This window comes from Cohnella xylanilytica, from assembly GCF_014212175.1.
Lineage (GTDB): Bacteria > Bacillota > Bacilli > Paenibacillales > Paenibacillaceae > Cohnella > Cohnella xylanilytica.
Map to the genome: position 1 here is coordinate 112,471 of NZ_JACJVR010000005.1, position 85,131 is coordinate 197,601.

Consider the following 85,131-nt stretch of genomic DNA (forward strand, 5'->3'; position numbering starts at 1 on the left):
CATCGGGGAAGCGCTGCGGGAGCTGAACCGCCGCATCGCCGAGCATAAGAGCAAGCAGGCTCAGGAGGCGGTGGTCGGCTCATGACGCTGTACACGAGCATGCCGCTGGAGCTCGTGCTGGACGGCATCGGCAACGAGCCCGCGCCGATGGTGGAGGTGAGCCGGGGCGGGCTGACGATGCTGCTCGCCCCGGTCGCGCCCGGCGTCGGCCGCGTCGTCCGGCTGGTGTCGGCTCCGCTGGATTTTTACCTCCTTCCCGAATATTCGCCGGGCAGCCTCGTCTATTATGGGACTCCCGGCCTGGAGGAGAAGCCCGTTCCGAGCGTTAACCAGCCATCCTCTATCATGTAAACCCGGACCGACTGTGGTATAATGTTGATCCGGGAGGCGGTCGATTTGGCCAAGCGCAAACGCAAGAAGTCCTCGCTCGGAGCGAGTTTGAAATACGAGATTTACGGCATCCTCCTGATCACCTTCTCGGTCATCGCGATGTACGGAGAGGCGGCGGGAGGACGTTCTCTGTCCAAGCTGTTCGGCTACGTGCTGGGCAAATTTTATTTCCTGCTGGCGCTGGCCGGCATCTGGCTCGGCTTGTACGTCATGATCAAGCGGGCCTGGCCCCGCGGGTGGACGTCGAGGCGAAGCGGCTTCGTGCTCCTCTGCTGCGGAATGGCGCTGTGGAGCGGCATGAGCTTCGTCGACAGCCGTCTGGCTCCGCTCGGGGCGGTGACTCCGTCCAGCATCTTCAGCCAGACGCTTCATCAGTTGTACGAGCAGATCTGGGGAGGTCCGGTCGAAGCCGGCGTCCGCATGTGGGAGAAGGACATCGGCGGAGGGCTCGTCGGCGCGGTGCAATATTCGATCCTGTACTGGCTGTTCGGCAGCTACGGCTCGAAGTTCGTCCTGCTCGTCGAATTCGCCATCGCCGTCATGCTGATCACGAACCGCTCTTACGTCGATATGATCCGGGGCTTCCGGGCTCTCGTCAAGCGGATCGCGCCGATGCTCTTCGCCCGCTTGACGTCCGGGCGCAAGGCGATCTCCGCCAAGGCCGTTCCCGTGAAGCCGTCCAAGAAGAAGGCGCAGGCGCCGGTTCTCGCCGCGGCGGGAATGGACGAGCTGGACGAAGAGCCGCCTCTGGCCGCGGATCCGAAGAAGAAGCCGATCTTCTTCCAGCTGTTCCACGGCAACGAGGGGCGGGAAGCGGCTTCGCCGGCGCCGGACTGGGAGGAGGACGACGACCAGCTGGGCGGACCGATCCTGTATCCGGCCGCCGAAGGACCGAAGGTTCATCTCGGTTCGCGCGCGGAGAAGAAGGAGCGCGACAACGGCGTCATCGGCCGGCTGTTCGGCAAGGGAGAGCCGCCCGTCCGCGAGAGCGAGCCGGAGGCGCCGCCGCCCGCGGCCGACGAACCGGCCGCGGATTCCGGCGGGCTCGGCTGGACGGACGGCGATCCGCTGGACGGTTACGGCGGCGAGAACGACGTTGACCCGGCCGGAGACGAATATCCCGGAGAGGAAGAATGGCCTCCGGAGGCGGAGGAAGAAGGGCTGGAGGGAGAAGGCGGACCGGACGGGGATGCCGAAGCCGGATCCGGCGCGGAGCCCGGCGGCGAAGGCGCCGCGGCTCGTCCCAAGCCGATACATAGACCGAAGCGGCCTTACCGGACGCCGCCGTTCCATCTGCTCGCCAAGCCGCAAGGCGCCGGCAAGGGCGGCTCGATGGCGGACAACCGCGATACGGCCCGCAAGCTCGAAGCGACGCTCGAGAGCTTCGGCGTCCGCGCGAAGGTTCTCGACGTGGCCCGCGGTCCCGCGGTGACGCGGTACGAGCTGCAGCCGGACGTCGGCGTGAAGGTCAGCCGGATCGTCAGCCTGACCGACGATATCGCGCTCGCCCTCGCGGCGAAGGATATTCGGATGGAAGCGCCGATTCCGGGCAAGTCCGCGATCGGCATCGAGGTGCCGAATTCCGAGGTGAGCGTCGTCACGCTGCGCGAGGTGCTCGAGACGCAGGCGTTCCAGGAAGCGCAGTCGAAGCTGTCGATCGCCTTCGGACGGGACATCTCCGGCCAGCCGATCGTAGGCAATCTGGCGCGCATGCCCCACCTTCTCGTCGCGGGCGCGACGGGGTCGGGCAAGTCGGTGTGCATCAACGGCATCATCACGAGCATTCTGTACAAGGCGAAGCCGGACGAAGTGAAGTTCCTCATGATCGACCCGAAGATGGTCGAATTGAACGTCTACAACGGAATCCCGCACTTGCTGGCTCCCGTCGTGACGGATCCCCGCCGGGCGGCGCTCGCCCTGAAGAAGATCGTCGTGGAGATGGAGAAGCGCTACGAGAAGTTCTCCAAGTCGGGCACGCGCAACATCGAGGGCTACAACGCGCTTATGATGAGCGGGGACAATCCGGACGGCGTCCTGCCTTACTACGTCGTTATCGTGGACGAGCTGGCCGACCTGATGATGGTCGCCGCGGGCGACGTCGAGGACGCGATCATGCGCCTCGCGCAGATGGCGCGCGCCGCCGGCATCCACCTCATCATCGCCACGCAGCGACCGTCGGTCGACGTCATCACCGGCGTCATCAAGGCGAACATCCCGAGCCGGATCGCGTTCGGCGTCTCCTCCCAGGTCGACTCCCGGACGATTCTGGACATGGTCGGGGCCGAGAAGCTGCTCGGGCGCGGAGACATGCTGTTCCTGCCGATGGGCGCGTCGAAGCCGATTCGCGTGCAGGGCGCGTTCCTGTCGGACAACGAGGTGGAGGCCGTCGTCTCCCACGTCCGGGGACAGGCGGAAGCCGAGTACAACGAAGAGCTCGTGCCCGAGGTGGGCGAGGAATCGGACGACGCCTCGGACGAGATGCTGGACGAGCTGTACGATCAAGCCGTCACGATCGTGCTCGAGGCGAAGCAGGCGTCCGTGTCGCTGCTGCAGCGGCGGATGCGCATCGGCTATACGAGGGCGGCCCGGCTGATCGATTCGATGGAGGCGCGGGGCATCGTCGGCCCGTACGAAGGCAGCAAGCCGCGGGAAGTTCTCGTTACGCTGGAGCAATACCAAGCCGGTCATCGGATCTCCTCTTGACCGCAGCCCAAGACCGCCGGCAACGGCGGTCTTGTTGCGTCCGGGCGCGCCGACGCGATCGCGCCGCGGTCGAAGGCCGCGGTCGAAGTTCGGCCGACGACGCCCGGAAGCGGGCGGATTCGCGAATAAGTCTGGAAGACCTTTCTCATACTAATGGACATGAATGCGGCTTTTATCCAAGCCCATTAATCGATTGGGAAAGGCGTGACTCGCACGTGAGATATCGGCTTGTGATCCTCTCGGTCTGTCTGGTATTGGGGTTGCTCGGTCTGTATTCGCTGGAGCGGACCAAAGATTCGCGATCGACGTTCAGCGAAGCCATCCTCCAGCAAGGCTCCGCGGGCAAGGACGTCTACGAGCTGCAGGGACGCCTGAAGGCGCTCGGATACTTCAGCGGTCCGGTCGACGGCCAATTCGGCCCGTCGACGCTGAACGCGGTCAAGTGGTTCCAATGGAAGTTCGGCATGAAGGCGGACGGCATCGTCGGCGGCAAGACGAAGCTCATGCTCTGGAAAGCGACGCAGGACTGGAGGCCGACGGCCGAGGATCTGCCGCAGACGGGCGAGGCGGCCGGAGGCGGGGAGACGTCCGGCGGAGGGAACAACCTGCCGGCCTCCAATCATATGGGCATCTCGCAGCAGGACATGAAGCTGATGGCCAACGCCGTCTACGGAGAGTCCCGGGGCGAACCGTACGAAGGCCAAGTCGCGGTGGCGGCGGTCATTCTGAACCGGGTCAAGAGCTCGGAGTTCCCGAACACCGTCTCCGGCGTCATCTTCCAGCCGGGCGCGTTCACGGCCGTCGCCGACGGCCAAATCTGGCTGACCCCGAACGAGAAGGCGTCCAAGGCGGTCAAGGACGCGCTGAGCGGCTGGGATCCGACGGACGGCTGCCTGTATTACTTCAACCCGGAGACCGCGACCTCCAAGTGGATCTGGAGCCGGCCTCAGTACAAGACGATCGGCAAGCACATTTTCTGCTATTGACGCCCTCGCCATAAAAAAAATCGCCGCCGCGGAGACTCGCGCATTTGCTTCGCGGTTGGCCATCGGTTAGAATGGGGCTGAATTGGAAATAGACTCTAAGGGGAATGATACCTTGACTAGCGAACAATTCGAGCGCGGCTCCATCGGCAGAATGCGGATCAACGTGCTGCCGACCAAGCGATTCAAGACTTTCGCACTCTCGCTGTTCGTAGGAATCCCTTTGACCGAATCCAGGGTGACGCCGGTTGCGCTCACCCCTTTCGTGCTGAGAAGGGGCACTTCTTCCTACCCGGAGACGATCTCCTTCCGCGAGCGTCTCGACGACCTGTACGGGGCGGGCTTCGGCTTCGATCTGTACAAAAGAGGGGATTACCAGATCGTCCAGCTTCGCCTGGACGTCATTAACGACCGCTTCGTATCGTCGCAGCAGCCGCTGCTGCGGGAAGCCGTCGCCTTCCTCGGAGAGGCTCTTACCTCGCCGGCGCTGGAGAACGGACGCTTCCGGACCCGCTACGTGGAAGCGGAGAAGACGACGGTGGCGAAGCGGATCGAAGCGATCGTCAACGACAAGATCCGGTACGCCGCCGAGCGCTGCGTCGAAGAGATGTGCAAGGACGAACCGTACCGCCTGCTGGCGATCGGGCGCAAGGAAGATCTCGCGTCTGTGGACGCGGATTCGCTGTACCGGGATTATCAAGATTGGCTGTCTAACGCGGTTATCGACCTGTACGTATCGGGGGATACGTCCCTTCAAGAGGTGCTGCCTCTCGCCGAATCGGCCTTCAAGCTGCCGGCCGGCTCGCCGCAGAGCTATTCGCCTCCCGAACTGAAGGCGCCTCGCCAAGAGCCGCAGACGATCGTCGAGCGGCTGGACGTCGCCCAAGGGAAGCTTAATCTCGGGCTGCGGACCGGCATCAGCTACGGAGATTCCCGTTATCCGTCTCTTCTCGTCTATAACGGGGTGCTCGGCGCTTTTCCCCATTCCAAGCTGTTCGTCAACGTCCGGGAGAAGGCCAGCCTCGCCTATTACGCTTCTTCGCGGCTGGACGGCCACAAGGGCCTGCTGACGATCCAGTCCGGCATCGAGATCGACAATTACGAGAAGGCCCTCGGCATCATTCGCGAGCAGCTCGAGGCGATGAAGCAAGGGCAATTCGCCGCGGAGGACATCGAGCGGACGAAGGCGATGCTGTCGAACCAGCTGAGGGAGATCCAGGACTCGGCGTACGAGAGAATCTCGTTCGACTTCAACAACGTACTGTCCGGAGCCGAGCGGACGGGCGAGAGCTTGCTCGCGGACGTTCAGGCGGTGACCCCGGACGCGATCGCGGAAGCGGCCCGCGGGATCGGCCTCGACACGGTCTATTTCCTGCGGGATCGGAAGGGGGAGGGCTGATATGGCGGTCAAACAATATCCGAAGCTTCAGGAGACGCTCCTGCACGAGAAGCTGGACAACGGGCTCGAGGTGTTCATCCTGCCGAAGCCGGGATTCACGAAGACGTACGCCACGTTCACGACCCGCTACGGCTCCATCGACAACCATTTCCGCGCGGCAGGCAAAGAGGAAGTAAGGGTGCCCGACGGCATCGCGCACTTCCTGGAGCACAAGATGTTCGAAGAGCCCGAGGGCGACATCTTCTCCACGTTCGCTTCCCAAGGAGCGTCGGCCAACGCCTTCACGAGCTTCGACCGGACCGTCTACCTGTTCTCGGCCACCGAATCGGTGGAGGCGAACGTGAACACGCTTCTGAACTTCGTGCAGAATCCTTACTTCACGGACGAGAACGTGGAGAAGGAGAAGGGGATCATTATTCAGGAGATCAACATGTACTGCGACAATCCCGATTGGCGCGTCTACTACGGCTTGATCGAGGCGCTGTACAGCAAGCATCCCGTTCATATCGACATCGCGGGCACGGCCGAATCGGTCCGGTCGATCACGAAGGATATGCTGTACGAATGCTACCGCACGTTCTATCATCCGTCGAACATGTCGCTGTTCATCGTCGGCGGCGTGGACGCGGAAGCGATGCTCGAGCGGGTCAAGGCGAACCAGGCGGCGAAGACCTTCGAGCCCGCCGGCCCGATCGAACGGTTCTTCGAGCCGGAGCCGGCGGAGGTTCGTCAGCGGAAGATCGAGATCGACCTTCCGGTCTCGCTGCCGAAGTGCCTGTTCGGCTATAAGGAAGAGCCGGCCGCTGCCTCGGGCGAAGCCGCCATCCGCCGCGAGCTCGCGACCAAGCTCATGCTGGACGCTCTGCTCGGCGCGAGCTCCCCTCTGTACCAGGAGCTGTACGACGACAACCTGATCTCCGACAGCTTCGGCCACGAGTACAACACGGGTCCCGGCTACGCGTTCTCCGTCATCGGCGGCGATACGAAGGACCCGGACGAACTGCTGCGCCGGGTGTCGGACGCGTTCCGCGCCGCCGCGGAGAGCGGCATCGCCGAGAGCGTGTTCGAGAGAACCCGCCGCAAGAAGATCGGCGCTTACCTGCGGATGCTGAACAGTCCGGAAGCCATCGCGGGAGAGTTCACCCGTTACCGGCTTAAGGGAGGCGATCTGTTCGCCGTCGTCGACCTGTACGAGAGCCTTACTCTCGAGGAGATCAACGCCCGCCTGCGCGAACATGCCGATCCCTCCCGTCTCGCCGTCTCCGTCGTCCGGGGGAGCGGCGCGTGACCGATCCGTCGGCGGCCCGCCTCGCGAGGCGGGTCGCCCTCGTGACCGGGGCCTCCAGAGGGATCGGGGCCGCGGTCGCGCGGCGGCTGGCCGAGGAAGGCGCGGCCGTCGTCGCCGTCTACGGATCTTCGCGGCGCGAGGCGGAGGAGGTCGCCCGGCAGTGCCTGGCGGCGGGGGCGGAGGAAGCCTGCGCCATCCGCGCGGACGTTCGCTCCGGCGAGCGGCTGGCCGAGCTGAAGGCGGAGCTGGAGCGCCGGGAGCTGATGCCGTCGATCGTCGTTCACAGCGCCGGGACGGCCCATTACGGGCTTCTCGACGAGACGGGGGAGGACGAGTGGGACGATCTGTTCCGCGTCCATCTCAAGTCCGCGTATTGGCTCGCCCGGCTGTTCGCGCCCGCGATGAGCTGGAACCGCGGCGGGAGGATTATCCACGTCTCCAGCGTCTGGGGAATGGTCGGGGCGGCCGGCGAAGTCGCCTATTCGGCCGCCAAGGGAGGCTTGAACAGCTTCACGAAGGGGCTCGCCCGGGAGCTGGCATCCTCCGGCGTCACCGTCAACGCGGTGGCGCCCGGCGCCGTCGACACCGACATGCTCCGTTCGTTGTCGGAAGAGGAGAAGGAAGCGCTGCTGCGGGAGATTCCCCTCGGACGGTTCGCCAAGCCGGAGGAGGTGGCGGAGCTCGTCGCTTATTTGGCCTCCGACAGGGCGGGCTACATCACCGGGCAGGTCATCGGCCTGACCGGCGGCTGGCGCGTCTAGAGCGTCGGGCGGATAGCGGGGCGAAGACCGGGACATATTATCGTTTGTAGCATGAATTCTAACCGGCAGGAGGCTGCGAACGATGTCGACGGTACTGAGCAACTTCGATACTTGGAAAAAGTTTCTGGGCGATCGGGTAGAAGCGGCCAAGAAGATGGGCATCAGCGAAGAAGCGATCTCCAAGCTCGCCTACGAGATCGGGGAGTTCCTGGACAACAAGGTCGACCCGCAGAACGACGAAGAGCGCATCCTGAAGGAGCTGTGGGACGTCGGCGACGAGTCCGAGCGCAAGACGATGGCCCGCCTGATGGTCAAGCTGGCGGACCGCGTCTGAGAAGCCCTTCCGGCTCTAAGGGCTTAACCGGGTACGGACGGCGCCTGGCAGGACCCGGCAACGTTGACGGGCGCTTCCATACGCTTGAACGGCTCCGCCATCCATAGGCGGGGCCGTTTGGGCATGAAGAAGAATTTAGGACTTAAGACCTGATTCTTGTCGATCTTTTTTGCAGGAGTTTGGGGAGTTTTGTAGAATACAAGAAAGGGACCGTTTCAGGCTTATTTTTTTATCATACAGGTTCCGGTTATCGGGGTGCGTTCAATGGAGAAGAAGCAATGGTACATGGAATATAAGATTCATAAGAACCGCCCCGGCCTCCTCGGGGATTTGGCTTCCCTGCTCGGGATGCTGGAAGTGAACATCATTACGATCAACGGCGTCGAAGACCGTACGCGCGGGCTGCTGCTGCAGACGGACGACGACGAGAAGATCGAGCTGCTCGGCAAGATGCTGTCCAAGGTCGAGAACATCTCGCTGATTACGCTCCGGCCTCCGCGGCTTACCGATATATTGGCGATCCGGCACGGCACTTACATCGAGCGGGATTCGTCCGACGGCAAGACTTTCCGGTTCACCCGCAGCGATCTAGGTTTGCTGGTCGACTTTTTGGGGGAATTGTTTAAGAAGGAAGGCAATCAGACGATCGGGCTGAGGGGAATGCCCCGCGTCGGCAAGACGGAGTCGATTATCGCCGGAAGCGTGTGCGCGAACAAGCGGTGGGCGTTCGTCTCTTCGACCCTTCTGCGCCAGACGGTTCGGAGCCAGCTGTCGGAAGAGGAGATGAACCCGAACAACGTGTTCATCATCGACGGGATCGTCAGCACGATCCGCTCGAACGAGAAGCATTACAGCCTCCTCCACGAGATCATGGCCATGCCGTCCACGAAGGTGATCGAGCATCCGGACATCTTCGTGCGCGAATCCGAATTCGATTACGACGTGTTCGACTGCATTATCGAACTGCGCAACACGCCGGAGGAAGAGATTACATACGAGAACTTCACGACCGCGGGTCTGGACGACGGATTCTAGGACGGGGATGAACGAACGATGAACAAGAACGGAGGTGAGGCCGATGTCGGATTTGGGATTGCTGCTGCGCAAGGCGAGAGAGCAGCGCGGTTACACGCTCGATGACATCCAGGAAGCGACCAAAATCCGCAAAAGATATTTGGAAGCGATCGAACAAGGCGATTATAAAGTGCTGCCCGGGTCGTTCTACGTCCGGGCCTTCGTCAAGACGTACGCGGAGACCGTCGGTCTCGACGCGGAGGAGGTTCTGCGGCTGTACCACAAGGAGCTGCCCAAGCCGGCCGCGCCGGAGACGGCGGCTCCGGAGAACGTGATCAAGCCGAAGAGCCGATCCGTCCAGCACAACGACCGCTGGGGCAAGCTGGCCGTCACGTTGCTCATGTGGCTGTTCCCGCTGCTGATCCTCGTCGTCGTCTACATTTACGTCGTGCAGAACTTGCCCTCCAAGGCGGGGAAGGCGGATCCCGAGACGCCGATTACGACCGACACCGCGTCTCCGTCCCTCAGTCCGTCCCCTTCGTCGACGCCGACGATTACGGCCCCGCCGGCTTCTTCCCCCGCGAATTCGCCTTCGCCGGAGCCGGTTACGCTGACCGAGACCCGCAAGTCGGGCAGCACGACGTATTACGACGTCGGTCCCGCGGGCGCCCATACGCTGAAGGTCGTCTCGACCGGCAGCTGGGTCGGCGTGCAGGAGAACAGTCGGAAGGGGAAGTATCTGTATCAGGGTACGCCTGACAACACGTTAACGTTCCCATTGAACGGTCCGATCTACGTCAACCTCGGCAACGCCAAGAACGCCGTCGTATCCATCGACGACGTGGTCGTCGACGACGGCGACGTATCCGGCTCCCGCAAGTTCGTCTTTACTCCGGTCGAGGGAACGGCCGGCGCGAACGAGGCGAACGGCGAGACCGTTACGCAGCCGTAGAATAGCCGCCTCTCGCCGCGGGGACAATGAGGAAGCACGCTCATTCCCTTAGCTGGAGGTTATGCTTAGATGGCGACAAGCTGGATCGTGACCGCGATCGGCGTCATCGTCAGCCTGTTGGGCTGGTACTTGACCCCGAGCGCCTGGGGTTACGGCATTCTCGGCTTCGGTCTCGCCTGGGTCGTGCTCGGCATTCTGGACATGTTCCGGGACCCGGCGAGAGCGCGATGAGGCCGTTTCTTCGTTCGCGAAGGCCCTTGCCAAGAGGGCCTTTCGCTTTTTTTCGCGGGCGAATCCGTTTATAATAGGATGGAATAGCTTTATTAGGAAAGGAAGAGTACATAATATGGCATCCGAATATTCCTTCGATATCGTCTCCAAGGTGGATATGCAGGAAGTCAACAACGCGGTCACCCAAGCGCTGAAGGAGATCGAGACGCGCTTCGACTTCAAGGGCAGCAAGAGCAGCATCAAGCTGGAAGGCGAATCTCTCGTCGTCGCTTCGGACGACGAATACCGGCTGAAGAGCGTGCTGGACATTCTCCAGTCCAAGCTGATCAAGCGCGGCGTGCCGATTCGCAATCTCGACTACGGCAAGATCGAGCCGGCCGCCGGGCAGACCGTTCGGCAGACGATCAAGATGAAGCAGGGCGTCGACCAGGAGAACGCGAAGAAGATCAACATCCTGATCCGCGACTCCAAGCTGAAGGTCAAGAGCCAGATCCAGGGCGACCAGCTGCGCGTCACCGGCAAGAGCAAGGACGATCTCCAGGCGGTTATGGGGCTGCTGCGCGGAGCCGATCTGACGGTCGACCTGCAATTCGTCAATTACCGTTAATTTCCGGCGCGAGCCGCCGATGACGCCGCTTCCTCGAGGCTTCGGAGCCGGAAGGAAGCTTTTTGCGGTATTTTGACACGTTACGGGGCTTCGTTTATACTGATTGCAGTTAAATTTGGAAAGTTCGGACGAACATATGGGGGAAGGCAGCGATGATCGAGAAAGTCAGCGTCGTGACACTGGGCTGCGAGAAAAATCTGGTCGATTCCGAGATCATGTCGGGGCTCATCCACCAGCGCGGGTATTCGCTCGTGGACAAACCCGAGGATGCGACGGTCGTTATCGTCAATACGTGCGGATTCATCGACGCGGCGAAGGAAGAATCGGTGAATACGATTCTAAATCTCGCCGAATTGAAAGAGACGGCCCGATTGAAGGCGCTTATCGTCTCCGGCTGCCTGACGCAGCGGTACAAGGAAGAATTGATGAAGGAGATGCCCGAGATCGACGGCATCGTCGGAACGGGCGACTTCTACAAGATCAACGATATTATCGACGAGGCGCTCGGCGGCCGCAAGCCCGTCTACGTGGGCAATCCGGTCTTCACGTACGAGGAGAACCATCCCCGTCTTCTGTCGACGCCGCGCCATACGGCGTACCTGAAGATCGCGGAAGGCTGCGACAACGCCTGCACGTTCTGCAGCATTCCGATCATGCGCGGGAAGTTCCGCAGCCGCTCGATCGAATCGATCGTCGCCGAAGCCGCCCAGCTCGCCGCGCAGGGAGTCAAGGAGATCAGCCTGATCGCCCAGGACTCGACGAACTACGGAACGGATCTGTACGACGGCTTCAAGCTGCCCGAGCTGCTGAACCGCGTCAGCGAAGTGCCCGGCGTCGAGTGGGTGCGGCTGCATTACGCGTATCCGGGCTTCTTCACCGACGAGCTGATCGACGCGATCGCGAGCAACCCGAAGATCTGCAACTATATCGACATGCCTCTTCAGCATAGCGAAGACCGCATTCTGAAGCGGATGCGCCGTCCCGGCCGGCAGCGCGACGTGCGCGAGCTCGTCGCCAAGATCCGCGCCCGCATTCCGGACGTCGCGCTCCGGACTTCGATGATCGTCGGCTTCCCGGGCGAGACGGAGGAGGACTTCGCCAATCTGTGCGACTTCGTCCGCGAGATGAAGTTCGACCGCCTCGGCGTCTTCACGTACTCCAGGGAAGAGGACACTCCGGCGGACCGTCTTCCGGAAGAGGACCATCTCCCCGACGAGGTGAAGCAATACCGCGCGCATACGCTGATGGAGATTCAACGCGAGGTCGCGCAGCAGAATTCGGCCAAGTACGTCGGGCGTACGATCGACGTTCTGGTGGAGAAGTACGACGGCCGCAGCGACGTGTTCATCGGCCGGAGCCAATACGACGCGCCCGAAGTGGACGGCGAGGTGTTCATCACCGGCTGCCGCCCGGAGATCGGCGAGATTCGCAAGGTCCGCATCACCCATGCCTACGAGTACGATTTGTCGGGGGAGGGAATCGCTTGAATCTGGCGAACCGGATTACGCTCGCGCGCATTTTTCTCGTCCCGATCGTGGCGTTCTTCCTGCTGATTAAGCTGAACGTCTCGCCGCTGAACATCGGCAGCTACTCGATCTCCTACAACCAGATCTTCGCGCTGCTGCTGTTCATTCTCGCGGCCAGCACGGACGGGCTGGACGGCTATATCGCCCGCAAGCGCAAGATCGTGACCAATCTCGGCAAGCTGCTCGATCCGCTCGCGGATAAGCTGCTGGTCGGCGCGGTGCTCATCTCGCTCGTCGAGATGGGCAAGCTCGACGCCTGGGTCGCCATCGTCATCATCAGCCGCGAATGGGCGGTGACGGGCCTGCGCCAGGTGGCGCTGCTCGAAGGCGTCGTTCTCGCGGCGAGCAAATGGGGCAAGTGGAAGACGACGATCCAGATCGCGATGATCGTCGTGCTGCTGCTCAACAACCTGCCGTTCGAATTCATCCACGTTCCGGTCGATACGATCGTCGTATGGGCGGCCGCGATCATCACCGTCTACTCGGGGATCGACTACTTCGTGAAGAACAAGACTCTGATTATCGAATCTTCGAATTCGGGACCGGGTTCCGGTTCCAAAGAGGTGAAGCGCGACGCATGAGAGCGGAGATTATCGCGGTCGGGACGGAGCTGCTTCTCGGCCAGATCGTCAACACGAACGCCCAGTATCTGTCGCAAGGCCTGGCAGAGCTGGGCATTGACGTTTATTACCAGACGGTCGTGGGAGACAACGCGGATCGGATCCGGGCGGCGATCGAGACGGCGCGGGGACGGGCGGACCTGCTCGTGTTCACGGGCGGGCTCGGGCCTACGCTCGACGACTTGACGCGGGACGTGCTGGCCGCCTATCTCGGGCGCGCCATCGTCACGCACGAGCCGACGATGCGCAAGATCGAGGAGCTGTTCATGGGACGCGGCACGGCCTTCGTGGAGAGCAATCGCAGGCAGGCGCACCTCGTGGAAGGGGCGACCCCTCTGCGCAACGACACGGGCCTTGCCGTCGGCAACGCCTTGTCCGTCGATGGGACTCATTATCTATTGCTGCCGGGACCGCCGCGCGAGATGAAGCCGATGTTCGAGAACGACGGCAGAACGTGGCTGCGGGGCGCGCTCGGGGAGGCGAACGCGCTTCATTCGGTCATGCTCAAGTTCAGCGGGATCGGCGAATCGATGCTGGAGGATCTGCTTATCGACCTCATCCGCGAGCAGAACGACCCGACGATCGCCCCTTACGCGAAGGAAGGGGAGGTCGCGATCCGCGTCTCGACGAAGGCGGGGAACGCAGAGGAAGCGGCGAGGAAGCTGGAGCCGACGCTGCAGGAGATCCGTTCGCGCACGAAGGGATACTTGTACGCGGAAGAGGACATCCCGCTCGAGGCGGCGGTCGTCCGCCTGCTGGAGCAGAAGCGGATGACGCTGACGGTCGCGGAGAGCTGCACGGGCGGCATGATCGCCGCGGCGCTGACGACGGTGCCGGGAAGCGCGGACGCGTTCCTGGGCGGCGTCGTCAGCTACAGCAACGCGGTGAAGCACAGGCAGCTCGGCGTGCCGATGGAGTTGCTGGAAGGCGAGGGCGCGCCCGGCGCCGTCAGCCCGGAGACGGCCGCCGCGATGGCCGAAGGCGCCCGCGCGATCGCGGACGCCGACTTCTCGCTGTCGGCGACCGGCGTGGCGGGCCCGGCCGGCTCCGAAGGCAAGCCGGTCGGCCTTGTGTACGTCGGCCTCGCCGAGCGAGGGAAGCCGACGCGCGTAGAGAAGCTGCAGCTGTCGGGCGACCGGCAAGGCATCCGCATTCGCGCGACGAAGCGGGCGCTGCATCTGCTGTGGCAGTCGCTGAGCGGGCAGGAGTAGAGGAACGCGGGCAGGAGCAAGAGAGCAGGGCCGTGGGCATAAGAGGGCGGCCAGAACGCCTTTCGGTTTTTCGCGTAGCTGTGGGTCTAATTGGTCTATTCGAGCGGCAGTTCTTGGGGAACTGCCGCTTTTTGCGGTTGATTGTGCGGGTCCGCGTCGCGGATGCGGGGTGCGTCTCGTAGCGCCGAAGTGCCGGGTGAACGCTAAAGGTGTGCAGAGTGTCGGAGTACCGGGAACGGGCTCCATTTAGGCTCCGTAACCCTCGGTGCGACTGAAACCGCCGTTTTGGTGGTTAGAGGGCAGGAGTGCCGGTTAGAGCCCGTGCAACCGCCATTTTGGAGGTTAGAGAGCCGGAGAGCCGGGTAGAGCCCGCTGCAGCCGCCATTTTGGAGGTTAGAGAGCCAGGAATGCCGGGTAGAGCCCGCTGCAACCGCCGTTTTGGTGGTTAGCAGAGCCGGAGCGCCGGGAATTACCCTCTTCGTTCGCTAGACCGGCCCTCATCCATAACCCCATAGAGAAGAGACGTCGCTTATCGCCAATCGTTGCGCATAATTGGGGCGACTTTGTGACAAAATTCGCTAAAAGGCTTGTCAACTTTACGGCCATATGGTAAAGTTTTTATGAAAGTTGCGGAAGAACCGTAGCGAAGATTACTTTGCTGCGGTTTTTTTATACAAGTCAATCGAACGAATGTTCGCAAAAAGCTTGGCAAACGCACCAAAAGAAGGTATGATTAAACTATAATAAAGATAAGGATGTGGGTGTGTTGTCCGATCGTCGCGCCGCATTAGAGATGGCTTTGCGCCAGATTGAGAAGCAATTCGGCAAAGGTTCTATCATGAAGTTGGGAGAGACCGCTCAACTGCAAGTAGAGACGTATTCGAGCGGAGCCCTCGCCTTGGACATCGCCCTCGGGATCGGCGGATTCCCGCGGGGACGGATTATCGAAGTCTACGGACCGGAATCCTCCGGTAAGACGACGGTCGCCCTGCACGCGATCGCGGAAGTGCAGAAGGCCGGCGGCCAAGCGGCGTTCATCGACGCCGAGCACGCCCTCGACCCGATCTACGCCCGCAACCTGGGTGTCAACATCGACGAGCTGCTGCTCAGCCAGCCGGACACCGGCGAACAGGCACTGGAGATCGCCGAAGCGCTCGTGCGCAGCGGCGCCGTCGACATCATCGTCGTCGACTCGGTCGCGGCGCTCGTGCCGAAGGCCGAGATCGAAGGCGACATGGGCGACTCCTTCGTCGGCCTGCAGGCGCGCCTGATGTCCCAGGCGATGCGGAAGCTGTCCGGCGCGATCAGCAAGTCGAAGTCGATTGCGATCTTCATCAACCAGCTGCGCGAGAAGGTCGGCGTCATGTTCGGCAACCCCGAGACGACGCCGGGCGGACGCGCGCTGAAGTTCTACGCCAGCGTACGGCTGGACGTTCGCCGCATCGAGTCGATCAAGCAAGGCAACGACGTGGTCGGCAACCGCACCCGCATCAAGGTCGTGAAGAACAAGGTGGCGCCTCCGTTCAAGCAAGCGGAGCTGGACATCATGTACGGCGAAGGGATCTCGAAGGAAGGCAGCATCATCGATATCGGAACGGAATTGGATATCGTGCAGAAGAGCGGCGCCTGGTTCTCCTTCAACGGCGAACGTCTCGGTCAAGGGCGCGAGAACGCGAAGCAGTTCCTGAAGGACAACCCTGCGCTGTCCGGCCAGATCGAGCAGCAGATCCGGGAAGCGACGCTCAGCGCGGACGCCATTAGCAAGTCCGCGGCCGCCGCTCAACCGGACGACGACGAAGACGACAGCGAATTCGCCGACGAGCTGGAATAACCGTTCCGCGTCTCTTGAGAGGCGTCGATTCGGGAGAGGAACCGAACCTGACACGTTACGGCAATAGGGTATCCGCATCCGTGCGGATACCCTTTCCATTTGAAGGAGGCGAAGGCCGATGCGACGGCGGGATGAAGAGCAGAAGAAGGAATGGGACGGAGCGGCGACCGAATCCGGCGACGGCCGAAGCGACCTCGATTCCGCGGCCTCCGAAGCCGGCCTGCAAGCGGTTGGCGCAGTCGTGGCGGCCTCCGAAGCCGGCTTGCAAGCGGATGGCGCGGTCGTGACGGCCGTCGAGGCCGATCCGAAGCGACGGGCGATGTACCGGATTACGGTCGCCGTCGCCGGAGGCGCAGAGCCCGAGCTGCTGAGCGTACACGAGGACACGCTGATCGAATGGAGGCTGCTCAAGGGGCGAACGCTGACGACGGAGGAATGGGCGGCCCTGCGCAAGACCGAGGAGGTCGAACAGGCGTACCGGGCTTCCTTGAATATGCTCGACCGCAAGGCGAGAACGAAGAAGGAGCTGGAGACGGCCTTGAAGCGCAAAGGGCATTCCCCTGAAGCAATCGCGGCTTGTTTGGACAGACTAACTTCCCACCGCCTTGTGGACGATACGGCCTACGCGAAGCGATACGCGGAGCAGAAGGTCGCGAACCAGCGCAAAGGCAGCCGTCTCGTCCGCCAGGAGCTGCTGCAGCGCGGCGTGAAGAAGAACGATGTCGAACAGGCGATCTCTTCTCTGGACGCCAAGGCGGAGAGGCGATCGGCTCTCGAGCTCGCCCGCAAGCGGTGGCCCTCGACGAAGGGCGACACCCGCCGCGAACGCGAATACAGGCTGATGGCGGTGCTGCAGCGGAGAGGCTACCCCGCGGGAGTGGCGCTCGAAGCGGTGAAGAAGGCCGCCGACGAGGCGGGGGATTCGCGGGGAAGCGAAGGATCGGATTGGGACGGGATCGATGAAGCGATGGATACCGGCATGTACGGAGCTTACGAGGAGTAGCCGGGTTGCTTTGCTTGACAATCCATTTTCATAACAGATACAATGATCCTGTATTCCATCTTTTCATTCCGAACCCTTTTTCCTTCCAAAAAACGATTCGGAATCCGATTTTTCGACTTTTTTACGACAGAAATGAGACGGTTTAGAGACCGGCAAACAATTTCATAAGTGTCCCAAGCGATGCCTTGGCGATGCAACGAGGAGGTGAAGACCATGGCCACCTGGATTTGGGTCTTGATCGTAATCGTTGTTGGCGCGCTTTTCTTTGGGATCGGTTATGTGGTACGCAAGTCCATTGCGGAAGCGAAGATATCCAGCGCCGAACAGGCTGCCCGTCAAATTGTGGAGAACGCCAAGAAGGAAGCGGACGCCACTCGCAAGGAGACGGTTCTGGAAGCCAAAGACGAGGTGCACAAGCTCCGTAACGAAGCCGAGCGCGACATCCGCGACCGGCGCAACGAGATTCAGCGTCAAGAGCGTCGTCTGGTGCAGAAGGAAGAATCGCTGGACCGGAAGATGGAAGCGCTGGAACGCAAAGAGGAGCAAGTCGCCAACAAGGAGAAACGAATCGAAGAGATCCAAGATCAGATCGAGACGCTTCATAAGCAACAAATCAGCGAGCTGGAGAGAATCTCGAACCTCACGATGGAAGACGCGAAGCAGCTCATCCTGACGACCGTCGAACAGGAAGTGCGGCACGAGACCGCCCAGCTGATCAAGGACATCGAGCAACAAGCGAAGGAAGAAGCGGACAAACGCGCCCGCGACATCATCTCGCTCGCGATCCAGCGCTGCGCCGCGGATCACGTGGCGGAGACGACGGTATCCGTCGTGTCGCTGCCGAACGAAGAGATGAAGGGCCGCATCATCGGCCGCGAAGGCCGCAATATCCGGGCGCTCGAGACGTTGACGGGGATCGACCTCATCATCGACGACACGCCGGAAGCGGTCATCCTGTCCGGGTTCGATCCGATTCGCCGCGAGATCGCTCGCACCTCCCTCGAGAAGCTGGTCGCCGACGGACGCATCCATCCGGCCCGCATCGAAGAGATGGTCGAGAAGTCCCGCAAGGAAGTGGACGAGAGAATCCGGGAATACGGCGAGCAAGCCACCTTCGAGGTTGGCGTGCACGGCCTGCATCCGGATCTGATCAAGATTCTCGGACGTTTGAAGTTCCGGACGAGCTACGGCCAGAACGTGCTCAAGCACTCGATGGAAGTGGCTTATCTGACCGGACTGATGGCGGCGGAGCTCGGAGAAGACGTATCGCTCGCCAAACGCGCCGGCTTGCTGCATGATATCGGCAAGGCGCTCGACCACGAAGTGGAAGGTTCGCATGTCGAGATCGGCGTAGAATTGGCGAAGAAATACAAAGAGCATCCGGTCGTCATCAACAGCATCGCCTCCCACCACGGCGACGTCGAAGCGACTTCGGTCATCGCGATGCTCGTCGGAGCGGCGGACGCGCTCAGCGCGGCGCGCCCCGGAGCGAGGAGGGAGACGCTCGAGACCTACATCAAGCGGCTCGAGAAGCTGGAAGAGATCTCGGAATCGTTCGAGGGCGTCGACAAGTCGTACGCGATCCAGGCCGGACGCGAAGTTCGCGTCATGGTCCAGCCGGAGAAGATCGACGACGCGGAAGCGTTCCGCCTCGCCCGCGACATCACGAAGAAAATCGAGGACGAGCTGGATTATCCGGGGCATATCAAGGTCACGGTCATCCGCGAGACTCGTGCGGTGGAGTACGCCAAATAAGTTTCGGGAAGCTTAAGAAGTGGCTGCGGCAGCATAGCGCGGCCACTTCTTCCCTTTCCCGGAGGAAGCATCGAAGCAAGACGCGGCGAGCCGTCCGGCCGCCGCGACAAAGGAGCCAACTGGATGAAAGTCGTATTCATAGGAGATATCGTGGGCAACGTCGGACGCGATACGGTCAAGCGCCTGCTGCCTTGGATCAAGGATAAATACCAGCCGCACGTCATCATCGCCAACGGCGAGAACGCCGCCGGAGGACGCGGCATCAACGCCGCGATCGCCCGCGAGCTGTTCGAGTGGGGCGTTCACGGCATCACGATGGGCAATCATACATGGGATAACCGGGACATCTTCGAGTTCATCGACGACGAGCCTCGGCTGATCCGTCCCGCCAACCTGCCGCCGGGAACGCCGGGCGCCGGCAGCGCGGTCATCAAGGTCGGCAACAAGGAGCTGGCCATCGTCAACCTGATCGGGCGGACGTTCCTGCCGCCGTCGGACTGCCCGTTCCGGGCCGCGGACGAGATCGTGGACGAGCTGCGCCGGAAGCACCGCTGCATCCTGGTCGACTTCCACGCCGAAGCGACGAGCGAGAAGATCGCGATGGGCTGGCATCTCGACGGCCGGGCATCGCTCGTCGTCGGCACGCATACGCACGTGCAGACGAACGACGACCGCATCCTCCCGGAAGGGACCGCTTACGTGACGGACGCCGGCATGACCGGACCGAGGGACGGGGTGCTCGGCATGGAGCGGGAGACCGTCATCCGCAAGTTCATGACCGGCCTGCCGGCTCGGTTCCAGGTGGCGGACACGAAGTGGATTCTGAGCGGCGTCTTCGTCGACATCGACGAAGCGACGGGCAAGGCCGTCAAAGTGCAGACGATCCGGGTCGACGAAGACTCGTGGATCGCGAGCTGAACGGGCCGCGACCCCCATTCCGATCAGCCGCTTCGCGGGGCGACTTCCCAAGCCTCGCGTAGCGGCTTTTTCCGTATCCGAAGCGACAAGGTCCGCGCTGTTCGCCTTGCGGGCGGCGATGTATAATAGAGGGGACTTGCGAAGCAAACGGTGAGAGGTGGCTTGTCCTTGAGAAGAAGCCGGAGTCGCTTGCTGATCCAATACCTGATCTCCTACGTCCTTGTCCTTGCCTTCCCAATCCTGGTCATTCTGGTCTACTATTATCCCCATTCGACGGAGGTCGTGAAGCAGAAGGAGACCGACTGGAACGCCCACGTCACCGAGCAGTTCATGACGTCGATGGACACCTTCACCCGTTACGTCTATCATCTGCCGTACGAGATCGTGCAGAACCGCGAGATCAAGCTGTACGACACCGACGACGGCGACTATGAGAGGGTCCGGATCGCGGGCGAGATGCGCAAGTATAACGCCACGGACGGCTTCATCGACAACACGCTGCTGTACGTCGAGAAAATGGGCTTTTTGTTCGCCAAAACGGGAAGCGCTTACAAGGTGGAGGATTTCGCCAAGCCGGGCATCGGCTTCTATTACGAGAGCTGGCCGCACGAGGAGATGTTCCGGACGCTGCGCGGGCTCGAAGCGCCTCTCGTTCGCCCGGTGGAGAACGTCGTCATCCCGGGGAGCAACCGGGTGCGCATGCTGACGTTCGCGCTGCCGCTGCCGATCGGGGGATACGATTCGCCGGGAGCGGTGCTGATCCTCGTGCGAGAAGAGACGATCGCGCGCATGCTCGATTCCGTGTCCGAGAAGTACACGGGGGACTTCTTTATTTTCGACGAGAACGGGAAGCCTCTGTTGGCTACCAAGCAGACGGAATACGGGGGAACCGGCGAGTTCCGCGCGATCGTGTCCGGCATGAAGGAGGGCAAGGTCGCGCCGGGCATCCACGCGTTAAACGGACGGTCCTATATCGCGTCTTATTCGGTGTCGGAGGCGAACGGCTGGCAGTACGTCAGCGTGCTTCCCGTGACGGAGACGCTGCAGGGCATCCAGACGGTTCAGCGCAATACGATCGTGCTGATCGGGCTCATGCTGCTGCTCGAGATGCTCGTCATCTACGTCTCGATCCGGCGCAATTACCACCCGATCAAACGGCTCGTCGACCTCGCCGTTCATCTGTTCGAACCGCCCGAACGCCAAGCGTTAAGCGAGATCGAGACGATCCGCTATGCGCTGGGAGAGCTGGTGTCCGTCAACAGCACGCTGGACGCGAAGGTGAAGCGAACGCTCCCGATTCTGCGAGACCATCTGCTGTTCGAGCTCGTCAGCGGAAAGGCGCCGGCCTGGGCCGACTATCTCGCCGAAGCGAAGGCGTACGGGATCTCGTTCCCCTATTCCGGCACGGCGGTGGCGGTCCTCTGCATCGAAGCGGGGGATTCGGGCGGGGCGGAAGGAGGCGAGGACGCGGGAGAACGCGCGGTCAAGGACGCCGCGAACATTCTGCGGATCGTCGAGAGAAGGCCGGCCGACGGGCTGCGGGGCTGCTTCTTCCGAAGCATCTACCATCAAGAGATGATCTTCGTTGGCTCCTACCGGCCCGATTATCCGCTGAGGGAGTACCTGGAGTCCGTCCGCCGCGAATTGGAGGCGAGCATCGGAGCCCGGGCGCTGATCGGAGCCGGCATCGCCGGCAAGCCCGAATCGTCGGAAGCCGTCCATCTCGCTTACCTGCAAGCGCTTCGGGCTTCCGAGCATCTGCGCCTCCGAAGAGAATACGAGGTGCTGTTCTTCGACGAGGTGGAGGCGCCGAAGGCGGGTACGGTCTCGTATTGCGCGGAGCTGCTCCAATCGCTGGAGCTTATGATCTTGAAGAACGACGCCGATTCCGTGGCGGCCGTCGTGGAGCGGATCCTCGCCCATATCGGCAGCGAAGGCATTCCGCCGCATCTCGTGCGCGGAATCTATCTGAACACGGTCAGCGCCATTCTGAACGGCCTGCAGCGGTTCAGCCACGACGACGCCAGCCTGCTCCGGCTGACGGACGCGGCGTTCCGGCACCGGTATACGATCGAGCAGATGGCCGATATCGTTCGGGACAGCTGCGCCAAGCTGTGCGAGGTCATCCGGAGCGCGTCGCCGCCGTCGCGAAGCGCCTCGCGGGACGACATCGTCCGCTTCATCGAGGAACGGGGGATGGACCCCGACTTCTCCCTGCAGCGCATCGCGGACCGCTTCGGCATGTCGCCGTCCAACTTCAGCCATTACTTCAAGAAGACGTTCGGGCAGAACTTCAAGGAATATATCGATCTGCAGCGCATCCAGAAGTCGGCCCGGCTGCTGCGGGACACGAACCAGACGCTGGACGAAGTGTCGCGGCAGGCGGGGTTCGCCAACACGTCGAGCTTCATCCGCTCGTTCAAGAAGATCGTCGGCACGACGCCCGGACAGTACCGGGATACGCACAAGGCCGTGTGAAGAGTCGACGAGTGGGGCAGGGGAGCTGCCGCGGTTCCGCGGCGGCTTTTCGCGTCTTATGCGGCCGCAAGAGGCATTATTTGAACGTATGCAATTGTTGAAACGCCGGCTCGGCAAGGCTTCGGAAGCGTTTTCCGTCCCTTCTCGTAGAAGCGCTTTCAATTAATGCGAACCGCTTGAAAACTGTCCGTTTACGGCCCGGCGTCCCGGCCTTTAGAGTGGGAACAGCGAACGGACATCGTTCGCGGCGGTCGTCCGTCCGAGGCGTTATCGGACGGGGCCGACACGATTTTCCAATAACGAAGAGGGGGTAACGGAATGAAGCAAGGCATTCGAAGGAGAGCGGGAACCGCGATCTCGGTCCTGGTCGGCGCCGCAATGGTTCTGAGCGCGTGCAGCTCGGGCGGAGGCGATGGCAACGCGGAAGGAAGCGCGCCCGCGGGTTCGGCAGGCACGGCCAAGAAAGTGAAGCTGACGGCCATCATGACAAAGCATCCGCTGACGAAGCCGCTGGCGGAGATGGAGTGGCTGCAGAAGGTGGAGGACGCGGCCGGCGTCGATATCCAATGGCAGGAGATTACGGCCGACTGGGATCAGAAGAAGGGCACGATGCTCGCGAGCGGAGACGTGCCGGACTTGTTCGTCGGGCCGAACGTCATCACCGACGCCGACATGGCGCAGTTCCAGGGACTGTTCCAGGACTTGTCCGGCATGCTGGACCAGGCGCCCTACGTGCAGGCGATGTTCGAGGAGAAGCCGGATACGAAGCGGATCGCGACGCAGCCGGACGGGAAGATCTACGGCTTGCCGAAGTACCAGCGGTTCTGGCCGAGCTCCGCGTCCCGCCTCTATATCAACCAGAAGTGGCTCGACAATCTGGGCCTCCAGGTCCCGACCACCTGGGACGAACTGTACGACGTTCTGGTCGCGTTCAAGGAGAAGGACGCCAACGGCAACGGCGACCCGAACGACGAGATCCCGATGGATTGGCCGGGCGGCATCGGCGGCTACTTCAACGCGGCCTACCTGCTCGGCGGCACCGGAATGACGCTGACCGACGGAAGCGGGCAGGGCTACTTCGTCGAGGACGGGCAAGTGAAGAACTTCCTGACCGACGAACGCTATAAGCAGCTCGTAACCTTCCTGAACAAGCTGTACAAAGCCGGACTCATCAATCCGGAAGTGTTCACGCACGATTATACGAAGTATCAGGCGGTCGCGCGCGGCGAGGGCGAGACGGCGAAGGTCGGCTTCACGCTCGGCTGGGTCGCCTCCGACCGCTTCGGGGAGACGCTCGCCCCTCAATACGCGTCGATCTCGCCGCCGAAGGCGACGCCGGACAGCCCCGTGTCGTGGAGCTACGATTACAACTCGCTGAACTACGGCGCCAACCACATCGTGATGTCGGCGAAGTCGAAGAACAAGGAAGCCGCCATGCGCTTCATCAACGAGATGTATTCGCCGACGGTCGGCATGCAGGTGCTGTTCGGTTCGCTCGGGCCGAACATCAAGGACAACGGGGACGGCAGCTACGCCGTGCTTCCGCCGGCCGATCCCGCGATGGATCCGGGCACGTGGAAGTGGACGTCGACGATGGCGGACAACGGCGCCTTCTACATCCCGGACACGCTGAAGCTGACGCTCGGCAAGGATATGCAGGAAGTGCTCGAGCAGTCCAAGCCGATCGAGTCGATTCCGATCGACGTGGACAACGACGTGCTGCCGGGCGTCTTCCTGAAGTATACGACGGCGGACAACAGCACGCTCGGGCTGAACAACACGAACCTGATGAATCTCGCGAACACGAGCTTCGCCAAGTGGGTGACGAAGGGCGGAGTCGAAGCGGAGTGGGATTCCTACGTGAAGGAGAGCGAGAAGGCGGGGCTTAAGCAGAATCTCGAGATTATGCAGAAGTATTACGACGAGTACAAGAAGAAGCAATAGAGACCTGAAGGGGAGAGGGAGCTGCCCGGAGTCGGAGAAGGAAGAGCCGGCTCCCTTCTTCCCGCCGCATCGAAAGGAGAGGAGTCCATGCGAACCCAGGGAAGACTGCGGCTTCTAAGGCGCGACTATCAATTGTGGATCATGATCATGCCCGCCGTCGCCGTCGTCCTGATCTTCAACTATATTCCGATGTACGGCATCCAGCTCGCGTTCCGCGACTACGACTTCTCGAAGGGGCTTACCGGCGGAGAGTGGCGCGGCCTTCACTATTTCCAGCAGTTCATCGACAGCTACCTGTTCGCCGACCTGATGACCAACACGTTCCTGATCAGCCTCGTCACGATCGTCGTCGGCTTCCCGGCTCCCATCGTGCTGGCGCTGATCCTGAACCAGATCCGGCGCAAGCGGCTGAAGAACCTGATGCAGACGACCGTGTACTTGCCGCATTTTATCTCCGTCATCGTCCTCGTCGGCATGCTCAACGTCCTGCTCTCGCCGGAGACGGGCGCCGTCGGCTACCTGATGAAGTCGATCGGCCTCGGCCATATCAACCTCATCGCGTCGACCGGCACCTTCATTCCGGTCTACGTGCTGTCGGACGTCTGGCAGCATTGCGGCTGGAACAGCATCATCTACCTCGCCGCGTTGTCCGCCGTCGACCCGCAGCTGTACGACTCGGCGAAGATGGACGGAGCGTCGCGCTGGCAGACGATTCGCCACGTCGACTTGCCGGCGCTCGTGCCGACGATTATCGTCTTGTTCATTCTCAGCATGGGGGGCATTCTCAGCACCGGCTTCGAGAAGATCTTCCTGATGCAGAACTCGCTGAACCTGCCCGTCTCCGAAGTGATCTCGACGTACGTATACCGGATCGGCATCATCTCGAACCAGTTCAGCTACGCCTCGGCGATCGGGCTGTTCAACACCGTCATCAACTTCGTCTTCCTGCTCGCGATGAACGCGATCTCGAAGCGGGTGTCCGATACGAGCTTATATTAATCTCAATCATTCTTTCTTAATCTCACTTTCTTTCTTAATCTCACTTTCTTTCTCAATCTCTCTCGCTCTCTCTCGATCTCTGTCCGTTCGAGGGAAGAAAGGGGTGTCCAACGTGACGCTAAAACGCGCGGACGGAAGGGAACTGGCCTTCCGCATCGTTCTCGGGGCGGCATGCGCGCTCATTTTCCTCCTTATCGTCTATCCGCTCTACTTCATCGTCATCGCCTCGTTCAGCGATTCGACGCTCGTCTCGACCGGCAAGGTGCTGCTCTTCCCGAGAGGCGTCAGCCTGTTCGGCTACAAGGAGATCTTCGGCGACGGCCGCATCTGGACCGGGTACCGGAACACCGTGTTCTATACGCTGTTCGGCACGCTGGTGAACATGCTGTTCACGATGCCGGCCGCCTACGTCCTCTCGCGGAAGGAGTTCAAGGCGCGGCGCCCGATCATGCTGCTCTTCGTCGTAACGATGTTCTTCAACGGCGGGCTCATTCCGACTTATCTGCTCATGAAGGATCTGCACCTCACCAATACGTTCTGGGTGTTCATTCTGCCGTTCTGCGTCAACGTCTTCTACCTGATCATCGCCCGCACGTTCTTCGAGAATTCTCTGCCGCCGGAGCTGTACGAAGCGGCGGTCATGGACGGCTGCACGCACTTCGCCTTCTTCGCGAAGGTGGCGCTGCCGCTGTCGAAGGCGCTGATCTCGGTGATCGGGCTGTATTACCTGGTCGGCCATTGGAACGACTTCTTCACGGCGCTCATCTATATCCGGGACAACAAGCTGCAGCCGCTTCAGATGGTGCTCAGGGACATTCTGCTCTCGAACCAGGTGTTCCAGAACGGGGCCGGCACCGGGGGAGCCGCGGGCGGCTACGCGCAGCGCTACGCCGACCAGATCAAGTACGGGGTCATCATCGTATCGTCGTTGCCGATTCTCGTTCTGTACCCATTCCTTCAGCGATATTTCGAGAAAGGCGTCATGATCGGGGCGGTAAAGGGATAAAATCCCCATCGACCCTTCCTTATAACGGACAATCTTCTTTCCTTTAACAAAATAATTCAGAATTTTTCGCGATTTGGCGCCATCCTCCTCCGGCGGCAGCAGGAATTATTGAACGGTCCACCGAATAAGTATCCCTTAGTGGGCCCATCCTTTGATCCCTGAGGAGGAACTGGTCATGGAAGTTTTAAAGGTATCAGCAAAGTCCAATCCAAACTCTGTTGCAGGCGCTTTGGCCGGCGTGCTTCGCGAACGCGGTGCGGCGGAGCTGCAGGCCATCGGCGCAGGGGCGCTCAACCAGGCGATCAAGGCAGTCGCAATCGCACGCGGGTTCGTCGCTCCCAGCGGGGTGGATCTCATTTGCATCCCGGCTTTTACGGATATCGTAATCGACGGAGAAGACAGAACGGCTATCAAGCTGATCGTGGAGCCCAGATAACCGGCTATTGCCATACCTAACCTGTTCTCGTGGAATCAGTCCGCGATCCGAGCCTCTCGCGATCCGGACTGAGCCGGTGATGACAGGTTTTTTGTTGCACGCACGACGGCGTCAGGAGGCGAATCATGTTCCGGATAGCGGATCTTCATTGCGACGTGTTGATGAAAATGCTGCAGGACGAGAAAACGGCGTTCTCGGGAGGCGGAGCGGGCGAGCTGGACGTGACGAGGGAGCGGCTGTCGGCGGGCGGCGTGGATCTGCAAGTGTTCGCGATTTATATCTCGGGCGAGATGCCGATGGAGCCGGAGTCCGCCCTTCGCGAAGCCGAACGGTTCTGGACCGGCGTGCTGTCGGCGCCCGGAATGAGGCTGATCCGCCGCGGGGCGGATCTGGAAGAAGCCGCCGCGCGAGGAGAGACGGCGGCGATCCTCTCCCTCGAAGGAGTCGACAGCCTCAGGGGGCAATGGTGGGCGCTCCGGCTGCTGCACACGCTCGGGCTGCGGCTCCTGGGCATCACCTGGAACCATTCGAACTGGGCTTGCGACGGAGCGATGGAGCCGAGAGGCGGCGGGCTGACGAAGGCGGGGCGGCAACTGGTCGCGGAGTGCGAGAAGATGGGCATTCTGCTCGACGTCTCCCATCTGTCCGAGAGAGGCTTCTGGGATCTGGCCGAGCTCGCCCGGCGCCCGTTCTTCGCTTCGCACTCGAACGCGAGGGCGCTGAGGAACCATCCGCGCAACTTGACGGACGAGCAGATCCGCGCTCTCGTCGCGGTGGACGGCCTCGTCGGTATCACGTTCGTGCCATGGTTCCTGACGGAGAGGGAACCGGCTGCGATCGACGACGTGCTCCGGCACGTCGAGCACGTCTGCGAGCTCGGCGGAGAGCGCCATCTCGCGTTCGGCTCGGACTTCGACGGGATCGACCGGCACGTGGACGGGCTCTCCCATCCCGGCGAATATCCCCGGCTGGCCGAAGCTCTGCTGGCCCGGTACCCCGAGTCGTTGGCAAGCGGTTTCCTCGGGGGCAACGCCCGGCGTTTCCTCGGCGCCTACTTGCCTTGATGACCCTGTGGCAAGCTCGATCGATCTCGAGATCGAAACGGTTTCATTCCGAACGGCTATCGGTCTCCGTGGGCGGAAAAGCTTGCATTTTGCATGGCGCGATCATAAAATTTAGGTGGCCGACAAGATAGATTTCCAGTTTACGCTTCATTCTTTACGCTTCTTTTCGCGCTTCTATCGTTATCCCATATACCCATTCAATCGCGTCAATCGCGGATGCAGTTAAGAGGAGATGTTCACTGTGATCAGTCAATTGTCATGGAAGATTGGCGGGCAGCAGGGGGAAGGCGTGGAGAGTACGGACCGGATCTTCTCCACGGCTCTCAACCGGCTCGGCTATTATCTGTACGGGTATCGGCATTTCTCCTCTCGGATCAAGGGCGGGCATACGAACAACAAGATTCGGATCAGCACGAAGCCGATTCGCGCGATCTCGGACGATCTGGACATTCTGGTCGCGTTCGACCAGGAGAGCATCGATCTGAACGCGAAGGAGCTTCGCCCGGGCGGCGTCATCGTCGCGGACGCCAAGTTCTCGCCGACCGTTCCGGACGGAGTCGGCGCGCGCCTGTTCGCCGTGCCGATCACGGCGATCGCGGAAGAGCTGGGAACCTCCCTCATGAAGAACATGGTCGCCTCCGGCGCCTCCTGGGCGCTGCTGGGGCTGCCGCTCGAGGTGTTCAACAAGGCGGTCGAGGAGGAGTTCGGGCGCAAGGGACCGGCCGTCGTCGAGAAGAACGTCGAGGCCGTGAAGCGCGGCGCGGACTTCGTGCTCGAGCAGGCGGGAGGGCCGCTGGAGGAATTCCGCCTCGAGGAGGCGGACGGCAAGCAGAAGCTGTTCATGATCGGCAACGAAGCGCTGGGCCTCGGCTCCATCGCCGCCGGCTGCCGCCTCATGAGCGCGTACCCGATCACGCCGGCTTCCGAGATCATGGAATACCTGATCAAGAAGCTTCCGAAGTTCGGCGGCACCGTCGTGCAGACGGAGGACGAGATCGCCGCGGTGACGATGGCGATCGGCGCCAACTACGCCGGCGTGCGGACGATGACCGCTTCCGCCGGTCCGGGCTTGTCCCTGATGATGGAGGCGATCGGCCTGTCCGGCATGACCGAGACGCCGCTCGTCATCATCGACACGCAGCGCGGCGGCCCTTCGACCGGCCTGCCGACCAAGCAGGAGCAGTCGGACATTAACGCGCTCATCTACGGCACGCACGGCGAGATTCCGAAGGTCGTCCTCGCGCCGAGCACGATCGAAGAATGCTTCTACGACATGATCGAAGCGTTCAACGTGGCGGAGACGTACCAGGTTCCCGTCATCGTGGCGACCGATCTCCAGCTCTCCCTCGGCAAGCAGTCGTGCGAACCGCTCGACTTCGAGAAGATCGTCATCGAACGGGGCAAGCTGATGACGGGAGAGCTGCCGCCGCTGGAGGAGCACAAGCTGTTCAAGCGCTACGAATTCACCGAGGACGGCATCTCCCCGCGCGTGCTGCCGGGCGCCAAGAACGGCATTCACCACGTCACGGGCGTCGAGCACGATCAGGAGGGACGTCCGTCCGAGAGCGCGGTCAACCGCAAGCTCATGATGGAGAAGCGGCTGCGCAAGCTGGATTCGCTGCGCATCTCGAACGCGGTCAAGGCGGACGCGCCGAACGAGAATCCGGATCTCGTGATCGTGGCGATGGGCTCCACGGGCGGCACGATCGACGAGGCTCGCAAGCGCTTGGCCGCGGAGGGCGTGACGACCAACCACGTCACGGTCCGCCAGCTGCATCCGTTCCCGACCGAGCTGCTCGAGCCGCATCTGAAGAGCGCCAAGAAGGTCGTCGTTCTGGAGAACAACGCGACCGGCCAGCTCGCGAACCTGATCAAGCAGAACGCCGGGTATCACGACAAGATCGAGAACCTGCTCAAATACGACGGAACGCCGTTCCTGCCTTCCGAAATCCACCAAGCCTGCAAGGAGCTGAGATAACCCATGGCAACGTTCAAGGAGTTCCGCAACAACGTCAAGCCGAACTGGTGCCCGGGCTGCGGCGACTTCTCCGTCCAAGCCGCCATCCAGCGCGCCGCGGCGAACATCGGTCTCGAGCCGGAACAGTTGGCCGTTATCTCGGGCATCGGCTGCTCCGGCCGGATCTCCGGCTACATTAACGCGTACGGCCTGCACGGCATCCACGGCCGCGCGCTGCCGATCGCGCAGGGCGTCAAGCTCGCCAACCGCGAGCTGACGGTCATCGCCTCCGGCGGCGACGGGGACGGCTTCGCGATCGGGATGGGCCACACGGTCCACGCGATTCGCCGCAACCTGGACATCACCTACATCGTGATGGACAACCAGATTTACGGATTGACCAAGGGCCAGACGTCGCCCCGCAGCGCCGAAGGCTTCAAGACGAAGTCGACGCCGGAGGGCTCGATCGAGAGCACGCTGTCCCCGCTCGAGATCGCCCTGTCCGCGGGCGCGACGTTCGTCGCGCAATCGTTCTCGAGCGATCTGAAGCAGCTGACCGGCCTGATCGAAGCGGGCCTGCAGCACAAGGGCTTCTCGCTGATCAACGTGTTCAGCCCGTGCGTCACCTTCAACAAGGTGAACACGTACGACTGGTTCAAGGAGAACATCGTCAACCTGGATCAATTCCCGGACTACGATCCTTCGAACCGGGTGGCGGCCATGAACAAGATCATGGAGACGAACGGCATGCTGACCGGCCTGATCTATCAGGACAAGGGACGCAAGTCGTACGAGGACCTGGCCGTCGGCTTCAAGCCGGAAGCTCTGGCGAAGCAGGATCTGCGGCTGAGCCGGGAAGAATTCGACAAATTGTTGGCGGAATTCAAATAAAGGCGTTTTTCCTGGGAGGCACGCGGGCGAACCGTGTGCCTCTTTTGCCGCGTTGCGTTATAATAAACGGGAGATTAAGGCAATTCGCCGAGAATTGCAGACTATAGAGATTCGCCGGGACAGGCGAGGAAGAGAGGCGGTACCCCCATGAGCGAGATTCGCGAAGTACCCGTCGGCGTCTCCGCGCGCCACATCCATCTGACGCAAGAGCATATCGAGATCCTGTTCGGAGCCGGCGCCGGGCTGACGGTTCTTAAGCCGCTGTCGCAGCCGGGACAGTTCGCCGCGAACGAGACGGTCGCGGTTCACGGGCCGAAGGGCTCGTTCGCCAAGGTTCGCATTCTCGGGCCGGCGCGGAAGGCGACCCAGCTCGAAGTATCGAGAACCGACGCGTTCTCGTTAGGGCTGAACCCTCCGGTGCGGGAATCCGGCAAGATCGACGGCACGCCGGGCATCCGCATCGTCGGACCGGCCGGCGAAGTGACGGTCGAGCAGGGAGTGATCGTCGCCGCCCGCCACATCCACTTCCATACGTCGGATGCCGAGCGCTGGGGCATCCGGGACAAGCAGTTGCTCAAGGTCCGGGTCGGCGGCGAACGCGGCGTCGTGTTCGAGAACGTCATCGCCAGAGTGTCCGACCAGTTCGCGCTGGACATGCACATCGATACCGACGAAGGGAACGCGGCCGGCGTCGCGACCGGCGATAAGGGCGAAATTGTCGGCTGATTCCGATCATGGTATAATGTGAAGGATGGGCGCACGTCCGTTCGCGCCGATACGCCTATATTCATGTCGATTCAAGCCCATTCTAGCCATGCCGCGCCCATTCGCGGCTGGATGAACGGCTATTATCACGCGTCATAGGGAGGGGAAATGGAGTGGCAGGCGAGAGCAAAGATTACGGGAAGTACTTCGACTTCTCCGGCGCCAAGCTCATTTCCGAGGACGAACACGGCAGAACGATCCGCCTGGGCGGTCGCGATATTCTCATCCGGTCCGAGCCGAATTACCGGCAGGAGAAGCAGCGAGGCAAGGAAGAGATCCGCATCCATTACGAGAACGCGGTCCCGGACGAGCTGCGGACTCTCGGGCTGGGTCGCAAATATTTGATCTACACGTACGGCTGCCAGATGAACGAGCACGACACGGAAGTGATGAGGGGCTTGTTCGAAGAGATGGGCTTCGAGGCGACCGAGGAGAGGACCGAGGCTGACGTCATTCTGCTGAACACGTGCGCCGTCCGCGAGAACGCGGAGGACAAGGTGTTCGGCGAGCTGGGCCACCTGAAGGCCCTCAAGCTGGAGAAGCCGGACCTCATTCTGGGCGTCTGCGGCTGCATGTCGCAGGAAGCCGCCGTCGTGAACCGGATCATGCAGAAGCACGCGTTCGTCGACCTGATCTTCGGGACGCATAACATTCACCGTCTTCCGCACCTGCTGCAGGACGCCTACTTCGGCAAGGAGATGGTCGTCGAGGTATGGTCCAAGGAAGGCGACATCATCGAGAACCTGCCGAAGAAGCGGGAAGGCCTGCGCGCATGGGTGAACATCATGTACGGCTGCGACAAGTTCTGCACGTACTGCATCGTTCCTTATACGCGCGGCAAGGAGCGGAGCCGGCTTCCGGAGGACGTCATCGCCGAAGTTCGCGAGCTCGCGCGCCATGGTTACAAGGAGATCACGCTGCTCGGCCAGAACGTGAACGCCTACGGCAAGGACTTCACGGACCGCGAATACCGGTTCGGGCACCTGATGGACGAGATCCGCGGCATCGGCATCCCGCGCGTCCGCTTCACGACGAGCCATCCGCGGGACTTCGACGATCACCTCATCGAGGTGCTCGCGAAGGGCGGCAATCTGGTCGAGCACATCCATCTGCCGATGCAGTCCGGAAGCTCCGAGGTGCTGAAGCGGATGAGCCGCAAGTATACGCGCGAGCACTTCCTCGATCTCGTGCGCCGCATCCGCGCGGCGATTCCGAACGTCGTGCTGACGACGGACATCATCGTCGGCTTCCCGGGCGAGACCGAGGAGCAGTTCGAGGAGACGCTGTCGCTCGTGCGCGAAGCGAAGTTCGCATCCGCGTTCACGTTTATCTATTCGCCGCGCGAAGGGACTCCCGCCGCGTCGATGGAAGATAACGTGCCTTACGAGGTCAAGCAGAAGCGGCTGCTGCGCCTGAACGACCTGATCGCCGAGCTGAGCCTGGAGAGCAACCAGGAGCTTCAAGGGCAGACGGTGGAAGTGCTCGTCGAAGGCCAGAGCAAGAACAACCCGAACGTGCTGTCCGGCCGGACCCGTTCGAACAAGCTGATCCACTTCGAAGGCCCGAAGGAATGGATCGGCCAGTTCATGCAAGTGCGGGTGACGAAGCCGCAGACCTGGTACATCACCGCGGAAGCGGCGGAGCCGCCCGTTCGCGAGGCGCTGTCGCACGGCGCCTGATCCGAGAAGCGGCGGATTCGTCCGCAAGCGGGCTACCCCGTATTAGCGCAACGACCATATGCGAGGCGAGACGATGGCGGCGAAGACCGCGCCCGTCTACGCCCACGAAGGAGACATCGACCCATGTCGGCTACTCACAATGCCGCTGAGCACGAGCATCACGATCATCGCCGCCACGTTCTCGTCGACGGCGAATACGAGATTCCCCGCTTCGACAACCGCGACCTGATCGTGCGGGAAGACATTCTGGCGCGCGCCCGCGAGCTGGCGCGGCTGATCACGACGACGGAAGAAGTGTCGATCTACCAGAAGGCGGAGAAGCTTATTCAAGGCCACGAGCGCGTACAAGCCTTGATCGCCCAGATCAAGAAGAAGCAGAAGGAGCTCGTCGCCTTCCAGACGACGTTCAAGAACGAGCAGATGGTCGAGAAGATCGAGAAGGAGATCGAAGCTCTTCAAGACGAGCTCGACGAGATGCCGGTCGTGCAGCAATTCCAGCAGAGCCAGACGGACGTCAACTATTTGCTGCAATCGATCGTCGGCATCATCCGCGACACCGTCGCGGAGAAGCTCGACGTGGAAGCGGCGGCGCCCGCGGAAGTGCCGGAGAGCTGCGACTGAATTGCATAAAGTCGCCATTCGGTCCGCAAGCTAATGGCGCCTTCGCCCACCGCGAAGGCGAATTCGCTGCCAGGAGGCCGGATGACGATGACGGAAGGCATTCCGAACTCTCAGACGAGAGCCCCGCGGCCGGAAGACCCGAAGAAGCAGGGCCGCTCCGCCGCCAAGAAGAAATCGAAATAAACGGAACGGGCGACGCCGAAGCTTCAGGCGTCGCCCGTTCCCTTGTCCGCGGCCGGAGCCGGCTTCTCCGTCGCCCACGCAATCGTCAGCGTCTGCGTATTCTGATTATACGATAACGCGAGAGGGGTTCCGGCCGTCAGCTTAAGCGAGCGAAGCGCGGCCGGCGCGAATCGGATCGTCCGGTCCAGCAGGTTGGACGGGGTGAACACCGCGAACTTCGCCGTCCGCTGTCCGATTCGCAGCTGGACCGGCATTCGCCGCCGTTCCGGCATGCCGAGGACGGACGATAGCTCGTAGCCGATATGAACGGTATTCGGGTTGAGCCGAGCCGAGCTCATCGCGGAGGCTCTGGCCGAGCTGACCGGCGAAGGCGCGACGCTGAGCACCTTCGTACGTTCGTTGTAATCGAACCGATATCGCCGGGAATCCCGAAGCCGCAGCCTTCCCGCCAATCGGGCGTTCAGCTCGAGATAGTTCGCGAAGCTCTCCCCGTCTTCCCTGAATTGAACGGTAACCGTATGACGCAAGCTTCCGTGACGAAGGACGACGCGGGCGCCGGCTCCGATCGCATGGAGGTCGTGCTTGTCGTCGCCGAGTCCGTTCGCCGTCAAGTAGACGACGTCCGCCGGAACCGGGGACAGGATCAGGTCTACGCGTCCGCTTGCCATGACGTTCGATCACGCTCCCATGGCGCTTGGCCGGTCATTGAGGAATCGATGCCAAATAAAAGCTACCCTCTACCTTATGCGCAGGGGTATCCGCTTGCTTGTACATTCGTCCCCGGGACGTTGGCGGCGGCGCGCCGGCCAAGACGAAAGGCTTCCGCCCGGCGGAGAGCGCCGGGCGGAAGCCCTTGAAGAGAGCAGAATGGCAGGGAAGCGAATCACTTGGCCGGACGCTTCCGGGAAGCCGGCCGGAGCGGCGGAACGAACGGGCGAAGAGCGCCGATCAGCAGGGCGGCGACGACCGTCTTGATCGAATCGCCCAGCAGGAACGGGTAGCAGCCCAGCGACATCGCCTTGGCGAACGACAAATTCGCTTTGTAGGCGAGCCAAGGGACTCCTCCGGCATAGACGAGAAGGGCGCCCCCGACGAAGAGGGTTACCGCCAGCGCGACGAGCCGGGCCGGAGCGAGCCGGCGCCCATGTTCGCGGAACAGGCGATCGCTGACCCATCCGATGAACAGCGCCGCGAACGGGAACATCCAGATGAAGCCGCTTGTCGGGCCGTAGAGCGCGGCGAGTCCGCCATTGCCATGGATGAGGGGCAGCCCGGTCGCGGTCAGCAGAATGACGACGGCGATGCTCCAGAAGCCGTAGAACGCCCCGAGCAGCCCTCCGGCCAGCATGACGGCCAGCGTCTGCAGCGTGATCGGCACCGGGGAGAAGCCGAGCGGCACCGAGAGGGAGCTGAAGGCGATGAACAGGGCGCCGAACAAAGCGGTGAAGACGACGCCCCGCAGCCACCCGACGGAAGGGGAGGATGCGATGGCGACGGTGCCGGCCGGCTGCCGCGGGGATGGCGGGGAACCGTTCGGCGCCCCCCGGCTCGTCGAAGGTTCCGCGATTCCTCCGGTTTTAACCTCCGTATTATCGGTTCCCGCCGATGCGGAGGCGGCTGATAATTCGGATTCGGATGCCGTTGCGGTTTCGTTTCTCGTTTCGTTTCTCGTTGCGGATGCGGATTCGGTTGCGTGAGGCGTGGTCGAAGTCGGCATTGTCAAAAACCCCTTTCAAATGTTAACCTATGTATGAGTTGGTGGTTAACAATTGGCATTTTAACATGGGATCACCGGATTGGGAAGAGGGAAAATCGATGGTTGACCATCAGGAGGCCGACGATCTGATCGTGTCGGGTCTATCGGTCTATACGGATGCGGTAGACGGCGCGGATCGGTCAAGGCTTGAGGAAGTCGAATTGAAGCTATCGCGCGGCGAGTGGCTGAACCTGGTCGGCGTCAACGGCAGCGGCAAGTCGACGCTCGCCCGCGTGCTGGCCGGATTGCCGGAGGCGGGAGCCGTCGGTTCGATGCGGCGCGGCTTCGCCGGGGAGGAGCCGGCGGCCTACGTCATGCAGCAGCCGGATACGCAGCTGTTCGGACAGACGCCGCGCGAGGAGATGGCGTTCGTCCTGGAGTGGCAGGGCGTTCCGGCGTCGGAGCTTCCGCAGACGGCCGAACGGATGCTGGCGCGCGCGGATTTAAGCGCCTTCGCCGACGAGCCGTGGGCGAGACTGTCCGGGGGCCAGCGGCAGCTCGCCGTCGCGGCCGCCGCGGCGGGGCGATCCCGTCTGATCGTGTTCGACGAAGCGACTTCCATGCTCGACGGGGCCGCCGCCGCCCGGGTGCGCGCGATAGCCCGAGAGCTTCACGCTGCGGGAACCGCCGTCGTCTGGGTGACCCAGCGGCTCGAGGAGCTGGAGCCTGAACGGCGCGTCGTCGCCATGGCGGATGGCCGGATCGCGTTCGACGGGAGCGGCAGAGAGTTTATCTACGGCCGGCATCCGCTGCGGGAGGAGCCGCCGTGCCTTCGCTGCGGTCTGCGGCTGCCGTATCTCGCTTCGCTCGCGCTTGAACTTTATCGGTCGGGGCATCTCGACGCCCCTCTGCCGATGAACGAGTCGGAATGGAGCGGCATTCGCGGGAGGGCGGGAACCGATGAAGCCATTTAACGGGATGGAAGCCGCGCCCTTGCGGATCGTCGGAGCGGACAAGCGGGAGATCGTCCTGCGGCAAGGAGAGATCGCGGTCCTGCTCGGACCGAACGGCGCGGGGAAAACGAGCCTGCTTGAGATCGCGGCCGGCCTGCGGGAGCCCGGGGATCTTGGCGTCTCGTACGGGGACGAGCCGCTCTGGCTGGAGCGCGGCAGAGGTCGCCGCTCCCTGAACGCATCGGCCTTGCGCCGGTACGCATACGCCTCCCAGGCGCCGGAGGAGCAGCTGTTCGCCCGCACGGCGCAGGAGGAGCTGGAAGCCGCGCTGAAGCCGTACCGCTTAACGGCGGAGCGTCATGCCGAGCGAATCGCCTGCGGGCTCGAAGCGGTCGGCTGGGACGCCTCCTGGGCGTCCCGCAACCCGTTCCGGATGAGCGGCGGCGAGAGAAGAAGGCTGGCGCTCGCCTGCTTGTTCGCTTCTCCGGCCGATTGGCTGCTGCTCGACGAGCCGGCGGCCGGACTCGACGCGCCCGGCCAGCGGCTCGTCTCCCGCCAACTCACGAAGATGAAGGAGTCCGGCGTCGGCGTGCTGCTCGTCTCCCATGACAGCGAATGGTCTCTCGCGCTGGCGGATCGGGTTCTCCTGCTGTCTCCGGACGGAGACCTTCGTTCGTGCGGCCGGGACGAGCTGCTGCGCAACCCGCAATGGTGGGAAGAGGCCGGAATGACCGTCCCGGATTGGTTAAGAACGGTCAACCCCTTGCTCGAAGCCGGAGTACCGCCCGAGCTTCTATGGAATCCTTCCGCATTGGCGGCGGAGTGGATACGCTTGGAGCGCGAACCGGAGCGACGCCGGCGTACGTCCGTCGCCAGCGTCAGCCAAGCGTCCTCCATCCGAACGAAGTTCCGCCCCCGGACCGACCGCTCCGGCCGCTCGCGATCCACGCCGCTCGCCGCCTTCGATCCGCGATCGGTCTGGCTCTCGTACGTTCTGCTGTCGTTCGCCATCTTCTCGATCCGTTCCTGGACCGGCATCGCCGCGTCCGCCATCGCCGCTCTCGCGGCGACGGCGCTCGCGCGGATTCCGGTCTGGAGATGGCGTCTTCCGATCGCCGGCTTCATTCTCTTCTCGGCGGTCGTGTCGCTCGTGGCCGGATGGGGAGGCGGGCGTTCGTTCGATCCGGACGCGTTCCTGAAGTCTCTCCATTCCTTGACGCGCACGCTGCTCGTCATGCTGCTCGGTCTCGGTCTGGCGACGGCGATCACTCCGCTGCGCCTGCGCCGGTCGCTCGAGCAGCTGCTGTCGTTCAGAGGGCGATTGGCGGGGCCGATGCCAAAATTCATTTTAACGGTCACGCTTATGCTCCGGTTCATCCCGGTTCTCGTCGGCGAATGGGAGAGGTTCGCCCGGCTGACCGTCGCCCGTTCCAAGGAGACGAGTCGGGGGCCCCTCGCCGCGGCTAGGCGCGTCATCCATACGACGATGCCGTTCATGCTGTCGCTGTTCCGCCTCGGAGATCAGATCGCCGCGGCGCTGGAGAGCCGGGGCGTCGGCCGCCGCCGCTATCCGACGGTCCCTCGCGTCCTGCGCTGGCGGAAGCGGGACCTCGCGCTGTCCCTGATCTCGCTCGCTGTCTCGGCGCTGCTGTGGCGGTGGGGAGGGTAGCGGGTTAACGGACGGGTTCCGGACAACAGCAAGCCTTCCTCCCTTGCAATGAAGGAGGAAGGCTTTTTTTACTTGGCTTTATACATAGCTTTGTCACGACCGCAGCCTTATAGGCCCGAATCGCCGCGCTCCGGGAGTTTCCCTTGAATGTAACGCTCCCCCCAGTCGCACATCACGTCGATGACCGGCCGAAGCGATTCGCCCAGCTCGCTCAATTCGTAGACGACCTTCGGCGGCACTTGATTATAGACGGTCCTCAGAATCACTCCGTCCTCCTCCAATTCCCGGAGCTGCTGGGTTAACATTTTTTGCGTGATTTCCGGAATCAATTTTTTGAGCTCGCTCGTCCGTTTAGGTCCATAGGTTAGGTGGCACAGAATAAGCGTTTTCCACTTTCCGCCGATAACTTCCAACGTGGCTTCCACGGGGTACTCATACATTTGCTGCAAGGTCGTTTTCAAGGGGATTTTCCTCCCGCTCTCCCGAATTTATAGGTACTTATTTGTTCCTATCGTACTTTTAGGTGTTAATGACACTTTAAAGTACGTACTTTTTGTTTCTGATTATATGATAGATAATCTCCTTGTGCCAATACGGATGCGGATTCTCCGAAGAGCCGTCTCCGCCGTTGGCGAATGATAGCGAGGAGGTAGGTATCTCATTATGATTCAAAGCAATCCAGACACGCGTACGGCCGTCCGTCCTTCATGGGGGCTGCTGCTCGTATTATGCGGAGCGATCTTCCTGGAAGGGATCGACGTCTCGATGATGGGCGTGGCTCTGCCTTCGATCCGCTCCGAGCTCGACATGTCGACCGGATCGCTTCAATGGGTCGTTAGCGCCTACGTGCTCGGGTATGGCGGCTTCATGCTTCTGGGGGGGCGCGCGGCGGATTTGTTCGGACGGAGGAAAATGTTCCTGTTCTGGCTCGCCGTCTTTCTCGTCTTCTCGGGGCTCGGAGGGCTGGCGACCGAAGGGTGGATGCTGATCGTCGCCCGGTTCGTGACGGGCATAAGCGCGGCGTTCATGACACCGGCCGGCTTGTCCATCATCACGACGAGCTTCGCGGAAGGTCCGGCCCGCAACCGGGCGCTGCTGGTGTATGCCGGGACGGCGGCGGCCGGCTTCTCTCTCGGGCTGGTCGTAGGAGGGATCTTAAGCGAATTCAGCTGGCGGTTGGTCTTCTTCGGTCCGGTTCTCCTGTCGCTCGTCCTCCTTCTCTCGGCGATTCGCCTCATCCCGCCCGTCAGCCGGCCGGAGCGATCGGGACAAGGCTTCGATCTGCCCGGAGCGATCAGCGTTACCGGGGCGATGCTGCTTCTGGTCTACGGGGTGGTAGAAGCCCCCAACCTGGGTTGGAGCCGGACGCTTATCGCGATCGCCTGCAGCGCCGCGCTTCTCGGCCTCTTCGTCGCGATCGAACGACGCTCCGCTTCTCCGCTGGTTCGTCTCGGCATCTTCGCGACGGGATCGCTGGTGCGGGCCAACCTCGGCGCGATGCTGTTCGCCGGTTCCTTCTTCGGCTTCCAGTTCGTAGCCGTCCTCTACCTGCAGGAGCTGCGCGGCTGGTCTTCGCTCGAGACGGGGCTCGCCCTGCTGGCCGTCGGGGCGGATGCCGTGCTCGCCCCCACGTTAACTCCGAAGCTGGTGCAGCGATTCGGCAATCTCCCGGTTATCGTCGGAGGCTTCTGCCTGGCAGCCGCGGCATACGCGCTATTCCTGCCGCTCGGACTCGATTGGACGTATGCGGCCATGTTCCCGACGATGATCCTGACCGGGCTCGCCTTCTCGCTGACTTACGGTCCGCTCACGATCGCCGCCACGGAAGGAATCGCCGAAGAAGAACAAGGACTGGCCAGCGGCTTGTTGAACGCTTCGTTCCAATTCGGCGCCGCTCTCGGGTTGGCTATCGTCACGGCCGTCAACATCGCCGCCACCGGCCCCGATTCGTCCCCGCAATCGCTGCTGGATGGGTACCGCGCCGCGTTAATCGTGCCGATCGCGGCATCCGTCCTCGGGATCGTCGTTATCTCGTTCGGCCTTCGCCGACGAGAATCCGCCGCTTGCTCGAGCTCCTTATGATCGGTAAATCCCGGTAAACAGGGATTTGTCCGGATTCTGCGGGGATATACTTAATGTGGTTAATAACTTAGCCTGCTTCGTTCCGACCATCGGCGGCGAACGAGCAGGCTCTTTTTCATACCCATTAATGGGTTTGTTTGGTATGATGAATAGATGAAGTCATGGGAGAAGAGGGATGCGATGAGAGCCGGAGAACGCATCGGCCAAGGCAATACGGCGGACGTATTCGAGTGGGGCGCCCATGAAGTCCTCAAGCTTTTTCACGAACGGCATTGGGCCTTGGAGGAAGCGCGCAACGCGGAGCGGATCGGCGGGCTCGGATTAAGAACCCCGGCATTCGGAGGCGTCGTCGAATATGAAGGACGGCTTGGGATCGTATACGAACGGGTTGACGGGCCTACGATGCTGCGCTCGATCGACCCGAACGAAGCCAGCGTCGCCCGGAATGCGCGGTTGATGGCCTCTCTTCAAGTCGAGATTCAGAGCGTCGAACACGAGCTCGAGCCGAATCTGATCGAAGAATTGACGCGCAAGATCAAGGCTGCTTCGTGCCTTACGGACGTGCAGAAGGAGGCTCTCCTTCGTCTTGCGGGAACGATGCCCGTGGGCCGTTCGCTTTGCCATTATGATTTTCACCCCGATAATATCGTCATATCTCCCGGAGGACCTGTCGTTATCGATTGGATGAACGTGCTAGTGGGAGATCCGGCCGCCGACGCGGCCCGCACGGCCATGATGTTCCAGTCGACGGCCGTTCCCCCGGGAGCGCCTGCCTGGTTGGCGGAAGGGAGTTACCGACAATCGTTTTACCGGGAGTATATGGCCGAGTATCGGATCTTGACCGGAATCGGGCAAGACGAGATCGAGAGCTGGATGCTGCCCACGTTAGGCGCGCGAATCGTCGAGATGAGAGGCGGATGGCAGACGGAGATTCTGAATCGTGTGGAAGATGGCTTGAAGAGGTTGGCTGGAGCGTTAACGAATCGAGTTGGTCTTCGGCAGGAAGATGGCAATTAGAAGCTTCTCTCGGCGGGCAGAAGGCAGGCGCTATTGTCGTTAATGTGGTTAATTTATCTGAAATAGTCGAATAAGGGCACACGGTTTTATTTAATGAGATTAAAAAATGTCGATTATAAACGAACGATGGAGCATCGATCGGCTTTTGTTTAATGATATTAAATTTCAGGAGTGGAGGTTCGCGTATTATTAGTCGTATGTTATTGCTGGCCGGCATTCTGGTCCTCCTAACCGCTTGTTCATCGACCCAAGATCGCTTTATCGGCGAATGGGAGTCGAGACAGGCCTCTCAAGTCGAAGGGAAGCATTTTGAATGGATCGATTACACCAAGTGGATCGTAGAAGAGAAAGAAATCCGATTTTATAAAAGCGATTCCGGCGATGTTCCGGCGGCTCGACATTCCTACGAACGGAAATCCAAAAATGAAATCGTAATGGAAGGTCAAACGTATGGAATCGAGACGAACGAGAAGACGTTAATCTTCAAAGGCAGCGAATTCGAGATTCAGTTTGACCGAACCGAGTAGGATCAGACGCTATCTTTAACAGGTTATATTTATTAATTACGTTAATTAAATACGGGAGGAGAAGGGGATGATCGATAAGAAGAGACATATCCATATCGCCTCGGAAGGCTGGGCTGACGATTCGGAAGATGCTCACGAGACGGTGGTCGTCACCTTTCCGGATTCGACGACATGGATCTGCGACTTTTACACCTTCAAATGCATCGAGTCGATAAGGAAGGGTTACGCCATAAGCGGCGGATGTTTAAACGGCGCCTATTGGTGTCCATCGACCCCGGTTATTATTGTCGATAACGTTAGCCGGCAGCGCATCGAGCAAGCCGTCGACGATCTCATCGATAACAAAGGATTCGATTATTATTTCGAGTACTTCGGCCGCGTCGAGGAACGGCATGTCCGGAACTCCAGGTTAACCTGCGCATTCCGGGCGCGGTGCCGACGATCGTCCAACGAGCGAAGGAGAACGGGTTTACCGCCAAGTCGCCAAGGAGACGCTGGAGCGCGATAAGCGAATCGAGTTCGTAGTCGCGGACGGAGGCGAATTTATCCAAGCGAATTCGGAGCGCCGGTACGACCTTTTTTTTCGCGGATACGTGGCCCGGCAAGTTCTATCTGGTCGATGAGGCGCTCGCCGTGGTTGCTTATTCGGAGTCGCGTTCGGACTTTCACCTAAGCAGGATGAATAGGGCGACCGGGCACATCTTGATGAGCCGGAAGGTTTAGGAGGGGGACTATGGGAGAGGCGATCGTTATATGGATTATTGTCGCGTTAGTGTCTTTTCTCCTCTTATATTATGTCATTCGCACCGCGATCGATGAATCCGGACTGAACCGAAACCTGGAAGAGGTCAAGGAGCTGCTCAAGGAGCTTCGATCCAAGGAATCGCAAGGCGAGAAAGTTGAACGCTCCGAAGGAAGCGATAAGGGGGTGGAGGAATGAATCTCGAACCCTATTACGGTCAGCTCATTAAAGTTTACGTAAGCGAAGAGGAGTGGTTTATCGGCGAGCCGATTCGGCCAACATCTTCGGAGGAAGAGGAAGGGAAGGCGTTCGTTGTTCAAGTCGCCATGAGCCCATTGGCCAAATACGCGAAAGGAACAACTACCAAGATAAACGGCAACGACATATGGAAAATCGAAACGCTGGACGAACGGGTTCAGAGCGGAATGCGTCTTACGCAGGAGCATGTGCCCGACATCGAGAAGATGTATCGATTGATGCAGTCCGAGAACCTGCCGAGAAGAGTCCGGTTCGGATGGCTGAAGGCGGAGGAGAACGACGAGCATCAGGAGACGGCAGGGGAAAACGACAATCTTGTATCGATATTGTCCGAGTCTGAAATCGAACACGAATGGATTCCCCACAGCCATCCGATTTTATCGGCGCAGGACGGGGCGGACTACTTCGGAATCGAAGCCGGCCAGACGGCCCCGACTCTGATCCTGAAGTCCGACAGGGACTATCTCGCGATTACGATCTGCGGAGATCATGGACGCATCGATTTGGACGATCTCAAGAAGAGGCTGGATCGCAGCTCGCTGAGGTTGGCCAAGCCTTCGGAGGTCGAAGAGGCGACAGGGTTCGCGATCGGCAGCGTCCCCTTGATCGGGCATCGATTGCCTACCGTGCTGGACAGGCAGTTGAATCGATACTCCCATGTATACGGAGGGACGGGGAATCCCAATGTGACGTTGAAGATCCGACCGGCCGACCTGGAGCGAGTGAATAACGTCATTGCTTATATTCGATAATGGGGGGCTTCAACTTGATAACGATCTATCTCGTCCGCCATTGCGAAGCGGCCGGGCAGGAGCCGGAGGCTCCCCTGACGCCGCAAGGCGAAGAAGCTTCGCTGCGGTTGGCCTCCTACTTCGAGAAGAAGAGCATCGAATCCATCGTGTCGAGCCCTTACGCCCGGGCTATCGCCACCGTTCGGCCGCTCGCCGAGGCGCTCGGCCTTGAGATCGAGATCGACGACCGCTTGAAGGAACGCGTGCTTAGCTCGGCCCCGCTCGAGGATTGGGTCGCCAAGCTGGAGGCCGTTTACGCCGACCTGGATTTGCGCTACGAAGGCGGAGAATCTTCGCGGGAGGCCATGGCGAGGGGGATCTCCGTGCTGGAGAAGCTTCGGAATCGGCCGGAATCCCGATTCGTCCTGGTCACCCATGGGGCGCTGTTGTCGCTCATGCTGAAGCATTACCAACCGGAGATCGGCTTCCGGGAATGGAGCCGGCTCACGAATCCGGATCTATTCCGGCTGGAGTTAGGCGATGCCGAAGCCCGGTTCGAACGAGAGCTGCTGCCATCATCATTTAGCAAAGGATAGAGATGCATGAATCCATCACAAACATCCGAGTGGTTCGAGACGCTGGTCGCGGAATTGGACGATCGCCTGCGTCTCAAAGGTTACGAGAAGAAGAGACACCAGAGCTTGCCGCAATCGACCGGCGCCGGGAACGGCTATGCCGTATTCGAGAACGCGACGGGGCTCGTCAGATTCATCTGGGATGAGCGGGAGAGAGCGTTTATCCTTCGGGTGTACCGCAAGAGAACCTTCGCCATGAATACGTTCCTGCTCGCCTTAAGGGGCAAGCACGACCCGGAGAAGCTGGCGAAGGAATGGAAGCTGACCGGAGAGGAAGCGGAACGGTCGACGATCGAAGAGGCCGTCAGACAGATCGCCGAGACGGTCGCGGAGAGCTGACGGCGAGGCGCAAGCGGCAAGAGGCCTCCGGAATCGCCTAGAATCATCCCTTGCCCTCGCTCATATGTATCATTGTACCCGATAGCACGATCGGAAGACGATGACGATAAGCGAAGGAGGGAATTCGGTTTGAGCTTGCAAGGACACGCCCCTTCGGACGCCTTGTTCGAGCACCGGTTCTGGCTTCAGATTCTGGGCGATCACGCCCGATTTATCTTGAACGGCTTGTCTCCGAAGGAGACGAACGACATCGCCAAGGCGCAGCGCTTCATCGCGGGATTCGACCGTCTTCTCCGGCAAGCCCGCGAGGCGACCGCGGCGACGGATTTGACCGCCTTGAATCAAGCCGCCAACGCGGAGACGATGGCGTTAAGGGACTTCAAGCTGGATCTGCTCTCCCGATCGCTGCTCGGAAAGATCACGATCTCGCTGCCGCCGACGTTCCTGAATCATATGCTTAACGAGCTGGAGGAATATGGCCGGATTCTGACCGCCCTGCTGGCGGGTCAACCGGTTCCAATCTATCATCCTCTGCACCACGATCTCCTCTGGCTACAAGACGCTTACGGACACGCCGGCTCCATCGCTTCCGGCCTCGATCGCGTCGAAGCCGATCTGCTGCACCGCAGCGTCGAATTCGAGAAGCACTTCCAAGCCCTCTACTTGAAGGCGGTCGAGATGGCGGGTTACCTGCGAACCCGGCTCCAGGATTTTCCGCCTATGCGCCGATTCCACGAACAGATCGATCTCGAGATGGCGCTGTTCCGCAAGTTCCTGCACGAGCTGGAGGAGCTGGAACTGAAGGCGGAGTCGCTCGACATCATTAGCCCGCTCATGCCGGACCATATGGCCAGGGAAGAGTGCTACTATCTTCTGAAGCTGGCGCAATCCGGAGCGGTCCCCTCGCCGAACTGCGATCCGACGAAGGCCCGGGTCGAATCTTGAGAACCGATAGCGAAGCGAATCGCGAATCGCCGAACGGTCGACGTTAAATCGACGGTCCGGCGATTTTTCTTTGTCTAACTTCGAACGGTCGATACTCCGGCTTGATGCGAATAATGCTCGAGCGTGACGGTGCTGCCATCGATAAGCGCGAAGCCTTGCTTGCAAGCGGGATGAGACATTAACGTCTTCTCGGCTTGTTTGGCGAGCTCCTCGTTCTCCCAAGCGATCACTTCGATCCAGCGCTTCGAACGGTCTTGGTAATAGACGTCGCGCTGAACGAAGACGGCACCGGCTACCTGGACCGCACGATGAGCGAGTCGTACGTCGACTGGGTCGCATCGTACATGCTCTCGTTAGGCGAGGATGCGCGCGTGATCCAGCCTAGGCAGGTCGTCGACCGAATTCGGGAGACCGTCCGGCAACTATCCAACCTATATAAGGAGGAGGCGGACGAATGGCTCGATCCTCCAAAAAGCTGAATTTGAAAAACATCGGAGCCCGAACCGAAGGGATGTTGCTCGAGATCGGAGTGGACGGCTACGAGTCTTTGAACCGGATCGGGTCCGTCGAGGCGTATCGCCGGCTCCGGGGGGCGCTATCCGGGGAAGGTGAATTTAAACGCTCTATACGCCTTGGAAGCCGCCTTATGGGGGATCCATTGGCTCGAACTGCTGCCGGAGGTCAAGGAAGTGCTCACAGAGAAGTTGGCCGCCCTGGAATAACGCGCCATAACGTCACCCGCCGCGGTCCTTGGCTTCCGAAGCCGAGGAGCCGGAAGCTCTTCGGGCGTTCCCGGCTGTCCGCTCGTGATTATGAACAACGCCCGCCCTCCCCAATTAGACGCCATGACAAAATAAGAGACCGGCTCTTTCGTTTACGGAGACGAAAAGGTAGGATATAGTCATGGTTATGTAATATTTTATGACGCAAAATTGAGATAGATCATCGAAACGGCGATCTGCGTAATATAATATATCGCAATTGAGCCTTCGATGAATCCGAGAAGCTCTTCGCGTCTCCGGGGAAAGGGATGATAGTCATGAGCCTAGAAGCCTTGAACGAGCGAGTCTACACCGACCTGTCTTATCTCGCCTATGGCGGTCCGAACTGGGTAAGGCCGCGCCGGCATCCGGAGGGGCACGTCTACGATGTCGTTATCGTCGGCGGAGGCCAGAGCGGTCTCGGCATCGCCTTCGGGCTGCTGCGGGAGCGGGTGTCCAACATTCTCGTGATCGACGAGAATCCGGAAGGCTTGGAAGGGCCTTGGGAGACGTACGCCCGAATGAGAACGCTGCGTACTCCGAAGCATCTGACGTCGATCGACCTGGGGATTCCGTCGTTAACGTTCCGTTCGTGGTGGGAAGCGCGGTTCGGGCCGGCCGGCTGGGAGAGCCTCGATAAGATCCCGCGGGGCGAATGGATGAACTATTTGCGATGGTACCGCGAGGTGCTTAAGCTGCCCGTCCTCAACGAGACGAAGCTGAAGCTCATCGAGCCGGAAGTCGGAGAAGGGCTTCACCGTCTCCACGTGGAGGGCAACGGCGCTCCGTCCACGCCCCTCTTGGCCCGCAAGGTCGTCCTCGCGACCGGCATCCAGGGCGGGGGGGAATGGCACGTGCCGCCCCTCATCCAAGACCGGCTGCCGTCCCGCCTCTATGCCCATACGTCCGGCCCGTTGGAGATCGAATCGTTGAAGGGGAGGAAAATCGCGATTCTGGGCGGCGGCGCTTCGGCCTTCGACAATGCCAACTTCGCCCTGTCCGCCGGAGCGGCCGAGGTTCACGTCTTCGTGCGGCGCAAGGAATTGCCGCGCATCAATCCCATTCGCCAGATGGAAGGGTCCGGCATGATCGAGCGATTCCCTTCTCTGACGGATGCCGAGAAGTACGCCGTGATGGCGCACTTCTTCAAGCACAACCAGCCTCCGACCAACGACACGTACGACCGCGCCGCATCATGGCCCGGCTTCCGCCTGCATCTGGGCTCGCCTTGGCTCGACGTGGAAGAGAAGGGCGGGCAAGCGTCCGTGACGACGCCGCAAGGAAGGTTCGACTTCGACTTCCTCATCGTCAGCACGGGCTTGCTCACCGATCCGGGCTTGCGGCCGGAGCTGAAGCTCGTGGAGAGCCGCATCGCCCGATGGGGCGACCGGTACGAGGCTCCGAAGGAGATCGCGAGTCCCGTGCTGGACGCGCATCCCTACCTGACGCCCGGCTTCGCCTTCACGAGCCGGGACGAAGAAGGGGAGAGCCTGCTGCACGGCCTGTTCGCCTTCAATTATGGCGCCATGATCAGCTGCGGCCTGTCCGCTTCCGCATTGTCCGGCATGAAGTACGCGATACCGAAGATCGTATCGGCGGTGGCGGATCAGCTGTTCCTCGACGATAAGGAGGACATTCTGGACGATTACTACAATTACGCCGACATCGAGTTCACCGGAGAGTGGCCGAAGGCCAAGATCCGATCTTGAGGCCGCGAGGCCGCGTTACGGACGGCGGCCCGCCTTCTACTTGAGAATTCCCGTCCCGGTAATCTTCACCTTCGTACGGACGTCGAATTCGATCGAGGGGTAGATCCGCTGCCACCTCTTCCAATCGGCATCGCCCCGATAGCGGGCCGCCTTGTACAGCAAGCCGAATCCGAACGGGTCCACCTTCCAGCTCTGGAGCCGGCGAAGCATAGACAGGTACTGCTCGTTGACTTCCTGTCCGGCCGCGACTTCGAATTTGGACCAATCCTGCTCGAATACGGGCGCCTTCGTCTGCTCCACGATGCCGGCTATCTTCACGCGAACGGCGATTCGATCCCGACTCCCGGATCGGATGGAGAAGTCGCGGTCGTACTTCTCCGCGAACAAGGTGAAGTCCAGCCGCGGCGAACGAACGATCATATCCATCTTGCGGTAGGATTGAAGCAGTTCCTTGAACGATTTGGTCTCCCGGGGCGACAGAATGCCGACGAGTCTGGTCTTGTCGAACAACGCGACGCGGTTGATCCGATAGCGATCCCCTTCGGGCTCGATGACCGGCATATACGGATCCAGCCCTTCCTCGTTCAACCTCCGGAAGCAATCGAATAAATAAGCGGTCACCGAGTAGGCCGAGCTCGTTCCGTTCTCCTCGAAGGTCAGGAACAAGGAGTTGCCCGGGAACGTCTCCGACTTGGGCGTGACCTTCAGGACTTCTTCGGCGATCGGGGAACCGACGGCGACGAAGGCGATGCCTTGAATGTCCCTTCTTCGGCTGAAGTAGTCGATCAACGGGTCGACGCTCCTTCGGACGACGGGCTCTCCGAAGACGAGCATCTTCGTATGATTGAAGTCGAGCTCCTTGTCGAACTTCGCTTTGAGCAGCCGAAGAGCCTCGGGGATGGATTCCGCCTGTTCGCTGACCACTTCCGCCTGGCCCGGTCCCTTCTCGGATCCCTTCGAGGGGATTCCAAGCTTCAGCGAGATCTTGTACGGCCCGTTCTCCTCGGCCCGATCCACGCCTATAGCGGTGACGAACAAGCGCTTGTCGATATCTTTGAAGCTGCGGTTCATGCAGCCGCTCAAGAGCAAGGCAAGGACGATCGGAACGAAGATCCAAGCTCTCGTCATCGGCGATTTCTCGTCCTGGCCAGAATATAGACGAGAAGGACAAGCCCCGCTTCGCTCCAGAATCGGCTGGTCAACCAGATCTTGGCGAAGATCAGATTGCGTTTGTCGTCCGCGAAGAACGAGGCGATCAAGGTCAGGACCGCGAAGGAAGCGAGGACGAAGGGGGTCTTCCATCCGATGGAGCCCATTCTCCAATCCCGGCTCCACAGATCGGAGATCAGTCGGCTCCCGACATGCCAGGTGACCGTAGCGAACAACAAGGACAGATTCAGTTAGAGAAGGAGGAACACATAAATAACCCTCTCGACGACCCCGAATTCGATCCGAATGGAGTCGGCCGTAGATACCCAGGCGTTGACATAGCGAATCGCTCCGTGCTCTCCATGGAACCCGATCGGAATCAGGGCGGTAGTCATCAGCGTAAGCAAACCGATAACGGGTACGAGCCCCAGCAGGCGAGGACGGAACGTACCCTCCGATTCTTTGTTGAAGATAGCCAGGTTAATGTAGCCCGTGAACAGGTAAGTGGCCGCCGAGACGACTTCCATATTGGGCCAACGCCATAAGTAATCGCTGACGGCATCCCATACGGCGTACCAATTCATAAAAGGGGTCCCGATCGACTTGTACAGAATCAGCAGGATGAACGGGATGTTCGTGACGATGACGATCTCGAGCAAGTACAACACGGTCCGGGTCTTCTGGGAAGCGCACCAGCCGGCGGCGGCCACCATGACGAAGGCGATCGTCTGGACGGGCATGTCCGGCAGGATATAGCGCTTCATCAGATTGCTGAAGGAGATCAGAACGATTCCGCCCGCGATAAACCAGCTGTACCCCAGATAAATCAAGAGCGGGGCGGAGATCCATCTCGGAAGTCGAGCCTTCAAAATATCGGACAGCGATTGATTCTCGAACGTGCGCATGGCGTTCGCGAACAGAACCGTGAACCCGGTGCTCACCGCCGTGCTCAGCAGTAATCCCGGAACCAGCCCGTTCCTCTGATTGTTCAGCAGGATGTGCGGGACGAAGATAATCGTGTTGATCATCATGCACATCAAGATCGAATAGTAGAAGTAACGGTTCAATTCGAAGTTCCCCTTTGCCCCTTGCGCCTGCCGAAGCTCACGGACGGCTCGCCGACGAAGCCCTTCAAGTAGGGATAGCCGAAGCTTCTCAGGCTGGCGAGATAACAGACGATGCAGAACAAGCCGACGACTGCGCCGAATAGTCCCAACATGCTGGAGATGAGCAAGAGCGGATAACGAACGGCCCGAATCGCGAAGCTCATGGTATTGATCGGAATGACGAAGCTGCTGATAATGACGGCCGAAGTCGTGATGATCATCGCGCTGCTCACGAGCCCCGCCTGCTGGGCGGCTTGGCCCAGGATCAATCCGCCTACCGTCGTCGCCGTCGATCCCATGAACCGGGGCAGCCGGATGCTGGCCTCCGTCATCGCTTCCGCCATGAACAGCATGAACAAGACCTCGACATAGGACTGATAGGGGACGTTCGCGCGGCTTCCCGCCAGCGAGAGGGTCATCTGAACCCGGAACAGCTCGGGGTTGAACGAGATGACGGAGACGTATATCGCCGGGAAGGTGATGGCGATAAACAAGGCGATGTAGCGGAAGAAGACGAGCATCCTCGTAACCCAGTGGGGAAGATACAGGTCGTCCATCGCGGACATGAAGTCGTAGAACACGGCCGGGAACACGAGGGAGAACGGAGTTCCTTCCATCAGAAGGATCGCCTTGCCTTGGGCCAAGTTCAGAACGATCCGGTCGGGACGATCGGTCAGAATCATCGTCGGGAACAAGCTGCGCTTCTGTTTATTGATCAGCTTCTCCAGCTGTCCCGTCGATTGGACGACGTCGGCTTCGACGCGGGCGATTCGGCTCTTGACGTCGGCCAGGACGGCGGGGTCGGCCTTGTCCGCATCGTAGAGAAGCAACGCGGGCGTCCGGGTGACGGCGCCGAGCTGCAGCGACTCCATCCGGAAGCCCGGGGCCGGGTAGCGGTGCCGAATGATGCCCGCGTTCGCCGCGGCGTTCTCGCTTAGCGTGGATTGGGGCCCTTGGACGGTCGTCTCGATATTCGCCTCGCCGGGCTTGTCGTTCCACGTCTTGGAAGCGTCGAACAGGTAGCTCTCCGCTTCCAAGGCGACCAGCACATTCCCGCGGATCAATTCGCCGTAGAGCTCTTCGGACGAGCCGAGCTCGCGGCGCCGGCAGATGGACTCGACGTAGCTCGCCGGTTCGGGGGCCGTCGCGATCGGGTAGATCAGAAGCCTCTCGATCTTGTCCGCGTCGCATACGGGTTGGAAATAATAGAGGCTGATGTTCCCCGGGACGTCCATCCTCCGGCGAACGAATTCTTCGGTTGCCGGAAGCAGCGCCGCGTAATCGTGTACCGTTCCCATCGGGCAGACTCCTTTGCGAGGTCTTGCCTTAACATTCCCCGGCTTCCAAAATTTAACCCCTCATCGTCGACGGGCGGCGACAAGCAAAAATAGCGGCGCCCGGGAAGTTGTCCCGGGGCCGCTATCGTTCATTCACGTCGTCCGCTCTTAGGATTCGCTCTCATGGCTGAACTGCCAATGGATGCCGAACTTGTCCGTCAACTGGCCGTAGCACTTGCTCCAAGGCATCTCTTGCAGCTCCATGTCCACGGACCCGCCTTCCTTCAGCTTGCCGAAGGCATCCCGGATCGCGTTCTCGTCCTTGCTCACGTAGGCGAGAGAGAAGTTGTTCCCTTGTTGGTACGGCATGCCCGGGGTACGTATCGGAGAACATGAGATCGCTGCCCGCGATCGTGAGCTTGGCGTGCATGATCAGATCTTCGGATCCCGGAGGAAGCGGGTGATCCGGGTTAGAGCCGAACGTCATCAGCTGCGGTTCGGGAAGACCGAACACCTGCGCGTAGTACAGGACGACCTCGCGGGTGTTGCCGTTGAAATTCAAATACGCGTTCAAGGGCATGCCAATACACTCCTTTAATGGAATTGGGGATCTCGTCCAAATTGTAGCATACTCCCGCTTCGGTTGGCAAACATATGTTCTATTTTTTTCGCTATTCAATTTTGTCGCGAACGCCGCGCGACAGGACCGACGGATGTTTGAATAGCCCCGGGCCGAGCGGGCCTACTATAATAAAACTACGAATTAAAGAAATCCGGCCGGATCTCCTCTTTAATTTTCGAAGCGTTTTCATCACATGTCCTAGAGGGGGATGCGTCAATGAATCGCACAACTTCGGCGGTACCTATCGTCTCCGTCGCAATGGCCGGCGTCCTGCTGGCGTTAAGCGCTTGTTCTTCTTCTTCGAACACAACGAATCCGTCGAACAGCCAGCCGTCCGCTTCTGCAAGCGCTAACACATCCGCTCCCGCCGGCAGCGCCGCGGCGTTCGGGGGAATGGCGGAAGGGCCGTTCGAAGGCTGGGTCGAGGGGCTCCCGAAGATCGAAGCTCCCGCCGGCTTCGATTGGAAGCAGTTCTCCGGAACGCAGCTGAACTTCATCTCCGAGAACACGCCGCCGTCTTCCGCGCTCGCCGCCAATATCGGGATCTTCGAGAAGGCGACCGGCATCCAAGTGAACATCGAGCAGAGCAACCTGGACATCGTAGCCGAGAAGGTCGGGCTGGACTTCAACGCGAGGAACGCCAACTACCAGCTGATCTACGCGGATCCGTACCAGATTCTGTCCAAGCAGTCGAAGAACTTGGCGGACTTGAACGACTTCAACAACGACCCGTCGCTGCCTCATATTCCCGGAGGTCTGGAAGACTTCATCGAGAGCCAGCTGCAGGCCGACGGCTACATGGGCGACACCGAGCATCTGTACGCGCTGCCGTACGACAGCCCGACGATGGTGCTGGCCTATCGCAAGGACGTATTCGACAAATACAAGGATCAATTCCAACAGGAGAAGGGGTATGACTGGACTCCTTCCGCCAATATGACCTGGGATCAATATTACGAGATCTCCTCGTGGATCAACGACAAGGTGAAGTCGGGCGCCATCTCGGAGGTCAAGTACGGCTCCGGCCACGAGGCGAAGCAGCACGACTCGCTGCAGGCCGACTTCAGCAACGTGCTCGGAGCTTACGGCGCCGACTACTTCGAAGGCGAGAATCTCGGCAGCGTGGGCGCGGCCCGTCCGGGCAAGTCGCTGCTGACGTCGCCGGAAGCGGTCGAAGCCGCGACGATGTACAAGAAGCTGCTCGATATCGCGGCGCCGGGAAGCAAGACCTGGGATTGGACCGGCGTGGCGGAAGCGTTCGCGGCCGGCGATCTCGCCATGGCCCCGATCTTCCACGAGAACAACGCCATGTTCGAGGACGCGAACAAATCGAAAGTCGTCGGCAAGGTGGCCTGGTCGATTCTGCCGAAGGGAACGAAGCGCAGCGCCAACCTGTTCGGCGGCACGGGCATCGGCATCAGCAAGTACGCGAGCGAGAAGGAGCAGAAGGCGGCGTGGCTGTTCCTCGTCTGGGCGACTTCCCCGCAGGCGCAATACATGATTCTGAAGTCCGAAGAGGCCGGCTCGACGCCGACCCGCCATTCCGTCTACAACCTGCCGGACGTGAAGAAGGGGATGGAGCCGGGGACGGAGGAAGCGAAGGCGATGCCGAACCTGCTGCCGATGAACGCCGTGCTCGAAGCATGGAAGCTGGAGAACGTCTACATGCGGCCGAAGGTACCGCAATGGCCGCAGGTCGACACGATCATCTATACCGAATTGTCCAAGATGCTCTTCGACAAGCAGACGCCGGAAGAGACGATGAAGGCGATCGCGAAGAAGAGCGACGACATTACCGGGAACTAACAAGCGCCCGGCAGCGGAGAACTTCCGCTGCATAGGGCGGCGGGCAATCGGCGGCGGCCCCGCGCCGAACCGTCGATTGCCCGGTTCCCGTCAGAGAGGAGGCGGCCGTCATGCCGCAGCTTACCGAGACCTTCGACCGACCCGAGCAGGCCACCGCCGCCGCTCGTTCTCGCGGGCGCGCCAAGGGGAGCCGAACGGAGTTCTGGATGCTGCTCCCGTCCATCGTCGTGCTGGCGATCATCAGCATCTTTCCTTTTCTATTCTTGATCTACGCGAGCTTCATGGATTACAGCCTGTCGATCGACGCGCCGTCGTTCACGGGATTGGACAACTGGCGCCGGGTGTTCGAATCGGACACCTTCTGGCAGTCGTGGGGCCGGACGGCGATCTTCGGCGTCGCCGGGCTCGCGCTGGAATTGCTGCTCGGCGTCGCCGTCGCGCTGCTGCTGTACCACGCGCCGAAGGGCCGCAACCTGATCATGACGCTGTGGATGCTCCCGCTGTTCGTCGCTCCGGTCGTGTCCGGCCTGCTGTGGAAATATTTGCTCGACCCGACGTACGGTCTCTACAATTGGTTCCTCGAGCGAATCGGCATCCATACGCAGATCCTCGGAGACATCTCCACCGCGATGCCGGCGGTCATTCTGATGGACGTCTGGGAATGGACTCCGCTCATCACCATCATCGTGCTGGCGGGGCTGCAGTCGGTGTCCCAGGAGCCGCTGGAGGCGGCCGAAGTCGACGGGGCGAGCGGCTTCCAGAAGATTCGCTTCATTCTGCTGCCGATGGTGAGGCGCATGATCGTCGTCGCCCTGCTGATCCGCTCGATGGATATTCTGCGGTACGTCGACACGATCACGATCGCCACCGAAGGCGGACCGGCGGATTCGACGAAGACGATCGGCTACTACCTGATGCAGGTCGCGTTCCGCTTCCAGGACATGGGGACCGCGGCCGCGCTCGGATTGACGATGCTGTTCGTGACGATGGTCATGGGCAATATTTTCGTGAAAATGATGAAGAAAGGAGAGGGGTGAGATGGCTCTGAGGCGCAAGTCGGTCTATGCGGTTCTGTACGTCGTCCTCGCGGCCGCGATGCTGTGGGCGCTGCTGCCGATCGTCTGGATGGCGCTGTCGTCGGTGAAGACGCAGGTGAACATGTTCTCCATGCCTCCCAAGTTCATCTTCGCCCCGACGTTCCACACGTACCGCGAGATGTTCTCCGCGAAGGGGAACTTCGGCGAGTTCCTGACCAACAGCGTCGTCGTCTCGCTGTCGACGACCTTCATCTCCGTCGTTCTCGGCTTGATGGGCGGCTTCGCGCTCGCGCGGGGCAACTTCAAGAAGGAGAAGGGCATCTCCTCGTGGATCATCAGCACCCGGATGGCGCCGATTCCGGCCGTCATTCTGCCGCTTTATCTCATGTTCGCCAAGGCGGGCCTGATCGGCACGACGACGGGGTTGATCTTCGCCTATACGACGTTTAACCTGCCGTTCGCGCTCTGGATGATGGCGACGTTCTTCAAGGACGTCCCGGTCGACATGGAGGAAGCCGCGATGATCGACGGCTGCGGCAAGTTCGAGGCGTTCCGGCGCATCGCCGTCCCGACGGCGGCTCCCGGCATCGTGGCGACTTCGATCCTGTGCCTGATGTTCTCGTGGAACGACTTCGCGTTCGCTTCGGTGTTCTCCGGCCGGGGCACGCAGACGGTGCCCGTCGCCGCGTCGCTTCTCATCTCCCAGCACGGCATCCAATGGGGGCAGGCGATGGCCACGGGAACGGTCATTATCGCGCCGATGATCGTCTGCGGGCTCGCGGTGAGGAAATATTTGGTTAGAGGTTTGTCCATGGGTGCCGTAAAATAGACAACAACCGCTTCTTGCGGAAGACGAGGAGGAACCATCATGTCCGTACAAGCGTTGCCCGGGCTGCCGAAGACGATTCGCGCCGCCATTCTGAACCGTCCGATGGAAGTCGAGACGATCGAGCTTCCGATGCCCGAGATCGGGCCGGACGAAGTGCTGGTGAAGGTGATGGCGGTCGGGGTATGCGGCTCCGACGTCCATTATTACGAGCACGGCCGGATCGGCCCGTACGTCGTGGAAGCCCCGCTGATACTGGGGCACGAATGCGCGGGCATCGTCGCGGCCGCCGGGGAGAAGGCGACCCGGTTCCGCCCGGGAGACCGGGTGGCGATCGAACCGGGCGTCGTCTGCGGCCGCTGCGACGCCTGCAAGTCGGGGCGGTACAACCTGTGCCCGAGCGTGAAGTTCCTGGCGACGCCGCCCGTTCACGGGGCGTTCGCCCAATATATCGCGATGCGCGAGGACTTCCTGTTCCCGATCCCGGATTCGCTGTCGTTCGAGGAAGCGGCGATGAACGAGCCGTTCTCCGTCGGCATCCATGCGGCGAAGCGGGCCGGCCTGCAGCCCGGCACGACGCTCGCCGTCATGGGGATGGGGCCGGTCGGCCTGATGGCGGTCGTCGCCGCCAAGGCGTTCGGCGTCGCCGAGATCATCGTCGCCGATCTGGAGCCGATCCGGCTGGAGGCGGCGCTGCGTCTCGGGGCAGCCCACGCGATCAACATCCGCGAGCGGGATCCGCTGGCCGAGATCAAGCGATTGACCGGCGGCGCGGGCGTCGACGCGGCCTTCGAGACGGCGGGCAATCCGAAGGCGCTGCAGACGGCGCTCCTGTCGCTTAAGCGCGGCGGCAAGCTGTCGATCGTCGGTCTGCCGCCGCAGGACGGAATCGAGCTGAACGTCCCGTTCATCGCGGACAACGAGGTCGACATCTACGGCGTGTTCCGCTACGCGAACACGTACCCGCAAGGCATCGCGTTCCTCTCTTCGGGGATCGCCGACGTCGCCTCGCTCATCACCGACCGCTATCCGCTGGAGAAGGCGGGGGAGGCGCTGGAGAGGGCGCGCACGAACAAGAGCGGCAGCCTTAAAGTGATGGTCTATCCGAACGGAATCGAATAAGCGAGAGGGGCCAGGATGAAGCCCCCGATTCCGACGCGAATGCAATCTCAAGCAGACTCGAGAAAAGAGGGAGGATCGCCATGAACGTCATGGAACGGTTCCGGCTGGACGGCCGCGTCGCGATCGTGACCGGCGGGGGAATGGGGCTGGGCAAGGCGATGAGCCTCGCTCTGGCCCAGGCGGGCTCGCATATCGTCATCGCCGATATTAAGCCGGATACGGCCGAGGAGACCGCCAAGGAGATTCGGGAGACCGGCGTAGAGGCGACGGTAGAGACGGTCGACGTGACCGACGAGCGGCAGGTGAACGAGCTGGTCGGCCGGGTGACGGCGCGCTACGGGCGTCTCGACTGCGTCGTGAACAACGCGGGCATCACCCATCTGGATCGGGCGGAATCGCTGGAGCTCGAGACCTGGAACCGGGTGCTGAACGTCAATCTGAACGCCGTGTTCCTTCTGTCCAAGGCGGCGGGGCGAGTCATGATCGAGCAGAAGAAAGGCTCGATTATCAATATCTCCTCGATGTCGGGGATGATCGTGAACACTCCCCAGCCTCAGGTCGCCTACAACGTCTCCAAGGCCGGCGTCATCATGCTGACGAAGAGCCTGGCGTCCGAATGGGCCCCGTACGGCGTCCGGGTCAATACGATCGCTCCGGGATACATGAAGACGAAGCTGACGGAGCCTTACTTCGCAGCCGGGGAAGGAATGGTATCGAAGTGGCTGGACATGACCCCGATGGGACGGCCGGGCGTGCCGGAGGAGCTCGGAGGCATCGCCGTCTACCTCGCATCGGACGCCTCGTCCTATGCGACTGGAAGCGTCTTCACCATTGACGGCGGATATACGGTTTGGTAACGTAATAGACCCGGGAGGGGGTTGTCCTCCGGATCAAGTCTATTTTCTAACGAAGTCGGGTGGACGCCATGTATAAGCTCGGTCGCTTGTTAAGCGCGATCGTCTCCCAGAACGTCTCCGTCTTGATCGTCGTCGGGATTCTGCGGGCTCTGTTCGGCGTGTACGGCTGGTTCCCGGACGACGGCTTGCACCTGCTCGTCGGCCCGATGCTCAACTGGCTCGTCCCCGTCTTGCTCGGGTATACCGGCGGGCAGCTGATGGGCGGGAAAAGAGGAGGGGTCGTCGCGGCGATCGTCCTCTTCGCATTGGTGCTGGCCAGCTCGGTGTCGATGATCTTCATCGCCATGCTCGTCGGCCCGGCCATCGGCTGGTTCGTGAGCCGGATCGACCGGCTTATGGAGAACCGGCTGCCCTCCGGCTTCGAATTGCTGATGTCGAACTTCCTGCACGCGGCCATCGCGGCGGCGCTGGCCGTCTTCTCGTTCGCTTACTTCGGCCAGGCGCTGTCGGCGTGGATCCGCGAAGTGAACGAAGGGCTTATCGCGGTGGTCAATTCCGGCTGGCTGCCGGCGGCCGCGGCGTTGATCGAGCCGGCCAAGATTTTGTTCCTGAACAACGTGGTCAATTACGGCCTGATGGGGCCGCTCGGCATTTCGCAATTGCACGATTTGAGCAAATCGATCTTTTTCCTGCTGGAGGCGAACCCGGGACCGGCGATCGGCGTTCTGCTCGCCTACGTCGTCAAATCCCGCGGCAAGCGGAAGAGGCACGCCGGGGCGACGCTCGCCATTCACGCGCTCGGGGGCATCCAGGAGGTGTACTTCCCTTACGTGCTCATGAGGCCCGTGCTGCTGGTCCCCCTTATCGGGGGCAGCATGGCCGGCATCTGGATCTTCCAATTCCTGGACGCCGGGCTCGTCGCTATGGCTTCGCCGTCCAGCCTGCTGCTGATCGCGGCGCTCGCTCCCCGGGACGATCTCGTGCCGATTCTGACCGGCATTGCGGCGTCGTCGGCCGTCTCCTTCGTCCTGTCGTACGTGCTGGTGAAAGCGCTGCCGGAAATTCCGGGAGAGACGATGGGACATCGGGAACTGAACGTCGTCCAGCGGCTTCAGCACGTGCAGCAATGGGACGATCTGAGGGCGGCCCCGCATCCGGTGCGGGAAGTCCGGCGTTCGCCGGGCCGGCCCGGGGCGGAGAAGCGGGCGAACGGGGCGGCGGAGTCCGCCGACCGGCCGGCCTCGTCCCCGTCCCCGTCCTCTGGGCAGGAGGGGGAGGCGGAAGCGCCTTCCCGCGCTGAAGACGCGGGAGGAGGCCGGGAGAGCGAGCCGAAGCGAGTGCCGGGGACGATCTGCTTCGCCTGCGACGCCGGCATGGGCTCCAGCGCGATGGGCGCCGCCATGCTCCGGAAGAAGCTGAAGGCCGCGGGATGGACGGACGCCGTCAAGGTCGTCCATTCGTCTCTCGACCGGATTCCTCCGGAAGCCGACCTGATCATCACGCACCGATACTTGCTGCGCAGAGCGATGGCCAGCGCGCCGGGACGGGAGTACCTGGCGCTGGAATCGTATACGAATTCGCCGGTCTACGACGAGATCGTGGACCGGCTTCGCGGGCGTTCCTCCTCCTTCGCCTTGGAGGAGAAGCATGTCTACCTCGGCTGCGAAGCGGCGACGCTCGCCGACGCGCTTCGGCAGACGGCGGCGCGTCTCGTCCGGCTCGGCTTCGCGGCGGAAGCGGCGCTGGCCGGACCGGATGCCGGGGAGCGGACGAGAGCGGTCCGACTGGACCGAAGCCTGGGCATCGGCTTGGCCGAGCTGCGGCCAGGCGGCGGCACGAATGCCGCCGCGGCCAGCGGGGCGGTCGTGCTTCAGTTCCCCGACGGCGTTCCGCTGGACGGAGGCGGCCGGCTGTACGCGCTGATCGGCATCGCCGGCTCCGGGCAGCCGATCTTCGAATGGGCGGCGGAGAGACCCGACGCGGAACAAGAACGAAGCGGCGAGCCCGAACCGCCGGAGCGTCTTCTGGCGACGAGAAGCAAGAGAGAGCTGCTGGACGGCGTCCGGAGAATGATGGCCGAGCGGGCTCCATTCGAGGAAGAACCCGCGACCGCCAACGGATAGTCAACGGATATTCAACGGATTGCCTAAGGGGAACTAACGGATAGGAGGGTAACTAGATGAAGCTTGAATTAGGCATCAGCGCGAACTTCGCGATCAAGCGGTGGGCCGATCCGAACGATTGGGTCCGCTTGATCGCGCGGGATCTGGGGATCGGGCGGATTCAATTCTCGTTCGACCAATTCGATCCGCGCAGCCGGCCCGAGCTTAGAAGAGCCTATGCCGAACGGGTACGCGAAGCTTGCGAGAGATACGGCGCGAAGATTCACTCCACGTTTACCGGACTGTCGATCTATCCGCATAACCTGCTCTATCATCCGCTGCCGGAAGGGCGGGAGGACGGCATCGACTGGTTCCGGAACGCGTTCGCGATGACGCGGGAGCTCGGCGCCGACGCGATCGGCGGCCCGTACGGCGGCATGGACGCGGCGACCTTCCGCTCCCCGGAGCTCCGGGAGGAGGCGACGCGCCTCGCGGAGGAAGCGCTCGTCGGGCTGCTGCGGGAAGCGGAAGAGGTCTACGGCATCCGGACGTTCTATTGGGAGCAGACGCCTATCAGGCGCGAGGGTCCCGTCGGGATCGGGCCGACGCTCGCGCATCTGGAGCGCGTCGAGAGGCTGCGGGGCGGGAAGGGCGCCGAATTCGCGCTCTGCCTCGACGTCGGGCACGCGATCTGCGAGGACGCCTCCGGCGAAGACCGCGACCCGTACGTCTGGCTGGAGCGATTGGCTCCCTATTCGCCGATCGTCCATCTGCAGCAGACGGACGGGCGGTACGACCGGCATTGGACGTTCACGGAGGAGAACAACGGAAGAGGGATCATCGAAGCGGAACGGGTGTTGGACGCGCTTCGTCGGTCGCGGGCCAAGGAGGCGTTTCTGCTGCTCGAGGTCGGCCATCCGTTCGAAGAGAACGACCACCGCGTGCGGAAGGAAGTCGAAGCGAGCGTGGCCTATTGGCGGGATGCGATTCGGGATTGCGAGAGAAGGATGGAAGAGGAGGAACGGAGATGAACGGGACGTTCGATTGGAGCGGGACGAGGCGGGAGATGCTCCGGGAGCTGACGAGAAGCTTCACGGAAGTCCGGGAGGAACAGCTGGACGGGCTGGCGAAGGAGATCGCCGGGGCGAAGAGGATCTTCTTCTACGGCTTGGGCCGGGAACGGACGATGCTTCTCGCCTTCGCGATGCGGCTTATGCACCTCGGCTTGCGGGTGCACGTCGTCGGCGACGTCACGACGCCGGCGATCGGGGCCGGCGATCTGTGGATCACGAGCTCGGGGACGGGACATCTCGCCACCGTCGAAGCGCTGATGGGCATCGCCAAGCCGGCCGGGGCGAGAGTCGTCTTCTTCACCGCGTTCCCCGACGCGCCCTTGCCGCGTCAGGCCGACCTTGTCGTCCATATTCCGGCGCAGACGATGAGGGAAGGAGGAGACGCCGAGCGGTCGATCCAGCCGATGGGCTCGCTGTTCGAGCAGACGCAGCTGCTGCTGTTCGATCTGTGCGTCATCCGGCTGATGGATCTGCTCCGCCCGGCGCCCGAGGAGATGGAGAAGCGGCATACCAATCTGGAGTAAGACGAGCCGCCCGTCGATGCAAGCTTATTTATACCGATAGGGACGTGATACGATTGGAGAAAAAGCCGAAGATCAAATGGAGCTCCAGACAACGGGAGATTCTGCTGTTTTTTCTCGAATCGGACGGCTACGGCACGCTCGGGGACTTGGCGGACCGGCTGGGCGTCAGCGTGCGCACGCTTCAGCGCGAGCTGGGCGAGCTGGAGCCGGCGGCTCTGCAGTGGGGGCTTCGCTTCGACAAGAAGTCCGGCGTCGGCCTGAAGCTCGAAGGCGACCCGCGCGACCGGGAGGAGCTGCGGGCGGAGCTGGAGCGGGATGCCGCCGACAAGACGTACAGCCCGGAGGAGCGGCAATTCGTCATGAAGCGGCTCGTCTTGTCGAGCAAGGAGCCGGAGAAGCTCTACTCGTTCAGCCGCATGCTGAACGTGACGGAATCGACGGTCAGCCAGGATCTGAACCGGATCGAGCCATGGCTTGCGGGATACGGCATCCGGCTGGAGCGCAAGCCCGGCATCGGCGTCTATATCGAAGGCGACGAGAAGAAGATCCGCTCGGCGATGGCGGACCTGCTGTACGAGGCGGTCACGCGCGACCAGCTGATGGAGCTGCTGCACCTGCAAGCGGGTCAGGAGCGGGGCAAGCTGGAGGGCTCGATCCGCGGCCGGCTGCTGAACTTCATCGATCCGCAATGGCTGTTCAAGATCGAGCAGGTCATCCAGGACTTGGAGCGCAGGCGGGGCTACGCGATGGCCGACACCGCCTACGTCGGCTTCGTCGTGCACTTGGCCTTGGCCGTCCAGAGGTTCCACAAGGACGAGGAGATCCGACTCGAGAGCGAGATTCTCGAGAAGCTGAAGGCGACGCCGGAATACGCCATGGCCGAGGAGCTGGCCGCCGCGCTCGGCGACAAGCTCGGGCTCGCGATCCCGGAGAGCGAAGTCGGCTATATTACGATGCACCTGCTGGGGGCCCGTTCCCGCAACGTGTTCGCCGCCGATTATCCCCATTCGGCCATTCGGGACTACGTCGCCGGCATGATCTCCGCCATGGAGCGGGAGCTCAAGCTCGATCTCGGGAGCGATACGGCGCTGAGCGAGAATCTGACGACGCATCTGACTTCCGCGGTGCAGCGCATCGAGCTGGGCATGGCGATCCGCAACCCGCTGCTCGGGCACGTCAAGCAGGAGTATCCCGATATTTTCGAAGCGACGAGGATCGCCTCCCGCTACCTGGAACGCCAGATCGGCAAGCCCGTCCCGGAAGAAGAGATCGGCTACCTGGCGATGCACTTCGGGACGGCGATTCTGCGGATGCGGGACAAGGGGCACGAGCGGCGACGCGCGCTGCTCGTCTGCTCCAGCGGCATCGGGGCTTCCCGCCTGCTCTCGGTTCAGCTCGAGAGGAGGTTCCCGAATCTGCACGTCGTCGATACGATCTCGCTGTTCCATATGGACGATTGGCTCCGCACCCATCCGGAGGTCGATCTCATCCTCTCGACGATGGACGTTCATCGTTCGGACGACCGGGTGCTCGTCGTCAGCCCTCTCCTGTCCGAAGAGGACGTCCGGCTCGTCGAGAAGAGGCTGGAGCGCCTTCCGGAGAGAACCCGATCGTACCGGGACGAACCGACGGACATCGACGAAGCGGTGGCGAAGGTGGAGCGGTACCGCAAGGCGCTGGAGAGCTTGATTCCAGGCATCATGGTCTTCGAGGGGGTGTCGCCCGGCGATAAGCGCGAGCTGATCGAACTCGGCTTGCGGCTCGTCGAAGCCCATTATGAGGTTCCCGACCGGGATACGCTCAAGCGGGACCTGGAGAAGCGCGAGGAGCTCGGCCCGGTTATGCTGGAGGACGAGAAGGTGGCCATGCTTCATTGCCGAAGCGCCGGCATCGCGGAGACGGCCGTCTGCGTGCTGAAGCTCGACCGCGACGTCGACTGGTCTTCGGACGGGGACAACGGCGAGTTCGTCCCGATTCGCTCCGTTCTCATGATGATGGGACCCGCGGGCGCGCCGCAGGAAATCTATCAATTGATCAGCGAGATCAGCGTGGCGCTGGTCGAAGAAGAGTTTACCGGCGTGCTCCGGGAAGGATCGCCCGATAGGATCGCCGAAGAGATTCGGCTCGTTCTCAAGAAGGGCTATCTGAGGCTGGCCGGGGATATTTTGCGTTGACGCCGCGGTTCGGGCTCGGCCGTCATGCCCGTCCGCTTTTCTCCTCCTCTTCCATTCGTTACAATGAAGGAGGAACGCCTAATCGATGAGAGGAGAGAGGAAGGATGAAGTACGCTTATCTGGGCAAGTCGGGGCTGAAGGTGAGCAGGCTGTGCCTCGGAACGATGAACTTCGGAGTCTCCACGGACGAGAAGGAAGCCTTCCGGATCATGGACGCGGCCCTGGACGCGGGCATCAACTTCTTCGACACGGCCAACATCTACGGCTGGGGCGAGAACGCGGGGCGGACGGAGGAGATTATCGGCCGTTGGTTCGCCCAAGGCGGCTCGCGCCGCGAGAAGGTCGTCCTGGCGACCAAGTTCTACGGCGACATGAGCGACAAGGCCGACGGGCCGAACGGAGAAGGCGGATTGTCCGCCTACAAGCTTCGCCGTCACCTGGAAGGATCGCTTCGCCGCCTGCAGACCGATCATATCGAGCTGTACCAGATGCACCACGTCGACCGGAACGTCTCGTGGGACGAGCTGTGGGAAGGCTTCCGCATCGCGCAATACCAGGGGAAGATCGGGTACGTCGGCTCCAGCAACTTCGCCGGGCGCGACCTGGTCAAGGCGCAGTACGAAGCGAAGAGCCGCGGCTTGCTCGGCCTCGTCTCCGAACAGCATAAGTTCAGCCTGCTGTGCCGCCTGCCGGAGCTGGAAGTGCTTCCGGCCGCCGAAGAGCACGGCATCGGCGTCATCGCCTGGAGTCCGCTGGACGGCGGCCTGCTCGGCGGGAACGCGCTGCGGCCGGTCGAGGGCTCGAAGCGCGCGAACAATCCGGAGCGCGTGGAGAAGCACCGCGCCCAGCTGGAAGCGTTCGAGAAGCTGTGCCGGGAGCTCGGAGAGAGCGAAGCGAACGTCGCGCTCGCCTGGACGCTGACCCGTCCGGCGATGACGGCTCCGATCATCGGGCCGCGCACGCTCGGGCAGTTCGAGGAATCGCTGCGTGCCGTCGAGATCGAGCTGAGCGCCGAGACGCTCGCCCGTCTGGACGAGATTTTCCCGGGACCGGGCGGCTCCGCTCCGAAGGCGTACGCCTGGTAATCCTTGATCCGTCGAATGTCGAATAGAATAAGATGCATGAACCGCGACCGGTCTGGCCTTCAGGGCCCGGCCGGTTGCTTTTTTTTGGGGGGGATTCCGACGAACGAGAAGGGCGGGCAACGCGCCGCTTCGTCCTCTACCTGGCGGAATCGGGAACCGGGTGGACCGTGACCTGCTCGCTGCCGTCGACGGTCGCCAACCGCACTTCGCGGAGATCGGCCGCGTAGGGAGCCGTTTTTTTCTCCAGCCACTCCTTGTCTTTGCCGATCTCGCGAAGCAGGGAGACGTCGATCTTGCCGTCGATGACGATGGGCCTATGCAGTTGGAAGGGGGGAGGATTCAAATTCAGATCGGCGGGGGTAACCGATTGATTCGGGGCGCTCATGAACACGGATATCGTCCCTCCGGGTTCCCACAAGGCGAGAGACACCTTCCGGATATCCGCCGCCTTCTCTTTGCGAAGCTCGGAAAATAAGTGCTCGATGGAGATTCTCGCCTTCGATAGATTGCGGAAGGAGATCTGCCCGTTCTTCACGAGGATGAGCGGGTGGGGATCGAGATAGCGTTTGAAGAACGGCCATTTGAGACCGGTCCACGTCGCGACGATGTACAACAGAATAAGAACGATCGTCGTGATCATGGAGCCCGCGAGTCCCAGTTTCTCGTCCGAGAGAGGGTGGGCGATAACGTTGCCGAGGGTCATGGCGATCAGGAAGTCGACGAATCTGAGCTGGGAGATAGAGCGCTGTCCCATGAGCTTGGCCGCGACGAGCAAAAAAACAAAGCTGACTACGCTTCTTAAAATCCAATCCATGATCGTCAACGATTCCTGGCCTTTGAAGAAATCCAACCCGAACACGCCTTTCCCCGATATTCAAGATCAAAATAGTAGCCTGCCCCGTTTCCCGCTCGGTATTCGCCGCGAAGACTCCTACGTCCCATGCGCCATGTCGAATCCGAGTATCCTTTGTTAGGTATGATGACAATCATTGGCCGGCGCTTCTTGAACGCGATCAAATATGACATTTATACTGGCTTAATATTGGCGGGTTACTCTTGACGAGTCGGACGCGCACCCGGTTAGTCCCATCCAGACGGTCCGATCGAACCGCTCGCCGCAGGAGAATCGGCATAGGAGGAATGGACGATGGGGTCCGTGCGCAGCAAGCTCTTGTTCTCGTTTCTGGTCGTGCTTCTCTTTACGGTCGGGATCGGCTGGAACGGCATCGCGAAGATCGAGCAGGTGCAGACGAATTCCTCGGAAGTGACGAACAAGTGGATGTTCGGGATCGAGACGATCAACACGATCGCGCAGCTCGTCGAGCAGTACATGGGCAACTACTATCAGCTGGAGCTGACCTCCTCCGCGGACGAGAGGAAGCCGCTGACCACCGCGCGGGACACGCTGGTTCGGAATATCGAGCAGAGCTTGGCGCAGTACGAGAAGACGATTACGGACGAGACGGACCGTAGCAATTACGATAGCTTGACCAACAATTGGGGAATGTTCCGGAAGCGGTTCGACTTGATCGCGGAAGCCCCGGAAGGCAGCGAAGAACAGACGAAGGCGACGCGGGAAGCGATGATGTACTTCAACAACATGCGCAGCCTGCTCAAATTGATGGTGATGTTCGACCATAACGGAGCCGTGCAGAGCACGGAGCGGTCGAAGGAGATCTACAAGAACGCGCTCGCCGTCTTCGCGCTATGGGGAACCGCCGCGCTCGCGGCGATCGGGCTGATCGCCTTTTACCTGATCCGCGCCATTACCGTTCCGCTCAAGACGGCGACATCGGCGCTGGATCGGATCTCGGACGGGGATCTGACGCTCAAGCCGCTGGCCGTGAAGAGGAAGGACGAATTCGGGACGATGATGACGGCAGCGAACCGGATGCTCGGCCGGCTTCAAGATTCGGTGAATCGGATGCAGCAATCGTCCGTCGCCGTCGCGGGCTCGTCCAAGGAGCTCAGCGAGCGGGCGGAGCGGAACGCGGAGGCCGCGAAGCAAGTGGCCGAATCGATCCGGCAGGTGTCGAGCGGGTCCGATTCGCAGGCCCGGTACGCCGCCGAATGCTCGAAGGTCATCGACGAGATGGCGGAAGGCGTGCAGAGAATCGCGCACAATACGTCGGAAGTGGCGGAGCTGTCCAAGGGGGCGGCGGATTCGGCCGGCGGCGGCTCGGAGGTCATACGGGAAGTCTCGAGGAAAATGGAAGGGTTGTCCTCGTCGCTTGCGCAGACGGCACAGACGATTCGCCGGCTCGCGTCCCAGACCGACCGGATCGGAGAGATCTCATCGCTGATCGGCGATATCGCGACGCGCACGAATCTCCTGTCGCTTAACGCGGCGATCGAAGCGGCGCGCGCGGGAGAGCACGGCAAGGGCTTCGCCGTCGTGGCCGGAGAGGTGCGCAAGCTGGCTGCCCAGACGGAGGAATCGTCGAAGAGCATCATCGATCTCATTCACGCGATTCAGCGCGACACCGCTCTCGTCGCCCGGACGATCGGCGGCAACGTGGAGGAGGCCCGGGAGTCGGTGGCCGCGGTGAGGAACGCGGAGGAGGCGTTCGGCGTCATCGCGGGATCGACCGCGGAGGTGTCGGCGAGGCTCCAGGAGACCGCGGCCGCCGCGGAGCAGCTGTCCGCCAGCTCCGAGGAGGTCGCCGCCTCGGTCGAGACGATGGGAGACCTGGCGGTGCGGACGGCCGGGATGGCCGAGCGGGTCGCCGCGGCAACCGAGGAGCAGCTCGCCTCGTGCGAGGAGATCCGCCGCTCTTCGGGCGAGCTGTCCGGCGTCGCGGACGGCATGCGGCAGCTGGCGGGGCAATTCCGGGTGTAGCAATCAAATAAAAGAAGCAGAGGGGTGTTTATCCCTCTGCTTTTACTAGCAAATGATATTAAAAGTGTCCTCTGTCTGTTAGTAATTTGTCCACCAACTCGTTACTTGAGAAAACTGAAATGCTACGCCAATACCATTCACTGAACGTGATAATATAGGGTCATGCAAATTATAATCTGAATTTTCGCTAAATGATGTTGGTAATTTGTTGGGTATTATTGAAAATTTGTCCGAATTCTCTATAATGGGGATAAATGTGTAATTCCATTTTCCAACCCAATTATCACTTCTGGCGTATGATTGGTTTAGCGATTCTGCGTTGGCTAGAGAAATTGACGAAAGCAAACCGAAGATAACGTATGGAACGATTCTAAATTATCCCTCCTCCTTCATTAATAGTTCGCGAAAGAATCACTCAGGACGCATCTATAATACACCTGATATGGATATGAAAGTAAATGAGGGGTTGATTGTTATGATGAATAGAATCAAGTTCATATTGGATGGTGTCGGACTTGAAAAACAATGGGGTTCTATTTCCAAATGTCTTCTTCAATCTTTTATATGTCAGATCAATTGTAGTGATTTAAGACTGGCGGGTTTACCAAGCAAAGGGATTTTATATTTTTTCTATTCCTCAAAATCCGTATTCGATGAAGGGGGAGAAGCATTACTGGCTGAAACCTATGTATTTCATTCCGAGGGTTCCGGATATTTGGACAGGATTCCATTTCCTGAGGCGTTGGAAGCTGAATGGAGATATCATTCATCAAGTGTAAAATTCATCCCAGAGTTAACATTGCCTCCATCTGAATCCAGTATTATACGCTCTTTTGGGATGACCTATGAAAATAACTCCGAAGATCTAATAGGTTATATAACAGGTTTGAATATGGTTCGTGAATCGCTTTATATCAAGGATAATCGATTAAATAGAATTCTTGGTTATCCGGATCAATTGCAAGGAGATCTGCAGTCTGCCGCAACCCAAATTTGGAATGCAAATCATGCTGATAAAACGCAACCGATGGATTGGCGTTTATTGTTGCAGGTAGATTCCGATCGAGGAAACGGGATGTTGTGGGGGGATGCAGGTAGACTTTATTTTATGATTACGGAAAAGCGCTTACAAACCATGGACTTTCATAATTGTATCGGAATTTACCAATGCTAAAGTTACCTTTTATCTATACATTAGCACGTATAAAAAGATCGGTTGACGGATATAGTTCTCCGCCAACCGATCTTATTTGCTTCTATGGGCGATCTTATGAGCTTAGCTCAAAGTCAGTACGGCGACGGAAGCGGGAGGCAGGTTCACCCGCAGCGAACCGCCTTCTTCCCGGACGGCTTCGAAGGCCGTCGGCTCCAGCGCTTGGGGCTCGTCGAACGTATTGTGCGCGTCGAGCTTGGAGCTCGTCAGAATACGCCCCTTCGCGGAGGTCCACTCGTAGCCTTCCAGCGTTCCGCGCAGGTCGGCGGCGTCCTCGTGGCTCAGGTTGCAGACGGCGAGGTGCAGCTTGCCGTCCTGTCCGATCGCGGAGGAGACGCTCAGCTGGCCGATCTTCTCCTCGCCGAACCGGTACGAAGGGTTGTCGTATTCGACCGGAACGTGGGTGGAGTCGTGGAACACCTGGTACATGTCGAACACGTGATACGTCGGCGTCACCAGCATCCGTTCGCCTTCGGTCAGAATCATCGCCTGCAGCACGTTGACGATCTGCGCGATGTTCGTCATCTTGACGCGGTCGCTATGCTCGTGGAAGAGGTTCAGGTTGACCCCGGCCACGAGGGCGTCGCGAAGCGTGTTCTGCTGGTAGAGGAAGCCGGGGTTCGTGCCCGGTTCGACGTTGTACCACGTTCCCCATTCGTCGACGATGAGGCCGACGCGGCGCTCCGGATCGTATTTATCCATGATGGCGGAATGCTTGACGAGCAGCTCTTCCATGAACAGCGTCCGTCTCAGCGTCGAGAACCATTCGTCCGGACCGAAGCCGGTCGCCGCGCCCTTGTCGCCCCAGTTGCCCGTCGGCAGCGTGTAGTAGTGGAGGCTGAGACCGTCCATATGCTTGCCCGCTTCGCGCATGAGCACTTCGGTCCAATGATAATCCTCCGAGTTCGCTCCGCAGGCGATCTTGTAGATCTTATTGTCGCCATAGTTGCGTACGTAGGTGGCGTATTGGCGATAGACGTCGGCGTAGTATTCCGCCCGCATGTTGCCGCCGCAGCCCCAGTTCTCGTTGCCGACTCCGAAGTACTTCAGCTTCCAGGGCTCCTCGCGCCCATTCTGCTTCCGCCAGTTCGCCATCGGCGATTCGCCGTCGAACGTCATGTATTCGACCCACTGCTGCATCTCGCGCACGGTGCCGCTGCCTACGTTGCCGCTGATGTACGGCTCCGCGCCGATCAGCTCGCACAGGCGCATGAACTCGTGCGTGCCGAAGTGGTTGTTCTCCTCGACGCCGCCCCAGTGCGTGTTGATCATCCGCGGCCGGCTCTCGTACGGCCCGACGCCGTCCTTCCAGAAGTATTCGTCCGCGAAGCAGCCGCCCGGCCAGCGAAGAACCGGCACGTTGATCTTGCGCAGCGCTTCGACGACGTCGTTGCGGATGCCGTCCGTGTTCGGAATCGGCGAATCGTGGCCGACCCAGAAGCCTTCGTAGATGCACCGTCCGAGATGCTCGGAGAAGTGCGAGTAGATGTTGCGGCTGATCGTGCCCTTGGGGGCGTTCGCCCGGATCCTCAATGCGATCGTCATTAAGTTCGTTCTCCCTTCGGTTCATGAATGAATCGGATAGATGAATGGAGCGAATGTTCAATAGAAACGGAATCAACGGAGCGGAATCAAGGAATCCCGTTCGACGAAGTCTGCCGCCAGCTTGATCTCGCTTCCGGCATCGCGCTCCGGCGGCTCGTCCTCCTGAAGCGCTTCCAACGTGCGGGCGATCATCGCCTTCATGTCCAGCCGGAACGTGGTGATCGCCGGCTCGAACTGGGAGGAGAGCGGGATGTCGTCGCAGCCGACGACGGACAGCATCTCCGGAATCCGGAAGCCGCACTCCTTCAGCTTCTGGATGACGCCCGCCGCCATCCAATCGTTCGCGGCGAACAGGGCGGTGGGGACGGCGCCGCTTCCCGGGCTTCCGTCCCGGAGCCAGCCGGCGACCTCGTCTCCCGACTCGTAGCCGCCTTGCCAGTTCATCTTCGCGGCGCGGATCGCGAACGCTCCGCCGCGCTCGCGCACGCGGTCCGCGAAGCCTTGCGCCCGCAGCCGCGCGGAGCGGTACCGGTCGGGGCCGGCGAGCAGGACGAGCTCGCGGTGGCCGAGATTGAGCAGCCGATCGGCGGCTTCGCGGCCGATGCGCTCGTCGTCGAACACGAGCTGCGTCACGTTCGGCGCGGAGACGGCATCCCCAAGCAGCATCGCGACCCGGTCATACAGGCCGGCGAACGTCGCCAGCGACCCGGCGTCCCATTGGCCGACCGCGAGAAGCGGGCAGTCCTGGCGCCGATCCGGAAGCCGGTCGGGATGGACGATGAACAGGTGGATCGACCGCTTGGCGGCCTCATTCGTTAATTGAACGAGAAATTCGTTATAGAACGGGTCGTTCTGCTTGATGTCGGGCGAGCAAAGGATGTGCAGGCTCTTGATCGAGGCCGCTCTCGGGGTGATGAACGTGCCCCGGCCCTGCTCCTGGACGAGCCGTCCTTCTTGAACGAGGTTCTTGATCGCCGCCCGTACGCTGATCCGGCTCACTCCGAGCATCTCGGACAGGTCCCTCTCGGACGGAATCCGGACGGGAACGTCCGCCTGCAGCTTGTCGATTCGCTCTCTCAGCTCCTCGGTGATACGGTCCTTAAGCAGCGGCTTCTCTTCCATGAACGTCCCCTTTCGATGTGGAATTCATATAGAACCAATACAATACCAATCCAACACCAATAAACTACCACTTGGCCGAGGGGAAGTCAATGAATTCGCTTCATTTTCTGTGAACGATCCCGCCGAAGGATCTCGAGTGAAGGTTTTGTGCCCGGAATAGCGGCATGAAGTGCCGAATTGTTCACGAATCGCGTATTTGTTCACACCGCGAACGCCCGATATGTTCACGATTTTCGCGAAGGTTCTCTATCCGGACGAACCGGGGGCGGCCTACACTGGGTTCAAGCGATTCAAGCGCAACCGACCCAAGGAGGAGAGAGAAGCCTTATGCGAACGAGACGCGGATTCGTTCACGAATTGTCCAAGAACCGATTGATGTTCCTCATGCTGCTTCCCGTCATCGTTTTTTTCCTCATCAATTCGTACTTGCCGATGGTGGGAATCTACTACGCGTTCACCCGGTTCGACTTCAACACCAGCCTGTTCGACAGCGAGTTCGTCGGCTTCGAGAACTTCAAGTTCTTATGGAAGTCCGGCATCCTGACGAAGCTGACGCTCAATACGCTCGGGTACAACCTGGCGTTCATCGTGCTCGGCAACGCGCTGGCCATCGCGGCCGCGATTCTGCTCAGCGAGCTGAAGCTGAAGTGGTTCAAGAAGCTGACCCAATCGATTCTGTTCCTGCCTTACTTCATCTCGTTCGTCATTCTGAGCGTCATCGTGTACAACCTGTTCAACTATGAGAGCGGTTTCCTGAACACGCTGCTGAAGGGCCTTAACATGGAACCGATCGACGTATACAACACGCCGTGGATGTGGATTCCGCTTATCATTCTTTTCTACTTGTGGAAGAACCTCGGCTACAGCATGGTCATCTACCTGGCGGCGATCACGGGGATCAGCGACGAATATTACGAGGCGGCGAAGATCGACGGAGCGAACATCTTCCAGCGCGTCTGGCACATCACCGTCCCGATGCTCAAGACGACGTTCGTCGTGCTTCTGCTGTTCGCCCTGGGCAGCATCATGAAGGGGCAGTTCGACCTGTTCTACCAGCTGATCGGGAACAACGGCGTCCTGTACAACACGACCGACATTCTCGATACGTACGTCTACCGCTCGCTGAAGGTGACCTTCGACATCGGGATGGCGACCTCGGCCGGCGTCTACCAATCGGTATTCGGCTTCGTGCTCGTCATGACCGTCAACTACATCATTCGGAAAATCAACGAAGACTACGCCCTGTTCTAAGGAGAGTGATTCCCATGGCTATAAGAGAGGACAAATACGCCGTCCTGTTCAAGACGATCTCCTATACGGTCATCATCGTCCTGACGATCGCCTGCCTGCTGCCGTTCCTGCTCGTCATCTCGGCCTCGCTGACCGAGAACGAAGCGATCGTCAAGTACGGCTACCGCTTCATCCCGAAGGAGTTCTCCTTCGAGGGCTACCGGCTCGTGTTCAAATTCCCCGAGCAAGTGCTCTCGGCGTACAAGGTGACGACGATCACGACCGTCGTCGGCACGCTTCTCGGCCTGCTGTTCATCACGATGGCCGGCTACGTGCTCCAGCGCCGCGACTTCAAATACCGCAACGCCTTCTCGTTCTTCATCTACTTCACGACGCTGTTCGGCGGCGGACTCGTTCCCTGGTACATCCTCATCACCAAGTACCTGAAGCTGACCGACACGTATACGGTGCTCATCTATCCGGGGCTGATGACGCCGTTCCTCATCATCCTGATGAAGAACTTCATCCGGTCGGCGATCCCCGAAGAGCTGAACGAATCGGCGAAGATCGACGGCGCGAACGATTTCAAGATTTATTACCGCATCGTGCTGCCGCTGTCGCTTCCGGGCATCGCGACGGTCGGGCTGTTCCTCGCGCTCGCCTACTGGAACGACTGGTTCCTGTCGTCGCTGTTCATTAACGACCAGAAGATGTACCAGCTCCAGTTCTACTTATACAACATCGTCAACACCATCCAATTCATCATGCAGATGGGAGCGGGGACCGGCGTCTCGCTCGGGCAGGACATTCCGACCGAATCGACCAAGATGGCGATGGCCATCGTCGTCACCGGCCCGATCCTGCTGCTGTATCCGTTCGTGCAGCGTTACTTCGTCAAAGGCCTTACGATCGGCGCCGTCAAGGGCTGAACCGCGGTTAGAACCGCCGGCGCCGCCCGTCCCGGGCTTGACGCCAAGGCGGCTAACATATATTTATAGTTCATAAAGGGAGGATTCGAATGCACAAACCACAGAAGACCGTATCCCTCTTGCTGACCGTCCTGCTGGTCGGCGCCGCGCTCTCGGGCTGCAGCGGATCGGGAGACAAGAACGACGGGGAAGCCAGCCAGGGAGCCAGCCCGAGCGCCAGCGCGAAGCCGAGCGAGAGCGCTTCCGCGAGCCCGGAGGCGAGCGGCTCCGCCAGCCCGTCGGGGCTCGATACCTCCAAGCACGTCGAGCTTCAGTTCTACATGCTCGGCGACGCGCCCAAGGATCTCGGCATCATTCAGGCGGAGATCAACAAGATGGCGGAGAGCGAGCTGAACGCCACCGTCAAGTTCAACTACACGTCCTGGACCGACTGGGACCAGAAGTACAAGCTGCTGCTGTCGTCGGGGCAGCCGATCGACCTTATTTTCACCGCGGATTGGACCCAGTACCAGGCATACGCCAAGAAGGGCGCGTTCCTGCCGCTCGACGAGCTGCTGCCGAAGGCTTCTCCGAAGCTGCAAGCGTTCGTGCCGCAGGACATGTGGGACGCAGTCAAGATCGACGGCAAGATCTACACCGTGCCGGCCACGTTCAAGGAGTATGTCACGAACGGCTTCGTCTACCGCGAGGACCTGCGCGAGAAGTACAACCTGCCGGTGCCGAAGGATATCGCCTCGTTCGAAGCGTACCTGGACGGCATCAAGAAGAACGAGCCGGACATGCAGCCGCTGTCGATGAACTCCGACGTCAAGACGAACCTGATGGACGTCTTCCGCGAGATCAACGACGACACCGTCGGCGGCCCGCTGCCTTACGGCATCGGCATCAAGTACAACAAGCCGACCGAAGTGTACTCCTACTGGGGCTCGGACGAGATGAAGGCCGACCTCACGGTCATTCAGCGCTGGCAGCAGAAGGGCTTCTTCGCGAAGAACGTGCTGAACGTCAAGGACACGATGCAAGCCCCGATCGTCAGCGGCAAGGCGGCGGCGATGCTCGGCGACAACCCGAACCGCTTCAACGATACGCAGCTGAAGATGCAATCGTCGCATCCCGACTGGAAGCTCGGCTATTATCCGTTCCCGCTCACGCGCGGCTTCGCGACGCCGGTTCACCCGATCCACAACGGGTTCGCCATTCCGAAGAGCAGCAAGAACCCCGAGCGCGCGCTCGCGTTCTACGAGAAGATGGTCACCGACAAGCGATATAACCAGCTGACGCAGTACGGCATCGAAGGGAAGAACTACACGGTCAAAGACGGCTATTACAAAATGATCGGGGACAGCACGTCCAACGGGTTCGGCCGCGAAGGCATGAACGGCTGGGCTTGGCGCAATCCGGAGTTCATGCTGTTCGACAAGAGCTTCGACGGCGTCAAGGAGATCTTCGCCGAGCTGGACAAGATCCAGAAGCCGGACATCTTCACGGGCTTCGCGGAAGACTACACGCCTTACCAGGCGGAGAGGGCGGCTCTCGAGCAGGTCGAGAAGCAGTACTTCTACCCGCTGTACGCCGGACTCGTCAAGAACGTCGACGAGGGCATGAAGACGGCGATGGACAAGGCGAAGCAGGCCGGTCTCGAGAAGGTGCAGGAAGGCTACAAGAAGCAATGGCTCGAGTATACGGCGGCGAACGGCATTCAGTAATCGGTCCTCGCCGGCAGGCCGGGCATCCCGCAGGGGATGCCCGGTTCGTCGCGGGCGAACGGCGCTTCATGGCCGCTTCGCCTCATTGACAGTAAGCGCTTACGAAGGTATAGTCAAGGAACGCTACAGGCGGATCGATCGGAGGAGGGATTCCATTGCTGCCGAAGATGAAGGAGGACAGCAGGAAGCTGTATACGAAGCTGCTTCTCGGAATCGTTCTGTGCACCGTGCTGACGCTGGTCATCTCGTCGACCATTTTATTTTTTATTTTCAACCGGATCGCCTTGAACCAGGTCTATCAGTCCGATCTCGGCAACTTGACGCAGACGAGCCGGGAAGTCGTCAACATGACGGAGAGCGCGCAATCGCTCACGTTCCAGCTGTACCGGAACAGCAGCGTCGCCAAGCTTCTGTTCTACGCGGAACCGACGATTTACGATCAGGTAGCGGCGATGGGCGAGCTTCAGAACTATCTGAACTCGATGCCGTACATCGAATCGATCTACGTGTACAATCCGAATTCGGCCTACTTCTACATATCCTCCAATTCCGGACAGAACGGGATGCTCGCCCGGGGCGAGCTGAACGATAAAGATATTTTGCGCCTGCTCGACCGCTTCCGGGATTACAAGCCGTTCTCCCCGATTCCGAGAACGTACCGGACGGCGGAAGGAGAGGCGGACAAGGAAGTATATACGTATCTGTGCTACGACGCCATCGGGACGAACAACGAGCTCAATTCGGCCGTCATCGTCAACATCTCGTCCTCCTGGATCAACAAGGACATCGGCAACCATCAAGCGGATAAGGGAGGCAACTCCTTCATTATCGACAGCGAGGGGACCGTCGTCTCGGGAGAAGGGATCGGGCCGAGAGGCGGCGCGGCGAACGGCGAGAATAACGGCGAGAGCAGCGGCGGGAAAAGCAGAGAGAAAAGCGGCGATGACGAGCTTATCCGCACGATCGCGGCCAAGGAGGAAGCCGGCTACTTCGTCCGCAAGGTGAACGGGGTGCGGTCGCTCGTCTCCTACACGAAGCCGGACCCGCTGGAATGGCGGTACGTGCGCGTCACCCCGTATTCGCTCGTCACCGAGAAGGTCAATTCGATGCGGGAGCTCACGATCCTGATCGCGCTCGGCATTCTCGTCGTCGGCCTGTTCGGGTCCTGGCTGCTCTCGAGGCGGCTGTACGAGCCGATCGGGCAGATGGCGAGCCGCATGCGGAAGCTGGAGAACGACAAGCGCAACAACCTGTTCACGCTGCGCCAGCAGCTTCTGCGCAGCCTCGTGCTCGGAGTCGAGGCTCTTAATCCGAAGACGCTGCGCGGGAAGATGGCCGAGCTCGGCATCGAGTTCAACTTCCAGCAGGATTACCGGGTCGCCTTGCTGCGAATCGACCGCTTCAAGGAATTCGCGGAAGAGAAGGGGAGCGACCTGCGCGTCTACAAATACGCCATCATGAACATCGCGACCGAGCTATGCATGCAGTCGTTCCAGACGGAGACGATCGACATGGACGGCGACAGCCTGCTGCTTCTGCTCGGGACGAAGCCGACCGGCGAGCAGGGGGACGAGGAGCTGCTTCGCTCGATTCTGCTTCAGATCCAGAGAGCCGTCCGGGAGCACCTCAAGACGGAGATCTCGGTGACGTATTCGGGCCCGGACCACCAGGCGCTTCATCTGCATGCCATGTATCGCCAGGTGCGGGACGCTTCGATGCACCGCTTGTTCATCGGGCACTGCTCGATGATCCGGGCCCAGGACATTACGCTGCTGCAAGCGAAAAATTACGTGTTCCCCGCCGAGAAGGAGAAGAAGCTCGTCGAAGCGCTGCTGTCGGGCCGGACGGCCGACGCCAAGCAGGCGTACGCGCAGATCGTCGGCGAGACGGCGTCTTACCCGTTCCATGTGGCGCAGTCGGCTCTCTCGCACCTCACGATGACGTTGAACGGGGTGCTGCACACGCTGCGGAGGAATCACTCCCTCGAATTCCAATACGGCAGCGACTTGACGATGCCGCCGATCGAGCAGTTCGAGACGATCGCCGAGATCGACGCGATTTTCTACGGGTTGTTCGACGAGATCCACGCCAAGCTGGCCGAGAAGAGAAGCATGAAGCACGAGGATTTGATCCGGCGGATCAACGAGCTGATCCAGCTTCATTACGCGAACCCGAACCTGTCGCTCAACTGGCTCGCCGACGAGCTCGACCTGTCGCCCAGCTACGTCGGCCGCGTCTACAAGCAGATCACGATGAAGGCGCCGGTCGACGTCATCGCGAGCGTCCGCATGGAGAAGGCGCTCGAGCTGCTCTCGCAGACCCACCGCTCCATCGCGGAGATCGCGGAGCTGACGGGCTTCACGAACTCGTCGTACTTCTACCGGATGTTCAAGAAGCACTTCGGGCAGACGCCGACCGACTTCCGCCGCAACGCGGCGGGCGGCGGGGCGGAGTCGATGGAGGCTTGAGCGAGCCCGCCGCTTACGGCTCGGGACGACTAGCGGAGCGCGGGCCTGTCGCGGTCAGCGGGAGATTGAATAAGAGCGGCGTTCGGCTTCGCGCGATCTTCCGGCCTATGCGGCGAGGTTGTAACCCGACGATGTCGGGTCAGGAGGGAGGCTAGCCACCTTCCCATCCCAAAAAGCAGGCCCATGCTGGGTAGCATGGGCCTGCCTCTTCGTATTCTCGGTTGTCAGGCGGAGATGTCCGCCCAGATCTCGTCGTCCACTTCCAGCTTGATCTGGGAAGGGTAGACGCGCGCTTGGTATTCGGTCAGCATGTAGCGCATGATCGATTCCTTCAGGTTCGCTTCTACGAGGAAGCGGCTGCGGCCCTGCACCCAGACCTCCGCGCTGAAGCCTTGCTCCTCGTCCCAGAGAAGCTCGACTTCGATCGCGGACGGAGGCACTTCATGCCGCTCGGAGAGGTGCAGGCAGACGGCGTTGACGATCTCGTCCATGGTCAATCGCATGGCGGATTACCAACGGCGGGAATCGTTCGGGCGACGCTGCTCGCGGTTGCGCCGGATGGCCATGAACACGGCCCGGATGACCGCGATGAGGACGACGATCGCCAATACGTTCACGATAAGCCCCAGGAAGTCGCCCATGAAGCCCATACCGCTGAACATGCTTCCGAAGAGCAAGCCGGCGATGCCGCCGATCATGAGTCCCTTCATCAGGCTGCCGCCGCTGAAGAAGCCGCGGTTCTGCGTCGTTCCGGCCGCCGCGCCGGTGCCGGTCTTCGTGCCGCTCGTGCTGTTCTGCACGTTATCTTGGGATTTCTTGGGCGTCTGGGTGTAGGACCTCTTGCCGGAGCTGTAGCCGCCTTTGCGCGCGGCATCGGCGAAATCGACCGGTACGGCCACCGCGAGGGTGAAGGTGAACAGGCTGAACAAGAGCAAAGCTTTTTTCCACATTGTGTCGTGACTCCTCCTGGTTTGTCTATAGGTACTTACAATAAGGATATACGGGCGTCCGAGCGAACGGTTTCAAAGATTTAATAGATGCCGAAATCGGCGGATTCGGCTATGCTGGAGGAAGCGGATAGTTAGAAGGAGTCGGATACGATGACATTATCTCCTTATCCTCCGGAATTTATCTCGTACCTCGCGGAATATTTCGGGTCGAGGGATTACTTCGAATGCCACGAGCTGATGGAGGAATTGTGGAAAAAAGAGAAGGGCTCGCCGAGCGAAGGAAGCTGGCTCGTCCTCGTTCGGATCGCGGTGGCGCAGTACCATGCGCGCCGGGGGAACGGGCGGGGCGCCTACAAGCTGCTCGCCAAGGCGGCGGAGGAAGCCGATCCCGGCGAGCTCGGACGGATCGGCCTTGACGGAGCCCGGCTCGCCGCGATGCTTCGCGAACGGGTCGAGGCTTGGGGCAGTCCGGACGGCGTCTTCTACGCCGAGCTCGAGCTGCCGATCGCCGATCCGCTCCTGCTGCGGCTGGCCCGGGAGCTCTGCGCGGCCAGAGGCTGGGCATGGGGCGCTCCGGCTGAAGCGATCCCGTCCGAGGTCGTGCATCGCCACGCGACCCGCGATCGCAGCGAAGTGATCGCCGCCCGGGCGGAAGCGGCCGATGCGCGAGCGAAGGCAAGGGCAAGGAGTCGGCCTGGCTGAAGCGGCTCGTTGGAACAATGAGGCTCGGAGAGCGAGCCCGATTAGCCAGATAGCGGCGGAGCGAGCTGAAGCGGTTCAAGGAATGAGCATGTTCGGCTGAGTAGAGGGAGATGTACGAGAGCTGCTTAGCGAGTGAGCAATTTCGCAGGGAGAGCGGGCGAGCGGTTGAAGATGTCCGGCGAGAGAGCAGCTTTGGATCATTGGCGGCGGAATGGGCGGAAATTGTCGGCAGTCCGAAGCCGAGCATCTTCGGATGAATAGAGACGAGGCTGAGCGGCTTTAAGGGGAACTTGCCGAAAGACCTTCCTCAACACTCGCAGCCGCTGAGCTGCTTTTGCTCGTTCCCGCGCTTCTCCGCCGATTTGACTCGGCCATAGAGCTGCTTTTACACGTTCCCGCGCTTCTCCGCCCATTTGGCTCAGCTTCTGAACGTGCTTTTGCGTGATTCCGAGCTATCTCGGCCAATCAGGCGCGGAAGTAAGAGCCGGCAGGCGGGGAGAGGCATACGAAGGAAGCTGCATTTGAGGATAAACGGTGCAGCTGGCGGAAGAGGGGCAACGAAAAACCGGCCCCCGATAACGAGGGCCGGCCCAAGCTTCTTATAATTCGACGACGGCGGAAGATTCCAGGTATTTGTAGCCGTCCACGACCCACTCCAGCTCGCCGCTGTGCGGATCGATGATCATGCCGTGAACCGGGGTGCCCGGAGGCAGAAGGGGGTGCTGGCGGACGATGTCGACGCTCTTCTCGACGCTGGTCTTGACGTTCTCGAAGCCGGTCAGCCAGCGGTCGAAGTCGACGCCGGAATGATGAAGGGTATGGATGACGTGCTTCGGAACGCCGCGTTCCACCATGTGGCCGACGACGCGGCGAGGGTCGATACCGGTCATGCCGCAATCGTGGTGGCCGCAGATGATGACTTCGTTCGCGTTAAGCTCGTACAGCGCGACCAGAATGCTCCGCATGATGTTGCCGAACGGCGCGGTAATGATCGCCCCGGCGTTCTTGATGACCTTCGCGTCGCCGCTGTGGATGTTGAACGCCTTCGGCAGCAGTTCGGTCAGCCGGGCGTCCATGCACGTCACGATGACGATCCTCTTGTCCTGCGGCTTCCCGGGCAAGTACTTCTCGAACTCCCGATCCGCCACGAAGGCCTTGTTGTGCTCCATGATCTCGTCTACTCTTCTCATGCCAGTCTCTCTCCTTCTTCAAGCTTTGGCGGCGGTCGACCTGCGGTCCAGGACGGCCAGCCTGTTCGTGTAGATCTGAGCGTCGCTGACGAGAGAGAAGCTTCGGACATCCGGCAAATAGCCGATCCGCAGCGTCTCGTCGAAAAAGATCTCATGTCGCTTCTCGTACCAGAGCTCGAACGCGCCGCTCTCGGCCCGGACATCGTCCGGCAGAGGCTCGTCTACGATCCAGAGGGCGGGAACCCCGCTCACCGCGCAGCCGCAGCCTTCGGCGTCGTACACCAGCTTGAGCGGGCCGGGCTCCGCCCCGAACCGGCCGCGAAGCGCCCTGGCCGCTTCCTCGCTCCACTCCATCTTCATCTTCGATCTCTCCCTCCGCATTCGCCGCTCCTATCCAGCCATTATGTTGATTATAGATTTCGCGGCGGGTATGATCAAGAGGACGCTATTATTCCACAAGCGAAAGGACGGGTTCGACATGACGAGCTCGGCTTCGAACGGGCAGCAGGCCCTGAGCCGGTTCCGCGAGCTGACGCGGACGCTGAAGCAGTACGAGGAGATTCTCGGAGTCGTCTACTGGGACATGAGAACCGGAGCGCCGCGCAAAGGGATCGGGCAGCGGTCCGAAGCGGTCGGAACGCTCTCTTCCGAGGTGTTCCGCCTGTCGACCTCCGACGAGATGGGAGAGCTTCTCGAGGCGCTGGAGCAGCCGAATACATACGCCGAATTAAGCGCGATCGACCGCAGAATGGTGGAGGAAGGACGCAAGGACTTCGACCGCAACCGGAAGATTCCGCCCGAGACGTACCGCGAGTACGTCGTGCTGACGTCCCAAGCCGAATCCGCCTGGGAAGAGGCGAAGGAGAAGAACGATTTTCCGGGATTCGCGCCTTACTTGGAGAAAATCATCGAATACAACCGCCGATTCATCGAGCTGTGGGGAGCGAAGCGGACGCCTTACGATACGCTGCTCGACATGTATGAGCCGGGCATGACGACGGCCGATCTCGACCGGCTGTTCGGCGAGCTGAAGGCGAGGCTCGTGCCGCTGGCGGAGGAGATCGCGTCGAGAGGGGAGAAGCCGGACACGTCGTTCCTGCAGGGGACGTTCGACATCGGCGCCCAGAAGAAGTTCAGCTTGTACACGCTCAAGCAGATGGGGTACGACTTCGAGGCCGGCCGGCTCGACGAGAGCGTGCACCCGTTCGCGACGGGCCTCAGCCCGGGCGATGTGCGCATCACGACGCGCTACCTCCCGAACGATCTGACGAGCGCGCTGTTCGGCACCATCCACGAAGGCGGCCACGCCCTGTACGAGCAGAACATCGCGGAGGAGCTGGTCGGAACGCCGCTGTGCACCGGCACGTCGATGGGCATTCACGAATCGCAATCCCGCCTGTGGGAAAATATGATCGGACGCAGCCGCGTCTTCTGGCAGCGTTACTTCCCGGAATTGCAGAAGCACTTCCCGGGGCAGCTGGACGGCGTGTCGGCGGAGGCGTTCTACCGCGGCATCAACGTCGTCGAGCCTTCGCTCATCCGCATCGAGGCCGACGAGCTGACGTACAACCTGCACATCATGATCCGCTACGAGATCGAGAAGCTTCTCTTTAATGAAGCGTTGCCGGCGAGGGACCTGCCCGAAGTCTGGAACGCCAAGTACAAGGAAGCGCTCGGCGTCGTTCCGGGCTCGAACGCGGAGGGCGTGCTCCAGGACGTCCATTGGTCCGGCGGCTCGTTCGGCTACTTCCCGTCGTACTCGCTCGGGAACATGTACGCGGCGCAGATCATGAACACGGCGAAGAAGAAGCTGCCGAAGCTGGAAGAGAGCATCGCCGCGGGCGATCTGCTGCCGCTGAAGGAATGGCTGACCGAAGGCGTCTACCGCCACGGCAAGCTGCTGCAGCCCGCCGAGATCATCGAGCGGATCAGCGGGGAACCGCTCCGGTCGTCGTATCTGTGCGATTATCTGGAAGGCAAATACAGAGACATTTATCGGTTAGGATAACGGGATAGAAGCGGGAAGATGCGGCCGGTCCGAAGACCGGATGCCGCTTCGTCCCGCTTTTGTCCGCTTCGGATGCCGTTGGGGAGTGGGGATGATGGGATTTCGGGTGATCAAGACGGCGGTAGCGGCGCTGACCGCCATCTACGCGGCGATCCTGCTGCAGGTGGACAATCCGCTCTCGGCGGGCATTCTGGCCATCATGGGCGTGGATACGACCCGTTGGAGAGGCCTTCGAACCGTGTTCGCGCGCTTCGGGGCTTCGCTCGTCGGACTCGCCGTCGCGTCGCTGCTGTTCTATTTTTGCGGCTTCCATATTTGGGTTCTGTCGGTCTACATCCTGATCGCCTTCCCGCTGATCGCCCGGTTCGGGTTCAAGGAAGGCGTCGTGACGGGCGCCGTCGTCGTCTTCCATCTGTTCTCCAGCGGCGAGATCGGCGCGAAGACGATCGGCAACGAGGTGCTCCTGCTGCTCATCGGCCTCGGCTGGGCGACGTTCTTCAACCTCGTCTACATGCCGAAGGAGGGCAAGACGCTCGAAGCGCTGCGGCGGACGACGGAGGAAGGCTTCGCCGCGGTGTTCGGAGAGCTGGCGCGATTCCTGCGCGACCCCGGCACGGTGTGGAGCGGGGACGAGATGCTGAAGGCCGAAGCCGCCATCGAGGAAGGCATCGTCGTCGCGAAGCGAACGCGCGAGAACCGGCTCATTCCGCAGACGGAGCCTTGGCTGTTATACTTCCATATGCGGCGGCAGCAGCTCGATTCCATTCAGCTCATGATGGAATCGGTCGCCCTGGCGTCGCAGCGCGTGCCGCAGGCGCTCGACATCGCCCGGCTGTTCGACGGGCTCGCGGAGGACGTGCGGTCGGAATTTTACGAAGGGAAGACGGAGCTTCGGCTGGACAAGCTGGAGGCGGAATTCCGCGGCATGCCGCTGCCGGCCACCCGGGACGAATTCGAGACGAGAGCCGCCCTGTTCCAGCTGTGCCGGGAGCTCAGGAGGTTCCTGTCGATCGCCAAGCGGGAGAAAAAACGGCGGTCATCTTCTTCGCGACAAGTCATAGAATGAATCGGAAGCGCTTGTGCACGGATACTTTTTTGTCACTCTAGACGAATGTCCTGCATAGACTTAATTGACTTGATCGTATGGAGGAGGTCTACCGTATGGCTATTGCGGATAAGCGGCTGCAACGCAGGGAGATCATCACGAAGGCAGTATGCGGCAAAGGCCGGAAATTCTCGACGGTTACCCACACCGTGACGCCGCCGCACCACCCGACCAGCATTCTGGGCGCGTGGATCATCAACCATCAATACGAAGCGGCCAAATCGGGGAGCGGGGTCGAGGTCATCGGTTCTTACGATATCAACATCTGGTATTCTTACGACAAGAATTCGCAAACCGACGTAGCCAAAGAGACGATCTCCTACGTGGAGCTCGTGCCCCTGTCGTATGTAGACCCGCGTCACCGCGCTTCGACCGAAGAAGTGTCCGCGGAAGCGACGCAAGAACCGAACTGCGTGGAAGCGACGGTGAGCTCGAACGGGACTTCGGTGCTCATCCGGGTAGAGAGGGAATACGCCGTCGAGATGGTGGCGGAGACGAAGGTGACGGTCGTCGTGGATCCGGCCGGGTACGACGACGACGCCAAGGATGCCGACTTCGGACTTGAGGACGACGCCTTCGACGATCTCGATTCGGATCTGATCGAAGACGATCTGTAAGCGGCCCGGTTGCGGTCGGTACTTAAGCTTATGCCGAAGCGGGAGAACATTCGAGGGCGAATGCCCTGTCGGTACATCGATAGCAGCCTATTTTGCGCGAGGCGGCCCCGGGGCCGCGTCAAGGCTCTCATGGGGAAGGGTCATTCGGCTTTGGCGTTCATCCGCCGGCGGGACGGCCCTTCCCGTTTCGCGTTCGCGGGGCGGCCGCGGCGCGTCCGCGCGGGAGACGCGCCCGTTCGATCGCGACCGGGCCGCATGGCGGGCTTCGGCGCCCTCGGCGGCTGCGGCCTTGCAGGCGGAGCTTAGGGGGAGTCGCCAGGCTGCGGCGGGAGAGAGGGGGGAGAACGGTTGTCCGGCAAAGTATGGATCGCGGCGAGGGACGACGACAGCGGCTGGCTAGGCATTCCCGGCACGGAGCGGCTGGTCGGAGCCGGCGCCGTCGGGCCGAACGACGCCGTTCTCGTCGCAGGCGTCAGACTTCCCGGGCTGTCGGAGCGGGCGGGACAGGCCTGGATCTGGAACGCGAAGGCAGGGGAGGCGCGCGCGCTCGGCGACGCGGAGACGACGAGGCGGCTTCGCCGGGAGGGGTTCCGGGTCGAGCTGGTGCCCGAGGCGGACCGGAAGAACGGCTTCCGGCCCCGCGCGCGGGCCGGAGGGGCGCCCATCGGGCCGGGCGGGCGCGAATACGCGGTGGAGACGTTCGGCTTGACCGCGGCCGCCGTACGTCCCGCGCTGGACGGCTATCCGAAGCTCGAGCCTCTCGAGCGAAGATTGAAGCGGGCTTCCGCGAGGGCGCTCTATGTTCTCGGGCTGGATATGGGAACGGTAAAATGGAGGCTGGATCGCGCCGGACGGACCGGAGTCATCGTCGCCATCGACGGCCGGCTGCGGCTGGGCGCCGGGCCGGAGCATGCCGGGCTGCGCGCCGGGGCGGCCGCGTTCGCGGCGGATTGGGCGCGCGAGTCGGAGGAGGGCGGCGCTCGGGTGAGCCTCGGGGCGGACCCCGAATTCGTGATGCTCTCCCCGGAAGGCAAGGTCGTGCCGGCCTCGCGCTACTTCGGCCCGCGGGAGGCGGCCGGCGCCGACGCCGTCGTCGTCGGCGGCGTGCTCCGCTGGCCGCTCGCGGAGCTGCGG

79 protein-coding genes and 1 pseudogene (1 of these 80 only partly in view) are annotated in these 85,131 nt (G+C 61.1%); 65 read left to right on the top strand and 15 right to left on the bottom strand.

Going from position 1 to position 85,131, the window contains the following annotated elements; genetic code table 11:
- From H7B90_RS02325 to H7B90_RS02470, 30 genes are all read left to right on the top strand, one after another.
- A protein-coding gene (locus tag H7B90_RS02325) for a ClpP family protease (RefSeq protein WP_185134253.1) crosses the window boundary here: on the top strand, nt 1-85 show its final stretch. 668 nt of this gene lie to the left of the window's left edge; 85 of the gene's 753 nt are visible here — the last part of the coding sequence; its start codon lies off the left edge, out of view; the stop codon is at nt 83-85.
- The gene (locus H7B90_RS02330) at nt 82-351 is read left to right on the top strand and encodes a YlzJ-like family protein (RefSeq protein ID WP_185134254.1); all 270 of its coding nucleotides are present in this window, start codon (nt 82-84) and stop codon (nt 349-351) included. Before H7B90_RS02325 ends, H7B90_RS02330 begins: the two co-directional genes overlap by 4 nt.
- Nucleotides 352-372: 21 nt before the next feature.
- Complete coding sequence (locus tag H7B90_RS02335) at nt 373-3,093, top strand: FtsK/SpoIIIE family DNA translocase (protein ID WP_185134255.1); 2,721 nt, start codon at nt 373-375, stop codon at nt 3,091-3,093.
- A gap of 215 nt (nt 3,094-3,308) precedes the next feature.
- Entirely contained in the window at nt 3,309-4,079 is a 771-nt protein-coding gene (gene sleB / locus H7B90_RS02340) for a spore cortex-lytic enzyme (protein ID WP_185134256.1), read from the top strand.
- Nucleotides 4,080-4,191: 112 nt separating this feature from the next.
- Nucleotides 4,192-5,475: an EF-P 5-aminopentanol modification-associated protein YfmF gene (yfmF, locus tag H7B90_RS02345; RefSeq protein ID WP_373315886.1), complete on the top strand. Its 1,284-nt coding sequence runs from the start codon at nt 4,192-4,194 to the stop codon at nt 5,473-5,475.
- Nucleotide 5,476: 1 nt separating this feature from the next.
- On the top strand, nt 5,477-6,763 hold the full coding sequence (gene yfmH / locus H7B90_RS02350) for an EF-P 5-aminopentanol modification-associated protein YfmH (RefSeq protein ID WP_185134257.1): 1,287 nt from the start codon (nt 5,477-5,479) through the stop codon (nt 6,761-6,763).
- Nucleotides 6,760-7,524, top strand: a complete 765-nt coding sequence (ymfI, locus tag H7B90_RS02355; protein ID WP_185134258.1) for an elongation factor P 5-aminopentanone reductase — start codon at nt 6,760-6,762, stop codon at nt 7,522-7,524. Before yfmH ends, ymfI begins: the two co-directional genes overlap by 4 nt.
- Nucleotides 7,525-7,606: 82 nt before the next feature.
- The gene (locus H7B90_RS02360; protein WP_185134259.1) at nt 7,607-7,858 is read left to right on the top strand and encodes a DUF3243 domain-containing protein; all 252 of its coding nucleotides are present in this window, start codon (nt 7,607-7,609) and stop codon (nt 7,856-7,858) included.
- A gap of 264 nt (nt 7,859-8,122) precedes the next feature.
- Complete coding sequence (locus H7B90_RS02365; RefSeq protein ID WP_185134260.1) at nt 8,123-8,893, top strand: DUF3388 domain-containing protein; 771 nt, start codon at nt 8,123-8,125, stop codon at nt 8,891-8,893.
- Nucleotides 8,894-8,936: 43 nt separating this feature from the next.
- A complete protein-coding gene (locus H7B90_RS02370; protein WP_185134261.1) occupies nt 8,937-9,824 on the top strand; it encodes a helix-turn-helix domain-containing protein in 888 nt (295 codons plus the stop codon).
- A gap of 69 nt (nt 9,825-9,893) precedes the next feature.
- On the top strand, nt 9,894-10,055 hold the full coding sequence (locus tag H7B90_RS02375) for a hypothetical protein (protein WP_185134262.1): 162 nt from the start codon (nt 9,894-9,896) through the stop codon (nt 10,053-10,055).
- Nucleotides 10,056-10,170: 115 nt separating this feature from the next.
- On the top strand, nt 10,171-10,662 hold the full coding sequence (locus H7B90_RS02380) for a YajQ family cyclic di-GMP-binding protein (protein ID WP_185134263.1): 492 nt from the start codon (nt 10,171-10,173) through the stop codon (nt 10,660-10,662).
- Nucleotides 10,663-10,814: 152 nt separating this feature from the next.
- Complete coding sequence (rimO, locus tag H7B90_RS02385; protein ID WP_185134264.1) at nt 10,815-12,149, top strand: 30S ribosomal protein S12 methylthiotransferase RimO; 1,335 nt, start codon at nt 10,815-10,817, stop codon at nt 12,147-12,149.
- Nucleotides 12,146-12,769 (top strand): CDP-diacylglycerol--glycerol-3-phosphate 3-phosphatidyltransferase, encoded by a 624-nt coding sequence (gene pgsA / locus H7B90_RS02390; protein WP_185134265.1) that lies wholly within the window; start codon nt 12,146-12,148, stop codon nt 12,767-12,769. Before rimO ends, pgsA begins: the two co-directional genes overlap by 4 nt.
- Nucleotides 12,766-14,019, top strand: a complete 1,254-nt coding sequence (locus H7B90_RS02395) for a competence/damage-inducible protein A (RefSeq protein WP_185134266.1) — start codon at nt 12,766-12,768, stop codon at nt 14,017-14,019. The genes pgsA and H7B90_RS02395 overlap by 4 nt, the downstream gene beginning before the upstream one ends.
- Nucleotides 14,020-14,785: 766 nt before the next feature.
- Complete coding sequence (gene recA / locus H7B90_RS02400; RefSeq protein WP_185134267.1) at nt 14,786-15,850, top strand: recombinase RecA; 1,065 nt, start codon at nt 14,786-14,788, stop codon at nt 15,848-15,850.
- A gap of 118 nt (nt 15,851-15,968) precedes the next feature.
- Nucleotides 15,969-16,853, top strand: a complete 885-nt coding sequence (locus H7B90_RS02405; protein WP_185134268.1) for a regulatory protein RecX — start codon at nt 15,969-15,971, stop codon at nt 16,851-16,853.
- Nucleotides 16,854-17,066: 213 nt separating this feature from the next.
- Complete coding sequence (gene rny / locus H7B90_RS02410) at nt 17,067-18,608, top strand: ribonuclease Y (RefSeq protein WP_185134269.1); 1,542 nt, start codon at nt 17,067-17,069, stop codon at nt 18,606-18,608.
- A gap of 123 nt (nt 18,609-18,731) precedes the next feature.
- Nucleotides 18,732-19,526: a TIGR00282 family metallophosphoesterase gene (locus tag H7B90_RS02415; protein ID WP_185134270.1), complete on the top strand. Its 795-nt coding sequence runs from the start codon at nt 18,732-18,734 to the stop codon at nt 19,524-19,526.
- Nucleotides 19,527-19,694: 168 nt separating this feature from the next.
- The gene (locus tag H7B90_RS02420) at nt 19,695-22,004 is read left to right on the top strand and encodes an AraC family transcriptional regulator (protein ID WP_185134271.1); all 2,310 of its coding nucleotides are present in this window, start codon (nt 19,695-19,697) and stop codon (nt 22,002-22,004) included.
- Nucleotides 22,005-22,322: 318 nt separating this feature from the next.
- Entirely contained in the window at nt 22,323-23,948 is a 1,626-nt protein-coding gene (locus H7B90_RS02425; RefSeq protein WP_221481887.1) for an ABC transporter substrate-binding protein, read from the top strand.
- 87 nt (nt 23,949-24,035) lie between these two features.
- Nucleotides 24,036-24,947, top strand: coding sequence for an ABC transporter permease (locus H7B90_RS02430; protein WP_185134272.1), 912 nt, complete (start codon nt 24,036-24,038; stop codon nt 24,945-24,947).
- 112 nt (nt 24,948-25,059) lie between these two features.
- Nucleotides 25,060-25,953, top strand: a complete 894-nt coding sequence (locus H7B90_RS02435) for a carbohydrate ABC transporter permease (protein WP_373315885.1) — start codon at nt 25,060-25,062, stop codon at nt 25,951-25,953.
- Between the two features lie 175 nt (nt 25,954-26,128).
- Nucleotides 26,129-26,389: a stage V sporulation protein S gene (locus H7B90_RS02440; RefSeq protein ID WP_006286829.1), complete on the top strand. Its 261-nt coding sequence runs from the start codon at nt 26,129-26,131 to the stop codon at nt 26,387-26,389.
- Between the two features lie 125 nt (nt 26,390-26,514).
- Nucleotides 26,515-27,453: a dipeptidase gene (locus tag H7B90_RS02445; protein ID WP_185134273.1), complete on the top strand. Its 939-nt coding sequence runs from the start codon at nt 26,515-26,517 to the stop codon at nt 27,451-27,453.
- Nucleotides 27,454-27,694: 241 nt separating this feature from the next.
- Nucleotides 27,695-29,431: a 2-oxoacid:acceptor oxidoreductase subunit alpha gene (locus H7B90_RS02450; protein ID WP_185134274.1), complete on the top strand. Its 1,737-nt coding sequence runs from the start codon at nt 27,695-27,697 to the stop codon at nt 29,429-29,431.
- A gap of 3 nt (nt 29,432-29,434) precedes the next feature.
- Nucleotides 29,435-30,301 carry a 2-oxoacid:ferredoxin oxidoreductase subunit beta gene (locus H7B90_RS02455; protein ID WP_185134275.1) on the top strand — a complete coding sequence of 289 codons (867 nt, stop codon included), beginning with the start codon at nt 29,435-29,437 and terminating at the stop codon, nt 30,299-30,301.
- Between the two features lie 147 nt (nt 30,302-30,448).
- Nucleotides 30,449-31,027 carry a phosphate propanoyltransferase gene (gene pduL, locus H7B90_RS02460; protein WP_185134276.1) on the top strand — a complete coding sequence of 193 codons (579 nt, stop codon included), beginning with the start codon at nt 30,449-30,451 and terminating at the stop codon, nt 31,025-31,027.
- A 152-nt stretch (nt 31,028-31,179) separates the two neighbouring features.
- Nucleotides 31,180-32,745 carry a tRNA (N6-isopentenyl adenosine(37)-C2)-methylthiotransferase MiaB gene (gene miaB, locus H7B90_RS02465; RefSeq protein ID WP_185134277.1) on the top strand — a complete coding sequence of 522 codons (1,566 nt, stop codon included), beginning with the start codon at nt 31,180-31,182 and terminating at the stop codon, nt 32,743-32,745.
- A gap of 123 nt (nt 32,746-32,868) precedes the next feature.
- Complete coding sequence (locus tag H7B90_RS02470; protein ID WP_185134278.1) at nt 32,869-33,366, top strand: YlbF/YmcA family competence regulator; 498 nt, start codon at nt 32,869-32,871, stop codon at nt 33,364-33,366.
- Between the two features lie 206 nt (nt 33,367-33,572).
- Here H7B90_RS02470 and H7B90_RS02475 read toward each other — a convergent pair whose 3' ends face one another.
- Together H7B90_RS02475 and H7B90_RS02480 are read right to left on the bottom strand one after the other, a co-directional pair.
- Nucleotides 33,573-34,217, bottom strand: a complete 645-nt coding sequence (locus H7B90_RS02475; RefSeq protein WP_185134279.1) for a hypothetical protein — start codon at nt 34,215-34,217, stop codon at nt 33,573-33,575.
- A gap of 215 nt (nt 34,218-34,432) precedes the next feature.
- Nucleotides 34,433-35,266 (bottom strand): biotin transporter BioY, encoded by an 834-nt coding sequence (locus tag H7B90_RS02480; protein ID WP_221481889.1) that lies wholly within the window; start codon nt 35,264-35,266, stop codon nt 34,433-34,435.
- A gap of 98 nt (nt 35,267-35,364) precedes the next feature.
- On the opposite strand from H7B90_RS02480, the gene H7B90_RS02485 reads away from it, so the two are divergent.
- Both H7B90_RS02485 and H7B90_RS02490 read left to right on the top strand, forming a co-directional pair.
- Entirely contained in the window at nt 35,365-36,219 is an 855-nt protein-coding gene (locus H7B90_RS02485) for an ATP-binding cassette domain-containing protein (RefSeq protein WP_185134280.1), read from the top strand.
- Entirely contained in the window at nt 36,206-37,867 is a 1,662-nt protein-coding gene (locus H7B90_RS02490; RefSeq protein WP_185134281.1) for an ATP-binding cassette domain-containing protein, read from the top strand. Before H7B90_RS02485 ends, H7B90_RS02490 begins: the two co-directional genes overlap by 14 nt.
- 107 nt (nt 37,868-37,974) lie before the next feature.
- Here the strand turns inward: H7B90_RS02490 and H7B90_RS02495 are convergent, their stop codons facing one another.
- On the bottom strand, nt 37,975-38,307 hold the full coding sequence (locus H7B90_RS02495; protein ID WP_185134340.1) for a winged helix-turn-helix transcriptional regulator: 333 nt from the start codon (nt 38,305-38,307) through the stop codon (nt 37,975-37,977).
- A gap of 223 nt (nt 38,308-38,530) precedes the next feature.
- Here H7B90_RS02495 and H7B90_RS02500 point away from each other — a divergent pair, with 223 nt between their 5' ends.
- The 12 genes from H7B90_RS02500 (at nt 38,531) to H7B90_RS02560 (ending at nt 47,613) form a co-directional block, all read left to right on the top strand.
- Complete coding sequence (locus H7B90_RS02500) at nt 38,531-39,949, top strand: MFS transporter (protein ID WP_185134282.1); 1,419 nt, start codon at nt 38,531-38,533, stop codon at nt 39,947-39,949.
- 180 nt (nt 39,950-40,129) lie between these two features.
- Nucleotides 40,130-40,966, top strand: a complete 837-nt coding sequence (locus H7B90_RS02505) for a phosphotransferase family protein (protein ID WP_185134283.1) — start codon at nt 40,130-40,132, stop codon at nt 40,964-40,966.
- 197 nt (nt 40,967-41,163) lie between these two features.
- On the top strand, nt 41,164-41,493 hold the full coding sequence (locus H7B90_RS02510; protein ID WP_185134284.1) for a hypothetical protein: 330 nt from the start codon (nt 41,164-41,166) through the stop codon (nt 41,491-41,493).
- Between the two features lie 67 nt (nt 41,494-41,560).
- Nucleotides 41,561-42,001 carry a hypothetical protein gene (locus tag H7B90_RS02515; protein WP_185134285.1) on the top strand — a complete coding sequence of 147 codons (441 nt, stop codon included), beginning with the start codon at nt 41,561-41,563 and terminating at the stop codon, nt 41,999-42,001.
- Nucleotides 42,002-42,226: 225 nt separating this feature from the next.
- A complete protein-coding gene (locus H7B90_RS02520; RefSeq protein ID WP_185134286.1) occupies nt 42,227-42,433 on the top strand; it encodes a hypothetical protein in 207 nt (68 codons plus the stop codon).
- Nucleotides 42,430-43,245: an aminoacyl-tRNA deacylase gene (locus tag H7B90_RS02525; RefSeq protein WP_260410671.1), complete on the top strand. Its 816-nt coding sequence runs from the start codon at nt 42,430-42,432 to the stop codon at nt 43,243-43,245. The genes H7B90_RS02520 and H7B90_RS02525 overlap by 4 nt, the downstream gene beginning before the upstream one ends.
- Before the next feature lie 14 nt (nt 43,246-43,259).
- Complete coding sequence (locus tag H7B90_RS02530) at nt 43,260-43,820, top strand: histidine phosphatase family protein (RefSeq protein WP_185134287.1); 561 nt, start codon at nt 43,260-43,262, stop codon at nt 43,818-43,820.
- A 6-nt stretch (nt 43,821-43,826) separates the two neighbouring features.
- Nucleotides 43,827-44,198, top strand: a complete 372-nt coding sequence (locus tag H7B90_RS02535) for a hypothetical protein (RefSeq protein ID WP_185134288.1) — start codon at nt 43,827-43,829, stop codon at nt 44,196-44,198.
- Between the two features lie 129 nt (nt 44,199-44,327).
- Nucleotides 44,328-45,143, top strand: a complete 816-nt coding sequence (locus H7B90_RS02540; protein ID WP_185134289.1) for a DUF2935 domain-containing protein — start codon at nt 44,328-44,330, stop codon at nt 45,141-45,143.
- 254 nt (nt 45,144-45,397) lie between these two features.
- Nucleotides 45,398-45,622 carry a WCX domain-containing protein gene (locus H7B90_RS02545; protein WP_185134290.1) on the top strand — a complete coding sequence of 75 codons (225 nt, stop codon included), beginning with the start codon at nt 45,398-45,400 and terminating at the stop codon, nt 45,620-45,622.
- 129 nt (nt 45,623-45,751) lie between these two features.
- The gene (locus tag H7B90_RS02555) at nt 45,752-45,865 is read left to right on the top strand and encodes a TfoX/Sxy family DNA transformation protein (RefSeq protein ID WP_185134291.1); all 114 of its coding nucleotides are present in this window, start codon (nt 45,752-45,754) and stop codon (nt 45,863-45,865) included.
- A 317-nt stretch (nt 45,866-46,182) separates the two neighbouring features.
- Entirely contained in the window at nt 46,183-47,613 is a 1,431-nt protein-coding gene (locus H7B90_RS02560; protein WP_185134292.1) for an FAD/NAD(P)-binding protein, read from the top strand.
- A gap of 36 nt (nt 47,614-47,649) precedes the next feature.
- On the opposite strand, the gene H7B90_RS02565 is transcribed toward H7B90_RS02560, so the two are convergent.
- The 5 genes and pseudogenes from H7B90_RS02565 to H7B90_RS02585 all read right to left on the bottom strand — a co-directional run bounded on the left by H7B90_RS02565 (nt 47,650) and on the right by H7B90_RS02585 (nt 51,725).
- Nucleotides 47,650-48,741, bottom strand: a complete 1,092-nt coding sequence (locus H7B90_RS02565; RefSeq protein WP_185134293.1) for a Ger(x)C family spore germination protein — start codon at nt 48,739-48,741, stop codon at nt 47,650-47,652.
- Nucleotides 48,738-49,001 carry a hypothetical protein gene (locus tag H7B90_RS02570; protein ID WP_185134294.1) on the bottom strand — a complete coding sequence of 88 codons (264 nt, stop codon included), beginning with the start codon at nt 48,999-49,001 and terminating at the stop codon, nt 48,738-48,740. The genes H7B90_RS02565 and H7B90_RS02570 overlap by 4 nt, the downstream gene beginning before the upstream one ends.
- Before the next feature lie 12 nt (nt 49,002-49,013).
- Nucleotides 49,014-49,829 carry a GerAB/ArcD/ProY family transporter gene (locus tag H7B90_RS02575; RefSeq protein WP_185134295.1) on the bottom strand — a complete coding sequence of 272 codons (816 nt, stop codon included), beginning with the start codon at nt 49,827-49,829 and terminating at the stop codon, nt 49,014-49,016.
- Complete coding sequence (locus tag H7B90_RS02580) at nt 49,826-51,166, bottom strand: spore germination protein (protein WP_185134296.1); 1,341 nt, start codon at nt 51,164-51,166, stop codon at nt 49,826-49,828. The genes H7B90_RS02575 and H7B90_RS02580 overlap by 4 nt, the downstream gene beginning before the upstream one ends.
- Nucleotides 51,167-51,313: 147 nt before the next feature.
- Nucleotides 51,314-51,725, bottom strand: a pseudogene (locus H7B90_RS02585) (VOC family protein).
- 258 nt (nt 51,726-51,983) lie between these two features.
- Here H7B90_RS02585 and H7B90_RS02590 point away from each other — a divergent pair.
- The 10 genes from H7B90_RS02590 to H7B90_RS02635 all read left to right on the top strand — a co-directional run bounded on the left by H7B90_RS02590 (nt 51,984) and on the right by H7B90_RS02635 (nt 64,373).
- Nucleotides 51,984-53,573 carry an extracellular solute-binding protein gene (locus H7B90_RS02590; protein ID WP_185134297.1) on the top strand — a complete coding sequence of 530 codons (1,590 nt, stop codon included), beginning with the start codon at nt 51,984-51,986 and terminating at the stop codon, nt 53,571-53,573.
- A gap of 110 nt (nt 53,574-53,683) precedes the next feature.
- The gene (locus H7B90_RS02595; RefSeq protein ID WP_185134298.1) at nt 53,684-54,610 is read left to right on the top strand and encodes a carbohydrate ABC transporter permease; all 927 of its coding nucleotides are present in this window, start codon (nt 53,684-53,686) and stop codon (nt 54,608-54,610) included.
- 1 nt (nt 54,611) lies between these two features.
- Complete coding sequence (locus H7B90_RS02600) at nt 54,612-55,439, top strand: carbohydrate ABC transporter permease (RefSeq protein WP_185134299.1); 828 nt, start codon at nt 54,612-54,614, stop codon at nt 55,437-55,439.
- A 39-nt stretch (nt 55,440-55,478) separates the two neighbouring features.
- Nucleotides 55,479-56,558: a sorbitol/xylitol/iditol dehydrogenase GutB gene (gene gutB, locus H7B90_RS02605; protein WP_185134300.1), complete on the top strand. Its 1,080-nt coding sequence runs from the start codon at nt 55,479-55,481 to the stop codon at nt 56,556-56,558.
- 80 nt (nt 56,559-56,638) lie between these two features.
- Entirely contained in the window at nt 56,639-57,415 is a 777-nt protein-coding gene (locus H7B90_RS02610) for an SDR family NAD(P)-dependent oxidoreductase (RefSeq protein ID WP_185134301.1), read from the top strand.
- 68 nt (nt 57,416-57,483) lie between these two features.
- Nucleotides 57,484-59,538, top strand: a complete 2,055-nt coding sequence (locus tag H7B90_RS02615; protein ID WP_185134302.1) for a PTS transporter subunit EIIC — start codon at nt 57,484-57,486, stop codon at nt 59,536-59,538.
- A 56-nt stretch (nt 59,539-59,594) separates the two neighbouring features.
- Nucleotides 59,595-60,548, top strand: coding sequence for a sugar phosphate isomerase/epimerase family protein (locus H7B90_RS02620; RefSeq protein ID WP_185134303.1), 954 nt, complete (start codon nt 59,595-59,597; stop codon nt 60,546-60,548).
- Nucleotides 60,545-61,114 (top strand): 6-phospho-3-hexuloisomerase, encoded by a 570-nt coding sequence (gene hxlB, locus H7B90_RS02625; RefSeq protein ID WP_185134304.1) that lies wholly within the window; start codon nt 60,545-60,547, stop codon nt 61,112-61,114. Before H7B90_RS02620 ends, hxlB begins: the two co-directional genes overlap by 4 nt.
- 44 nt (nt 61,115-61,158) lie before the next feature.
- Complete coding sequence (locus tag H7B90_RS02630) at nt 61,159-63,288, top strand: BglG family transcription antiterminator (protein ID WP_311772672.1); 2,130 nt, start codon at nt 61,159-61,161, stop codon at nt 63,286-63,288.
- Between the two features lie 104 nt (nt 63,289-63,392).
- Complete coding sequence (locus tag H7B90_RS02635; RefSeq protein WP_185134306.1) at nt 63,393-64,373, top strand: aldo/keto reductase; 981 nt, start codon at nt 63,393-63,395, stop codon at nt 64,371-64,373.
- A 136-nt stretch (nt 64,374-64,509) separates the two neighbouring features.
- Here H7B90_RS02635 and H7B90_RS02640 read toward each other — a convergent pair whose 3' ends face one another.
- Nucleotides 64,510-65,223 (bottom strand): DUF421 domain-containing protein, encoded by a 714-nt coding sequence (locus H7B90_RS02640; protein WP_185134307.1) that lies wholly within the window; start codon nt 65,221-65,223, stop codon nt 64,510-64,512.
- A 297-nt stretch (nt 65,224-65,520) separates the two neighbouring features.
- Here H7B90_RS02640 and H7B90_RS02645 point away from each other — a divergent pair, with 297 nt between their 5' ends.
- Together H7B90_RS02645 and H7B90_RS02650 are read left to right on the top strand one after the other, a co-directional pair.
- Nucleotides 65,521-67,212 (top strand): methyl-accepting chemotaxis protein, encoded by a 1,692-nt coding sequence (locus tag H7B90_RS02645; protein WP_185134308.1) that lies wholly within the window; start codon nt 65,521-65,523, stop codon nt 67,210-67,212.
- A gap of 475 nt (nt 67,213-67,687) precedes the next feature.
- Nucleotides 67,688-68,386, top strand: coding sequence for a DUF1963 domain-containing protein (locus H7B90_RS02650; RefSeq protein WP_185134309.1), 699 nt, complete (start codon nt 67,688-67,690; stop codon nt 68,384-68,386).
- A 102-nt stretch (nt 68,387-68,488) separates the two neighbouring features.
- On the opposite strand, the gene H7B90_RS02655 is transcribed toward H7B90_RS02650, so the two are convergent.
- Both H7B90_RS02655 and H7B90_RS02660 read right to left on the bottom strand, forming a co-directional pair.
- Nucleotides 68,489-69,970: an alpha-N-arabinofuranosidase gene (locus H7B90_RS02655; RefSeq protein WP_185134310.1), complete on the bottom strand. Its 1,482-nt coding sequence runs from the start codon at nt 69,968-69,970 to the stop codon at nt 68,489-68,491.
- Between the two features lie 72 nt (nt 69,971-70,042).
- Nucleotides 70,043-71,092: a GntR family transcriptional regulator gene (locus tag H7B90_RS02660; protein ID WP_185134311.1), complete on the bottom strand. Its 1,050-nt coding sequence runs from the start codon at nt 71,090-71,092 to the stop codon at nt 70,043-70,045.
- A gap of 327 nt (nt 71,093-71,419) precedes the next feature.
- On the opposite strand from H7B90_RS02660, the gene H7B90_RS02665 reads away from it, so the two are divergent.
- The 4 genes from H7B90_RS02665 (at nt 71,420) to H7B90_RS02680 (ending at nt 77,425) form a co-directional block, all read left to right on the top strand.
- Entirely contained in the window at nt 71,420-72,343 is a 924-nt protein-coding gene (locus H7B90_RS02665; protein WP_185134312.1) for an ABC transporter permease, read from the top strand.
- Between the two features lie 14 nt (nt 72,344-72,357).
- Nucleotides 72,358-73,251 (top strand): carbohydrate ABC transporter permease, encoded by an 894-nt coding sequence (locus H7B90_RS02670; RefSeq protein ID WP_185134313.1) that lies wholly within the window; start codon nt 72,358-72,360, stop codon nt 73,249-73,251.
- 89 nt (nt 73,252-73,340) lie between these two features.
- On the top strand, nt 73,341-74,957 hold the full coding sequence (locus tag H7B90_RS02675) for an extracellular solute-binding protein (RefSeq protein WP_185134314.1): 1,617 nt from the start codon (nt 73,341-73,343) through the stop codon (nt 74,955-74,957).
- A 155-nt stretch (nt 74,958-75,112) separates the two neighbouring features.
- Nucleotides 75,113-77,425, top strand: coding sequence for an AraC family transcriptional regulator (locus H7B90_RS02680; RefSeq protein ID WP_185134315.1), 2,313 nt, complete (start codon nt 75,113-75,115; stop codon nt 77,423-77,425).
- 224 nt (nt 77,426-77,649) lie between these two features.
- Here the strand turns inward: H7B90_RS02680 and H7B90_RS02685 are convergent, their stop codons facing one another.
- Both H7B90_RS02685 and H7B90_RS02690 read right to left on the bottom strand, forming a co-directional pair.
- Complete coding sequence (locus H7B90_RS02685) at nt 77,650-77,928, bottom strand: DUF2653 family protein (protein WP_185134316.1); 279 nt, start codon at nt 77,926-77,928, stop codon at nt 77,650-77,652.
- A gap of 6 nt (nt 77,929-77,934) precedes the next feature.
- Nucleotides 77,935-78,375 carry a hypothetical protein gene (locus H7B90_RS02690; protein ID WP_185134317.1) on the bottom strand — a complete coding sequence of 147 codons (441 nt, stop codon included), beginning with the start codon at nt 78,373-78,375 and terminating at the stop codon, nt 77,935-77,937.
- Nucleotides 78,376-78,525: 150 nt separating this feature from the next.
- On the opposite strand from H7B90_RS02690, the gene H7B90_RS02695 reads away from it, so the two are divergent.
- A complete protein-coding gene (locus H7B90_RS02695; RefSeq protein WP_185134318.1) occupies nt 78,526-79,077 on the top strand; it encodes a DUF309 domain-containing protein in 552 nt (183 codons plus the stop codon).
- Nucleotides 79,078-79,676: 599 nt separating this feature from the next.
- On the opposite strand, the gene H7B90_RS02700 is transcribed toward H7B90_RS02695, so the two are convergent.
- Both H7B90_RS02700 and H7B90_RS02705 read right to left on the bottom strand, forming a co-directional pair.
- The gene (locus H7B90_RS02700; RefSeq protein ID WP_185134319.1) at nt 79,677-80,267 is read right to left on the bottom strand and encodes a beta-class carbonic anhydrase; all 591 of its coding nucleotides are present in this window, start codon (nt 80,265-80,267) and stop codon (nt 79,677-79,679) included.
- Between the two features lie 18 nt (nt 80,268-80,285).
- Nucleotides 80,286-80,627, bottom strand: coding sequence for an iron-sulfur cluster biosynthesis family protein (locus H7B90_RS02705; protein WP_185134320.1), 342 nt, complete (start codon nt 80,625-80,627; stop codon nt 80,286-80,288).
- Between the two features lie 118 nt (nt 80,628-80,745).
- Between H7B90_RS02705 and H7B90_RS02710 the strand changes: the two genes are divergently transcribed.
- The 4 genes from H7B90_RS02710 to H7B90_RS02725 form a co-directional block, all read left to right on the top strand.
- Complete coding sequence (locus H7B90_RS02710; protein WP_185134321.1) at nt 80,746-82,275, top strand: carboxypeptidase M32; 1,530 nt, start codon at nt 80,746-80,748, stop codon at nt 82,273-82,275.
- A gap of 94 nt (nt 82,276-82,369) precedes the next feature.
- A complete protein-coding gene (locus H7B90_RS02715; protein ID WP_185134322.1) occupies nt 82,370-83,341 on the top strand; it encodes an aromatic acid exporter family protein in 972 nt (323 codons plus the stop codon).
- 95 nt (nt 83,342-83,436) lie between these two features.
- A complete protein-coding gene (locus tag H7B90_RS02720; RefSeq protein WP_185134323.1) occupies nt 83,437-83,997 on the top strand; it encodes an outer spore coat protein CotE in 561 nt (186 codons plus the stop codon).
- 348 nt (nt 83,998-84,345) lie between these two features.
- Nucleotides 84,346-85,131 (top strand): putative amidoligase domain-containing protein (locus tag H7B90_RS02725; RefSeq protein ID WP_446483091.1); only part of this gene is annotated, 786 nt, incomplete at its 3' end.

Bases quoted from the DNA above. Each gene is read 5' to 3' on its own strand.
- H7B90_RS02330 (WP_185134254.1), top strand. From the start codon at position 82: ATGACGCTGTACACGAGCATGCCGCTGGAGCTCGTGCTGGACGGCATC.
- H7B90_RS02335 (WP_185134255.1), top strand. From the start codon at position 373: ATGTTGATCCGGGAGGCGGTCGATTTGGCCAAGCGCAAACGCAAGAAG.
- yfmH (WP_185134257.1), top strand. From the start codon at position 5,477: ATGGCGGTCAAACAATATCCGAAGCTTCAGGAGACGCTCCTGCACGAG.
- H7B90_RS02360 (WP_185134259.1), top strand. From the start codon at position 7,607: ATGTCGACGGTACTGAGCAACTTCGATACTTGGAAAAAGTTTCTGGGC.
- H7B90_RS02365 (WP_185134260.1), top strand. From the start codon at position 8,123: ATGGAGAAGAAGCAATGGTACATGGAATATAAGATTCATAAGAACCGC.
- H7B90_RS02370 (WP_185134261.1), top strand. From the start codon at position 8,937: ATGTCGGATTTGGGATTGCTGCTGCGCAAGGCGAGAGAGCAGCGCGGT.
- H7B90_RS02375 (WP_185134262.1), top strand. From the start codon at position 9,894: ATGGCGACAAGCTGGATCGTGACCGCGATCGGCGTCATCGTCAGCCTG.
- H7B90_RS02380 (WP_185134263.1), top strand. From the start codon at position 10,171: ATGGCATCCGAATATTCCTTCGATATCGTCTCCAAGGTGGATATGCAG.
- rimO (WP_185134264.1), top strand. From the start codon at position 10,815: ATGATCGAGAAAGTCAGCGTCGTGACACTGGGCTGCGAGAAAAATCTG.
- H7B90_RS02395 (WP_185134266.1), top strand. From the start codon at position 12,766: ATGAGAGCGGAGATTATCGCGGTCGGGACGGAGCTGCTTCTCGGCCAG.
- H7B90_RS02405 (WP_185134268.1), top strand. From the start codon at position 15,969: ATGCGACGGCGGGATGAAGAGCAGAAGAAGGAATGGGACGGAGCGGCG.
- rny (WP_185134269.1), top strand. From the start codon at position 17,067: ATGGCCACCTGGATTTGGGTCTTGATCGTAATCGTTGTTGGCGCGCTT.
- H7B90_RS02415 (WP_185134270.1), top strand. From the start codon at position 18,732: ATGAAAGTCGTATTCATAGGAGATATCGTGGGCAACGTCGGACGCGAT.
- H7B90_RS02425 (WP_221481887.1), top strand. From the start codon at position 22,323: ATGAAGCAAGGCATTCGAAGGAGAGCGGGAACCGCGATCTCGGTCCTG.
- H7B90_RS02430 (WP_185134272.1), top strand. From the start codon at position 24,036: ATGCGAACCCAGGGAAGACTGCGGCTTCTAAGGCGCGACTATCAATTG.
- H7B90_RS02440 (WP_006286829.1), top strand. From the start codon at position 26,129: ATGGAAGTTTTAAAGGTATCAGCAAAGTCCAATCCAAACTCTGTTGCA.
- H7B90_RS02445 (WP_185134273.1), top strand. From the start codon at position 26,515: ATGTTCCGGATAGCGGATCTTCATTGCGACGTGTTGATGAAAATGCTG.
- H7B90_RS02455 (WP_185134275.1), top strand. From the start codon at position 29,435: ATGGCAACGTTCAAGGAGTTCCGCAACAACGTCAAGCCGAACTGGTGC.
- pduL (WP_185134276.1), top strand. From the start codon at position 30,449: ATGAGCGAGATTCGCGAAGTACCCGTCGGCGTCTCCGCGCGCCACATC.
- H7B90_RS02470 (WP_185134278.1), top strand. From the start codon at position 32,869: ATGTCGGCTACTCACAATGCCGCTGAGCACGAGCATCACGATCATCGC.
- H7B90_RS02475 (WP_185134279.1), bottom strand. From the start codon at position 34,217: ATGGCAAGCGGACGCGTAGACCTGATCCTGTCCCCGGTTCCGGCGGAC.
- H7B90_RS02480 (WP_221481889.1), bottom strand. From the start codon at position 35,266: ATGCCGACTTCGACCACGCCTCACGCAACCGAATCCGCATCCGCAACG.
- H7B90_RS02485 (WP_185134280.1), top strand. From the start codon at position 35,365: ATGGTTGACCATCAGGAGGCCGACGATCTGATCGTGTCGGGTCTATCG.
- H7B90_RS02490 (WP_185134281.1), top strand. From the start codon at position 36,206: ATGAAGCCATTTAACGGGATGGAAGCCGCGCCCTTGCGGATCGTCGGA.
- H7B90_RS02495 (WP_185134340.1), bottom strand. From the start codon at position 38,307: ATGTATGAGTACCCCGTGGAAGCCACGTTGGAAGTTATCGGCGGAAAG.
- H7B90_RS02500 (WP_185134282.1), top strand. From the start codon at position 38,531: ATGATTCAAAGCAATCCAGACACGCGTACGGCCGTCCGTCCTTCATGG.
- H7B90_RS02505 (WP_185134283.1), top strand. From the start codon at position 40,130: ATGAGAGCCGGAGAACGCATCGGCCAAGGCAATACGGCGGACGTATTC.
- H7B90_RS02510 (WP_185134284.1), top strand. From the start codon at position 41,164: ATGTTATTGCTGGCCGGCATTCTGGTCCTCCTAACCGCTTGTTCATCG.
- H7B90_RS02515 (WP_185134285.1), top strand. From the start codon at position 41,561: ATGATCGATAAGAAGAGACATATCCATATCGCCTCGGAAGGCTGGGCT.
- H7B90_RS02520 (WP_185134286.1), top strand. From the start codon at position 42,227: ATGGGAGAGGCGATCGTTATATGGATTATTGTCGCGTTAGTGTCTTTT.
- H7B90_RS02525 (WP_260410671.1), top strand. From the start codon at position 42,430: ATGAATCTCGAACCCTATTACGGTCAGCTCATTAAAGTTTACGTAAGC.
- H7B90_RS02535 (WP_185134288.1), top strand. From the start codon at position 43,827: ATGAATCCATCACAAACATCCGAGTGGTTCGAGACGCTGGTCGCGGAA.
- H7B90_RS02560 (WP_185134292.1), top strand. From the start codon at position 46,183: ATGAGCCTAGAAGCCTTGAACGAGCGAGTCTACACCGACCTGTCTTAT.
- H7B90_RS02565 (WP_185134293.1), bottom strand. From the start codon at position 48,741: ATGACGAGAGCTTGGATCTTCGTTCCGATCGTCCTTGCCTTGCTCTTG.
- H7B90_RS02580 (WP_185134296.1), bottom strand. From the start codon at position 51,166: ATGGGAACGGTACACGATTACGCGGCGCTGCTTCCGGCAACCGAAGAA.
- H7B90_RS02590 (WP_185134297.1), top strand. From the start codon at position 51,984: ATGAATCGCACAACTTCGGCGGTACCTATCGTCTCCGTCGCAATGGCC.
- H7B90_RS02595 (WP_185134298.1), top strand. From the start codon at position 53,684: ATGCCGCAGCTTACCGAGACCTTCGACCGACCCGAGCAGGCCACCGCC.
- H7B90_RS02600 (WP_185134299.1), top strand. From the start codon at position 54,612: ATGGCTCTGAGGCGCAAGTCGGTCTATGCGGTTCTGTACGTCGTCCTC.
- gutB (WP_185134300.1), top strand. From the start codon at position 55,479: ATGTCCGTACAAGCGTTGCCCGGGCTGCCGAAGACGATTCGCGCCGCC.
- H7B90_RS02610 (WP_185134301.1), top strand. From the start codon at position 56,639: ATGAACGTCATGGAACGGTTCCGGCTGGACGGCCGCGTCGCGATCGTG.
- H7B90_RS02615 (WP_185134302.1), top strand. From the start codon at position 57,484: ATGTATAAGCTCGGTCGCTTGTTAAGCGCGATCGTCTCCCAGAACGTC.
- H7B90_RS02620 (WP_185134303.1), top strand. From the start codon at position 59,595: ATGAAGCTTGAATTAGGCATCAGCGCGAACTTCGCGATCAAGCGGTGG.
- hxlB (WP_185134304.1), top strand. From the start codon at position 60,545: ATGAACGGGACGTTCGATTGGAGCGGGACGAGGCGGGAGATGCTCCGG.
- H7B90_RS02635 (WP_185134306.1), top strand. From the start codon at position 63,393: ATGAAGTACGCTTATCTGGGCAAGTCGGGGCTGAAGGTGAGCAGGCTG.
- H7B90_RS02645 (WP_185134308.1), top strand. From the start codon at position 65,521: ATGGGGTCCGTGCGCAGCAAGCTCTTGTTCTCGTTTCTGGTCGTGCTT.
- H7B90_RS02650 (WP_185134309.1), top strand. From the start codon at position 67,688: ATGATGAATAGAATCAAGTTCATATTGGATGGTGTCGGACTTGAAAAA.
- H7B90_RS02655 (WP_185134310.1), bottom strand. From the start codon at position 69,970: ATGACGATCGCATTGAGGATCCGGGCGAACGCCCCCAAGGGCACGATC.
- H7B90_RS02660 (WP_185134311.1), bottom strand. From the start codon at position 71,092: ATGGAAGAGAAGCCGCTGCTTAAGGACCGTATCACCGAGGAGCTGAGA.
- H7B90_RS02665 (WP_185134312.1), top strand. From the start codon at position 71,420: ATGCGAACGAGACGCGGATTCGTTCACGAATTGTCCAAGAACCGATTG.
- H7B90_RS02670 (WP_185134313.1), top strand. From the start codon at position 72,358: ATGGCTATAAGAGAGGACAAATACGCCGTCCTGTTCAAGACGATCTCC.
- H7B90_RS02675 (WP_185134314.1), top strand. From the start codon at position 73,341: ATGCACAAACCACAGAAGACCGTATCCCTCTTGCTGACCGTCCTGCTG.
- H7B90_RS02685 (WP_185134316.1), bottom strand. From the start codon at position 77,928: ATGCGATTGACCATGGACGAGATCGTCAACGCCGTCTGCCTGCACCTC.
- H7B90_RS02690 (WP_185134317.1), bottom strand. From the start codon at position 78,375: ATGTGGAAAAAAGCTTTGCTCTTGTTCAGCCTGTTCACCTTCACCCTC.
- H7B90_RS02695 (WP_185134318.1), top strand. From the start codon at position 78,526: ATGACATTATCTCCTTATCCTCCGGAATTTATCTCGTACCTCGCGGAA.
- H7B90_RS02700 (WP_185134319.1), bottom strand. From the start codon at position 80,267: ATGAGAAGAGTAGACGAGATCATGGAGCACAACAAGGCCTTCGTGGCG.
- H7B90_RS02705 (WP_185134320.1), bottom strand. From the start codon at position 80,627: ATGAAGATGGAGTGGAGCGAGGAAGCGGCCAGGGCGCTTCGCGGCCGG.
- H7B90_RS02710 (WP_185134321.1), top strand. From the start codon at position 80,746: ATGACGAGCTCGGCTTCGAACGGGCAGCAGGCCCTGAGCCGGTTCCGC.
- H7B90_RS02715 (WP_185134322.1), top strand. From the start codon at position 82,370: ATGGGATTTCGGGTGATCAAGACGGCGGTAGCGGCGCTGACCGCCATC.
- H7B90_RS02720 (WP_185134323.1), top strand. From the start codon at position 83,437: ATGGCTATTGCGGATAAGCGGCTGCAACGCAGGGAGATCATCACGAAG.